This window comes from Mesorhizobium temperatum, from assembly GCF_002284575.1.
GTDB classification, from domain to species: Bacteria; Pseudomonadota; Alphaproteobacteria; order Rhizobiales; family Rhizobiaceae; genus Mesorhizobium; species Mesorhizobium temperatum.
On the sequence record NZ_NPKJ01000066.1, the window covers coordinates 1 to 115343 of the forward strand.

At 63.0% G+C, this 115343-nt stretch carries 94 protein-coding genes and 3 pseudogenes (1 of these 97 running past the window's edge); 58 read left to right on the plus strand and 39 right to left on the minus strand.

Annotation, left to right across the window (positions count from 1 at the left end):
* Positions 1–164 precede the first annotated feature (164 nt).
* The gene (locus tag CIT26_RS24770; protein WP_095494999.1) at positions 165–755 is read right to left on the minus strand and encodes a TetR/AcrR family transcriptional regulator; all 591 of its coding nucleotides are present in this window, start codon (positions 753–755) and stop codon (positions 165–167) included.
* Between the two features lie 259 nt (positions 756–1014).
* On the opposite strand from CIT26_RS24770, the gene CIT26_RS24775 reads away from it, so the two are divergent.
* From CIT26_RS24775 to CIT26_RS24805, 6 genes are all read left to right on the plus strand, one after another.
* Positions 1015–1272 (plus strand): hypothetical protein, encoded by a 258-nt coding sequence (locus CIT26_RS24775; protein ID WP_095495000.1) that lies wholly within the window; start codon positions 1015–1017, stop codon positions 1270–1272.
* A complete protein-coding gene (locus tag CIT26_RS24780) occupies positions 1266–4442 on the plus strand; it encodes an efflux RND transporter permease subunit (protein WP_095495001.1) in 3177 nt (1058 codons plus the stop codon). The genes CIT26_RS24775 and CIT26_RS24780 overlap by 7 nt, the downstream gene beginning before the upstream one ends.
* Positions 4443–4458: 16 nt before the next feature.
* Positions 4459–5613, plus strand: a complete 1155-nt coding sequence (locus CIT26_RS24785) for an efflux RND transporter periplasmic adaptor subunit (protein WP_095495002.1) — start codon at positions 4459–4461, stop codon at positions 5611–5613.
* A 489-nt stretch (positions 5614–6102) separates the two neighbouring features.
* On the plus strand, positions 6103–7209 hold the full coding sequence (locus CIT26_RS24795) for a mandelate racemase/muconate lactonizing enzyme family protein (RefSeq protein ID WP_095495003.1): 1107 nt from the start codon (positions 6103–6105) through the stop codon (positions 7207–7209).
* Positions 7210–7563: 354 nt separating this feature from the next.
* Positions 7564–8886, plus strand: a complete 1323-nt coding sequence (locus tag CIT26_RS24800) for an NAD(P)H-dependent oxidoreductase (RefSeq protein WP_095495004.1) — start codon at positions 7564–7566, stop codon at positions 8884–8886.
* A 20-nt stretch (positions 8887–8906) separates the two neighbouring features.
* A complete protein-coding gene (locus tag CIT26_RS24805) occupies positions 8907–10403 on the plus strand; it encodes a xylulokinase (protein ID WP_095495005.1) in 1497 nt (498 codons plus the stop codon).
* 142 nt (positions 10404–10545) lie between these two features.
* Here CIT26_RS24805 and CIT26_RS24810 read toward each other — a convergent pair whose 3' ends face one another.
* On the minus strand, positions 10546–11508 hold the full coding sequence (locus CIT26_RS24810; protein WP_095495006.1) for a sugar-binding transcriptional regulator: 963 nt from the start codon (positions 11506–11508) through the stop codon (positions 10546–10548).
* 433 nt (positions 11509–11941) lie between these two features.
* Between CIT26_RS24810 and CIT26_RS24815 the strand changes: the two genes are divergently transcribed.
* The 10 genes and pseudogenes from CIT26_RS24815 to CIT26_RS24860 form a co-directional block, all read left to right on the plus strand.
* Positions 11942–12952 carry an ABC transporter permease gene (locus CIT26_RS24815; RefSeq protein ID WP_095495007.1) on the plus strand — a complete coding sequence of 337 codons (1011 nt, stop codon included), beginning with the start codon at positions 11942–11944 and terminating at the stop codon, positions 12950–12952.
* A gap of 132 nt (positions 12953–13084) precedes the next feature.
* Positions 13085–14023 carry a sugar ABC transporter substrate-binding protein gene (locus CIT26_RS24820; RefSeq protein ID WP_095495008.1) on the plus strand — a complete coding sequence of 313 codons (939 nt, stop codon included), beginning with the start codon at positions 13085–13087 and terminating at the stop codon, positions 14021–14023.
* 33 nt (positions 14024–14056) lie between these two features.
* A complete protein-coding gene (locus CIT26_RS24825; protein WP_095495009.1) occupies positions 14057–15565 on the plus strand; it encodes a sugar ABC transporter ATP-binding protein in 1509 nt (502 codons plus the stop codon).
* A 139-nt stretch (positions 15566–15704) separates the two neighbouring features.
* Positions 15705–16469, plus strand: coding sequence for an SDR family oxidoreductase (locus CIT26_RS24830; protein ID WP_095495010.1), 765 nt, complete (start codon positions 15705–15707; stop codon positions 16467–16469).
* A gap of 8 nt (positions 16470–16477) precedes the next feature.
* Positions 16478–17263, plus strand: coding sequence for an SDR family oxidoreductase (locus tag CIT26_RS24835; protein ID WP_095495011.1), 786 nt, complete (start codon positions 16478–16480; stop codon positions 17261–17263).
* 440 nt (positions 17264–17703) lie between these two features.
* Entirely contained in the window at positions 17704–18678 is a 975-nt protein-coding gene (locus CIT26_RS24840) for an ABC transporter substrate-binding protein (protein ID WP_095495012.1), read from the plus strand.
* Between the two features lie 75 nt (positions 18679–18753).
* Positions 18754–19839: a quaternary amine ABC transporter ATP-binding protein gene (locus tag CIT26_RS24845; RefSeq protein ID WP_095495013.1), complete on the plus strand. Its 1086-nt coding sequence runs from the start codon at positions 18754–18756 to the stop codon at positions 19837–19839.
* Complete coding sequence (locus CIT26_RS24850) at positions 19836–21818, plus strand: ABC transporter permease (protein WP_095495014.1); 1983 nt, start codon at positions 19836–19838, stop codon at positions 21816–21818. The genes CIT26_RS24845 and CIT26_RS24850 overlap by 4 nt, the downstream gene beginning before the upstream one ends.
* A 64-nt stretch (positions 21819–21882) precedes the next feature.
* Positions 21883–22908: a serine hydrolase domain-containing protein gene (locus CIT26_RS24855; protein ID WP_095495015.1), complete on the plus strand. Its 1026-nt coding sequence runs from the start codon at positions 21883–21885 to the stop codon at positions 22906–22908.
* A gap of 26 nt (positions 22909–22934) precedes the next feature.
* Positions 22935–23150: pseudogene (locus CIT26_RS24860) on the plus strand (ABC transporter permease); the annotation flags it as partial.
* Between the two features lie 550 nt (positions 23151–23700).
* Here the strand turns inward: CIT26_RS24860 and CIT26_RS24865 are convergent.
* The 4 genes from CIT26_RS24865 to CIT26_RS24870 are packed head-to-tail and all read right to left on the minus strand — an operon-like array spanning position 23701 to position 24585.
* Entirely contained in the window at positions 23701–24030 is a 330-nt protein-coding gene (locus tag CIT26_RS24865; RefSeq protein WP_095495017.1) for a hypothetical protein, read from the minus strand.
* The gene (locus CIT26_RS36795; protein ID WP_167391529.1) at positions 24027–24176 is read right to left on the minus strand and encodes a hypothetical protein; all 150 of its coding nucleotides are present in this window, start codon (positions 24174–24176) and stop codon (positions 24027–24029) included. The genes CIT26_RS24865 and CIT26_RS36795 overlap by 4 nt, the downstream gene beginning before the upstream one ends.
* On the minus strand, positions 24173–24355 hold the full coding sequence (locus CIT26_RS36085) for a hypothetical protein (RefSeq protein ID WP_143747909.1): 183 nt from the start codon (positions 24353–24355) through the stop codon (positions 24173–24175). The genes CIT26_RS36795 and CIT26_RS36085 overlap by 4 nt, the downstream gene beginning before the upstream one ends.
* Positions 24337–24585 carry a hypothetical protein gene (locus tag CIT26_RS24870; RefSeq protein ID WP_095495018.1) on the minus strand — a complete coding sequence of 83 codons (249 nt, stop codon included), beginning with the start codon at positions 24583–24585 and terminating at the stop codon, positions 24337–24339. Before CIT26_RS24870 ends, CIT26_RS36085 begins: the two co-directional genes overlap by 19 nt.
* Positions 24586–24852: 267 nt before the next feature.
* Between CIT26_RS24870 and CIT26_RS24875 the strand changes: the two genes are divergently transcribed.
* A complete protein-coding gene (locus CIT26_RS24875) occupies positions 24853–25245 on the plus strand; it encodes a VOC family protein (protein ID WP_095495019.1) in 393 nt (130 codons plus the stop codon).
* 146 nt (positions 25246–25391) lie between these two features.
* Here CIT26_RS24875 and CIT26_RS24880 read toward each other — a convergent pair whose 3' ends face one another.
* Positions 25392–25730, minus strand: coding sequence for a 4a-hydroxytetrahydrobiopterin dehydratase (locus tag CIT26_RS24880; RefSeq protein ID WP_095495020.1), 339 nt, complete (start codon positions 25728–25730; stop codon positions 25392–25394).
* 783 nt (positions 25731–26513) lie between these two features.
* On the opposite strand from CIT26_RS24880, the gene CIT26_RS24885 reads away from it, so the two are divergent.
* Positions 26514–26945 (plus strand): group I truncated hemoglobin, encoded by a 432-nt coding sequence (locus tag CIT26_RS24885; RefSeq protein ID WP_095495021.1) that lies wholly within the window; start codon positions 26514–26516, stop codon positions 26943–26945.
* A gap of 570 nt (positions 26946–27515) precedes the next feature.
* Here the strand turns inward: CIT26_RS24885 and CIT26_RS24890 are convergent.
* A pseudogene (locus CIT26_RS24890) lies at positions 27516–27894 on the minus strand (DoxX family protein); the annotation flags it as partial.
* Positions 27895–28435: 541 nt separating this feature from the next.
* Entirely contained in the window at positions 28436–29794 is a 1359-nt protein-coding gene (locus CIT26_RS24895; protein ID WP_095495022.1) for an NAD(P)-binding domain-containing protein, read from the minus strand.
* Positions 29795–30048: 254 nt separating this feature from the next.
* Here CIT26_RS24895 and CIT26_RS24900 point away from each other — a divergent pair, with 254 nt between their 5' ends.
* Entirely contained in the window at positions 30049–30756 is a 708-nt protein-coding gene (locus tag CIT26_RS24900; protein WP_095495023.1) for a helix-turn-helix domain-containing protein, read from the plus strand.
* A gap of 199 nt (positions 30757–30955) precedes the next feature.
* Here the strand turns inward: CIT26_RS24900 and CIT26_RS24905 are convergent, their stop codons facing one another.
* Genes CIT26_RS24905 through CIT26_RS24920 form a run of 4 tightly spaced genes read right to left on the minus strand, consistent with a single transcriptional unit; the run spans position 30956 to position 34712 of the window.
* Complete coding sequence (locus CIT26_RS24905; protein WP_095495024.1) at positions 30956–31996, minus strand: heme-dependent oxidative N-demethylase family protein; 1041 nt, start codon at positions 31994–31996, stop codon at positions 30956–30958.
* Positions 31997–32005: 9 nt separating this feature from the next.
* Complete coding sequence (locus CIT26_RS24910) at positions 32006–32971, minus strand: PDR/VanB family oxidoreductase (protein WP_095495025.1); 966 nt, start codon at positions 32969–32971, stop codon at positions 32006–32008.
* Entirely contained in the window at positions 32968–33564 is a 597-nt protein-coding gene (locus tag CIT26_RS24915; RefSeq protein ID WP_095495026.1) for a dimethylamine monooxygenase subunit DmmA family protein, read from the minus strand. Before CIT26_RS24915 ends, CIT26_RS24910 begins: the two co-directional genes overlap by 4 nt.
* 14 nt (positions 33565–33578) lie before the next feature.
* Complete coding sequence (locus CIT26_RS24920; RefSeq protein WP_095495027.1) at positions 33579–34712, minus strand: aminomethyl transferase family protein; 1134 nt, start codon at positions 34710–34712, stop codon at positions 33579–33581.
* Positions 34713–34878: 166 nt separating this feature from the next.
* Between CIT26_RS24920 and CIT26_RS24925 the strand changes: the two genes are divergently transcribed.
* The 12 genes from CIT26_RS24925 (at position 34879) to CIT26_RS24980 (ending at position 50769) form a co-directional block, all read left to right on the plus strand.
* Positions 34879–36276, plus strand: a complete 1398-nt coding sequence (locus tag CIT26_RS24925; protein ID WP_095495028.1) for an ammonium transporter — start codon at positions 34879–34881, stop codon at positions 36274–36276.
* Positions 36277–36328: 52 nt separating this feature from the next.
* Positions 36329–36517: a hypothetical protein gene (locus CIT26_RS24930; protein ID WP_245319544.1), complete on the plus strand. Its 189-nt coding sequence runs from the start codon at positions 36329–36331 to the stop codon at positions 36515–36517.
* 131 nt (positions 36518–36648) lie between these two features.
* The gene (locus CIT26_RS24935; RefSeq protein ID WP_095495030.1) at positions 36649–37545 is read left to right on the plus strand and encodes a class II glutamine amidotransferase; all 897 of its coding nucleotides are present in this window, start codon (positions 36649–36651) and stop codon (positions 37543–37545) included.
* 4 nt (positions 37546–37549) lie between these two features.
* The gene (locus CIT26_RS24940) at positions 37550–38281 is read left to right on the plus strand and encodes a GltB/FmdC/FwdC-like GXGXG domain-containing protein (protein ID WP_095495031.1); all 732 of its coding nucleotides are present in this window, start codon (positions 37550–37552) and stop codon (positions 38279–38281) included.
* Between the two features lie 6 nt (positions 38282–38287).
* Positions 38288–39616 carry an FMN-binding glutamate synthase family protein gene (locus CIT26_RS24945; RefSeq protein ID WP_095495032.1) on the plus strand — a complete coding sequence of 443 codons (1329 nt, stop codon included), beginning with the start codon at positions 38288–38290 and terminating at the stop codon, positions 39614–39616.
* 37 nt (positions 39617–39653) lie between these two features.
* Positions 39654–40961: a type III glutamate--ammonia ligase gene (glnT, locus tag CIT26_RS24950; protein WP_095495033.1), complete on the plus strand. Its 1308-nt coding sequence runs from the start codon at positions 39654–39656 to the stop codon at positions 40959–40961.
* A 36-nt stretch (positions 40962–40997) separates the two neighbouring features.
* A complete protein-coding gene (locus tag CIT26_RS24955; protein ID WP_095495034.1) occupies positions 40998–42251 on the plus strand; it encodes a sarcosine oxidase subunit beta family protein in 1254 nt (417 codons plus the stop codon).
* 16 nt (positions 42252–42267) lie between these two features.
* A complete protein-coding gene (locus CIT26_RS24960) occupies positions 42268–42543 on the plus strand; it encodes a sarcosine oxidase subunit delta (RefSeq protein ID WP_095495035.1) in 276 nt (91 codons plus the stop codon).
* Positions 42543–45515 carry a sarcosine oxidase subunit alpha gene (locus tag CIT26_RS24965; protein ID WP_095495036.1) on the plus strand — a complete coding sequence of 991 codons (2973 nt, stop codon included), beginning with the start codon at positions 42543–42545 and terminating at the stop codon, positions 45513–45515. The genes CIT26_RS24960 and CIT26_RS24965 overlap by 1 nt, the downstream gene beginning before the upstream one ends.
* Complete coding sequence (locus CIT26_RS24970; protein WP_095495243.1) at positions 45508–46137, plus strand: sarcosine oxidase subunit gamma; 630 nt, start codon at positions 45508–45510, stop codon at positions 46135–46137. Before CIT26_RS24965 ends, CIT26_RS24970 begins: the two co-directional genes overlap by 8 nt.
* Before the next feature lie 267 nt (positions 46138–46404).
* The gene (locus CIT26_RS24975; RefSeq protein WP_095495037.1) at positions 46405–48774 is read left to right on the plus strand and encodes a trimethylamine N-oxide demethylase; all 2370 of its coding nucleotides are present in this window, start codon (positions 46405–46407) and stop codon (positions 48772–48774) included.
* 285 nt (positions 48775–49059) lie between these two features.
* Positions 49060–50769 (plus strand): trimethylamine N-oxide permease, encoded by a 1710-nt coding sequence (locus tag CIT26_RS24980; RefSeq protein ID WP_095495038.1) that lies wholly within the window; start codon positions 49060–49062, stop codon positions 50767–50769.
* 265 nt (positions 50770–51034) lie between these two features.
* Here the strand turns inward: CIT26_RS24980 and CIT26_RS24985 are convergent, their stop codons facing one another.
* The 4 genes from CIT26_RS24985 to CIT26_RS25000 all read right to left on the minus strand — a co-directional run bounded on the left by CIT26_RS24985 (position 51035) and on the right by CIT26_RS25000 (position 57814).
* Positions 51035–52528: an aldehyde dehydrogenase family protein gene (locus CIT26_RS24985; protein ID WP_095495039.1), complete on the minus strand. Its 1494-nt coding sequence runs from the start codon at positions 52526–52528 to the stop codon at positions 51035–51037.
* A 68-nt stretch (positions 52529–52596) separates the two neighbouring features.
* Positions 52597–55743 carry an efflux RND transporter permease subunit gene (locus tag CIT26_RS24990; RefSeq protein WP_095495040.1) on the minus strand — a complete coding sequence of 1049 codons (3147 nt, stop codon included), beginning with the start codon at positions 55741–55743 and terminating at the stop codon, positions 52597–52599.
* Positions 55744–55994: 251 nt separating this feature from the next.
* Entirely contained in the window at positions 55995–57134 is a 1140-nt protein-coding gene (locus CIT26_RS24995; protein WP_425350380.1) for an efflux RND transporter periplasmic adaptor subunit, read from the minus strand.
* Positions 57135–57196: 62 nt separating this feature from the next.
* Positions 57197–57814: a TetR/AcrR family transcriptional regulator gene (locus CIT26_RS25000; RefSeq protein ID WP_095495042.1), complete on the minus strand. Its 618-nt coding sequence runs from the start codon at positions 57812–57814 to the stop codon at positions 57197–57199.
* 295 nt (positions 57815–58109) lie between these two features.
* Between CIT26_RS25000 and CIT26_RS25005 the strand changes: the two genes are divergently transcribed.
* Both CIT26_RS25005 and CIT26_RS25010 read left to right on the plus strand, forming a co-directional pair.
* The gene (locus tag CIT26_RS25005; RefSeq protein WP_095495043.1) at positions 58110–58463 is read left to right on the plus strand and encodes a VOC family protein; all 354 of its coding nucleotides are present in this window, start codon (positions 58110–58112) and stop codon (positions 58461–58463) included.
* Between the two features lie 3 nt (positions 58464–58466).
* Positions 58467–59447 carry a PhzF family phenazine biosynthesis protein gene (locus CIT26_RS25010; protein WP_206072813.1) on the plus strand — a complete coding sequence of 327 codons (981 nt, stop codon included), beginning with the start codon at positions 58467–58469 and terminating at the stop codon, positions 59445–59447.
* 131 nt (positions 59448–59578) lie between these two features.
* Here the strand turns inward: CIT26_RS25010 and CIT26_RS25015 are convergent, their stop codons facing one another.
* The 3 genes from CIT26_RS25015 to CIT26_RS25025 form a co-directional block, all read right to left on the minus strand.
* Positions 59579–60097 carry a DUF417 family protein gene (locus CIT26_RS25015; RefSeq protein ID WP_095495045.1) on the minus strand — a complete coding sequence of 173 codons (519 nt, stop codon included), beginning with the start codon at positions 60095–60097 and terminating at the stop codon, positions 59579–59581.
* A gap of 68 nt (positions 60098–60165) precedes the next feature.
* On the minus strand, positions 60166–60576 hold the full coding sequence (locus CIT26_RS25020; RefSeq protein WP_095495046.1) for a YybH family protein: 411 nt from the start codon (positions 60574–60576) through the stop codon (positions 60166–60168).
* 154 nt (positions 60577–60730) lie between these two features.
* Complete coding sequence (locus CIT26_RS25025; RefSeq protein ID WP_095495047.1) at positions 60731–62371, minus strand: acyl-CoA synthetase; 1641 nt, start codon at positions 62369–62371, stop codon at positions 60731–60733.
* Positions 62372–62559: 188 nt separating this feature from the next.
* Here CIT26_RS25025 and CIT26_RS25030 point away from each other — a divergent pair, with 188 nt between their 5' ends.
* Both CIT26_RS25030 and CIT26_RS25035 read left to right on the plus strand, forming a co-directional pair.
* Positions 62560–63525: a sugar-binding transcriptional regulator gene (locus CIT26_RS25030; protein ID WP_095495048.1), complete on the plus strand. Its 966-nt coding sequence runs from the start codon at positions 62560–62562 to the stop codon at positions 63523–63525.
* A gap of 87 nt (positions 63526–63612) precedes the next feature.
* Positions 63613–65667, plus strand: coding sequence for a bifunctional aldolase/short-chain dehydrogenase (locus CIT26_RS25035; RefSeq protein ID WP_095495049.1), 2055 nt, complete (start codon positions 63613–63615; stop codon positions 65665–65667).
* 70 nt (positions 65668–65737) lie between these two features.
* On the opposite strand, the gene CIT26_RS25040 is transcribed toward CIT26_RS25035, so the two are convergent.
* The 3 genes from CIT26_RS25040 to CIT26_RS25050 all read right to left on the minus strand — a co-directional run bounded on the left by CIT26_RS25040 (position 65738) and on the right by CIT26_RS25050 (position 69438).
* Positions 65738–66793: a substrate-binding domain-containing protein gene (locus CIT26_RS25040; RefSeq protein WP_095495050.1), complete on the minus strand. Its 1056-nt coding sequence runs from the start codon at positions 66791–66793 to the stop codon at positions 65738–65740.
* A gap of 61 nt (positions 66794–66854) precedes the next feature.
* Positions 66855–67874: an ABC transporter permease gene (locus tag CIT26_RS25045; RefSeq protein WP_245319545.1), complete on the minus strand. Its 1020-nt coding sequence runs from the start codon at positions 67872–67874 to the stop codon at positions 66855–66857.
* Positions 67875–67911: 37 nt separating this feature from the next.
* Positions 67912–69438, minus strand: a complete 1527-nt coding sequence (locus CIT26_RS25050; RefSeq protein ID WP_095495052.1) for a sugar ABC transporter ATP-binding protein — start codon at positions 69436–69438, stop codon at positions 67912–67914.
* A gap of 136 nt (positions 69439–69574) precedes the next feature.
* Here CIT26_RS25050 and mtnK point away from each other — a divergent pair, with 136 nt between their 5' ends.
* The 3 genes from mtnK to CIT26_RS25065 all read left to right on the plus strand — a co-directional run bounded on the left by mtnK (position 69575) and on the right by CIT26_RS25065 (position 73100).
* Positions 69575–70846: an S-methyl-5-thioribose kinase gene (gene mtnK, locus CIT26_RS25055; protein ID WP_095495053.1), complete on the plus strand. Its 1272-nt coding sequence runs from the start codon at positions 69575–69577 to the stop codon at positions 70844–70846.
* On the plus strand, positions 70843–71934 hold the full coding sequence (gene mtnA, locus CIT26_RS25060) for an S-methyl-5-thioribose-1-phosphate isomerase (protein ID WP_095495054.1): 1092 nt from the start codon (positions 70843–70845) through the stop codon (positions 71932–71934). Before mtnK ends, mtnA begins: the two co-directional genes overlap by 4 nt.
* Before the next feature lie 338 nt (positions 71935–72272).
* Positions 72273–73100, plus strand: a complete 828-nt coding sequence (locus CIT26_RS25065; RefSeq protein ID WP_095495244.1) for a phosphogluconate dehydrogenase C-terminal domain-containing protein — start codon at positions 72273–72275, stop codon at positions 73098–73100.
* 179 nt (positions 73101–73279) lie between these two features.
* On the opposite strand, the gene CIT26_RS25070 is transcribed toward CIT26_RS25065, so the two are convergent.
* Positions 73280–74044 carry a hypothetical protein gene (locus CIT26_RS25070; protein WP_095495055.1) on the minus strand — a complete coding sequence of 255 codons (765 nt, stop codon included), beginning with the start codon at positions 74042–74044 and terminating at the stop codon, positions 73280–73282.
* Between the two features lie 61 nt (positions 74045–74105).
* Positions 74106–75779, minus strand: a complete 1674-nt coding sequence (locus CIT26_RS25075) for a polysaccharide biosynthesis/export family protein (RefSeq protein WP_167391531.1) — start codon at positions 75777–75779, stop codon at positions 74106–74108.
* A gap of 693 nt (positions 75780–76472) precedes the next feature.
* Here CIT26_RS25075 and CIT26_RS25080 point away from each other — a divergent pair.
* From CIT26_RS25080 to apnL, 6 genes and pseudogenes are all read left to right on the plus strand, one after another.
* On the plus strand, positions 76473–77414 hold the full coding sequence (locus tag CIT26_RS25080; protein ID WP_095483864.1) for a D-ribose ABC transporter substrate-binding protein: 942 nt from the start codon (positions 76473–76475) through the stop codon (positions 77412–77414).
* A 93-nt stretch (positions 77415–77507) separates the two neighbouring features.
* On the plus strand, positions 77508–78176 hold the full coding sequence (locus CIT26_RS25085; protein ID WP_095495057.1) for a DUF2291 family protein: 669 nt from the start codon (positions 77508–77510) through the stop codon (positions 78174–78176).
* Complete coding sequence (locus CIT26_RS25090) at positions 78173–79729, plus strand: sugar ABC transporter ATP-binding protein (RefSeq protein ID WP_095495058.1); 1557 nt, start codon at positions 78173–78175, stop codon at positions 79727–79729. The genes CIT26_RS25085 and CIT26_RS25090 overlap by 4 nt, the downstream gene beginning before the upstream one ends.
* Positions 79722–80786, plus strand: coding sequence for an ABC transporter permease (locus CIT26_RS25095; protein ID WP_095495059.1), 1065 nt, complete (start codon positions 79722–79724; stop codon positions 80784–80786). The genes CIT26_RS25090 and CIT26_RS25095 overlap by 8 nt, the downstream gene beginning before the upstream one ends.
* 2 nt (positions 80787–80788) lie before the next feature.
* Positions 80789–81823: a Gfo/Idh/MocA family protein gene (locus tag CIT26_RS25100; protein WP_095495245.1), complete on the plus strand. Its 1035-nt coding sequence runs from the start codon at positions 80789–80791 to the stop codon at positions 81821–81823.
* Positions 81820–83659, plus strand: a pseudogene (gene apnL, locus CIT26_RS25105) (D-apionate lactonase). The gene CIT26_RS25100 and the pseudogene apnL overlap by 4 nt, the downstream one beginning before the upstream one ends.
* Positions 83660–83661: 2 nt before the next feature.
* Here the strand turns inward: apnL and CIT26_RS25110 are convergent.
* Positions 83662–84375, minus strand: a complete 714-nt coding sequence (locus tag CIT26_RS25110; RefSeq protein WP_095495060.1) for a transcriptional regulator NanR — start codon at positions 84373–84375, stop codon at positions 83662–83664.
* Between the two features lie 141 nt (positions 84376–84516).
* Here CIT26_RS25110 and oiaX point away from each other — a divergent pair, with 141 nt between their 5' ends.
* From oiaX to dhaL, 9 genes are all read left to right on the plus strand, one after another.
* Complete coding sequence (oiaX, locus tag CIT26_RS25115; RefSeq protein ID WP_095495061.1) at positions 84517–85767, plus strand: 3-oxo-isoapionate-4-phosphate decarboxylase OiaX; 1251 nt, start codon at positions 84517–84519, stop codon at positions 85765–85767.
* A gap of 13 nt (positions 85768–85780) precedes the next feature.
* Complete coding sequence (locus CIT26_RS25120) at positions 85781–87115, plus strand: four-carbon acid sugar kinase family protein (RefSeq protein WP_095495062.1); 1335 nt, start codon at positions 85781–85783, stop codon at positions 87113–87115.
* 162 nt (positions 87116–87277) lie between these two features.
* Positions 87278–88162 (plus strand): helix-turn-helix domain-containing protein, encoded by an 885-nt coding sequence (locus CIT26_RS25125; protein ID WP_095495246.1) that lies wholly within the window; start codon positions 87278–87280, stop codon positions 88160–88162.
* Positions 88163–88252: 90 nt separating this feature from the next.
* Positions 88253–88912, plus strand: a complete 660-nt coding sequence (locus CIT26_RS25130) for a 2Fe-2S iron-sulfur cluster-binding protein (RefSeq protein ID WP_095495063.1) — start codon at positions 88253–88255, stop codon at positions 88910–88912.
* A gap of 3 nt (positions 88913–88915) precedes the next feature.
* Positions 88916–89902 (plus strand): FAD binding domain-containing protein, encoded by a 987-nt coding sequence (locus CIT26_RS25135; protein ID WP_095495064.1) that lies wholly within the window; start codon positions 88916–88918, stop codon positions 89900–89902.
* Between the two features lie 9 nt (positions 89903–89911).
* Positions 89912–92200: a xanthine dehydrogenase family protein molybdopterin-binding subunit gene (locus tag CIT26_RS25140; RefSeq protein WP_095495065.1), complete on the plus strand. Its 2289-nt coding sequence runs from the start codon at positions 89912–89914 to the stop codon at positions 92198–92200.
* A 130-nt stretch (positions 92201–92330) separates the two neighbouring features.
* Positions 92331–92522: a 6,7-dimethyl-8-ribityllumazine synthase gene (locus tag CIT26_RS25145; RefSeq protein WP_095495066.1), complete on the plus strand. Its 192-nt coding sequence runs from the start codon at positions 92331–92333 to the stop codon at positions 92520–92522.
* A 50-nt stretch (positions 92523–92572) separates the two neighbouring features.
* A complete protein-coding gene (locus tag CIT26_RS25150) occupies positions 92573–93586 on the plus strand; it encodes a dihydroxyacetone kinase subunit DhaK (RefSeq protein WP_206072814.1) in 1014 nt (337 codons plus the stop codon).
* Positions 93587–93597: 11 nt separating this feature from the next.
* Positions 93598–94236, plus strand: coding sequence for a dihydroxyacetone kinase subunit DhaL (gene dhaL, locus CIT26_RS25155; RefSeq protein ID WP_095495067.1), 639 nt, complete (start codon positions 93598–93600; stop codon positions 94234–94236).
* Positions 94237–94336: 100 nt separating this feature from the next.
* Here dhaL and derI read toward each other — a convergent pair whose 3' ends face one another.
* The 3 genes from derI to CIT26_RS25170 all read right to left on the minus strand — a co-directional run bounded on the left by derI (position 94337) and on the right by CIT26_RS25170 (position 96545).
* Positions 94337–94780, minus strand: a complete 444-nt coding sequence (derI, locus tag CIT26_RS25160; protein ID WP_029355267.1) for a D-erythrulose-4-phosphate isomerase — start codon at positions 94778–94780, stop codon at positions 94337–94339.
* Between the two features lie 128 nt (positions 94781–94908).
* Complete coding sequence (locus CIT26_RS25165; protein ID WP_095495068.1) at positions 94909–95667, minus strand: triose-phosphate isomerase; 759 nt, start codon at positions 95665–95667, stop codon at positions 94909–94911.
* A gap of 110 nt (positions 95668–95777) precedes the next feature.
* A complete protein-coding gene (locus CIT26_RS25170; RefSeq protein WP_095495069.1) occupies positions 95778–96545 on the minus strand; it encodes a DeoR/GlpR family DNA-binding transcription regulator in 768 nt (255 codons plus the stop codon).
* A gap of 292 nt (positions 96546–96837) precedes the next feature.
* Between CIT26_RS25170 and fba the strand changes: the two genes are divergently transcribed.
* Positions 96838–97902 (plus strand): class II fructose-bisphosphate aldolase, encoded by a 1065-nt coding sequence (gene fba, locus CIT26_RS25175; protein ID WP_095483847.1) that lies wholly within the window; start codon positions 96838–96840, stop codon positions 97900–97902.
* 43 nt (positions 97903–97945) lie between these two features.
* Here fba and CIT26_RS25180 read toward each other — a convergent pair whose 3' ends face one another.
* The 10 genes from CIT26_RS25180 to CIT26_RS25225 all read right to left on the minus strand — a co-directional run bounded on the left by CIT26_RS25180 (position 97946) and on the right by CIT26_RS25225 (position 109763).
* On the minus strand, positions 97946–98887 hold the full coding sequence (locus tag CIT26_RS25180; RefSeq protein WP_095495070.1) for a sugar phosphate isomerase/epimerase family protein: 942 nt from the start codon (positions 98885–98887) through the stop codon (positions 97946–97948).
* Positions 98887–100404, minus strand: a complete 1518-nt coding sequence (locus CIT26_RS25185) for a glycerol-3-phosphate dehydrogenase (RefSeq protein ID WP_095495071.1) — start codon at positions 100402–100404, stop codon at positions 98887–98889. The genes CIT26_RS25180 and CIT26_RS25185 overlap by 1 nt, the downstream gene beginning before the upstream one ends.
* Before the next feature lie 49 nt (positions 100405–100453).
* Positions 100454–101494: a 2-hydroxyacid dehydrogenase gene (locus CIT26_RS25190; protein WP_095495072.1), complete on the minus strand. Its 1041-nt coding sequence runs from the start codon at positions 101492–101494 to the stop codon at positions 100454–100456.
* Positions 101495–101504: 10 nt separating this feature from the next.
* On the minus strand, positions 101505–103058 hold the full coding sequence (locus CIT26_RS25195) for an FGGY-family carbohydrate kinase (RefSeq protein WP_095495073.1): 1554 nt from the start codon (positions 103056–103058) through the stop codon (positions 101505–101507).
* The gene (locus CIT26_RS25200; RefSeq protein WP_095495074.1) at positions 103058–104182 is read right to left on the minus strand and encodes an ABC transporter ATP-binding protein; all 1125 of its coding nucleotides are present in this window, start codon (positions 104180–104182) and stop codon (positions 103058–103060) included. Before CIT26_RS25200 ends, CIT26_RS25195 begins: the two co-directional genes overlap by 1 nt.
* Positions 104179–105297 (minus strand): ABC transporter ATP-binding protein, encoded by a 1119-nt coding sequence (locus tag CIT26_RS25205; RefSeq protein ID WP_095495075.1) that lies wholly within the window; start codon positions 105295–105297, stop codon positions 104179–104181. The genes CIT26_RS25200 and CIT26_RS25205 overlap by 4 nt, the downstream gene beginning before the upstream one ends.
* Before the next feature lie 5 nt (positions 105298–105302).
* Positions 105303–106160 carry a carbohydrate ABC transporter permease gene (locus tag CIT26_RS25210; protein ID WP_095495076.1) on the minus strand — a complete coding sequence of 286 codons (858 nt, stop codon included), beginning with the start codon at positions 106158–106160 and terminating at the stop codon, positions 105303–105305.
* A 9-nt stretch (positions 106161–106169) separates the two neighbouring features.
* Positions 106170–107093 carry a carbohydrate ABC transporter permease gene (locus CIT26_RS25215; RefSeq protein WP_095495077.1) on the minus strand — a complete coding sequence of 308 codons (924 nt, stop codon included), beginning with the start codon at positions 107091–107093 and terminating at the stop codon, positions 106170–106172.
* A gap of 205 nt (positions 107094–107298) precedes the next feature.
* On the minus strand, positions 107299–108744 hold the full coding sequence (locus tag CIT26_RS25220) for an ABC transporter substrate-binding protein (protein WP_095495078.1): 1446 nt from the start codon (positions 108742–108744) through the stop codon (positions 107299–107301).
* 44 nt (positions 108745–108788) lie between these two features.
* The gene (locus CIT26_RS25225; protein WP_095495079.1) at positions 108789–109763 is read right to left on the minus strand and encodes a sugar-binding transcriptional regulator; all 975 of its coding nucleotides are present in this window, start codon (positions 109761–109763) and stop codon (positions 108789–108791) included.
* Between the two features lie 504 nt (positions 109764–110267).
* Between CIT26_RS25225 and CIT26_RS25230 the strand changes: the two genes are divergently transcribed.
* The 4 genes in view from CIT26_RS25230 to CIT26_RS25245 are tightly spaced (at most 18 nt apart) and all read left to right on the plus strand, a layout consistent with a single transcriptional unit that may run on beyond the window.
* A complete protein-coding gene (locus tag CIT26_RS25230; protein WP_095495080.1) occupies positions 110268–111668 on the plus strand; it encodes an SWIM zinc finger family protein in 1401 nt (466 codons plus the stop codon).
* The gene (locus tag CIT26_RS25235) at positions 111665–113107 is read left to right on the plus strand and encodes a DUF5691 domain-containing protein (protein ID WP_095495081.1); all 1443 of its coding nucleotides are present in this window, start codon (positions 111665–111667) and stop codon (positions 113105–113107) included. Before CIT26_RS25230 ends, CIT26_RS25235 begins: the two co-directional genes overlap by 4 nt.
* Positions 113108–113125: 18 nt before the next feature.
* Positions 113126–114205: an ATP-binding protein gene (locus CIT26_RS25240; protein WP_027152558.1), complete on the plus strand. Its 1080-nt coding sequence runs from the start codon at positions 113126–113128 to the stop codon at positions 114203–114205.
* A gap of 6 nt (positions 114206–114211) precedes the next feature.
* A protein-coding gene (locus CIT26_RS25245) for a DUF5682 family protein (RefSeq protein ID WP_095495082.1) crosses the window boundary here: on the plus strand, positions 114212–115343 show its 5' portion. It continues 1127 nt past the right edge of the window; the window shows 1132 of its 2259 coding nt (coding positions 1–1132); it begins with the start codon at positions 114212–114214; its stop codon lies beyond the right edge, outside the window.

Genomic DNA, 115343 nt, shown 5'->3' on the forward strand with positions numbered 1-115343 from the left:
TTTGTGGCTTCTCCTCGCCGCCTCTCAAAGTCAGCCGAAAGAACTCAAAGCCTGATCCCTCCCATTGTTCACGGCCGACTAACCGGCCAACGGAAAATGCCCTAATGGCATAGGCGACAGCGAATACGGCTGCGCCATGACGCCGCCACGCATCAACGGCGAATTTATCTGGCCGCAGCGCCCCGGAAAGACGTGATCAGGCCTTCCGCCATGCGGACGAATTGCGCACTGGGGCCCTCGGCTCCGACGCTTTGAAGACTGACACGGGCGCCTTCAAGCAGCAGCGACAGTGTATCGGCGAGAAGTTCTGCCTGGCCGATGCCGGCATCCCGGCACAGGCCGACCAGACGGTCACGCTGGGCTTGCTTGAGTTCCTTGATCACCCGACGGGCCGGATGGTCGGTCTCGCTCAACTCGATGGCGGCGTTCGCCATGTCGCAACCGCGGCCGTCCATCATCAGGCAATCGGCTGCCATCCGAACCCAGGCGTGCAGTTGCGCAAGCTTGTCGCCCGGATGCTCGGCCTCGAACTTTTGCCACATCGCGTTGGCGCTGCATGCGGTCGCCCGCAGGCACTCGATGACCAGATCGTCCTTGGACTCGAAATGACGGTAGAGCGTCATCTTGTTGGTACCGGCGGCCTCAGTGATCGCGTCGACGCCGACGCCCTTGATGCCATGCTTGTGGAACATATCCCGTGCCGTCTCCAGGATGCGATCCCGGGGGCGGATGCGTTCCGCAGTGCCGTCTTCCATCAAAACCTCCTTGGTTTCCGGGATTTCCGAAAAATCCCTCGGTACACCTCTTGACTAGGGTGTTACCGGTCTGTAACTTCTAGATGTTACTTACTGGTAACACCCCCATTGCCTCGTGTCAATCTCGCAGGCGCCTGTGAACAGCCTCCGCCGAATCGGCCCAGGCATGAAACTGCGCCCCAGGCGACTTTGGCCGCGAACAGGAAGACCACCCGATCTGCGGCGTACGCCGCAGATCGCCAAGCCAGGAGCCGCTACGATGTCGCAGCGCAAAGATTTGACGATCGAAGAAGTTGTGAAGGATCCGATGATCCGGATGCTGATGAAGGCCGACCGTGTCGACCCGCGCTCTTTCGAGACGATGCTGCGTACCCTTGCGGATGCGCAAGGCCGCGGCCGCAAGGCGCCGCCTCGTTTCCTGGAAGACCCGGGGCAAAGCCGCAGCCGGCGGCTGTCCAGAGTGGCCAAGGCTTTTGGCCAGGCGAGAGCATCGGGCGAGGCGTACGTGTCATGGTAAACTTCTTCATCCACCGACCGATCTTCGCATCGTCGATCGCCATCATCATGGTGCTCGCCGGGGCGATCTGCTATTTCCTGCTGCCTGTCTCGCAGTTTCCCGACATCACGCCGCCTCAGGTCGTGGTCAGCGCCAACTACCCGGGCGCCAGTGCGCAAGTTGTGGCCGACACCGTCACGACGCCGCTCGAACAGCAGATCAACGGCGTTCAAGGCATGACCTACATGTCGTCGTCGAGTTCCAATGACGGCTCCTCGACGATCACCATCACTTTCGAGGTCGGCTACTCCCTGAGCACCGCCGCCGTCGACGTCCAGAACCGCGTCTCGCAGGCGGCGTCCTCGCTGCCGGCCATCGTCAACCAGGGCGGCGTGACGATCAAGAAGCAGAATCCGAATTTCGTCCTTATCGTCAACCTCACCTCGCCCGACGGCTCCGTCGATCCGGTCGCGCTCAGCAACCTCGCCTACCTGCAAGTGGTCGACCCGCTGAAGCGCCTGCCGGGCGTCGGCGACGTGCAGATCTTCGGCGAGCGGCGCTATTCGATGCGCGTATGGCTCGATCCCGACAAGCTCGCCAATCTCGGCATTACCGCCGTCGATGTCCAAAACGCCATCGCCGAGCAGAATGTCCAGGTCGCGGCCGGCAAGATCGGGCAGTCGCCGGCGCCGGCGGGCACCGCTTTCGAAATGCAGGTCAACGCGGTCGGCCGACTGAGCGATCCCAAGGAATTCGGCGACATCGTCGTGCGCGCCGATGCCGCGAACGGTTCGCTGGTGCGGTTGCGCGATGTTGCGCGCATCGAACTCGGCGCCCTGCAATATTCGTCGTCGGCCTTCTTCGGCGAGGACCCGACCGTGGTGCTCGCGGTCTACCAGATGCCAGGCTCGAACGCGCTCGATCTGCAGCAGCGCGTCAAGGACAAGATGCAGGAACTGTCGGCCCGTTTCCCGAAGGGCGTCAGCTACGCCATGCATTACGATACGACACGTTTCGTTTCGGCGTCGATGCACGACGTGCTGGTCACGCTCGGCGAAGCGCTGGTCCTGGTCGTCGCAGTGGTGTTCATCTTCCTGCAGAGCTGGCGCACCACGATCATCCCGACGATTGCGATCCCCGTGTCGCTGGTGGCCACGCTCGTCGTCATGTACATGTTCGGCTTCTCGCTGAACATGCTCAGCCTGCTCGGCATGGTGCTGGCGATCGGCCTCGTCGTCGATGACGCGATCGTCGTCGTCGAGAATGTCGAGCGCCAGTTGGAGGCCGGCCTCAAACCGCTGGCTGCCACGCGCGCGGCGATGGCCGAGGTCACCGGCCCGATCATCGCCACGACCGCCGTGCTGATGGCCGTGTTTGTGCCGGTCGCCTTCATACCCGGCGTTTCCGGCCGGCTCTACAACCAGTTTGCGCTGACGGTGGCGATCTCCTTCGGCATCTCCGCCTTCGTCTCGCTGACGCTCACCCCGGCGCTTAGCGCCGCCTTCCTGCGCCACCGCCCGGCAACGCAGTTCGTGCTGTTCCGCTGGTTCAACACTGGCTTCGAACGACTGTCGCATGCCTATGCCCATGGTGTGCGCTTCCTCATCCGCCTGCGCTGGATCATGCTCGGGGTGTTCGCGGCCGGGCTTGTCGCCACCTATTTCGTCTGGCAGCGATTGCCCTCGACCTTCCTTCCGGTCGAGGACCAGGGCTATTTCTTCGTGGTCATCCAGTTGCCGGATGGGGCGTCGCTGGAACGCACCGACGCGGTGGCGCGGAAGGCACGCGACATCCTGCAGAACACGCCCGGTGTCGACATCGTCGGCTCGATCAGCGGCTTGAACTTCCTCACCAGTGCGGCCCAGTCGAACTCGGCGGTGGAATTCGCCATCCTGAAACCATGGGACGAACGCGGCCCTGACCAGAGCGCCTCGAAGCTCGTTGCCGACGTGCGCTCGAAGCTCATGGAACTTCCAGAAGCGTTCGCGCTGAGCTTCGACCCGCCTTCGATCCCGGGCATCGGCACGACCGGCGGCTTTGAATTCCAGGTGGAGGACCTGACCGGTCGCGGCAGTGCTGCGCTCAACGACGCGACGCAAGCGGTGCTCGCCGAAGCGCGTAAACAGCCCGAACTCAACCCGCAGCAATTGTTCTCGTCGTTCTCGACCTCGACGCCGCAGTTCAACTACGACCTCGACCGCAACAAGGCGAAGCTGCTCGGCCTCAGCCTGCCTGACGTGTTCAACACGCTGCAGATCTATCTCGGCTCGCTCTATGTGAACGACTTCAACCTGTTCGGCCGCACCTTCCGGGTAACGATCCAGGCCGACAAGGATGCGCGTGCGGGTGCCGCCGACATTTCGCGGCTCTATGTGCGCAATGCCTCCGGCGGCATGGTGCCGTTGAGCACGCTCGGCAAGCTGGTGCCTATCGTTGGCCCGGAAACCGTCCCGCATTACAACAACAATGCCTCGGCCCTGATCAATGGCGGTGCCGCACCCGGCTACTCCTCGGGTCAGGCGGTCGCCGCGATGGAACGTGCCGCTGCCACGGCACTGCCGAAGGATTTCGGCTACGAATGGACGGGCATCACCTATCAGGAGCTCAAGGCCGGATCGATCGCCTCGATTGTCTTCGGTCTCGCCATGGTCTTCGTCTTCCTGATCCTCGCCGCCCAATATGAGAGCTGGGCCATGCCCTTCATGGTTCTGCTCGCGGTGCCGCTTGCCCTGTTCGGTGCCTTTGTCGCCCTGTTGATGCGCGGCATGCAGATCGACGTCTATTCGCAGATCGGCTTCGTCATGCTGATCGGGCTGGCGGCGAAGAACGCCATTCTGATCGTGGAGTTTGCCCGGCGCCGGCGCGAGGAAGGTCTCAGCATTGTCGACGCCGCAATGGAAGCGGCGCGCCTGCGGCTGCGGCCCATCCTGATGACCGCCTTCGCGTTCATCCTCGGTGTGCTGCCGCTGATGTTCTCCACAGGTGCTGGTGCAGCGAGCCGCCAGTCGATCGGCACCACCGTCTTTGGCGGCATGGTCGCGGCGACGATCCTGTCGCTGGTGTTCGTGCCGGTCTTCTATGCGGTGATTGAGCAACTGCGCGAGCGCGGCAGCAAGAGCGAACCCGTTGCCGAACCGACTGAACCAACTGCCGAACCCGCTTTCGAGCGATTGGCCGAAGCGGCCGAATAGGATTGGAGAATTGATCATGCGTAAATGGAAAATTGCGTTGGGAGCGGCCGTTGCCGTGGGGGCGATCTCGGTGGCGAGCGTTCACTTGCTCGACATGGGCAATTTCGGCCTCAACGCCGGTACGGCAGGGGCGGCAACGCCCGAACCCGCGGCGTTTGTCATGCCGGTGCCGGTGGTGAGCGTCGTCAAGAAGACGATCCCGATCTATCTCGACTATGCCGCCCGCACAGAGCCGATCCGCAGCATCACGCTGCAGGCGCGCGTACCGGGTTATTTGCAGGAGCAGGTCGCGCCCGACGGCAGCGATGTTAAGAAGGGCGACCTTCTCTACAAGATCGCTCCGGAGGATTTCCAGGCTGCCCTCGACCAGGCGAAGGCTCAGGTCCAGCGCGACGAAGCAACGCTCGACTATGCGCGTTCCAACCTTGGTCGCGGCACCGAGCTCGCCAAGAGCGGATACATCGCCAAGGATGCGTTCGACCAGCGCACCAGCAGCTTGCGCGAGGCCCAGGCCTCGCTCGCCGTGAACCAGGCGGCTGTGCGGACCGCCGAGCTCAATCTGAGCTATTCCGAAATCAAGGCGCCGTTCGCCGGGCGCGTCGGCCGCAATCAGGCCTCGGTCGGAACGCTGGTCAGCGTCGCCGGCACTGTGCTCAACACGCTGGTGCAACTCGACCCGATCTATGTCACCTTCAATCCGAGTGAAACGGATCTGGCACAGATCGAGGAAGCCCGCGCGGCGGGGCCCATCGATGTCGACGTCCTGCTTCCCGGCGATGCCGAACCGCGCCACAAAGGTCAGCTCACCTTCATCGACAACACGGTCGATCGCTCGACCGGCACCATCACCGCACGGGCGACGATCGGCAACGCCAAGTTCGCGCTGCTGCCGGGCCAATATGTTCGCGTGAGGCTGCACATCAAGCAGCAGCCCGATGCACTGATGGTGCCGCAGACGGCGTTGGGATCGAGCCAGCTCGGCAAGTACCTCTACGTCGTCGGCAAGAACAACACTGTCGACCAGCGCATCGTTTCGCTCGGGCCGACCAATGGCGATCTGGTGGCCATCTCGAGCGGCGTATCGGAAGGCGACCAGGTGATAACAGGCAATCTGCAGAAGATCGGCCCGGGAATGCCTGTCTCGCCGCTGCCACAGAAACCGGCCACCTGATACCCCCCCTTCAGGCCCGGTCCAGCGGCGCCCCCGGCTATGCCGAGGGCGCCGTTTTGCTGAGCAGTTCGACAAGGCCGCCTAAGGCGCCGGGTTTCTCAATTGCCGAAGCCGGCGCAGCCCCTCATCGCCCTGCCGGGCACTTCTCCCCGCGGAGAACGGGGAGAAGGGGGCTTGCCGCAACGCTGGCGATCCCCCTCTCCCCGTTTTCACGGGGGAGAGGGTAAGGGTGAGGGGCAGCGCCAACGACAGGAAAAGTAAGCGGCGAATTCAAATCCGTCTTGGGTCTCCGGCTCTGCCCATCGCGAGCATATCGATCTCGATTTCGAAGAATTGCTTGCCTATGCGTGCAGCCTCGAACAGGGTGCTTCCAGAGGCGCCAAGGCCGATCGCGCTGGCCCGACGCGCAACCGACCAGACGGCAGCTGAGCCGACAGAAGCCGCCAATTGGCGGTTTCGTCGCGACATCACAGACAACGGACAGAGAACGTGCAGATCAAAACCATCAAGGCCTACCATGTCGTGCAGCCCTTCGTGGACGGGCCCTACCGTATGTCGAAAGGGCGTGTCGCCGACGCGTTCGACGCGGTGATCGTCGCCATCACCTCCGACAGCGGGCTGACCGGCTGGGGCGAGATGGCGCCGCTCGGCAATTTCTACTCGCAGGCATTTGCGGCCGGCGTTCGCGCCGGCGTCATCGAAATTGCACCGCATCTGCTCGGCCACGATCCTCGCGCGTTGGCCAGTATCGGCAGGCTGATGGACACGGTGTTCAAGGGCCACCCCTACATCAAGTCGGCGCTGGACATGGCATGCTCGGATCTCGCGGCACGCGCCGCCGACGTGCCGTTGGTCACGCTGCTCGGCGGGCGCGAGAGCGAGACGGCGGAGCTCTACAAGGTCGTCACCCATGGCACGGTCGACGCCATGGCGGCACTGGCCAAGCGCATCGTCAAGGACGGGTTCCACCGGCTGCAGGTCAAGGTCGGCGGCAACGTCCATGACGATATCGAGCGCGTCACCGCAGTCGCCGCTTCGGTGCCGAAGGGCACGGTGATCTTCTGCGACGCCAATGCCGGCTGGACGCCCTATCAGGCGCGCCAGTTCACTGATGCGACGCGCGCCATCGACTACACGTTCGAGCAGCCCTGCACCACGATCGACGAATGCATGTCGGTGCGCCGCTCGCTCGACAAGCCGATGGTGCTCGACGAATCCGTCGCCTCGCTGGACGACATGCTCGACATCCACCGCAAGGGCGCGGCCGACGGGCTGACGCTGAAAATCTCGCGGCTCGGCGGCGTGACCAAGACGCGGCAGATCCGCGACCTTGCCGTCGATCTTGGTTTCATGATCACCGTCGAGGACACCGGCGGCGCCGAGATCGACACATCAGCCATGGCGCATCTGTCGCTGTCGACGCCGGAGGAGCGCCGGCTGCACGCCATTGCCTTCCACGAATGGGTGACGGTGCGCACCGCATCGAACAAGCCGCCGGTTTCGGGAAGCCGAATGGGCATTCCGGACGGGCCGGGCCTCGGCATCGACGTTGTTCCCGACCTGCTTGGCGCGCCCTTCTTCGAGGTCGGCAGCTGATATACTGGCGTGGGCCGAGCATGCCGGCTGGCGCTATCTGTTGCGCGGCTTCGTCGTTAGCGATTGGCGCAGCGGCAGCTGAGCGGCCATGAAACAGTTTTTCGCCGCACTCGCTCGCTTGCGAGAAGCGAGGTGACGGTCGTCGCCGCCTGCATCCCTAGAGATCACCGCCTTCTTCTCTGCTCCCTAGCTGACTGCGCTGCCAGGCCGCATGCCAAGGGCGCACAAATTGAAATCACAGAATGTTGGGGGACGGCTGCCGAATTGCAGGTTGAAATATTTTTCATTTGGAAATAGGAATGTTCAAAATGATGACTTCGACGCTGCGGCGCGTCAGGAACTGGAGGAAGCGAAATGGCCCATCCGCAATTTGCAGCGGAACTTTTGCAGCGCGCTGAACAGCAGGGACCGATCACCATCGGGCTTGCCGGCGCCGGGCAGATGGGCACCGACATCGTCGTCCAGGTCGCGCTGATGCCGGGCATGCGGATCGGCGCCATCTCCGAGGTCAGGCCGCAGGCGGCGATCGATGCGGCGCTGCTCGCCGGCCACGACCGCTCGGACATCGTGCAAGCCGGCAATGCAGCGGCGATCGACCGCGCCATCGAGGCCGGCAAGATCGCGGTGACCGAAGATTTGCACGCGCTGGCGGCGGCAGGCCGCATCGACGTCATCATCGACGCGACAGGCAATCCCAACATCGGCACGCTGTTTGCACTCGAAGTGATGAAGAACGGCAAGCACATCGTCATGCTCAACGTCGAGGCCGACATCACCATCGGCCGCTTCCTCAAGGAAGAGGCGCGCAAGGCCGGCGTCGTCTATACGGGTGCGGCCGGCGACGAACCGGCCTGCACGCTGGAGATCATCGGCTTTGCCAGGAGCCTCGGCTTCAACATCATCGCCGCCGGCAAGGGCAAGAACAATCCGCTGAAGATCGACGCCATGCCGGCCGACTACGAGAAGGAGGCGGCCGAGCGCAACATGAATGCGCGCATGCTGGTCGAATTCGTCGACGGTTCGAAGACGGCGATCGAGATGGTGGCGATTGCCAATGCCACCGGCCTGGTGCCCGACGTGCCGGGCATGCACGGCCCGACCGCGACGCTGGAGGAGCTCGCCAGCGTGCTTTGCCCGCGAGAGGATGGCGGCGTGCTGCATCGCAAGGGCGTGGTCGATTATTCGATCGGCAAGGGCGTGGCGCCCGGCGTGTTCTGCATCATCGAGACCCGGCATCCGCGCGTGCTGGAGCGTATGGTCGACCTCAAGGTCGGCAAGGGCCCCTATTTCACGATCTTCCGCCCCTATCACCTGACCAGCCTGGAAGTGCCGCTGTCGGCGGCGCGCGCCGTCGTCTACAAGCGCGCCGACATGGAGCCGCTCGACCATCCGGTCGCCGAGGCGGTGGCGGTTGCCAAGAGCGATCTTGGTCTTGGCCAGTCACTCGGCATGATCGGCGAGAACGACTATCGCGGTTTCGCCATGACCTGGGAAGACGCACGCGCCCGCGGCGCCCTGCCGCTCGGCCTCGCCGAGCGCGCCAAGGTGGTCAAGCCGATCAAGACCGGCGACTTTCTCACCTATGAAAATTGTGTACCCGACGATTCGATGGTGATAACCCAGATCCGCCGTCGTCTCGACCAGTCGGACGGACGGTTCGTTACGAACGCCGCCTAAATCCGCTGGATTTCCGCCTGATGGACGATGTCGTAATCGGGATCGACGCCTCGACCACGGCCGTGAAAGCGATTGCCTTCACGCGCGACGGCAAGGAGCTGTTCCAGGCGCGCGAAGCCTATCCGCTTTCAAATCCCAAGCCCGGCCATTTCGAGCAGGATGCCGAACATTGGTGGACCGCGCTGCTCGGCGCCTTGAAGCAGGTCACTGAGGCGGTTGGCGCTGCGCGGGTGGCGGCGATCTCCATCGCCCACCAGCGCGAGACCTTTACGCTGATCGATCATGCCGGCAAGCCGCTTATTCCGGCGATCCTGTGGCTGGACGAGCGCGCCCGCCCGCAGGTTATCAGGCTTTCGGCCGAACTCGGCCGCGAGGCGATCCGCGACTGGAGCGGCAAGCCGCCGGACCCGACGCCCGCGCTCTATGCGATCGCCTGGCTTGCCGAACACCAGCCGCAAGCGATCGACGCCGCCGCCGCACTCGTCGACGTGCATGGCTTCTTCGTCCACCGGCTGACCGGACGTCTGGTCACCAGCACGGCAAGTGCGGATCCGCTCGGGCTGCTCGACGTCAGGAAAGGCACTTGGCACCCTGAGCTCGTCGCGGCCGCAGGGCTGCGGCCGGACCAGTTGCCGGAACTGGTCGCGCCCGGCGCGATCTGCGGTAGGCTTAGTGAAAGCGTGGCCAGGCTGACCGGCCTGAAGGCCGGCACGCCTGTTGTCGCCGGCGCCGGCGACGGCCAGGCGATGGGACTCGGCATGGGCGTCCGTGGCGAAGGCAAAAGCTATCTTTCGCTCGGTTCGGGCGTCGTCAGCGGCTGTTATTCCCATGGGATGGCGACGTCGGACGCGTTTCGAACGCTGGTCTCGCCCACCGGCTCGGGGTTCATGCTGGAGACCGTGCTGCGCTCCGGCATGCAGCTGGTCGACTGGATCGTTCGCACCACCGGCTCGCCGTCGGCCGCAACGCTGGAGAAGGCGGCGGTGGATGTCGCCGCCGGCAGCGAGGGCCTGCTCGTCATGCCGTATTGGGCGGGCGTCATGAGCCCCTATTGGGACGGCGCGGCGCGCGGCGCCATTGTCGGCCTGTCGTTGGACCATGAGCCGAAGCACCTTTTTCGAGCGGTTCTGGAAGGCATCGCCTTCGAGCAGGCGATCGCCAGCGAGGCAATGGAAACTCAAGCCGGCGGCAAACCGGCGGCGATGATAGCTGCCGGCGGCGGCACCAACTGCGCCCTGCTGATGCGGATCATGGCAAGCGTGCTCGAGCGGCCGCTCTCCGTCTCGCCGGTCAACGAAGCCGCAGCCCTCGGCGCCGGCATGCTGGCGGCTTCGGCCGTCGGATGGTTTGCCTCGCCCGAAACGGCGGCTGAGGCGATGGCCGTGCCGCCGACCAGGCATGTCGACCCCGTCGGCGAGCTGGTCTCCGGTTACCGCGCGCGCAGGGCGATCTACCGCGACCTCTATCAGGCGACGCGCGACATCCATGCCCGCCTTGAGGCGCTCAACAAGGCTTAGAGACCGTTTGGAAACTCTACTCTGGCGGCCATCTGATGGCGTTTTCTGCGCTTCCGGTGCTCACGGACCCAAATGTCCGCTGCGCTCCGGTTCTCGAAACCACCACCATATGACTCGCCAGAGCGAATTTCGAAACAGTCTCTTAGCGGTTGAGCAGGCCCTTGGCGGCATCCTCGTCGGTGATCAGAACCGATACTTTGGTGTTGGCGAGCGCCGCCCGCATGATGGCGATTTTTTCCTGCCCTCCCGAAACCAGGATGATGGCGGGGATGTCCGACAGGTCCGGCAGCGGATAGGCGCAGACCCGGCGGTTGACCTCATGATCGACGAGCCGGCCCTCGGCGTCGATGAAATGGCATAAAATATCGCCAACTGCGCCAGCCGTCTGCAGCTCCTCGAGTTCGCTGGGCTTGATGAAGCCGTAATTGGCGATCGGACTGTCATTGGAAAACGATCCGACGCTGAGCACGGCGATGTTTGCCCGGCGCGCGCGGAAGACGACGTCCTGAACGCTGCGCTGGCTCATGAAGGCTTCGCGCTGCTCCGGCCTGTCGGCATAGACCGGTACCGGCAGCAGGAAGCACTCCGCACCGATCTTTTCGGCGAATTCCCAGGCGCTCTCGGTCGGGTTGAGCGGCTGGGCATGGGTGAGGCCGCCCAGCATGGAGACAACCGTGGTCCTGGCGATCGGCCGCCGCGGCAATTCATTGATGGCGAATTTCAGCGTCCGCCCCCAGCCAAGGGCGATGACATCGCCGGCATTCACATTGTCGGCCAGATAGGCGCCCGCGGCATGGCCGATCATCAGCGGCGCATTGCTTCGGTCAGCGGCTGACGGCACCACAATGGCCTGGCTGAGCCCGAAACGCTGCTTCAAGGCCTCTTCCAGCACCAAGCATTCGACGACGCTGTCGCGGATGCGGAACTGGACGACGCCCTCCTCACGCGCGGCGGAGAGAATGCGATGCACCTTGATGCGGCCGATGCCGAGGATCTCCGAAATCCTCTCCTGCGTCAGCCCCTCGACATAATAGTGCCATGCGGCACGGGCCTTCAGCTCGGCATCCGGGAAGCGCGAGGCCTTGTCATTCTCTATCATCGCCATCTTTTTGCCCTCCCGCGGTCGTCCGAATCCTTAAATGCCATTCAAATGGCGTATCCGACCAAGCGCCACGAAATCGATCTGCGTGCCCAGGATTCAAGATTTAAGACATCGACAGGATATCGTCTACAACGCGAGATGAAAGCCAAAATGGTCAACATTTACTTTGTCTTGGCCGTCTCGGCCTGCTCAAGCAGCCAAAACGAAGTCGCAGGATGAGAGCGGACCTGAAACGCGGCATTTCATACCCTTTCGTAAGGCAAACCGGCTGGCGGCGCAAACCGGCGTGGAATGATGCGGCGGGCCTTGACAATTTTCCGACGAACAGTTTAGCTGAACAAAATTGCATATCAAAGATAAATTGTTCACAGGGAGGTGCCTGGTGAGCAAGAGTGAGCCGACGACGCATCGCCGGATCGCTGATGGAGGAGACAAGATGGCTCTGAGCAACGGTGCAAGCGAGTTGAAGGCCGGCCCAAGTACGCAGGCCGCGGCGGGCGCGAAGCTTTCGGCCCTGTTCGCCGGAACCTTGGGACCGCTGATCGGGCTGGTACTGCTGTGCCTTGCGCTGTCGCTGACCACCGACACGTTCCTGACCGTCCGCAACATCCTCAACGTGCTCGACCAGGTCACCGTGCTCGGCATCATGGCGATTGGCATGACGTTGGTCATCCTGATCGGCGGCATCGATCTTTCCGTCGGCTCCGTGCTGGCGCTCGCCGCCATGGTGATGGGGTTCGTCGCCCATCCTGACCATCTCAATCTCGGCATGCCCGCCGGCATCGTCACGGCGCTTGTCGTTGCTGGACTTTGCGGGCTGGTTTCAGGCCTGCTCGTGACCGTCACCAAACTGCCGCCCTTCATCGCAACGCTGGCCATGATGTCGGTGGCGCGCGGTCTCGCCAACATGATCACCGACGGCTCGCAGATCATCGGCTTTCCCGACTGGTTCACCAGCCTGTCGATTATCCGCCATTTCGGCTTCCTGTCGGTCACCGTCGGCTTGATGATCGTGCTGGCCATCATCTTCGCAATCTTCCTGAACTATCGCGCGACCGGCCGCAGCCTCTATGCGATCGGCGGCAGCGCCGAGGTCGCGCGGCTGTCCGGCATACCGGTCAAGTCGCTGACCAACTGGGTCTACGCGATCTGCGGCGTGCTGGCCGGGCTCGCCGGCATCGTGCTTGCGGCACGGCTCGATTCCGTCCAGCCGAGCTCCGGCTTCGGCTACGAGCTGGACACGATCGCGGCGGTGGTGATCGGCGGCGCCAGCCTGTCGGGCGGCGTCGGCTCGATCGGCGGCACCGCCATCGGCGTGCTCATCATCGGTGTGCTGCGCAACGGGCTGAACCTGCTCGGCGTGTCGCCCTTCATCCAGCAGGTGGTGATCGGCGTCGTGATCGCGCTGGCGGTGGCCACGGATACATGGCGGCGCAGAGCGCAATGAAGAGCGGGGCGCAATGAGATTCACCCGGATGTCCGGGCGAAAACGGATCGGTGATCCGAAACTGGGAGTTGTTCGGCCAAGGGGCGCCGTGATGCGCCGGCAGGACAGATTGAACATCAACGGAGGAAACACATGCTGACCAAACGTTCATTGCTGCTTGCTGCCGCGGCCGTCATTCCGCTGCTCGGACTGTCCGAGATGGCGTCGGCCAAGGAGGCCAAGAAGCTTGGCCTTGCTGTCGCCAACCTGCAGGCCGACTTCTTCAACCAGATCAAGCAGTCCGTCGAAGCCTACGGCAAGGAAAAGGGCATCGAAATCGTCACCGTCGACGCCAAAGGCGATTCGGCGACCCAGGTCAGCCAGGTGCAGGACCTGATCACACAGAACATCGATGCGCTGATCTACATCCCGGCCGGCGCCACCGCCGCCACCGTGCCGACCAAGACGGCCAAGGCTGCCGGCATCCCGGTCATCAATGTCGACCGCAATGCCGAGGGCGCGCCCGGCGACACCTTCATCGCCACCAACAGCGTCGCATCGGCCAAGGCGGTTTGCGACTACATCGCCAAGCAGGCCGGCGGCAAAGGCGAACTGATCATCATCCATGGCCAGAAAGGCACGACGCCCGAGGTCGACCGGTCGAAAGGCTGCGGCGAAGCGCTGAGCGCCTATCCCGACATCAAGGTGGTCGGCGAGCTGTGGAGCGAAGGCTGGCATCAGGACGAAGGTTTCAAGCTGACGCAGGACCTGCTGCAGTCCCATCCCGACGTATCGATCGTCATCGGCCAGGCCGACGCGCTGGCGCTCGGTGCTGCGCAGGCGGTCAAGGTCGCCAATCCCGGCCACAAGGTCTGGGTTGCCGGCTTCGACGGCGACGTGGCGGCGCTCAGGGCTCTGAAGGGCGGCGTTTTCGACGTAACCGCGACGCAGCAGACACAAGGCATGGGCCGGCTTTCCGTCGATGCGGCGATCAAGCTGGTGGCCGGCGAAACCGTTCCCGCAGAACAGCTGCAGGACGCGACGCTGACCACCAAGGACAATGTCGATCAGTTCATCGCCAAGCATCCCTGATCCCAAAGAGTCCGGCATTTGACGAGCGGAACGATGTCCCTGGATCCCAGCCACACGCAGACCCCGCATCTGGGGCTCTTCGTCAGCGGCCTCTGCAAGAGCTACGGACCGGTCCAGGTCCTGGCCGATGCGAGCTTCGAGGTGCGGCCGGGCGAGGTCGTGGCGCTGCTTGGCGAAAATGGCGCAGGCAAGTCCACCGTTTCGAACATCATCGCCGGGTCGACCAAATCCGATGCCGGCACCATCACATGGCGGGGGAAGCCCTATTCCCCCGCCTCTCCCGCCGCCGCCATCGACGCCGGCGTCGGAATGATCCACCAGGAACTGAAGCTGCTGCCGGATCTGTCGGTCGCCGAGAACGTCTATGTCGGTCGCCTGCCGATGCGCGGCGGCCGCATCGATCGCGCGGCAATGAATGCACGGGCATCGGCGCAGTTGAAGCGGCTCGGCCTCGATGTCTCGCCGGAACGCAAGGTGCGCACGCTGCGCATCGCCGCCCAGCAGCAGGTCGAGATCGCCAAGGCGTTGACGCTCAATGCCGAGCTTCTGATCTTCGACGAACCGACAGCAGCACTTGGCAGCGAGGAAACGGAACTGTTGTTCCAGCAGATCCGCAAGCTCAAGGCGGAAGGCATGTCCTTCATCTATATCAGCCACCGGCTGGACGAGATCGCTGAGATCGCCGACCGTGTGGTGGTGATGCGCGACGGGCGCATCGTCGCCCGCCACGAGCGCGCCGACATTCCGGTGCGCACCGTGGTCGAGCAGATGGTCGGCCGCAGCGTCGAGCGGATGTTCCCGCCGCTCTCGGAACCGGGCAGCGAGACGTTGCTCGAGGTCGAGAACCTGTCCTCGCCGGAACGCAGTTTTCAGAATGTCAGCTTCTCGGTGCGGACCGGCGAAATCCTTGGCATCGCCGGGCTGATCGGCGCCGGCCGCACGGAACTTGTGCGGGCGATCGCCGGCGCAGATCCGATTTCGTCCGGCTCGGTGCGCGTCGCCGGCAAACCGGTGCACCTCAATGGCCCGGCGGCGGCGATCAAGGCCGGCGTCGTGCTGGTGCCGGAAGACCGCAAGGCGCAAGGCGTGGTGCTCGACCAGACCATCGGCGAGAATCTGGCGATCGGCAATTTCGATCATGTCGCGCCGAATGGCTGGGTATTTCCGAAGGCGGTACAGAAATTCGCCGAGGCCGGCATAAGCCGGCTCGGCGTCAAGGGCCGACCTAACCAGGCGATCAGCAAGCTTTCCGGCGGCAATCAACAGAAGGTGATTATCGCCAAATGGATTTCACGGCCGCCCAAGGTGTTCATCCTGGACGAGCCGACACGCGGCATCGATGTCGGCGCCCGCGCCGCAATCTACGATGTCATCGCCGACCTCGCCCGCTCCGGAATGGCGGTGGTGGTGGTGAGCTCCGACCTCGAGGAAGTGCTCGGTCTGTCACATCGCGTGCTGGTGCTGAGCCGTGGCCGCCAGCGCGGCATTCTCGACCGCAGCGAAGCGAGCAACGTCGCCGTCATGGAGCTCGCCACAAGCTAGGACGTGACCAGCGATTGGGGAATCGGAATAAAGCGCAGCAGGTGATACCCTCCCAAGCACCGGACCGCGCGGGGCGCCAGCTAGGACTGGCGCCCCTTCCTTCCTAGGCAGCACCGGCGGCTCAACAGGAAACATTTCGATGAAACTATTCGATCTTCATGGGGACGTTGCCCTCGTTACCGGCGCCGGCAGCGGCATCGGCCAAGCAATCGCCATCGGCCTGGCCGAGGCCGGCGCCGACATCGCCTGTTTCGGCCATGCCTCGAAAGGCGGGCTGGACGAAACCGCGCACAGGATCTCGGCTCTTGGCCGCAAGGCACTGGTGCTGACCGGCACGGTGACTTCAGAGGCCGATTTGGCAGTGGCGATCGAGCGCGCTGAAACCGAACTCGGCGCGCTGACCATCGCCGTCAACAATGCCGGCGTTGCCGCGGCCGAGCCGGCCGAGACGCTTTCGCTGGAGAAATGGCAGAAGCTCTACGACGTCAATGTCAACGGCGTGTTCCTGTCCTGCCAGGCCGAAGCGCGCGCAATGCTGACGCGGCGCAAGGGCTCGATCATCAACATCGCCTCGATGTCGGGCTCGATCGTCAATCGCGGCCTGACCCAGGCGCATTACAATTCGTCGAAGGCCGCCGTCATCCATATGTCGAAGAGTCTCGCCATGGAATGGGCCGATCGCGGCCTGCGCGTCAACGTCGTCAGTCCCGGCTACACGCTGACGCCGATGAACAAGCGGCCGGAGGTCGCCGACCAGGTCAGGATCTTCGAGCGCGACACGCCGATGGGGCGCATGGCGGCGCCGGAGGAGATGGTCGGCCCGACCGTGTTCCTGGCCAGCCGCGCTTCGAGTTTCGTCACCGGCATCGACCTGATCGTCGATGGCGGCTTCGTCTGCTGGTAGGAGAGAAAATGCAGAAGCGATTTGAGGGTAAGACGGCTGTCATCACCGGCGCCAGCGGCGGCATCGGCGCGGCGATGGCCAGGCGCTTCGCGGCGGAAGGTGCTGCGGTCGTCGTCAGCGCCATCGACCCGCGCGTCGACGCGGTCGCCGCCGGACTGAGGGCGGAAGGCGCCAAGGTCGCATCGCTGCGCATGGACGTGACGAAGAAGGACGAGGTCGCCGCCCTCTACGATCTGGCCGAACAGCAGTTCGGCCGCGTCGACATCTCCGTACAGAATGCCGGCGTCATCACCATAGCCAGGATCGAGGCGATGACCGAGGCCGAATGGGACAAGGTAATGGCGGTCAACACCAAGGGCGTGTTCCTGTGTTGCCAGGAGGCGATCGCGCGCATCCGCAAGCATGGCGACGGCGGCCGGCTGATCAACACCGCATCCGGCCAGGCGCGGCAGGGTTTCATCTACACGCCGCATTATGCGGCGTCGAAATTCGGCGTTGTCGGCATCACCCAGAGCCTCGCCAAGGAAGTGGCAAAGGAGAAGATCACCGTCAACGCGATCTGCCCCGGCATCATCGACACCGACATGTGGGCCTACAACGACGCGGCATGGGGCAAGCTGATGGGCGACTACAAGCCGGGCGAGTTGATGGCCGAATGGGTGAAGAACATCCCGATGGGCCGTGCCGGCAGCGGCGAGGACGTTTCCGGCCTGGTCAGCTTCCTGGCCAGCAACGACGCGGCCTATATCACCGGCCAGACTATCAATGTCGATGGCGGCCTGATCATGTCGTGAGCAACGGAGCAGGTTCACGCGTCAATCTGCTGATATAATCGGCAGGCGGCGAAACTGCGGCCGAATTGCGCGATCCGCGCCGCGTTAGTCGTTGCGCGACATGAACGTTGGTATATATAATTTCATCCCATGAAAATGGCTTCGGCGACTGCCGAGAGCCGACATCATGGGACCTTGATGGCTCGCAAGCTTGAGGGCGCCGCAAGACCGGCGATCAATCCGCAGAACACTGCTTCGGCAGCACGGCAGCCATGACGCGGTCCCGTCCCGCACGACATCTTCATCGAATTGGGCATCATTGCGTCTGCGGCGACTTTAGCGCCGACAGCAATTTGGTGCCAATGGCCTTGCGCAACGACCAGCTTTTCCAACACAATCAAAAGAAGACGCAAGAAGGGAACGAACGATAACTTCCACCAGAGCTTGACAGGAGAACAAGCATGTCACTTCGGAGTATGATTTCCAGATTATCAATGGGAGCCTTAACACTTGCCGCGGCAAGTGTGCTGACGCCTTCGGTCCATGCTGCGGGGCCAGAATCCAACGACCCGATCAAGATCGCGCTGTTCGACTGGACCAGCGTCAACCTGAACGCAAAGATCCTCGGCGGCATTCTGGAAAAGCTTGGATACACGGTCGAGTACCCGACCGCCGACTATCTCTCCAGCCTGACCACCGGACTTACCAATGGCGATCTCACAGTCGCGCTGGAATTCTGGGACACGACTGCCGGCGAAGCCATGAAGGCCTCCGACGCGACCGGGCAGACCGAACGCCTCGGTGCGCTCGGGCCCAAGGCCAAGGAAGAATGGTGGTATCCCGAATACATGAAGGAGAAATGCCCGGGCCTGCCAAACTGGGAGGCGCTGAAGGACCCGAAATGCGCCGAAGCCTTCTCGACGGCGGAAACGGCGCCGAACGGCCGCTACCTCGGTGGTCCGGTGACATGGGAAGGTTTTGACGACGAGCGTGCCGCAGCGCTGAAGCTGCCCTTCACCGTCATCCATGCCGGCACCGATGCGGCGATGTTCGCCGAACTGGATTCGGCCTATCAGCGCAAGGCGCCGATCATGCTGTGGGTCTATTCGCCACATTGGGCGCCGGCCAAATATAAGGGCGAATGGGTCGAATTCCCCGATTACACGCCGGAGTGCTACAACGACCCGAAATGGGGTGTGAACCCTGAAGCGAAATACGACTGCGGCAAGCCGCATGGCGAGATCTGGAAATATTCCTGGGCCGGCATGAAGGACAAATGGCCGGTCGCCTACAAGGTCGCGAAGAACTACACGGTCGACACCGACGAGCTCAACAAGATGAGCGGCGAGATCGATCTCGAAGGCAAGACGCCGGAAGACGTCGCCGCCGCCTGGATCGCCGCCCACGAAGCCGACTGGAAAGCCTGGGCCGAGTGATCGTTCCAACTGGAAACTGCGAGATCCGGTCATTCACGGCCGGGTCTCTATTCCATATTCCAGAAGGACGATTGCATGGCCGATACGACTGAACAGGTGCCGCAAGCGGCGGGCACGCCAAAGGATGCCCGCCCGATAAAGCTCGCCTGCCGCAACGTCTGGAAGCTGTTCGGCGCGAACGCGGCCAATTTCATCCGCCAGCGCGACGGCAAGGCCAGCATGGCGGACGTCGCGGCGGCCGGGCTGGTCGGGGCGGTGCGCGCCGTCGACCTCGAAATCCGCCAGGGCGAGATCTTCATCATCATGGGCCTGTCCGGCTCCGGCAAATCGACGCTGGTGCGCTGCATGTCACGGCTGGTCGAGCCGACGCATGGCAAGGTCGAGTTCGAGGGCAAGGATCTCCTCAAGATCTCCGATGCCGCGCTGATCGAGTTGCGGCGCCACCGCATGGGCATGGTGTTCCAGAATTTCGCCCTGCTGCCGCATCTGAACGTGCTGGAGAACATCGCCTTTCCCTTGGGCATCCAGGGACAGGACCGGCCGACGCGCGAGAAGCGCGCGCGGGAAGTGATCGAGCTCGTCGGCCTGCGCGGCCGCGAGCATTTCTATCCGCGCGAGCTTTCCGGCGGCCAGCAGCAGCGTGTCGGCATCGCCCGCAGCCTCGCCACCAAGCCAGAGATCTGGTTTCTCGACGAGCCGTTCTCAGCGCTCGATCCGCTGATCCGCCGCGAGATGCAGGACGAGCTGATGCGGCTGCAGACCATGCTGCACAAGACCATCGTCTTCATCACCCATGATTTCGACGAAGCCATCCGGCTGGCCGACCGTATCGCCATCATGAAGGACGGCGAGGTCATCCAGATCGGTACGCCTGAAGAGTTGGTGGTCAACCCGGCGACCGACTATGTCGCCGAATTCACCCGTGACGTCGACCGCGCCAAGGTGATCTCGGCGCGAAGCCTGATGCGCGCCTGCGACGGCACCGAGCATGGCGGCGTGGTCGCGCCGGATGCCAAGATATCAACTTTTTCGGCAAGCATCGTCTCGGCCGGCAAGCCGTTCGCCGTCGTCAACGGCAGCGGCAAGCCGATCGGCGAAGTCACGCCGCAAGCGGTGATCGATCTTCTGGCAGGCATCGAACGTCCCGGGGCAAGCGCATGACGGTGACGGCAAGCACCAGCGAGGCGCGATCGCGGCCGGTTCAGATCTGGCTGGTGGTCTGGGCCTGCGCCCTTGCCGCGGTGCTTTCCGTATTCCTGCTGCAGGACAGGCTGCCCTGGGCGGTCAACTATCCGGCCGGCGCAATCGTTCCGGTCGCCGACTGGGTCAGCGCGCTGATGAACCTGATAAAGTCGAACTTCTCCTGGCTGACGCGGTCGATCACCGCGGCGCTCGGCGTGCCGCTCGATTTCGCGCTCAATCTGCTTGCCAAGAATTTCAAGATCGGCCGTGGCGCGGATATGATCATCTTGCCGCGCCTATCCTGGGTCGGTGTGTGCATCGCTGCATTCCTGGCCGGCCGCGCCGCCGGTGGCTGGAAGCTCGGCGCGCTGGTCGGCGGCTGTTTTCTCTACATCGCGCTGTTCGGCCAATGGACCAGCGCAATGCTGACGCTCGGGCTGATTTCCATCGCCGTGCCGTTCTGCATCGTCACCGGATTGTTCGTCGGCATCTGGGCGTGGCGCAAGCCTTGGGCGGAGAGGCTGTTGATCTCCCCTGCCCTCGACCTGATGCAGACCATCCCGACCTTCGCCTATCTGATCCCGATGCTTCTGCTGTTCGGCAACAGCCCGGTTTCGGCGATGATCGCGACGGCCATATTCGCGACGCCGCCGATGGTGCGCGCGACGATGCTGGGACTGTCGCGGGTGCCGTCCGAAATCGACGATTTCAGCGAGATGGCCGGCTGCACTGCGCGCCAGAAACTGTGGCGCGTGCTTTTGCCGTCGGCGCGTCCAGCGCTGATGGTCGGCGTCAATCAGGTCATCATGCTGGCGCTCAATATGGTGATCATCGCTTCGATGATCGGCGCCGGCGGCCTCGGCTACGACGTGCTTTTGGCGCTCAGGGCGCTGAAGGTCGGCGAAGCGATGGAAGCCGGCCTTGCCATCGTCGCGCTGGCAATCGCGCTCGACCGGCTGAGCCAGGCGATCGCGCGCAATCACGCGCAAGGTCATGTCTATCAGGAGGTCAGCCCTAGCTTCTGGCGGCGCTACCCCAACCTGACGCTGGCCATCGCCATCCTTGCAGCCACGACGCTGCTTGGCCTGCTCGTGCCGGCGTTCGCCGCAGTGCCGAAGGCGATCACCTTCACCACCGCACCGATGTGGAAGACAGCAGTGAGCTGGATCACGATCAACTTCTTCGACACGATCGAAGCGTTCCGCGTGGCGCTGATCCTCAATGTGCTGAACCCGGTGCGCGCCTTCTGCGAGGGCTTCCCGTGGCTGGGCGCGGTGTTCCTGCTTGGCCTTGCAGGCTACCAGCTCGGCGGCCTGCGCCTCGCCGCCCTGGTCGCGGCGCTGACCGTCTTCTGCGCGGTGACCGGCCTCTGGGAAAAGACCATGGCGACGGTCTATCTCTGCGGCATCTCGGCCTTCATCGCTTGCCTGGTCGGTATCCCGATCGGGCTGATGGCATCGCGCAGCGACCGTGTCGAGAAGATCGTCACCCCGATCATCGACACGCTGCAGGTGCTGCCGTCGTTCTGCTTCATCATCCCGGTGGTGATGCTGTTCCGCGTCGGCGACGTGACGGCGATGATCGCGACCGTCGCCTTCGCCGTGGTGCCGGCCATCCGCTACACCAATCACGGCCTCAGGCAGGTGCCGCCGGCACTGATCGAGGCGGCAAAGGTGTCGGGCTGCACCAAGCGCCAGACATTCCTGCGCGTGCAGCTGCCGCTGGCGCTGCCCGAGATCATGCTTGGCGTCAACCAGACGATCCTGATGGCGCTGGCGATGATCATCATCTGCGCCATGGTCGGCACCCGCGATCTCGGCCAGGAGGTGTTCATCGCGCTGTCCAAGGCCGATTCCGGCCGCGGCATCGTCGCCGGACTGGCCATCGCCTTCATCGGCATCGTCGCCGACCGGCTGTTCAACGCCTGGACGGCGAAGGCACGGGCAAGACTGGGATAGCCGGGAAATAGAGGATCTCGCGTCCCACCTTCGTCTTGCCCAAAATGCATCCCAAGCTGGCTTCATGCTGAAGCGTCCCACCGTGATTCTAGCCTTTCTCCTCATGCTTTCCGTCGCTGCTCACGGTGCGGACGGCCTGGAGGAGCGGCTTGAAAAGCTCTTTGATGAGGCCGAGCGCCTGACGCCGCTGCGCACGGTTGCCATCGCGCATGAGGGCGCGGTGGTGGCGGAGCGTAGCTATCGCGGCCACTCTCCGGCACGTCCTGCCAACATAAAATCCGCCTCCAAGTCGATCATCTCCGCGCTCGTCGGCATCGCCATCGACAAGGGTGTGCTCCAGGGCCCTGACCAGAAGATCGCTCCGCTTCTTCAGGGCGAACTGCCCGCCGACGTGGATCCGCGGCTCCAGCAGGTTACGATCGGTCATCTGCTTTCCATGCAGGCGGGGCTCGGTCGGACCTCCGGCCCAAACTACGGGCGTTGGGTGGCAAGCGACAACTGGGTGCGGGCAGCGCTCGCCATGCCCTTCGACGACGAACCGGGCGGTACCATGCTCTATTCCACCGGCTCGACCCATCTCCTATCGGCGATCCTGACGCGGCGGACTGGCCGCTCAACGCTGGAACTGGCGCGCGAATGGCTGGGGCCGCAGGAGGGCTTTTCCATCGCCGCCTGGGACCGCGACCCACAGGGCATCTATCTCGGCGGCAACCAGATGGCCATGAGCGCGCGCTCGCTGCTCGCCTTTGGCGAGCTCTACCGCAGCGGCGGGATGAGCCGCGGCGGACGGCAGCTCGTGCCGGCCGATTGGATCAAGCTCTCCTGGCAGCCACGCACCGCCTCCCGTTTCACCGGTGACGGTTATGGCTATGGTTGGTTCATGCGTCAGATCGCGGGCGAAGCGGTCTTCTACGGGTGGGGGTATGGCGGGCAGATGGTCTATGTTGTGCCCGGGCGCGCGTTGACCGTGGTCATGACATCCGATGAAAACGGCCCCGCCGGCCGCAGCGGCCATCGCGACGATCTCCATGCCCTGCTCGAGCGGATCATTGAGGCGACGAAAGACGTGCGCGAGGCTCGCAGCAACTAGTATCTCTGCACAGAGGATTTGAAGGGCTTGGCGTCTACCAGACGATCCTGATGGCGCTGGCGATGATCATCATCTGCGCCATGGTCGGCACGCGCGATCTCGGCCAGGAGGTGTTCATCGCGCTGTCCAAGGCCGATTCCGGCCGCGGCATCGTCGCCGGACTGGCCATCGCCTTCATCGGCATCGTCGCCGACCGGCTGTTCAACGCCTGGACGGCGAAGGCACGGGCAAGGCTGGGGTAGCCGGAAGTAGAAGGTCGCGCCCTAGAGCTGTCGCCAATGGCCGAGATGGATGAAACCTTGCCGTTTGAATTGGTCGGCGCGAACGAGCAGACAGCGTCATTTTTCCGACCGCGGCCGAATGACCCCCAAAGTCGGAATCCGGGCCCAAAATCCGACATTCGCCGCGCTAGCCCTAAACGTCTGCTTCGCGCCATGAGCCGCCGTTCCCGGCGGATCTCCGGACCGGACGTTCACGCTCCGGCAGGTGTCGGACCCCTTGCCGACATCGGCAGCGCCCCGGCTTGCGGCGGAATCGGGCGTCAAACGAGAGGACGACTACAACGTCTGTACCGTATCGCGGTGAAGATCGCGATCTTCAGCGACAAGCATTGTCGGAACTCCCCGCAGTCAGCCGGCCTTCACGCCGCGCCCTCCGGATCGTCCTCGCCGCGCCATCGGATATGCTTCGACTTCGCTAGCTTCAACAAATCATCGGCTTCCGAGTTCAGGTGCTGGGCGGCTTCGCGCAGCGCGAATCCTGGCGTCGGGGAAATAGGTTTGCGCCTTGGCCTCATTGCTGCGCTTCCTCCATGGCCTTCCTGTTACCAATCAGCCGCTCGGCGGTGGCAAAAGCGCGCTGCCATTGTTCCAGCTCGCCCGGCGGCAAGGGCTCGTCCCACGGCAATAGCTCCTCAAACGCCGAGCACCAGGTGATGTTGAACGCACACGGGAGGAGATCAGCGAATCGCAGCTCCCGGCCGAAGTGTCTCCGGATCGCTTCATGTGCACACGCCTTGCACAGCGTTTCGTTCTTCCGCGCTATATGTCGCCAGATAACATCCTTCAGCATCGGCGCCACTTCGTCCGGTTCACGCCCGCAACGATCGCAACGAATGTTCATCGCGCCTCCTCGATGGCTTCGGCCGCGCGCACCAACCGACGTTCGAAGGTCCGACCAAGGCCGAAGAAGGCGGGATTGCGGGCACACAGGCACATCACGTTGTTGATCAGCATAACCCAAGCCATCGCATCCTTGTGCGTGTTCACGATGCTTCCTCGATCTCCAGAGCCAACCCGAATTGCCGCGCCTGATCCTTGGCGGCTTGGGCGAAACGGCCCTTGTCGTCACGCGGCTGCGCGGGCCGATGCACAAGATGCGCGGCGGAGGTCTGCGCGGGATGGGCGGGGTGCTCCCTTTTCAGGCGAATCAAGTCACTGAAACCCACGATTTACCTCCGTAGCGGCGGTTTTCATAAGCTACCTGCCGTTCGCGTTCCGCCAGCTCGGTCTCGTTTTCCGGGACGCTGAAGCCGGGGTAGAACCAGTCGGTGCCATGGCCGTGTCGCTGCCCATAGCCGCGGTCTTCCAGTTTTTGCGTAAACGCCTTTTCGAGCCGAGGTTTCGTCGTTGCGCTCGCCCAGCTTTTCCACGATGCGTAGGCGCATTTGGTCGGCACTTCGCCGCCTTTGCGCGCAGCATTCGGCCAGCCATTGGCCGATGGCGTCTTCGGCCTTGAGATAGGCGGTGGTGGCGTCGCGCACGCATTGCGGCGGCATAGGGCCGTGCTGGTACCAGGTGCGGCAGCCGGTATCCACGCCAGGATTTGCGGCCATTCGGCTTTCAGCTCTCAATCCGCGAGGCCCGGAACAACGGGCAGGCCCGGGTGTTAACCGGGCGAAGCCTCCTTCGAAAATGAAGCTCACCTCGTTGCAGAGGGCCTAATATGGCGATCCATTTCAATCATACGATTCTGCCGGCTCGCGACAGCAAGGCCTCGGCAGATTTCCTGGCCGAGATGCTGGGGCTGCCGGCGCCGCGGCGCTGGGGGCCGTTCCACATGGTCACGACCGACAACGACGCCAATCTCGACTATATGGATACCGAGGAGAAGGTCGTGCGCCAGCATTACGCCTTTCTGGTCGACGACGCCGAATTCGAACAGATATTCAACCGCATCCGCGAACGGAACTTGCCTTACTGGGCTGACCCGGGCCAACGAAAGCCGGGGGAGACCAACGACCACGACGGTGGGCGCGGTCTCTACTTTGAAGACCCGAACGGGCATCTGCTCGAAATCATCACGCGTCCGTACGGCAGCGGCGGCTGGAATCCGTGAGCGTCGCGCCAAGGGAGCCGGCCCGATGGCAATCACCGCCGTCGAACCCTCCCAATCTGAGGAATCGGTGTGTCACTCCTGGCGCGACTGAGCCGTTGGCGAACCGGGCAATAGACCCGTTCCGGCCGTTCGGAGCCGAGCGCCCTTTACAAACCGGCTAGCTGATTGATCTTCGCTGCCATGATGAAATCGTTCTCGTGCAGGCCCCTGATCTTATGGGTCTGCAGCGAGATTTCCGCGTAGCCCCAGCCGAAGCAGATGTCCGGATGGTGCCCCTCCTCTTCCGCCAACCGGCCGACCTCGTCGACGAAGGTGAGTGCTTCCCGGAAGTCCGCGAACTTAAATTTGCGGCGTATCAGGTGTCCCGCCTCCAGAAGATCCCAGCCGGGCGTCTGGGAAAGATATCCGCCGGCTTCCTTCTCGGTCAGCGGCGGTATGCCGCCGCGGCAGGGCGTACAGGTTTTCTGGGCAATGCTCTCCGCCATGACGATCTCCCTTATTGCACATCGCGGTTCCAGGTGCAGCGACCACTGTTTACCGCACCCGATATTTGCTCGCATAGTGCTTGCGGAGAAACTTGCGAATCTGCTCCGGCAAGGCGCTTGTTGTCGGTCTCCCTCGGCCGATCGCTGTGCTTTTGTGGACTCAGTCGATCGGTGCCCCGGCTCTGTTTCGGGTGATTGTGCATCTCAAATCACCTGCGGCAACGGGGCCGCCTTCCGTTCAAGAGACGATCTCGACCGGGGGCCGCCGATCGTGAGCCCGAACCGAGGACGCTCTCTGGCCACCAGCGCCGGCGACTTGTCTGTATCGCCTTGTCACGCCAGCCAGCGGATCTTGATACCCATCGGTCGCTTCATCGACGGCGTTGCGAAAATCCATTCCCACATGACCTTTATGGCGCAGGTATTGTGAACGGCAAGCTCAAACCCGAACAGAACCGGTTTGCGCCGCCGATCCTAGCCGCCGGATTGGGTCAGTAAACGGCGAACTCGCGCCAGGAGCGGTCTTTCATGGTCCAGCCAATGAGTGTCCGCATCACCCTCGCAGGTGGCGCGGCGGCTTGCCGGTCCAGCGGCACACCGCGCGGTAAATCACTGGAAATCGAAGGGAGGCTTTGCGTTTCGCCGCCTATACGGCCTGATCGCGAAATTGGCATAGCTGGAGCAAGCTTTTACGTGTAGAATTTCTAGGGCGTTGAGGGGACTAGACGCTGCAATCTTCCCCAGCGCCTCTCGCGCGCTGCCTGGCAAAGGGAGGAAGTCGCCATGAGATCAATCGCCAAGGAGTTTTTGCTTGCAGCGGCGGTAGTGATTGGTGTCATTCTCACGGCGGGCGCGCAGCAGAAGAGCCTTTATGAGCGCCTAGGCGGACAGCCGGCGATTACCGCAGTCGTGGACAGGTTCGTCGCTAATCTCGCCGCTGACAAGCGCATCAACACCTTTTTCGCCAACACCGATATTCCGGCCCTCAAGAGCAAGCTGGTCGATCAAATCTGTCAGGCCTCGGGCGGACCCTGCACTTACACCGGCAAGGACATGAAAGCCGCTCACCAAGGCTTGCGGATTACGGAGGCGGACTTTAACGCCCTGGTTGAAGACCTCACCGCGGCGCTCGATCACTTCAAGGTGCCAAAGCAGGAAAAAGACGAGTTGCTCGGTCTTTTGGCTCCGATGAAAAGCGACATTGTCGAGGGGTAGGACTTATCCGCTACACGCTGCCGGATGGGTCACGTCTTCCCGTACGACGCCTTCGATGGAAGGGTCCGCAAGGGTCGACTCCGGTGGTTTACGCGAAAGTCTGCTTTGGCAGCGCATCGCGAACGTCGGGAAACTGGTGTGCTCGCGTCATACATTTTTCTGCTGGCAATGTTCCACCCGATTGGGACGTAGAACGCTCCATCACGGTATAATCCGAGCCGATGCGTCGGCCGGCTCGGTCGCGCCGCTTCCGGACATTTGCGCAGACCACGACGAAGGTCTCGATCCGCCCAACGCGGCCATTCTTGAGACCGTCTGGCGCCCGAAAGCGACGATCAGCGGAGCCGAAACTTCTTATCATTTCCACCTAGGGCAACAGCATATGCTCTTCGACACCCTTGCAGGACGTGCTCCGCTGGAAGCCGCCCAGGAGGTTCCCTCGCGATCCTATTCAGGGCGTCGCGAGGCCGGTTCCGCGACGGGCCGCATCGACGCTCCACGCGCCGCCTCCCGCGAAAAAGAAGTACAGGAAAATGAAGCAGTAGAGGATCGCCGCGTCGCCCTGGNGGCCGCATCGACGCTCCACGCGCCGCCTCCCGCGAAAAAGAAGTACAGGAAAATGAAGCAGTAGAGGATCGCCGCGTCGCCCTGGTTGACAACCGGAAAGAAGTTTTGCGGCGCGTGCGCCCATGAAATAGGCGACCGCCATGTTGCCGGACAGAATGAACGCGACGGGCCGGGTGAAGAGTCCGAGGGCAAGCAGCACGCCTCCGATCACCTCGATCAATCCCTGAATCACAAAAGGCCCCGACAGTTGCATCGGTTCGGCAGCGGGCGGAAAATTGAAGAACTTTTGAGTTCCGTGCTCCAGAAACAGCAGCGCCGACATGATCCTCACGACGCTTAACCACTCCGGAGCCCAGGCCGAAATCTTGTCGAAATTCATCAGTTGGCCTCCATCATGACCCGGTGATTCCGGCCGGCAGGCTGAATTATCAGCGGGTCTGCTCTTCGCACCGATTTTGCGAAGAGGGTATGATGCACAGCGCGAGGCGTAAACCAATACTCCCAGTTCACAGTCGCGTGACATCCGGTCGTACTAGTGATGGAGTGCCGAGCCGCGGGAGCCTAGACCTTGCCGATTGCGCTCGCTCCGCCAGTGACTAGCGCCGACGAGGCGCGTGGGACTAGCAGGTCGCGCCACTCCACAAGCAAAGCCGCCAAAGCGAATACCCTTCGTCAGGACCGCGCTCGAGTGGCCCTGCAATGTCCGCTTTCCGTCACAGCACCGGTTCCTGCGAACGTCGGCTATCGGGTAGAGAAACGGGTTGATGGAGGGCGGCTCAGGGTCAGGAACGCTGGTTGGGGTGAACGTCGGCCATCGGGCAGCGAAATGGGCTGATAAAGGTCGCGTTTGGGTCAACTTGCGTCGTCCCCGCTCTCGGCGTCAAATGCCCGAGAAGGTCTGAACTCGGTCCTCAGAACATGGTCTACTCCGCCGCGACGCCTTTCACCTCGAGATAAGATTCCATTGAATCATCCATCGCCTGCAGCCACGGCGTATGGTGCAACGGCGCCATCGTGCCGGTCATCAGCGAGCGGTAGGCGTGGTCGCGGAAGCTCATGATGTCTTGCGCCTTGTGGTGCTCCCATTCCATGAAGGTCTGATTTGTCGCCTCGACGTCGAATCCCGGATAATCGGTCTGCTCCATCAACTCCTTGGTGTAGTCGCCCTGGAACCAGATCATCTGCTCGGCGTCTTCCAGCGTTTCCTCGCGCGCCCGCCATCTCCTGCCATGTTCCGCCATCACTTCTGCCGAGGGCAGTTCGATGCGGCCCATGATGACGTCGCGCGCGAACCAGGCCTGCGCGTCGAACATGTTGAAGGTGTAGAACTGGTCCTGCATGCCGATATAGAACAGCTGCGGGTTCTTCTCCCAGACGACGCCCTCATAGAGCCCGTCCGGCCACATGCGGTTGGCGGTCTTGAGCTTCAGATCCTCGGTGAGGAACGGGAATGAATGGAGGTAGCCGGTGCACAGGATGATGGCGTCGACATCCCTGGTGCTGCCGTCCTTGAAATGCGCGGTCTTGCCGACGACCTTCTGCAGCAAAGGCACTTCCTTCCAGTTGTCAGGCCATTTGAAGCCCATTGGCTTCGAGCGGTAGCTGGAGGTGATCGATTTGGCGCCGTATTTGTAGCATTGCGAGCCGATATCCTCGGCCGAATAGGAGCGGCCGATGATCAGGATGTCCTTGTCCTTGAATTCCATGGCGTCGCGGAAATCATGGCTGTGCAGGATGCGGCCATTGAAGCTCGAAAAGCCCTCGAAATAGGGAACGTTCGGTACGGAAAAATGCCCCGAGGCAACAACGACGTTGTCGAACTCTTCGGAATAGGTGACGTCGTTGGTGCGGTCATGCGCGGTGACGGTGAACTTTTTCGTCGCGTCGGAAAAGGTCACCATGCGCACCGGGCTGTTGAAGCGCACCCATTTGCGCACGTCGGATTTTTCGACGCGGCCCTTGATATAGTCCCACAGCACCGCGCGCGGCGGGTAGGAGCCGATCGGACGGCCAAAGTGCTCCTCAAACGTGTAGTCGGCGAATTCGAGGCATTCCTTCGGTCCGTTCGACCAGAGGTAGCGGTACATCGAGCCATGCACCGGGTCGCCATGCTCGTCGAGGCCGGTGCGCCAGGTGTAATTCCACAGGCCGCCCCAGTCGGACTGCTTTTCGAAGCAGACGATTTCCGGAATGTCCGCACCCTTGTCGGCCGCCGACTTGAAGGCTCGAAGCTGGGCCATGCCGGAAGGTCCGGCTCCGATGACGGCAACACGACTTTTCATTACGGGCCTCCCGGTCTCATTTCTCTAACGAAACAAATTTCACTGACAGGACAGTAATTGCCCGTTCGATGCTGTCAACAGGCCTTCTGCTGAAACCACGTTTCAGCAGATCGGATTTTCAGCAAAACCGCTGATGGCGGAAACCCGGAGAGCACGCCGTTCGACATTAAGTGGCTTGCTGTCGCAGTTGCGCTCTGTATCCGCACTGAATATGTTCACCGTGAGTGAAATAAATCTGCAGAACGGGTGGCGACATGGCGAAGAAAGCTTCCAATTTCAGGAATGGGGCAGCCGCCAAGGCCAAGCCGTCGCCGAAGGGTGTGGCAACGATCCGGACGCCACTGACCCAGGACCCGCACGCTGTTCGCGACACCCGCGAAAAAGTCCTGGAGGTGGCGATCGGCCGCGAGGTGCGGGCGTTTCGCAAAAAACTCGGCATCACCGTCGCCGATCTTGCGGCTGCCACCGACATTTCGCTTGGCATGCTGTCGAAGATCGAAAACGGCATCACCTCGCCATCGCTGACCACTTTGCAGGCGTTGTCGCGGGCGCTCGGCGTTCCGGTCACCGCCTTCTTTCGCCGCTTCGAGGAAGAGCGCAGCGCCGTCTTCGTCAAGGCTGGCGAAGGCCTCGACGTCGAGCGGCGCGGCACGCGTGCCGGCCACCAGTACAATCTGCTCGGCCATATCGGATCCAACACCAGCGGCGTCGTCGTCGAACCCTATCTGATCACGCTGACCGAAGATTCCGATGTGTTTCCGACATTCCAGCACGAAGGCATGGAGTTCCTCTACATGCTTGAAGGCGAGGTTACCTACCGCCACGGCAACAACCTCTATCCGATGAAGCCCGGCGACAGCCTGTTCTTCGACGCCGATGCGCCGCACGGACCGGAAGTGCTAACCGTTCTGCCGATGCGCTATCTCTCGATCATCTGCTATCCGCAGAGTAGCGCGGGTTGAGCGGGTTTTCTAATGAACGCCTGTTCATTCCAGCTTGGGTTCCTCGCCCCCACGAAGTGGGGGAGAGGTGGCTCGGCGAAGCCGAGACGGAGAGGGGGGACTGCGCCCTACGAAGGCCCCCTCTCCGACCGCTTCGCGGCCACCTCTCCCCCGCTTCGCGAGGGCGAGGAACCCAGGTCTTGAGAAGCAGGCAGGAAACTCAATCAGGCCCAAATCCTGGGCTTGTCGGGCTGCCGTCATCGAGCTTCGAAAGCCACTCGACCAGCGTCGCGCGGTAGCGCGTGAGGCCTTTATAGTTGGCGAGCTCGTCGGGCAGGTCGCGGATGACGCGATGCAGGCGCCTTGCCCATTTCGGCTGCGTCACCAGCTCGTCCATCTTGATCAGATAGCAGCGGATCGGGAAGACGATGCCGTTTGAGCGCGGCAGCCGCCAGAAGCTTTGCAGCTCGACGCGCAGATGGACTTTTTCGCCGACGTTTTCAGGCGTTACCGTCGCGCGGTCCGGACCCCATTTGTGATAATTTTCCGGACTGGTGTCGAGGCGCGGATTGATGGTCATCGTCCAGTTCAGCCGCCGCGCGGGTTTGCCTTGCTGGATGTTGGTGAGAAACTTCAGCGCCCGTACGAATATGCCCTTCTCATGCGCCAGCGGCACCGGCGCGTGCCACTCGAAGAAATTCATGCCGATGTCGAAATCGAGCGACCAGTCGGCCTGGGTGGTGACCATGCCGGCATCCATCCACAGATTGCCGTCGCGCTGGTCGAGGATGCAGAAATCGCCTTGTGATTGCCGCGTGATGTATTCCATCGGCCCATAGGGCAGCGTCGACACGTCGCCGAAGGTGAAGGTGTCGTCGATGCCGAGCGGCCGGTTGATCCAGCGCCAGCGGTCGCCGTCGCGCGTCAGCGTGAAATGCTCGGGATAACCTAAAGCCTGCTGCTCCATCAGAAGTTCGAGCAGGTCCCAGCCGGCCAGCGTCATATGCGACAGCGACTGACAGCGCAGCGGATCTTCCGCCAGCACCAGTGCGCGGTCCTGCATCTCGGCAACATAGTGCTCGTCGACGTCGATCAGGTTTTCGAGCACGCTGCCCTTCGGCCCCAGAACATGCGGCTCTATGTTGACCGCATACATGTAGCTGTCTTCGTGGAACGGGAACGGAAACCGCCTGATGTGCTCCGGGCTGTTCCTGAAGGTGAAGTCGTCGCGGAACGTTTCCTTGCGAAAGGTGATGCCCAAGCTCGCCTCCTATCTTTCCAGCACCAGCGACCTGCCTTCGAAGCGCGAAACGCAGGGCATGATCTTCTTGCAGGATCGGTGCTCTTCCTCGCTCAGCCAGTGGTCGTTGTGGATGAATTTGCCGTCATGCGCGATGACGTTGGTTTCGCACTGGCCGCAGACGCCGCCGCGGCAGAGATAGGGCGGATCGACGCCGGCCGCCTCGATCGCCTCAAGCAGGCTCTGCTGCTCGCCGACGCGGATCGTGTTGCCGCTGACGGCCAGCGTCACGTCGAACGGCGCGCCGGGCTGCGGGGCTGCGAAATGCTCGAAATGCACGGTTTCCGCCGGCCAGCCCAGCGCAGCGGCACGATCGCACACCCAGCCGATCATGCCGGACGGGCCGCAGACATAGAGATGCGTGCCGAGCGGCTGCGACGACAGCAGCCGGTCGAGCTCGATGCGCTCGTCGCGATCGTCGTGATAGAGCCTGACCCGGCGATCATAGCGCTCTCTCAGCACATCGGCATAGGTGCCGAGCGAAGCGGTGCGGCAGGTGTAATGCAGCTCGAAATTGCCGCCATCCGCCGCCAGCTGCGCGGTCTGCGCCATGAACGGTGTGATGCCGATGCCTCCCGCCAGCATCAGGTGCTTCCTGGCGCGCAGGTCGAGCGAGAACAAATTGACCGGGTAGCTGATCACCATCTCCATGCCGGGCCTGACATGCCTGTGCATGAACAGCGAGCCGCCGCGGCCGACATCGTCGCGGCGCACAGAGATCATGTACTCGCGCGTGTCGAGCGGCGAGCCCATCAGCGAATAGGGGTTGAGCCTGGTCCGCTCGCCGTCGCGCATCTCCACCACAACATGAGCGCCGCCGGAAAATGTCGGCAAAAGCTGCCCGTCGCGCCTGCGGAAATGGAAGCGCGTCACCAATTCGTTGACCGGAACGACGTCGCTCACCACGACGTCAAGCTTGGTGGTGCCGGTGCTCATCGAAAGATCTCCTCCGTCGGAGGAATTTCGCTGCGGTCTTCCGCATTGATGCAGACGCCCTGGAATGCCGCGAGACGCCTGGAATAATGATCGCGTACCAGGAGAAGCAGGCCACAATGCGAACAGGTCGCCGGCTGCGTCGTCACGCTTTCGGTGATGCCCTTGCAGTGAACGCACTGCACACGACGCGCCAGCGAGCCGCGATGCTCGGTTTGGATCGCGGTGTGATCGATGCCGGCTTCGAGTGCAGCCTGCATGGCTTGGCCGATCAGCCCCTCGGTGCCGGCGAGATAGAGGCGCAGGCCCATATGCGCGTTGGCCAGGGTCTGCTTTAGCCGCGGCAAGGCGCTGGCGAAGGAAGGCCCCTGGTAGAACTGCGCCGGGTTCAGCGCCTCGAGCGCCGCGACATGTTTGCCGTCATTGCCGGGGATGAAGATGATGTGGGCATCGGCAAAGAAGCCCGCGGGCACCTTGGCGGCCAGGTCTGATATCGCCAGCGCTCCCTCTGCATCCGCTACGAAAAGATGGTGCTTGCCGGGCTGCGCAGACAGGGTTCCGTAGACCGGCCGGCTGATGATGCTTTTCGCTGCCATCCTCTCAGTATGCCTCAGCCCTTTGCCGTGCGCTTGGTCTTCTTCGGGTCATCGAACGGAAGCGGCTCAGCGGTCGCGCTGATGGCGCCGCTCTGGTTGCGTATCTCGAGCCTGGTACCCTGGACGGCACAGTCGATGTCGAGCCGGGCGATGCCCATCGATTTCTTGACCAGCGGCGAATACATGGCGCAGGTCACCACACCGACCTTTTTGCCGTCGCGATAGACCGGTGCGCCCTCGTCGGCCGGTTCCTTGCCTTCAAGCAGCACGCCGAAGATCTTGAAGCGTTCCTTGCCCTTGAGGCGGTAGTGCTCCTCGGCGCCGCGAAAGCCTGTTTTGCCGGGGCTGACGGTAAAATCGAGGCCGAGTTCCCACAGCGTATCGCCGGGGCCTTCGTTCTCGAACGGATATTTCTGGGAATTGTCGTAGGGGTAGAACAAGAGGTAGCTCTCGACGCGCAGCATATCGAGCGTGGTGAACCGGCACGGGATGATGCCGGCGCTCTTGCCCTCGTCGAGGATGGTGTCCCAGATCGTGCCGGCATCCTGGCCGCGGCAGAAGATCTCGTAGCCGCGTTCGCCGGTGTAGCCGGTGCGCGAGATCATCACCGGAAAACCGAACAGCCGCGTCTGCATGTGATGGAAATAGGCGAGGTCGCGAATGCCCGGCACATGCTTTGCCAGATAATCGACGGCTATTGGCCCCTGCAGCGAAAGGTCATGCAGATTGTCGTCGAAACGCAGCGAGACATCGCGGCCCATGGCGGCCCGCTGCAGCTCCTCATGGCCGGTGCCCGAACCATGCACGACCATCCAGGCATTCGGGCCAGTGCGGTAGAGGATGCAGTCGTCGGTGAACTTGCCGGCCTCGTTGAGCATGCAGGCATAGGCCGACTTGCCGGGATAGATCTTTTCCACGTCGCGCGTCGTCGCCAGGTCGATCAGATGCGAGGCGTGCGGCCCGGTGATGTGGACCTTCTTCAGGCCCGACACGTCCATCAGCCCGGCCTTGGTGCGGATGGCGATATATTCCTCGTCGGCGTCCTTGTCGTAGGTCCAGGCGGTGCCCATCCCGCTCCAGTCTTCGAGCTTCGAACCGAGCGCACGATGGCGATCCGCCAAGGTCGAAAATCTCCAGGATGCGGTCATGGACTTGCTTCTCCTCAACACGATTGCCGACGATCCGCGCTGCAGGCACTGAGTGCCATGCGACGGTCCGCGCCATATTGACTCAAAACTCCAAAAGCGCGCAATACTAAGATGCAAAAAGTTTTACTGAGAGGCAAGGAACGCAACTGAACGGAGGGGACATGTAATGGAAGGGAATCTCAACGCTCTAACGACCATTTTCACGGAATTCTATTACTGGGTGACCATCGTCATGATGTTCCTGATCCATGTCGGGTTCTGCATGTACGAGGTCGGCGTGTCGCGTCGGCGCAATCATCTGAAAACGCTTATGAAGAACGCGATGGCGATCCCGCTCGTCACGATCACGTTCTATTTTTTCGGCTGGTGGATCTATTTCGGCTTCCCCAACGGGCCGGGCATCGCCGGCGGACTTGTCACCGCACCTTTCGCCGAATCGTGGAATCCGCTGATGGGCACCCATCTCTCCGGCGTCAATCCGGGCGAGACGGGGGTCACGCCTACCGACGCCGCGCTGTGGCATCGCCTCAACGGCGTGTTCTGGGGCGCCTTCCTGCTGTTTTCCATCACGACGGCGTCGATCATCTCGGGGTCGATCATTGAGCGCGCGCGCTCGGGTGCGTTCTGGATCGTCGCGGTGCTGGTCGGCTCGGTCCTATGGATCCTCGACGCGTCCTGGGGCTGGCATCCGCAAGGCTGGATGGTGAAGCTCTGGGGCTATCATGATGCCTATGCATCGGGGGTCGTGCACGCGATCGCAGGCGGAGCGGCGCTCGCCTTCCTAATCGTGCTCGGACCGCGTATCGGCAAATTCAAGCCCGACGGCACGCCGCGCGACATCCCGCCCCACAATGTTTGGCTGGTCACGATCGGCCTGTTCCTGATCTTTACCGGCTTCTGGGGCTTCTATGCCGCGTGCAACATTCCGCTGATCAGCCCGGCCACGATTGCCGGCCAGATCACCGGTGAGACCTGGACGGCGACCAACATTTATCTCGCGCCGACGACGCTCTCGGCGATCACCTTCAACTTCCTGATGTCGCTGTCGGGCGGCATGTTGGCCGGCTACATCGTCTCGAAAGGCGACCCCTTCTGGACGTTCTCGATGGGGCTTTGCGGCATTATCTCAGCCTCGGCCGGCAACGACCTCTATCACCCGATCCAGGCACTGCTGATCGGCGCGATCGTCCCGACCATCTGCTATAAGCTGCACTATTTCGTCGAGCGCCGCTTCAAGATCGACGATGCGGTGGGCGCCGTTGCCGTGCACGGTTATGGCGGCTTCCTCGGCGTCGTGGTGGCCGGCTTCATGCTGTGGGGACAGCCGTCCTCGCCCTATGAAGGCTTCGCGCACGTCAACCCGCTCGGCAATTTCGCTGGCGCGGTACTGATGTTCGTGCTCGGTTTCGTCCCCACCTTCGTAGTCAGCAAGATCCTCAACAGCATGAACCTCCTGCGCGTGCCGGCGAAGGTCGAACTCGAGGGCGTCGACTTTGCCCTCAACCATGCGTTCGACGCGTCGGTCCGCGAAGTGGGAACCGCCGAAAAGGCCATGATCAAATAGTCAACGGGCAAGGAGAACCGCAATGTCTACCAATGGAATGGAAAGCTGGGCCGTGGACCTCAAGGACATCGGCGCGATCTACCCGTTTCAGGGTTCTGAAGTCGTGATGGTCATCATCGGTCTCGTCTTCTGGATCGGGTGGCATGTCCTCCAGACGCGCCACGAGAACGCTGAAATCGAAGCCGATATGGCTGCGGATCGCAGCGGAGAGGAAACCAGAAAGGCGATCGATCGCCATTAAGTCGCCGCCGGTCGCCTGGCGCGTCATTTGCGCCAGGCGACTTGTCCAAGATGAAAAAAACTTTCATACGAGTTGAATTCGCTTGATGAAGCTGGTAGCACCTAAATCATACCTCAGCTCGGGAGCCTGACATGTGCGGAATCGTCGGACTGTTTTTGAAGGACAAGTCGCTCGAGCCCCAGCTTGGCTCGATGCTTTCGGAGATGCTGATCTCGCTCAGCGATCGCGGTCCCGACAGCGCCGGCATCGCCATCTATGGAACGCCATCCGGCAGCGAGGCCAAGATCACCATCCAATCGGCAAAGCCGGAGCACGATTTCCGCAACCTGGATGCCGAACTCGCCAGGGCGATCGGAACGCCGGTGAACATCGCGGTGAAATCGACGCATGCGGTCGTCAGGACGACGCCCGACAAGATCGATGAAGTGCGCGAGGCGATCCAGGCGCTGCGCCCCGATATCCGCATCATGGGCGCCGGCGACGTCGTCGAAATTTACAAGGAAGTCGGCTTGCCCGAAGCGGTCGTCGACCGTTTCGACGTGCGCAGCATGACCGGCACGCACGGCATCGGCCATACCCGCATGGCGACGGAATCGGCAGTTACGACGATGGGCGCGCATCCGTTCTCGACCGGCGCCGACCAGTGCCTGGTGCACAATGGCTCGCTGTCCAATCACAACAATGTCCGCCGCGAGCTGATCCGCGAAGGCATGAAATTCGAAACCGAGAATGACACGGAAGTCGCGGCCGCCTATCTCTCCTCGCAGATGGCGCATGGCAAGAATCTCGGCGAGGCGCTGGAAGGCACGCTGAGCGACCTCGACGGCTTCTTCACCTTCGTCGTCGGCACCAAGAACGGCTTCGGCGTGGTGCGCGATCCGATCGCCTGCAAGCCTGCCGTCATGGCCGAGACCGACCAGTATGTCGCCTTCGGCTCGGAATATCGCGCGCTCACCAAACTGCCCGGCATAGATAATGCGAGGGTCTGGGAACCCGAGCCCGCAACCGTCTATTTCTGGGAGCATTGAGTTCATGCCGGCAATCAACGTCTCCACGGCACTCGACCAGAGCCATGCGTCACGAGTCTTCGACCTGGCCGAGATGCCGCTGCGCGAGCTCAACCAGGCGCTTCATAATTTGACCCTCGGTTCGAACGAGACCGCCTGGGAAGTGCTCAATCCGAAAGGCAGCCATTCGGTCGCCGTCGGCGTCGACCAGCCGGTCACCATCGATGTCCGCGGCAGTGTCGGCTATTATTGCGGCGGCATGAACGACGGCAGCGCCGTCACCGTGCATGGCTCGGCCGGACCCGGCGTCGGCGAAAACATGATGTCGGGTTCGATAACGGTCAAAGGCGACGCCAGCCAATATGCCGGCGCCACCGGCAGGGGCGGGCTGCTGGTCATTGAGGGTAACGCATCGTCGCGCTGCGGCATTTCGATGAAGGGCATCGACATCGTCGTCCATGGCAATATCGGCCACATGTCGGCCTTCATGGCGCAGTCCGGCAATCTGGTGGTGCTGGGCGATGCCGGCGATGCGCTCGGCGATTCCATCTACGAGGCGCGGCTGTTCGTGCGCGGCAAGGTCGGCAGCCTCGGCGCCGACTGCATCGCCAAGGAGATGCGGCCAGAGCATCTGGAATTGCTGCAAGGCCTGCTCGACCGCGCCGGGGTGACCGGCGTCAAAGCGGCGGAGTTCAAGCGTTACGGCTCGGCGCGCACGCTCTACAACTTCAACATCGACAACGCCGACGCGTATTGAGGCTCAATGACTTATCGCAACCCGCCGACGACGCCGCGCAAATCCGCGACCTTCGACGACTACACACTCTCCGAGATCCGCCGCGCCGCGGCGACCGGCATCTATGATATTCGCGGCGCCGGCGCCAAGCGCAAGCTGCCGCATTTCGACGACCTGCTGGTGCTCGGCGCTTCGATCTCGCGCTATCCGCTGGAAGGCTATCGCGAGCGCTGCGACACCAGTGTCGTGCTGGGTTCGCGCCATGCGAAAAAGCCGATCGAGCTGAAAATCCCGATCACCATCGCCGGCATGAGTTTTGGCTCGCTATCCGGTCCGGCCAAGGAAGCGCTCGGCCGCGGCGCGACGCTGTCGGGCACCTCGACGACCACCGGCGACGGCGGCATGACCGAGGAAGAGCGCGGCCATTCCAAGACGCTGGTCTACCAATATCTGCCGTCGCGCTACGGCATGAACCCGCGCGACTTGCGCCGGGCGGATGCGATCGAGATCGTCATCGGCCAGGGCGCCAAGCCCGGCGGCGGCGGCATGCTGCTTGGCCAGAAGATCTCCGACCGGGTCGCCGAAATGCGCACGCTGCCGAAGGGCATCGACCAGCGCTCGGCCTCGCGCCACCCCGACTGGACCGGGCCCGACGATCTCGAGATCAAGATCCTGGAACTGCGCGAAATCACCGACTGGGAAAAGCCGATCTACGTCAAGGTCGGCGGCGCGCGACCCTATTACGATACAGCGCTTGCGGTGAAATCAGGCGCAGATGTCGTCGTAATCGACGGCATGCAGGGCGGCACCGCCGCAACCCAGGAAGTGTTCATCGAGAACGTCGGCCAGCCGACGCTTGCCTGCATCAGGCCGGCGGTGCAGGCGCTGCAGGATCTCGGCATGCACCGCAAGGTGCAGCTGATCGTCTCCGGCGGCATCCGCAACGGCGCCGATGTCGCCAAGGCTCTGGCGCTCGGCGTCGACGCGGTGTCGATCGGCACCGCCGCACTTGTCGCGCTCGGCGACAACGATCCGCGCTGGGAAGCGGAATACAACGAGCTCGGCACCACCGCCGGCGCCTATGACGATTGGCACGAGGGACGCGACCCGGCCGGCATCACCACGCAGGACCCCGAACTAATGAAACGGGTCGATCCGATAGCGGCCGGCCGACGGCTGGCGAATTATCTCAAGGTGATGACGCTGGAGGCGCAGACGATTGCCCGCGCCTGCGGCAAGAACAGCCTGCATAATCTCGAGCCCGAGGATCTCGTCGCGCTGACGATCGAAGCCGCCGCCATGGCCGGCGTGCCGCTGGCCGGGACCAACTGGATACCGGGGAAGAACGGCTTCTGATACCAAGCTACCAAATACCAATAAGCGAGGAACTATAATGGGGAACGATCTCGCCGCCTTCGCCAAAGGGAACGGCGTCAAATATTTCATGATTTCCTACACCGACCTGTTCGGTGGGCAGCGCGCCAAGCTGGTACCGGCGCAAGCCATCGCCGACATGCAGAAGGACGGTGCCGGCTTTGCCGGCTTTGCCACCTGGCTCGACCTGACGCCGGCGCATCCAGACATGCTGGCGGTGCCGGATCCGGATTCGGTCATCCAGTTGCCGTGGAAGCCGGAAGTCGCCTGGATTGCCGCCAATTGCATGATGGACGAAAAATCGGTCGAGCAGGCGCCGCGCAACACGCTGAGGCGGCTGATTGACGAGGCGGCGGGCGACGGTATGCATGTCAAGACCGGCGTCGAGGCCGAGTTCTTCCTGATCTCGCCGGACGGCAAGACGATTTCCGACGAATACGACACGGCATCAAAGCCCTGCTACGACCAGCAGGCGGTGATGCGGCGCTACGATGTCATCACCGAGATCTGCGACCACATGCTGGCGCTCGGCTGGGGCCCCTACCAGAACGACCATGAGGACGCCAACGGCCAGTTCGAGATGAACTGGGCCTTCGACGATGCGCTGGCGACCGCCGACAAGCATTCCTTCTTCAAGTTCATGGTCAAATCCGTTGCAGAAAGGCACGGCCTGCGCGCCACCTTCATGCCAAAACCATTCGCCGGCCTGACCGGCAATGGCTGCCACGCCCACATCTCGGTGTGGGACAAGGACGGCAAGACCAATGTCTTTGCCGACAACGCCATGGAGCTTGGCCTGTCGGCGAAGGGCAAGAATTTTCTCGGCGGCATCATGAAGCATGCCTCAGCACTTGCCGCGATCACCAACCCGACGGTCAATTCCTACAAGCGTATCAATGCGCCGCGCACTATTTCGGGCGCCACCTGGGCGCCGAACTCGGTGACATGGACCGGCAACAACCGCACCCACATGGTGCGCGTGCCCGGCCCCGGACGCTTCGAGCTGCGCCTGCCCGACGGCGCGGCAAACCCTTATCTGCTGCAGGCCGTCATCATCGCCGCCGGCCTCGACGGCATCCGCTCGAAGGCCGATCCCGGCAGGCGCTACGACATCGACATGTACCAGTTCGGTCATACGGTGGAGGGCGCGCCGAAGCTGCCGCTCAACTTGCTCGATGCATTGCGCGAGTTCGACAACGACAAATCGCTCAAGGCGGCGCTGGGTGAGGAATTCTCGTCGGCTTATCTAAAGCTGAAGCACCAGGAATGGAATTCCTATGCTTCCCACTTCACCCAGTGGGAGCGTGACCACACGCTCGACATCTGATCCGGAATTGTTGCACGCCCGGCGCGAAACAGGTTCATGAAATACTCGATCTTCTCCCTCGCCCGCGCCGCATTTTCCGGCCACAAGAATTGGCAGCGCACCTGGCGCGACGCCAGCCCGAAGGATCACTACGACGTGGTGATCATCGGCGGCGGCGGTCACGGCCTAGCGACGGCATGGTTCCTCGCCAGCGAGTACGGCATCAGGAATGTCGCCGTGCTCGAAAAGGGCTGGATCGGCTCCGGCAATGCCGGCCGCAACACCACCATCATCCGCTCCAATTACGGGCTGCCCGGCAATACCGGCTTCTACGAGCTGTCGATGAAACTGTGGGAGCGCATGGAGCAGGATCTCAACTACAACACTATGGTCAGCCAGCGCGGCGTCATCAATCTCTACCATTCCGATGCGCAGCGCGACGCCTATGCGCGGCGCGGCAACACGATGCGCATCAACGGCATCGATGCCGAACTCTTGGACCTGGCGGCGGTCAAGAAGATGATGCCGTTCCTGAACTTCGACAATGCACGCTTTCCCGTGCAAGGCGGCCTGCTGCAGCGGCGTGGCGGCACGGCGCGCCACGACGCGGTGGTCTGGGGCTACGCCCATGCGGCGAGCGCGCTCGGCGTCGACATCATCCAGAATTGCGAGGTGACAGGTTTTTCGCGCGACGCCAACGGCAAAGTGACCGGCGTCGAGACTTCGCGCGGCACAATCGGCGCCGGCAAGGTCGGCATGGCCGTTGCCGGCAGTTCGTCGCGGGTCGCGGCGATGGCGGGACTGCGGCTGCCGATCGAGAGCCACGTGCTGCAGGCCTTCGTTTCCGAGGCGATCAAGCCGCTGATCCCCAATGTCATGACCTTCGGCGCCGGCCATTTCTACGTCAGCCAGTCCGACAAGGGCGGACTGGTCTTCGGCGGCGACATAGACGGCTACAATTCCTATGCCCAGCGCGGCAACATGCCTGTGATGGAAGACGTCTGCGAGGGCGGCATGGCGCTTATGCCGATGATCGGTCGCGTGCGCCTCTTGCGCCAGTGGGGCGGCATCATGGACATGTCGATGGACGGCTCGCCGATCATCGACAAGACGCCGGTGGACGGGCTCTATCTCAATGCCGGCTGGTGTTATGGCGGCTTCAAGGCAACGCCGGGCTCGGGCCTTGTGTTTGCCCATCTTCTGGCCCGCAACGAACCGCACAAGGAGGCCGCGCGGTTCCGCCTCGACCGATTCCGGCGCGGCGCGATGATCGATGAAAAGGGCGTCGGCGCCCAACCGAACCTGCACTGAGGACGGTCCAGAAAACATGCGTATTGTCTGTCCCTTCTGCGGCGAACGCGAACTCGGCGAGTTCACCTATCTGGGCGACGCCAAGCCGGTGCGTCCGTCAGCCGGCGGTTCGGAACACGACGTCTTCGACTACCTCTATCTGCGCGACAATGTCGCCGGTGCGATGAGCGAACATTGGTACCATGGCGGCGGCTGCCGAGCCTGGCTGAAGATCACCCGCAACACGCTGACACACGAGATTTCCTCGGTCGAGCCGGCCGCGGGCGTCGGCGCTGCAAAGGTTGGCGGCTGATGGTCAGTCACGCGCAGACACATCGTCTCGCATCGGGCGGTCTCATCGACCGCTCGGCGCCGCTGAACTTTCGCTTCGACGGCAAAACCTTTGCCGGCTTCCAGGGCGACACGCTTGCCTCGGCGCTGATCGCCAATGGCGTCAAGCTGGTCGGCCGCTCGTTTAAATACCACCGGCCGCGTGGCATCCTGACATCAGGCTCGGAAGAACCCAACGCGCTGGTCGAGCTGCGCACGGGCGCGCGCCGCGAGCCCAACACCAAGGCGACCACGGCAGAACTTTATGACGGTCTGGAAGCGGCCAGCCAAAACCGCTGGCCGTCGCTGCGCCACGATCTGATGGCGGTAAACCAGCTGTTCTCACCGATCTTCGTGGCCGGCTTCTACTACAAGACCTTCATGTGGCCGGCGAAATTCTGGGAAGCAATCTACGAGCCGGCGATCCGCCGCGCCGCAGGCCTCGGACGCGCCGCAGGCGTTGCCGATCCCGACCATTACGACAAGGCCTGGGCGCATTGCGACGTATTGATCGCCGGCTCCGGCCCGGCAGGGCTGGCCGCAGCGCTCGCCTCAGGGCGCAGCGGCGCCCGCGTCATCCTGTGCGAGGAAGATTTTGCGCTTGGTGGCCGCCTGCTGGCCGACGGCGGCACGATCGACGGCATGCCGGCGGCCGAATGGATTTCCCGCACGCTGGCCGAGCTCGCCTCGCTGCCCAACGTCCGCATTATGAACCGCACGACGCTGTTCGGTGTCTATGATGGCGGCACCTATGGCGCGATCGAGCGGGTCAACGACCACCTGCCCTCCCCGCCGGAGCATCAGGTGCGCCAGCGACTGTGGCGGATCGTAGCCAAACGCTCGATTGTTGCCGCCGGCGCCATCGAACGGCCGATCGTCTTTGCCGGAAACGACACGCCCGGCGTGATGATGGCTTCGGCGATGCGGACCTATGTCGAACGATATGCGGTGACCCCTGCGAAGAGGATCGCGCTGTTCATCAACAATGAGGATGGCTGGCGCACGGTCGAGACGGCGCTCGGCGCCGGATTGCAGATCGCCGCCGTCGTCGATGCACGCCCGGATGTGTCCGCCGCGCATCGCGCGCTTGCCGCCAAAGCCGGCTTTCCCGTGCTGAACGGTTTCGTCAGCGGGGTGGACGGCGGCAAGGACGGCGTTCGGAAAATCTCCGTGGCACTCGTCGGCGGTGCACGCGCCGAGGTCGAAGCCGACGGGCTTGGCGTCTCCGGCGGCTGGAACCCGGCGGTCGGGCTGACCTCCTACCATCGCGGCCGGCCGAAATGGCAGGACGATATATCGGCCTTCGTGCCGGACAGCGCCCCTCCGGGCATGGTGGCCGCCGGTGCCGCCAACGGCGCTTTTGGGCTCGGCGCCTGCCTGCGCCAAGGATTTGCCGCCGGTGTGGCAGCAGCACAAACTGCCGGACACGGCGTTCCGCCAGTCGCCGACGATGAGGCCTTTTCGCTAACCCCGCTCTGGCATGTCGCCGGCAAAGGGAAAGCCTTTGTCGACTACCAGCATGACGTCACCGCGTCGGACATCGAGCTGGCGCAGCGCGAAGGCTTCGAATCGGTCGAACATCTAAAGCGCTACACGACGCTCGGCATGGCCACCGACCAGGGCAAGACCTCGAACGTCGCCGGCCTCGCCATCATGGCGGCGGTATCAGGCAAATCCATCCCCGAGACCGGCACGACGATCTATCGCCCGCCCTATGTGCCGGTCGCCATCGGCGCCTTCGCCGGCCATCATCGCGATGAGAACTTCCATGCGACAAGGCTGACGCCGTCGCATCACTGGGCAGCCGAACAGGGCGCGGTGTTCGTCGACACCGGCCTGTGGAAGCGCGCGCAATGGTATCCGCGCGCCGGCGAGAAGGACTGGCTGGAATCGGTCACCCGCGAGGTCAAGGCGGTGCGCGGCGGCGTCGGCTTCTGCGACGTCTCGACGCTTGGCAAGATCGACGTGCACGGCCCGGATGCCGGCGCCTTCCTCGACCGCGTCTACATCAACACCTTCTCCAGTCTCGCTGTGGGAAAAGCTCGCTACGGGCTGATGCTGCGCGAAGACGGCATGGTCTATGACGACGGCACCACGTCGCGGCTGGCCGAGGATCATTATTTCCTGACCACCACAACCGCCAAGGCCGGGCCGGTGATGCAGCATCTCGAATTCTGCCGGCAGGTGCTGTTTCCGGAACTCGACGTGCAATTGACGTCGGTCTCCGACCAGTGGGCGCAATTCTCGATCGCCGGGCCGAAGACTCGGGACCTGCTCGGCGAAATCGTCGAGCCGGTCGCGGATTTGTCGAATGAGGGCTTTCCGTTCATGGGCGCGCGGGAAGTGCCACTCCGCGGCGGCATCATGGCGCGGCTGTTCCGAATCTCGTTCTCCGGCGAGATGGCGTTCGAGATCTCCGTTCCGGCCCGCTATGGCGACGCGCTGGTGCGCAATTTGATGCTAGCCGGCAAACAATTCGGCGTGACGCCCTACGGCACTGAGGCGCTCGGCGTCATGCGCATCGAAAAGGGCCATGTCGCCGGGCCCGAGCTGAACGGCGCGACGACAGCGGCCGATCTCGGGCTCGGCAAGATGATGTCGACCAAGAAGGATTTTATCGGCCGCGTCATGGCCGGGCGCGAGGCGCTGGTCGCACCGGATCGGCAGGTCGTGGTCGGCATCAAACCGACCGACAAGACGCGCCGCCTGCGCTCCGGCGCGCATATCATTCCGAAGGCCGAGATACCGGGTCCCGACCACGATCAGGGCTATGTCACCTCGGTCTGTTTCTCGCCGACGCTTGACCAGTGGATCGGGCTCGCGCTTGTCGAGCGCGGGCGCGAGCGCATCGGCGAGATCGTCCATGCGCATGACCCGCTGCGCGGCGAAAACTATGATGTCGAGCTGTGCAATCCCGTCTTCTACGATCCGGATGGAGGGCGTCAGCGTGGCTGAATTTTCGTGGCTTCCCCGCAGTCCGCTGGAGCATGTCCTTGTCGTGGGCGCCTATGGCGCACGCGACGTCGCGCCGGGCATTTCGCTCACCGAGATTCGCAATTTCGACCTGATCCAGATCATGGCGCGGCGCGGCAAAGGGGCGGAACTGGCAAACGCCGCTAAGGCCCGTTTCGGCATGGCGGCTCCGGAGGTGCCGAAGGCCGTCAGCGCTTCGGACGTGACGCTCATCTGGTCGGGACCGGATCAGTTCCTCGTCCTGTCCAAGGGCGGCAAGCACGCAATGGACATTTTGAGCCAAGCGTTTTCGCAATTCGCCTCGCTGTCCGATCAGTCGCATGCGCGCGCCCTGATCAGCGTCTCGGGAATGAAGGCGTGCGCCATGCTGGCCAAGCTGTCGTCGCTCGACCTGCACCCGGCGTCGTTCCCGATCGGCGCCGCTGCCGCAACATCGATCGACCACACCAGCGTCAATCTCTGGCGCGGCAGCGATCTGCCGGATGGGCAGGCGGTGTTCAATCTTCTGGTGTTTGCAACCTTCGCCGAAAGCCTGTGGCGCACGATGCTCGACGCCGCAGCAGAGTATGGCGTCGATATCGGGTATTCCGAGGAGCTGGGGTAGCGTTGTTCGCTTCCCTTCTCGCCTTGTGGGAGAAGGTGGATTGGCGCGTAGCGCCAAGACGGTTGAGGGGTGTTGGACGGAGTGCGGCCGATGCCAAGCTGGAGCACCCCTCATCCGACCGAGCTTCGCTCGGCCACCTTCTCCCACAAGGGAGAAGGAAGCGCCGCTCGCCACCTTCACCTTGCTAAATCCGGCCTTCCTGCCTATTCTTGCTGCTAAAATAATTTCACGTACAGGCAAACTTGTTTCTCAAGGCATAGGGTTGAGATGAGCCAGTCGCCCTACCCCGCCGTCGCAGCCGGGCCGCCCCGGCCGAGCCTGATCCTGCGGCCCGGCCAGATCGCGTTGCCGGCCGGGATGGAGCGCTATTGCGTCCAAGGCAACGGCGCGGTGCTCATCGACATCGAGGCCGGCGACACGATCAGCGTGCGCAATGTCGAAGGCGGCCAGGCCTGCGAGCTGCTGGCATGGGACAAGAGCGGCGCTACCGACCCCAGCATTTTAGGCGAGAAATCGAACAGCAACGCCGCCGGCATCAAGGCGCTGCTGGCCGATGGCGACGACAGCCTGGCCGCGCTGCGCCGAGGGCTCGAGCGACGCCAGGTGCAGCTCGACCAGCCAAAGGCGGTGCGCGTCTTCGGCGGCGCCACCCCTGCCGGCACCGAACAGAGTTTTGCCGTCGCCCGCGACGGGTCGATGCTCATCGCCGCCCCGGGTGGGCCGATGTTGGTCGACGGCCACGACACGGCGACACCGCTCAGCGTCATCGTCCGCCGCGCCACGATCCGGCCGGCGGCGAAGTCCAGGCTTGGCGATCCACTGGCCGACCCGGTGCTCGACCTGCGTGTCCATTCGGCGACCGCGGAAGCCTACTTCGTCAAGGCAGGCGACTATCTGCAGATCATCGATGTCGACGGGCGCCAATGCACCGACTTCCAGTGCTTTTCGGCGCGCAAGCTCGACAAGGGCAGCGACCATCCGCTCGACGTGACGACGACGCGCACGCTGATGGGCTCGAGCTATCCGATGCCCGGCCTGCATTCGAAATACTACGATCAGGACATGGAGCCGCTGGTCGAGGTCGTGCAGGACACGTGCGGCCGGCATGATGCGTTCGCGCTCGCTTGTGCGGCCAAATATTACGACGACATCGGCTATCCCGGTCATCCCAACTGCTCGGAGAATTTCAACCGCGCGCTCGCCGATAAGGGTGTAACTCCTCGCGCCGGCTGGATGGCGATCAACTTCTTCTTCAACACGGCGATCGACGCGCATGGCGTCATGGTGTCCGACGAGCCGTGGTCGCGGCCGGGCGACTACGTGCTGCTGCGCGCCTTGACCGACATCGTCTGCGTTTCGTCCGCCTGTCCCGACGACACGACGCCGGCCAATGGCTGGAACCTGACCGACATCCATGTGCGGACCTATTCCGGCCAGCACAAATTCTCGCGAGCGATCGCCAGACGCATGACGCCCGATTCGGAACCGAAAATGACCCGCGAGACATCATTTCATTCGAGCTTTGCCAAGCACACCCGCAACTTCGTCGAGTACAGGGGCTATTGGCTGGCCAATTCCTTCGCTAGGCAAGGCCCCATCGACGAATACTGGGCCTGTCGGCAGGATGCCGTGATCATGGACCTGTCGCCACTGCGCAAGTTCGAGGTCACCGGCCCGGATTCCGAAGCGCTGCTGCAATACACGCTGACCCGCGACGTGAAAACGCTCGGCGTCGGCCAAGTGGTCTATTCCGCCATGTGCTACGAGCATGGCGGCATGATTGATGACGGCACGCTGCTGAGGCTCGGCAAGGACAATTTCCGCTGGGTCGGAGGTGACGATCTTTCCGGCGAATGGCTGCGCGAAACGGCGACGAAACTTGGCCTCAACGTGCTGGTGCGCTCGTCGACCGACCAGATGCACAATGTCGCCGTGCAGGGACCGAAGAGCCGCGACATTCTCAAGGAGATCATCTGGACCTCACTGCTGCAGCCGTCGATCGAGGAGCTCGAATGGTTCCGTTTCGCCGTCGCCCGCATCGGCGGCGGCAATGGCATTCCGGTCGTCGTCTCGCGCACCGGCTACACCGGCGAACTCGGATACGAGATCTGGTGCCATCCGCGCGACGCCGAAAAGGTGTTCGACGCCATTTGGGAAGCCGGCCAACCACACGGCTTGAAGCCGATGGGGCTGCAGGCGCTTGACATGGTTCGCATCGAGGCCGGGCTGATCTTTGCCGGCTATGAATTCTCCGACCAGACCGATCCGTTCGAGGCCGGCATCGGCTTCACCGTGCCGCTGAAGACCAAGACCGACGATTTCATCGGCCGCGAGGCGCTGATCCGGCGCAAGGAAAACCCGCAGAAGAAACTGGTCGGCCTCGACATTGACGCCAATGTCGCGGTTGGCCATGGCGATTGCGTCCATGTCGGCCGCGCCCAGATCGGCGAGGTCACTTCGAGCATGCGCTCGCCGGTGCTGAACAAGAATATCGCGCTGGCCAGGCTTGACGTCACCCATGCTGCCATCGGCACCGAGGTCGAGATCGGCAAGCTCGACGGCCACAGCAAGCGGCTGCCGGCGCGGGTCGTCGCCTTTGCCCACTACGACCCGCAAAAGACCAGACCGCGCTCCTGACGCCTATTTCAAGGATCGCGAATGGCGCAAGCCATGCCCGCGCAAGTCGATTTCTCGCCTGAAATCGGCTGGCGGTGAGTGCCGCCTGCGCGTGTTCCACATCTCCGATGTGCACAGCTTCACAAAATGCTTGACGTGAAAGCGCGACGCGTCAATCTTCACTGCCAAGAAAAAAATACTACTGAGTGGAAAACGCCTGAGGTCGTTCAACGCGTGCGTCGGTGACGCATCGCGAGGTATCGGCTGTCGCCGATGGGGAACATCAAAAATGGGGAATTCACGCATATGAGCACGATAGTCTCTGCCTTGGTGCCGGCTGCCGAAGGGAAGCTGCACCGGAACATCGATTGGCGCGGCGCCTTCTGGGTGGCAAGCGGCGTTCCCGCCCTTGTCCTGTTTTCGATCGGCGGCATTGCCGGCACAACCGGGAAGCTGGCCTTCCTGATCTGGACCATGTCCATGATCATGGGCTTCCTGCAATCGTTCACCTATGCGGAGATCGCCGGCCTGTTTCCGAACAAGTCCGGCGGCGCCTCGATCTATGGCGCCACCGCCTGGCTGCGTTATTCCAAGTTCATCGCGCCGCTTTCAGTGTGGTGCAACTGGTTCGCCTGGTCGCCGGTACTGTCGCTCGGCTGCTCGATCGCCGCCGCCTATATCCTCAACGCGCTAGCGCCGGTGCCACTATTTACCGACACCTCGCCGGAAGTCGCCGCCTATATCGCGGCTAATGCCGGAACGAGTGCCGCCGACGCCATCGCGGCGGTGACCGCGGCCGCTACACCGGCGATCCGCAACTGGACGCTCTACGGGCACACGCTGGGCCCGGTCTCCTTCACCTTCAATGCCACCTTTTTCATCGGCGCAGTGCTGATGCTGATCATCTTCTCCATCCAGCATCGCGGCATCCTGGGGACGGCCAACGTGCAGAAATATATCGGCCTGTTCGTGATCATTCCGATGCTGATCGTCGGTGTGGTGCCGATCATCACCGGCCAGATCGACTGGGCGAACTTTTCGCCGCTGGTGCCGCTGGCGGCCGCCTATGCACCAGAGCCCGGTGCCTGGAGCATCGCCGGCTGGACGCTTGTTCTCGGCGGCATGTTCATTGCCGCGTGGTCGACCTACGGCTTCGAGACCGCCGTCTGCTACACGTCCGAGTTCAAGACTCCCGGCACCGACACGTTCAAGGCGATCTTCTATTCCGGCCTGCTCTGCATGCTGCTGTTCATCCTGGTGCCGTTCACCTTCCAGGGCGTGCTCGGCTTGAACGGCATGCTGGCCACCCCGATCGTCGATGGCTCCGGTGTTGCCGATGCCTTGGCCGGCATGGTCGGCGGCGGACAACTCATCCATAGCCTGCTGGTGATGCTGATGATCCTGGCACTGGTGCTGTGCATCATGACGGCGATGGCGGGGTCCTCGCGCACGCTCTATCAGGGCTCCATCGATGGCTGGCTGCCGCGCTATCTCAGCCATGTCAACGAGCATGGCGCGCCGACGCGGGCGATGTGGACCGACCTGATCTTCAACCTGGCCGTGCTGGCCATCGCCTCGGCCGACGCGACAAGCTTCTTCTTCATCCTCGCCGTATCGAACTGCGGCTACATCATCTTCAACTTCCTCAACCTCAATGCCGGCTGGATCCATCGCATCGACAACGGCCATATCGCGCGGCCATGGCGCGCGCCGAGCTGGCTGCTCGGCCTCGGCGCCATCTTTGCCTATGTCAACATGATCTTCATGGGCGCCGGCGCCAAGGTCTGGAACCCGATGGCATTGTGGGCGGGACTGATCACGGCTGCCCTCATCATCCCGGTGTTCTGCTTCCGACACTACATCCAGGACAAGGGCAAATTCCCTGACCACATGCTGGCGGATCTCGGCATGAATTCGTCCGATCTCGCCGTCAGAAAGGCGGGCATCCTGCCCTACCTGACGTTGATCGCCGGCGTCGTGGTGATGCTCCTCGCCAACTGGCTGTTCGTTATTTGACGACCGCCTCAAGGATCGAGCGCGCGATAATTCACTCCGCTTGGGTTCCTCGCCCCCACGAAAAGTGGGGGAGAGGTGGCTCGGCGAAGCCGAGACGGAGAGGGGGAGCCGCGCTCTACGAAAGCCCCCTCTCCGGCCGCTTCGCGGCCACCTCTCCCCCGCTTCGCCGGGGCGAGGAACCCAAGTCTTGGATATGGTTCCGATTGGCACCGATGACCCGCCACCGAGGCGGGTTTTTCGTTTCAGGGCCTATTCGGCGGATCGCTCAATCGATCTTGATGAACACGCCTTTGGTGTTGAGATACTCGTCGAGGTGCTCGGCACCGCCCTCGCGGCCGTAGCCGCTCATCTTGTAGCCGCCGAAAGGCACGGCCGGATCTATGGCGTGATAGGTGTTCACCCAGACCGAGCCGGCGCGGATTTTCCTTGAAAGCTGGTGGGCGGTGGCGAGATTTTGGGTGAAGACCCCGGCAGCAAGACCATAGGGCGTGTTGTTGGCCCGCTCGATCGCCTCGTCGAGCGTATCGAACGGCAGTGCCGAAATGACCGGCCCAAAGATTTCCTCGCGCGCGATCCTCATCTCGTCAGAGACACCGGCAAAAACCGTCGGCGCGACGAAATTGCCGGCGGCCAGTTCCCCCTCCATTAGGCGTGTGCCGCCGGTGACGAGCGTCGCGCCCTCCGCCGTGCCGGCCTCGAGATACGCGGCGACCCGTTGCAGCTGCTTTTCGGAGACGAGCGGGCCGATTTCGGTCGCCGGGTCAATGCCGTCGCCGATCCTGAGACCTCTGGCATAGGCCGCCAGGCGCGCGACGAACTCGTCATGGATGGAGCGTTCGACGAACAGGCGCGAGCCGGCGATGCAGATCTGGCCGGAATTGGCGAACACCGACATCGCCGCCACCGGCACCGCTCTGTCGAGATCGGCGTCGGCGCAGACGATGACCGGCGACTTGCCGCCGAGTTCCAGCGAGACGCGTTTGAGGTTGCCGGCCGAGGCGCGGACGATCGACTGGCCGGTCGCCGTCGAGCCGGTGAAGACGATCTTGTCGACGCCCTTATGCTCGGCAAGTGCCGCACCTGCCTCGCCGCCGGTGCCGGTCACGATGTTGACGACGCCTGGCGGAACGCCGGCCTCGTTCATGAGGTCGGCGATCAGAAGCGGCGTCAGCGGCGCCTCTTCCGAAGGTTTCAGCACCACCGTGCAGCCGGTCGCAAGCGCCGGCCCGATCTTCCAGATCGAAGCGGCCGTCGGTGCGTTCCACGGGATGATGGCGCCGACGACGCCGACCGGCTCCTTGCGCGTGAAGGAGACGATTTCGCCCGGCAGCGAGTTCTCGATCGTCTCGCCATGCAGGGAGGTCGCCATGCCGGCGTAATAGCGCAGCATACCGATGACGCGGGTGCGGTTGGCCAGGGTGCGCACGATCGGCATACCCATATCGGTCGTGTCCGAGCGGCTGATCTCCTCCCAATGCTTTTCGAAGAGGTCGGCGATCCTGAGCAGCAGCACCTGCCGCTCATAGGGCTTGAACCGGCTCCACGGCCCGTCGAAGGCCTTGCGCGCCGCGGCCACCGCCAGCTCGACATCCTGGCGGTCGCCGCGCGGCACCGTGGCAATGACCGCGCCGGTGGCTGGATTGCGGGTTTCCATGGTGCGGCCCGAGCGGGCGTCGACCCAGGCGCCATCGACGAACATCTGGCGGTGGCGTCCGTCGATCGGCTGGCGCAGCGTCGCCGGTGTCTGAGCTACGGTCATGACGTCCTCCTCCAGCGCTCCTGCCGGTGGGCGGATTTAACCCCTGGACGTCACATCTGCCAACAGCTCTATTCGGCGGCCAGAGCCAGTCGCGGCCTGTCGTCGTTTTCTGCCAGCTTCGGCTCGGCCGCCTGCTCCGAGTCCCCGGCCTTCTTGCGCTCCCTGCCGAAGAACAAGGCATAGCCTGCCGGAAGGACGAGGATGGTGAGCACGGTGGCGACGAGGATGCCGCCCATCATGGCATAGGCGAGCGGACCCCAGAAGACGCCGCGCGAAATCGGGATCAGTGCCAGGACCGCCGTCAACGCCGTCAGCATGATCGGCCGGAAACGGCGGACCGCCGAGCCGATGATGGCCTCCGAGCGTTCCATGCCGGCCGCGATATCCTGGTCGATCTGGTCGACCAGGATGATCGAGTTGCGCATGATGATGCCGAGCAGCGCGATCACGCCGAGGATGGCGACGAAGCCGAAAGGTGCGCCACTGATCAAAAGTGCCGCCGCCGCGCCGATGATGCCGAGGGGTCCGGTCGCCAGCACCAGCATCGCCTTGCCGAAGTGCTGCAGCTGGATCATCAGCAGCACGACGATGACGGCCAGCATTATCGGAGCTTTCGCAGCAATGGAGGCCTGGCTTTCGGCCGAATCCTCGGCGCCGCCCTGGATCTCGATGTTGTAGCCGGGTGCCAGACCGTCGCGCAGGCCTTGCATCTCGCTGTACATCTTCATCACGACATCGTTCGACTGCACGCCATCCGGCAGCGTGGCACGCACGCTGATGGTCGGCAGGCGGTCGCGCCGCCATTCGACGCCTTGCTCCAGCACCGGGACGACCTTGGCGACCTGCGACAGCGGCACGAAGCCACCGAAATCCGTCGGGACAGAGACGGAGTCGACCGCCGACAGCAGGTGACGGCTCGCCTCCGGTTCCCGGGCGACGATCGAAACGGTCTCCTCGCCGTCGCGGAAATCATCGAGCGGCGCCCCCGACATGCTTGCCTGCAGCATCTGGCGGATGCGCTGCGAGGTGACGCCGAGCGCCCGGGCGCGATCCTGGTCGATCACCAGCTTCATCTCCGGCACTGGCTCCAGCCAGTCGTCGTGAACGGCGCCGAGCAGCGGATTTGCCTGGAACTTCGCCTTCACCTCGTCGGCGATGCGGCGCACCTCCTGGCGATCCGGGCCCATGACGCGCATCTGCACCGGCCAGCCCGTGGGTGGCCCGAGGAACAGGCGGTCGACCTTGGCGCGGACCGACGGGAAATCCTCGGCCAAAATGGTGCGCAGCTTGACGATCAGCCGTTCGCGGGCCGGTTCGTCATTGGCCATCACCAGAAGCTGGGCGAAGTTCGGATTGCGAAGCTGCTGGTCGAGCGGCAGGAAGAAGCGCGGCGCGCCCTCACCGATATAGGTGGCGATGAAGCGCTTGTCCTTGTCGTCCATCATCCTGGTTTCGAGCGCCTTGGCCTGCGTCTCGACTTCCTTGATGCTGGTGCCTTCTGGCAGCCAGAGGTCGACAAGGATTTCCGGACGCGATGACTGCGGGAAGAAATTCTGCGGGATGAACTGGAACGCCCACAGGCTGGTTACGAAAGTCACCAGCGTCATGACCAGCACGATGATGCGGTGGCGCACGGACCAGCCGACGGTGGCGCGAAGCCGGCGGTAAAAGGGCGTATCGAAAACATCGTGATGGTTGCCGGCGTGTTTTCGCTGCTTGAGGATCATGTGACCAAGCCACGGCGTGAAGTAGACCGCCACGAACCAGGACACGACAAGCGCGATGCCGACGACGTAGAACAGCGTGCGTACGTATTCACCGGCCGTCGAGGCCGCGAAGCCGACCGGAATGAAGCCGGCGGTAGTGATCAGCGTGCCGGACAGCATCGGGAAGGCCGTCGAGGTATAGGCGAAGCTCGCCGCCTCGACCTTGACCAGTCCTTCCTCGAGCTTGCGCTCCATCATTTCGACGACGATCATCGCGTCGTCGACGAGCAGGCCGAGCGCGATGATCAGCGCGCCGAGCGAAATGCGCTGCAGATCGATGCCGATCTCGTACATGATGGCGAAGGTGGCGGCCAGAACGAGCGGAATGGTGATCGCGATCACCAGGCCCGAACGCCAGCCGATCGTTAGGAACGAGACGACAAGCACGATCAGCAGCGCCTCGCCAAGCGCTTCCATGAACTCGGTCACCGCTTCCCTGACGACTTCCGGCTGGTCGGCGATCTGATCGACCGAAACGCCGTAAGGCAACGCCTCTTCGAAGCGGTGATAGGTCGCCTCAACGTCCTTACCGACATCGGTGACGTTGAAGCCCTTGGCCATGACGACACCGACCTGGACACTGTCGTGGCCGTTGAAGCGGTATTTGCGCTGATAGGGGTCTTCGAGGCCTGTGGTCACGGTGGCGATGTCGCCGAGGCGCGTCACCTGGTTGCCGGCGCGCAGGCGAAGTTCGCGGATGTCGGCCGCCTCCGTCACGTTGCCTTCGACCGAGATGCGCACCGAACGCTGGCCGGTATCGACCGAGCCTGCCGGATCGACATTGTTTTGGCCCTTGATCGCGTTCTGCAGATCGGTGAGCGTCAGGCCGCGCTCGGCAAGCACCTTGGACGAAACGTCGATGTAGAGTTTTTCCGGCTGGTCGCCGATGATCACGGCCTTTTCGACGCCGGGCGTCGTCAGCAGCATGTCACGCGCCTGGATGGCTAATTTCTTCAGCTCGGGATAGCTGTAGCCGTCGCCGCTGATCGAATGCAAGGTGATGAAAGTGTCGCCGAATTCATCGTTGAAGTAGGGCCCGAGCAGCCCCTGAGGCAGCTCATTGGCGATGTCGCCGACCTTCTTGCGTACCTGGTAAAAGGCATCCGCGACCTGCGTGGGATTGGTGTCGCCTTCCACCTGCAAGGTGATGATGGCGCTGCCGGCGCGCGTGTAGGAACGGACGAAATCGAGATGCGGCGTTTCCTGCAGCTTGCGCTCGATCTTGTTGACGACCTGGTCCTCCATCTCCTGGATCGAGGCCCCCGGCCAGACAGCCTGGACGACCATGACGCGGAAGGTGAAGTCCGGGTCTTCCTTCTGGCCCATGCGCATCAGGCCGAGCGCACCGGCAACGATGATCAAGCCGAACAGGAACCGCGCAATGCTCGGGTGCCCGATTGCCCAGCGCGAAAGATTGAAGGGCCGCTTTTCATTGGTGTCGGTGGTCATAGCGCCAGTCCATTTGTCTGATCGTCTCGCACGCACACGGCATGCCCACGGAGCTTCTAATGCTGGCTTCCGGGCGGCGAGGCTTTCCGAGCGGAGAGACACTCATCGCGGTGGGACGCGAGGATCGATGTGGGGGGTTACACCGACCTGACGTCTCGACAATCGGGCACCTGCCGCCCGGAAACCGTGAACCCGCTTGACCGCGCGGCTTGCGCCGATGCGAGGAGAAGCCGGTTTAATTTGCTTGGCCGTCAGCGCACGCGCTTGACGGCATCGCCATCATCGTCCGCCGATGCGGACTGTTGCACCGCATCGCCGGTCAGCTTGACTTTTAGATTTTCGGCCATGAATTGCGTGCCCGCCGCAACAACGACATCGCCGGGGCTCAATCCTTCGGCAACGTGCACGCCGTCGGCGGTGAACTCGGCGACCTTGATCGGACGCGCATGGACGGTCTCGCCGTTGCGGTCCACGGTCCAGACGATCTGCTGGCCATCTTTTTGCGCCAGGGCGCTCAACGGGATCGATACGCTTTGCGGGCTGCTGTTCGCCGCCGAAGCCTCGATGTTCGCGGTCATGCCGAGAAGCACGCGCGGATCGTTGGGCAGGCTGACGCGAACGGCAAAGGTACGCGACTGCTGATCGGCGCTGCCGGCGACTTCACGGACCTTGCCGTCGAGCGTCAGCGCATCGTCGGACCAGAAGCTTGCCTTGACATTCTTGCCCGGCTTGAACTGGGCGATATCCATTTCCGGAACGGCGATCAGCACTTCCTTTTCGCCATCGACGGCAACCGTCACAACCGGCGTGCCGGAGCCGACCACCTGACCGATATCGGCGGCGACTGATGTGACGATGCCGTTCCTGTCCGCCTTGAGGTCGGTGTAGAGGACCTGGTTTTTCGCCTGGTCTAGCGCTGAGCGGGCGGAATTTCGGGTGGCGACCGCCTGATCATAGCTGAGCGTTGCCTGTTCGAGCTGCGATTTCGATGCAAAGTTCTTGGCAAACAACTGTTCGGCACGACGGCGGGCAAGGCCTGTCGTCTCGACCTGCCGTTCGGCCGCCTCGAGGCTGGCCTCGGCGCTGTTGACCGAAAGGTCGTAGTCGGCGGGATCGATGCGGGCCAGAACGTCGCCCGGCTTGACGCGCTGGCCGATGTCGACCAAGCGCTCGGTGATCTTGCCGTTGATGCGGAAGCCAAGGTTCATCTCGGTGCGGGCGCGCACCGATCCGGAGTAAGAAAGCTCTCGGGTATCGTTCGCCTTGGCGATCTCGACGACCTTGACCGGCCGGACGATGTCCTTGACTTCCACTTTTTCTTGCGAGCAGCCGGCGAGCCCAAGCGCCGCGACGACGACCAGAGCCGGACCAATGGCCGGCAGCCTGTTCATGATGGATTTGGACAAAGGCACTTGCGTACTCCCGAAATGTGTCGACGACCGGCGGACGCCGGTCATTTCTTCAAGGCCCTGATCGCAAACTCGATAAGCTCATCCGGCATCGCGCGGTTTTCTTTGGCGAGACACTGGGCGACCATCTGCGGGTGACAGAGGGTAATGATGGCGGCGCCGAAGCATCGCGAGGCGACTTTCGGGTCCTGGTCGGCAAACTCGCCGGTTGCGATTCCCTCGCGGATCACCTCTTCCACCAAGCCGCGGATCCTGTCGATGTGCTTCTCGATGACATGCCAATCGCGTTCGATGGCAACGATCACCATTTCGTGCACCTTCTCCTGGTCGAGCATGGTGTCGCGGGTCCAGTGATAATGCGTTTGCACGTAGCGGCGAAGCCTTTCGCTGGCCGTTCCGGGACTATGGCAGGCGTCGTAGGTCAGTTGGTAGCAGGTAGCGAGCATACGGCCGCAAACGGCCTGGTGGATCTCAACCTTGGAGGCGAAGAACCGGTAGATGTTGGCCGTCGACATGCCGAGTTCACGCGCTATGTCGGCGACATTGGTCTTGCCGTAGCCGTAGTGGCGGAACAGCCGCTCCGCGCAATCGAGGATGCGCGCGACATTCTCCTGTCGGACCACGTCGACCGCCTTGTCGAGGGTATCTAGGGTATTATTCATCCTGTTTCATTAGCTCAATTACGAGTGACGAATTTTGAATTTCGTCACTCGTAATTCGAAATCATCCGCCTGTCAACTGCGACATTATCCGTCTTAGGCGACTGGTGACATCTGTTGACACAACTTGGGCGTGAACAGCGTTAATGAAGCCTGCTGCGGGCCGTGCACGGGCCACCCGCCAGGCTCAGGTGATCGGGCGCCTTATTTTATTCAAGACGTGCTCCATTTTATTCAAGACGTGCTCCGCGGCGCGCAGCAATGCGTTATCATCCAAGCCGCGGAAAGGAGAGTTGGGATGACCGTGCTGCGCATCGTCTCGAATATCGCAACAGACAGCATTCCGGATGTTCGGAAGTTCTATACCGACCTGTTCGGGCTCGATGCCGTCATGGATCACGGGTGGCTCGTCACGCTGGCGTCCAGTGAAACAACCATCCCCCAGGTCAGCATCGCCAGCGAAGGCGGCTCAGGCGCCCCGGTGCCAGATCTGTCGATCGAGGTCGACAATGTCGACGAGGTGTATCTTCGCGCAAGCGAGATCGGTTGCAGAGTGGTCTATGATTTGACCGACGAACCGTGGGGCGTAAGACGTTTCTTCATTGCCGACCCGACCGGCAAACTGCTCAACGTGCTCTCGCACCTTCGGTAGAGATTGTTCTGCAATGCAGGACATTGGCAACCGTGCAAACATTCAGCCGAACGACTGAAACGGGCCCGCGGGTCAGCGGAGGAAACCATGAGCAGAACAATTCCATTTCATTTCGTCGATGTCTTCGCGGTAGAGCCGCTGACGGGCAATTCACTTGCGGTGGTCGACGGCGGTGGCGAGTTGGCGCTCGAGCTCATGCAGAACATTGCACGTGAGTTCAACCAGTCCGAGACAACCTTTGTGCTACCGGCGACCCGGGAGGACGCCGACTGGAAGTTGCGCTCTTTCACGCCGAAAGGCGTAGAGGTTTTCGGTGCAGGCGGCCACAACACGCTAGGGGCTTGGTGGTGGCTCGCTGCAGCGGGGCGGCTCGATCTGGGCAATGGCCCAACATGGTTTCACCAACAGATCGGCGACTTGGTATATCCATTGGCTATCTGGCAAAGCCAAGGGAAACTCGAAAAGATCATTATGCAGCAAGAAGCCCCAGTGGCCGGCCGGCAGCTCTCAAATCTTGGCGCTCTTGCCACGGCACTCGGCCTTAATGCTGAAGAAATAGCGGCTGAGGTCGTGCCTTGCCAGGTGGTCTCGACCGGTGCTGCCCATCTCCTGGTGCCGATCCGCGATCGCGAAGCCGTCGACCGGATTTCGCCGGATGCCAAACAGCTTTTCGACCTGCTCAACCAGATCGGCGGGGAAGGCTGCTACGTCTTCTCACTCGATCCACGGCAGCCCGAAACCAGGGCGTATGCACGCTTTTTCAACCCGACTGCTGGCATTTCCGAGGATCCGGCAACCGGTACGGCGGCTGGTCCGCTCGCCGCACATCTCGTTGCACACGGTCTTGCACAGCCCGGCGAAATCAAGATCGAGCAAGGCACGGCGCTCGGACGTACCAGCATCATCGAGGTAGATGTAGATGCCGACTCAGTGAGCGTCTCTGGACGCGGCATCGTGGTGGCGAGCGGGGCGTTTTCGATCTAGTCGAAGGTGTAGTCCGCGTGGCCGCGCAGGCAGCCTGTGCCTGTCCCACAATATCGCAGCAGGTGGAGCCCGCCATTTGGCGCGGCTGTGCGGATGGCGTGGTCTGCCACTCGCCTTCGGCCTGGATTCGCTTAGGTAGCCGATTTGTTTAATCTGTTCAGGTTTTCGCCCAGTATGACAAGCGCGATGCCGAGCAGCGCAATGTCCTTGATCAGGAACTGACCGGCGGGACCGAGCGCGGGAAAGCCCAACGCAGGCTCCCAGATCGGCAGGGCAACCATGATCGAACAGGTGACCAGGAAAATCAGGGCGGCCACTGCCCCGCCGGCGACACCGGCGCGCGTCGACCAGGGAGAGGCAATCAGGAGAAGCGCGGTCGCGATCTCGACGACGCCAAGCACATAAGAGGCACCGGCTTCACCAAATACGGGATACATCCAGGCGAGCCAAGGCGTGCCGCCGATCAGCGGCCTCAACGCCTCGATCTCAACAGCCGTGAACTTCATCCCGCCGATCATGAGAAGCGGCAGTATGACCCCGGTCAGGGCGAGGATCCGCCCGGCTTTCCTGACCGCTGCGGCTTTTCGCGCCCATGGCCGAGGAAGGGTCTCGTCTTGACCTTCAGGCTCTGATGTTCTGAGAACCGGCATGAGTTTCCTCCTCCAACCGCCAATTGCACCACCCGCGCTGTCACGATCGCTCGACCCCGATGCGCTGCTCAGTCCGGCTTGTAAGGATACGAGTGATGCTCGTGAGCGATGATCCAAAGGTCATCTTCCTTCCGTAGCCCGACGGTGAGCCGGAGGCGGGTTGCCGGGTCCTTTTCAAGCTCTTCCCTGGTGCCGCACCGCAGCAATGCGGTCGCAAAAGCAACCCGGTCGCCCGCCGTGACATCCAGCCGCTCGATCGCGAAAACGCCGCCCCGCTTGAAGTGCTCGAAGAACGGACCCCAGCTATCCCGGTAGGCCTCAATTCCCCTGAGTTCGTTCGGGGGTGGGACATCGAACATCACAAGGTCCGTCGCGTGATCCGCAATGATTGTCTCCAGGTCTTGCTGCTGCACGGCGTTCGCCCAACGCTCGATGAGCGCCCGGATCTGTGCCTCGGCGTCGCGCTCCGTGTTCTCCATTGGAATGCTCCTCCTGCTAGATCTTCTTCCGAGTTGGTTCTGTATCGAGGACGATCGGGAGGCACTCAATCCGACACTGAGTGACCTTTTTTGCTCCGATCAAGTTGGGCTTAGCTGGGCCAATAATGATCTGACACGGATAATGGGTCCTGATCTACCTCTCCTTGGCCATCTCCCTCAGCTTGAACTTCTGGATCTTGCCGGTCGAGGTCTTCGGGATTTCGGCGAAGATCACCGCTTTCGGTACCTTGAAGCGGGCGAGCAGCGCGCGGCAGTGATCGATGATCTCGGCCTCGGTCGCCGTCCTGCCCGGCTTCAGCTCGACATAGGCGACCGGCACCTCGCCCCATTTGTCGTCGGGCCTGGCGACGACGCCGCAGGAGGCGACGGCAGGATGCTTGTAGAGCGCCTCCTCGACCTCGATCGAGGAGATGTTCTCGCCGCCGGAAATGATGATGTCCTTGGAGCGGTCCTTGAGCTGGATATAGCCGTCGGGATGCCTGACGCCGAGGTCGCCCGAGTGGAACCAGCCGCCGGCGAAGGCCCCGTCGCTCGCCTTGCGGTTCTTCAGATAGCCCTTCATGACGATGTTGCCGCGGAACATGACCTCGCCGATCGTCTCGCCGTCGGCCGGCGTCTCCGCCATCGTCTCGGGGTCCATCACCGTCAGATCCTCGAGCGCGGCATAGCGCACGCCTTGCCTGGCCTTCCTCGCCACCCTGAGACCCTTGTCGAGCCCGTCCCACTCGCCATGCCATTCGTTGACGACGGCCGGGCCATAGGTCTCGGTAAGGCCATAGAGGTGAGTGACCGCAAAGCCTGCATCGGCCATGCCCGACAGCACTGCTTCCGGCGGCGGTGCCGCGGCCGTGCTGAAGGTGACCGTCTGCGGAAATTGCCGCTTGTCCTCGTCCCTGGCATTGATCAGCACCGACATCACGATCGGCGCGCCGCACAGATGGGTGACGCCATGATCGGCAATGGCGTCGTAGATCGGCTTCGGCCGCACCCAGCGCAGGCAGACATGGGTGCCGACCTGCACGGCCAGCGTCCACGGAAAGCACCAGCCATTGCAGTGGAACATCGGCAGCGTCCACAGATAGATAGCGTGCTTGCCCATGCCGGCATGGATGGTGTTGGCGTAGGCCATCAGTGCCGCACCGCGATGATGATAGACGACGCCCTTCGGATTGCCTGTCGTGCCGGAGGTGTAGTTGAGCGAGATCGCATCCCATTCGTCGTCCGGCATCGACCAGGCGAAATCCTCGTCGCCACCCGCGACGAAGTTCTCGTAGTCGAGCGTGCCGATCCGCTCGCCCTTGGGATAAGGGGCGTCGGCGGCGTATTCGGGATCGTCATAGTCGATGACCAGCGGTTTTACCTTAGCCAGCGCCAGCGCCTCGCTGACGACATTTGCAAATTCGCGATCGACGACAAGCACCTTGGTTTCGGCATGGTCGAGTTGGAAGGCGATGACCGCGGCATCGAGGCGGGTGTTGAGCGAATGCAGCACCGCCTTGGTCATCGGCACGCCGAAATGCGCTTCCAGCATCGGCGGCGTGTTGGACAACATCACGGTGACGGTGTCGCCGTTGCCGATGCGGCGCCTCTGCAGCGCCGAGGCAAGCTTCAGCGACCGCCGCCAGAAATCACGATAGGTCGTGCGCTGGCGGCCATGGATGATCGCGACATGGTCGGGAAAGGTCTTTGCCGCGCGCTCCAGATAGCTGAGCGGCGTCAGCGGCTGGTGGTTGGCTGGATTCCTGTCGAGATCCTGTTCGTAGGGATTGCCCATCCCGTCCTCCCAATGTCTGATCGAGAACTTCTACCCCACAGGCTTCCGGCCCGTCACCATCCACCATGCCACGATAGAACGCATTTGGCACAATGGTGATCTAGATTTAGCGAGCGAAGGGGCATCGTTTTCCCTTGCTCGGTTTGACTTTTGTCGAGAGCCGTGAATAATGTCAGCGAGGAGATGGCATGGCGATCCGACCGGCAGAACAGCTTATTCACAAGGCCGCCTGGCTCTACTATGCGCACGGCCTGCGCCAGGACCAGGTGGCCAGCCAGCTGAAGATTTCCCGAGCCTCGGTCGCCATGTATCTGCGCAAGGCGCGCGAGACCGGCATCGTCAACATCTCGACCTCGACCCAGCTTTTCACCGACGATGTCATGGCGCGCAAGCTTGAAGACGCGTTGAAGCTCGACGCCGTCTGGATCGCGCCGGAAAACGGCCATGTCGCCGATCCGTCGACCGATATCGCGGTGCTGGCGGCCAGCGTCTTTCTCGAATTGATCAAGAAGGGAGACCGCATCGGCGTCGCCTGGGGGCGGACCATTTATATGATCGCCGACGTCATGTCCTACGCCGATCTGCAGGATGTCACGGTGGTGCAGCTCTGCGGCAATCTCGGAGCACCCTATTCCTACCGGCCCGACCAATGCACCATGGAAATTGCACGCCGGCTCAACGCCGAGGGGCTCAATTTCTATGCACCGCTGGTGCTGACGACGGAGGAACTGGCGCGCGGCCTGCGCGCCGAGCCGGTGATCCGCGAGCAATTGTCGGGCATCAGTGAATGCAACCTGGCGCTGTATTCGGTCGGTACCGTCGACGCCGACAGCCATGTCGTCAAATGCGGCGCGCTGACGGCCAGCGAAATGGAGGTGCTGCGCCGTGCCGGCGCTGCCGGCGTCATCGCCGGGCAGATCATCGACGCGCAAGGCAAGGCGCTCGACTGCAGCTACAACCGGCGGGTCATTTCGGCGGAGCTGTCATCGCTGCGCAAGATCGAAAAGCGCCTCGTGGTGGTGCAGGAGGACAGCAAGTTCGAACCGCTGGTGGCGGCGATCGCGGGTGGGCTGTGCACACATCTGGTGGTCGGCGCCCGGATGGCGCGACGGCTGCTCGACCATGCCGGGCCGGCAGCGGAAAAGGTCGCCTAGATACGCAAAACTCTGCCGCGGGCGCATTGCCATCAAGGCGTCGCGGCATTCCTGTTTCACAACGAGAGCAAATCGGACGAAGCGAACATGAAGAACCTGTGGAATGACGGCGACGCGGAGAAAATCGTTGCCGACTATGCAAAGAAGGGTGTTGCCCGCGACCTGGCGCTGCGCGTCTATACGACCAGGCTTCTGGGCGGCGAACCGCGGCTTGTCCTGCATGGCGGCGGCAACACATCGTGCAAAACAAAGGCCACTGATCTCGTCGGCGACAAATGGGACGTGCTCTGCGTCAAGGGCAGCGGCTGGGACATGGGCGTCATCGAGCCGCAGGGCCTGCCGGCGGTCAAGCTCGGTGCGCTGCTCAAGGCGCGATCGCTCAAAAAACTCTCCGACGAGGACATGGTCGCGCTGCAGCGGGCGAACCTCATCGATCCGTCTTCGCCCAACCCTTCGGTCGAGACACTGCTGCACGCCTTCCTGCCGCATAAATTTGTCGACCACACGCACTCGACCGCCATCCTGGCCGTCGTCGACCAAGACGACAGCGAGGCGCTGAGCAAGAAGGTCTTCGGCAGCAAGATGGGATTTGTGCCCTACATCATGCCGGGCTTCGACCTGGCGAAGGCGGCGGCCGATGTCTTCGACGCCGATCCAACGGTCGAGGGCCTGATCCTCGACAAGCATGGCATTTTCACCTTCGGCGACGATGCCAAACAGGCCTATGACCGGATGATCCATTATGTGAACCTCGCCGAGGATTTCATCACCAGCCACGGCAAGCCGCGCACCGAAAAAGCCGCCTTGCCAGCTAGGCTGGCGAAGCCTGCGGATATCGCGCCGATGCTGCGCGGCGCCGTGGCGGTGGCACGCGGCGAAGGCCGCTTCAACCGCATGATCAGCGATTTCCGCACCTCGGACGCGATCGTCGATTTCATCAATTCGGCAAAGATTGCCGACTATGCCGGACGCGGCGTGTCGACACCCGACCTGTCGATCCGCATCAAGACCGGACCGATGGCGCTGCCGGCACCCGACGCTGACAAGATCGGCGACTACAAATCCGTCATCCGCCAACATGTCGAGGAATTCGCCAAGGACTATCGCGCCTACTTCGAAACCAACGACGCGCTCGACGATGTGAAGCGCACGATGCTCGATCAGATGCCGCGGCTGACGCTGGTGCCGGGACTCGGCATGTTCGGCCATGGCCGCACGCTGAAGGACGCGAAGATCGCCTCCGACGTCGGTGAAATGTGGATCGAGGCGGTACGCGGAGCCGAAGCAATCGGCGATTTCCATCCACTGTCCAAAGCCGACCTGTTCCCGCTCGAATATTGGTCGCTGGAACAGGCCAAGCTCGCCGCCAACAAGCCGAAGCCCCTGACCGGCCAGGTTGTGCTGGTCACCGGCGGCGCCGGCGCAATCGGTGCCGCCACCGCAAAGCTGTTCGCCGATAATGGCGCCCATGCCGTCGTTGTCGATCTCGACGCGTCAAGGGCGACGGAAGCGGCGAAGAAGGCAGGCAACAGTTCGATCGGCATCGGCGCCGACATCACCGATCCGGCGCAGATGCGCGCTGCGTTCGACCAGGCGGTCGCCGTTTACGGCGGCCTCGACATCCTCGTCTCGAATGCCGGTGCGGCCTGGGAGGGCAGGATCGGTGAGCTCGACGACGCCACTTTGCGCAAGAGCTTCGAGCTCAATTTCTTCGCCCACCAGTCGGCGGCGCAGAACGCGGTGCGCATCATGCTCGAACAGGGCACCGGCGGCGTGCTCCTTTTCAACACCTCCAAGCAGGCAATCAATCCGGGTCCGAAGTTCGGCGCCTACGGCATACCGAAGGCGGCGACGCTGTTCCTGTCCAGGCAGTATGCCCTCGAGTACGGCGCCCATAGCATCCGCTCGAATGCCGTCAACGCCGACCGCATCCGTTCCGGGCTTTTGACCGACGCCATGATAGCGAGCCGCTCGGGCGCGCGCGGCGTGTCGGAGAAGGAATACATGGCGGGCAACCTGCTCGGCCAGGAAGTGACGGCCGAAGACGTCGCCCAGGCCTTCCTGCATCAGGCGCTGGCCGAGCGGACCACCGCCGATGTGACGACGGTAGATGGCGGCAACATCGCGGCGGCGCTGAGGTAGGCTCAATAACGGTCCAGACGCAAAAAGAGCGGCCCGAAAGCCGCTCTTTTCTTTTGCCTGCCGTAAAAAGCTATTTGGCGTTGGGGTTCGGCATCCAGGCCGGCATCGCGACATCGGCATGAGCGAACTGCGGCAGCTTGACCGAGAGGTCTTCCATGTTCTTGATGTCCTTGTCGATCAGGTCCTTCTGGGTGATCAGCGTCGGCGGCACGATGACATTGTGGCCGGGGTCTTCGCCGGCCAAAAGCTGAGCCAGGGCGCGCACCGAAACCTGGCCGACGACAGCCGGATTGGTGGCGGCGGTTGCCGCCCAGGCGCTGTCGGGCTCGCGCATTGCGGCGATGTCGGAGGTCGAGATGTCGGCCGAATAGATCTTGATGTCTTGGGACAGACCGGCCTCGTCGACGGCGATCTTCACGCCCTTGGCGAATTCATCATAGGGCGCGAACATCACCTTGATGTCGGGGTTGGCCGACAGCACCGAGCGGGCCTGGTTGGCGACGGAATTGGCGATCGGATTGTCGAGCGTGCCGAACATCGCCGCCTCGTTGATGCCCGCATATTTCTTCTTGAAGTCGACCCAGGTCTCGTTGCGGCGGTCGAGCGGCGCGATGCCGGCGACATAGACGTAGCCGGCCTTCCAGCTCTCGCCATTGTCCTTGACCGCCTGTTCGAGCGCGAGGCGCGCGAGGTCGCGGTCGGACTGCTCGATCTGCGGTATTTCTGGGTTTTCGACATTGACGTCGAAGGCGACGACCTTGATGCCGGCGTCGACCGCGCGCTGGGCGGCTTCCTTCATCGATTCCGTCAAGCCGTGCTGGATGATGATGCCCTGGACGCCAAGCGCAATGGCCTGGTCGACCATGTCTGCCTGAAGGGCGGCGTCCTGACGGCTGTCGAGGACGCGCAGATCGACGCCAAGCGCCTTGGCCTGCGCTTCGACACCGGAAAGATAGGCCTGGAAGAAGTCACCGGTCGAGAGATAGCGGACCAGCGCGATCTTGACGGCACCGGGTTTGTCGAACGGCGCCGGCTTGTCCTGCGCCATCGCCGGGACCTGCATCAGCAGCGCGGCGCCGGCAAGCCCGAGTGCTGCCTTCCCCAAAAGTCTTCTTGTGATCTTCATGTTGTTTCCTCCACTTGTTGAACTCAAATTTCAGCCGGTCGAAATCCTGTCTGTCGAAATCCTACCTCTTGCCCCTGCCGGACAGGGCGAAGGTGAAGACAAGGGCAACCACGAGAACCAAGCCCTTGATGAAATCCTGCGTGTAGTAGGGCGCGTTCATCATCGTCAGGCCCTGCAGCAGCACGCCGACAAACACCGCACCGACGGCCGTGCCGAAGGCGTTCGGCTTGGCGGCGCCGAGGACCGCGTAGCCGATGAGCGCCGCTGCGACAGCATCGAGCAGGAGATTATTACCCGAGGCGATGTCGCCGCGTCCAAGCCGGGCAGCGAGCAAAATGCCACCGATCGAGGCAAAAACCCCTGAAATAACGTAGGCCCAGATTTTGTATGCCTTGACAGGCGCGCCGGCGAGTTCGGCAGCCCGTTCGTTGCTGCCGACCGCATACATCATGCGTCCGAAACGGGTGTATTCAAGAAAGAACCAGATCATCACTGCAAGCACGAGCAGCACGACCACCGAAACCGGGATGAGGTTGGGGATGAAGAAATCGAAGCGGTGGCGGCCGAGCGCCAGGAAGGCGGCGCCGAACGTGCCGTTGGCGACCGAGCCGTCGGGCATCGTCATACCGGTGGCGATCGAGCGGCCCTCGGTCGGGATTCGCTGCAAGCCGACGAGCAGGAACATCATGCCGAGCGTCGCCAGAAGGTCCGGAACACGCATATAGACGATCAGCCAGCCATTGATGAGGCCGACGATGACACCGATCGCGAGACAGGCGACAACCGCGACGACAGCGTTCTGCTCCAGCACCACCATGACATAGGCGGCTGCCATCATGGCGCTGGTGGCGACGGAGCCGATCGACAGGTCGAAGCCGCCGACGACCAGGGTGGCGGTGACGCCGAGCGCCAGCACGCCGGTGATGGCGACGGACTGAAAGATGAAGACGGCGCTCTGCGGCGAGACGAAGCCATCGGCGGCGACGGCGAAATAGGCAATCAACCCGAACAGCAGAACGATGAAGCCATAGCGGATGGCATGGTCGCGCGCCGCTGCCATCCTTACCCAACCCGAACTCATGCCCTCTCCATTCCACGTCCCATTATCTGCCCGCCCTTTACGCTGCGCTGTGCAACGGCCCGCCCGCCACTTCGGCCAGCAGGCGCTCGAGGTCGATGTCGGCATTGCGATGTTCGCCAACGATTGTCTGCTCCGACATCACCAGGATGCGGTCGGCGGTCTCCAGCGCTTCGTCGAGTTCGGTGACGAACAGCAGCGTCGCACGGCCGTTCGCGCTCGCCCGCAGCTTGGCCGCGATATCGCGCCTGGCCGAAATGTCGACGCCCTGAAACGGCTCGTCCAGGATGAACAGTTTTGCCGCCTGCGACATCCAGCGCGCGACCATCACCTTCTGCTGGTTGCCGCCGGAAAGCGCCGACATTTCGTCCTTCTCCGAGCGGCAGACGATGCCCAGCTCCTGGATCTGGTGGCGGGCGGTGGCGCGCTCGATGCGGCGATTGAGAACGCCGAGACGCGACATCCGCCTGTGGAACGGCAGGCTGATATTTTCCTGGATGTTGAAGTCGCCAACGATCCCGTTTTCGCCCCGGTCCTTGGCGACGAGAAATACGCCGGCAGCGATCGCCTCGCCCGTCGAACCCGGCGCATAGGGTTTGCCGTTCAGCACCATGGTCCCGGACAGCGGCTTGCGCACGCCAAACAGCGTCTCGGCGAGCGCGGTCTTGCCGACGCCGACGAGGCCGGTGATGGCAACGACCTCGCCGTCGCCGAGCGTCAAAGAGATCGCACTGGAACCTTCGGCAATGCGCAACCCGTCAATCGTCAGGACAGGCTTGGCGGAATTCCTGGCGACGATCCGATCGAGGTGGATCTTGCGGCCGAGCATGGCGTTGACCGCGCCTTCATAATCGAGCGGCTTGCGGTCGAAGACACCTGAGATGACGCCGTCGCGCATCGAGACGATCCGGTCGGCAAGCCGCCTGATGTCCGACATGCGGTGCGAGATGTAGAGGATTGCGACGCCGTGCTCGCGAAGCCTGTCGAGCAACGCGAAAAGCCGGTCAGCTTCGGCGCTGGACAGAGAGGACGTCGGCTCATCGAGGATCAGCACTTTCGGCTGATGCGCCATGGCGCGGGCTATCGCCACCAGCTGGCGGTCGGCCAGCGAGAGATCGCTGATCCGGGCTTTCAGGTCGATGGCCAGCCCCATTCGGTCGGCAACCACCTTTGCCTCGCGACGCACCCGGCCTGGATTGAACAGGGTCGGCGCGCCGCTGCCACTCAACCTGTCGAGCGTCAAATTGGTGGCGACGTCGAGGTCGGCGACGACACCATCATTGATGTTTTGATGAACGGTGACGACACCGGCGCGTATCGCCTCCGCCGGCGTATTCGGCGCGAAATCCTCCGGCGCAAAGTCGTGGCCGGCAAGGCTCATCGTGCCGCCGCCGCGCTCGTAGACACCGCTGATGATCTTGACGAGGGTGGATTTGCCGGCGCCGTTGGCGCCCATCAGCACGGTCACTTCACCCGCATGCAAATCGAGCGAGACGCCGCCAAGCACCTCGATATGGCCAAAGGACTTCCTCAGGCCGTGCACGCGGAACACGGCATTATTGCCCATTCGTTCCTCCCTGACTATGACGCTAGGGGCTGTTCCGGCAATTGTCAACACGATTGACAATTGCCAGAGAGCTTCCTAGCTTGGACCAACCGCCTTGGCTCCACTATGATGGGAGCACATCAGCGGGAGGGTAAGGATGACTGGGAAATTGCCGTTCGAAGCACTGTCGGTCGACACCCTGGCAGCACGCCTCGGCGCCAACGATGCCCTGTGTTCGCATATCGGCAAAGATACAAGCCGCTGGAAGGTCCGCGAGGTCGGCGACGGCAATCTGAACCTGGTCTTCATCGTCGAGGGCGCCATGGGTGCGGCCGTCGTCAAGCAGGCCCTACCCTATGTCCGCCTGGTCGGCGACAGCTGGCCGCTGCCGTTGAAGCGCTCCTTCTTCGAGTATCACGCGCTGACGCGGCAGGAGGCGAGAGCGCCCGGTTCGGTGCCTGCGATCCATCACTTCGATGAAGGCCAGGCGCTGATCATCATGGAATATCTGTCGCCGCACATCATCCTGCGGCGCGCGCTGATCGAGGGCCGGCAGCTGCCGAACATCGCGAGAGACATCGGCCTGTTCATGGCCCGCACCCTGTTTCGCGGCTCCGACCTGCATATGGCGACCAAGGATCGTAAAGCCGATCTGGCGCTGTTCGCCGACAATGTCGAACTCTGCGACATCACCGAGAACCTGGTGTTCTCGGACCCGTATTTCGACGCCAAGATGAACCGGCATACGAGCCCGCAGCTCGACAGCATCGTCGCAGAGTTGCGCGCGGACCGCGATCTCAAGGTCGAGGCGCAGCGGCTGAAGCACATTTTTGCGGCCAATGCGGAGACGCTGCTGCATGGCGACCTGCATTCCGGCTCGATCATGGTCACCGAGACAGAAACGCGGATGATTGATCCCGAATTCGGCTTCTACGGCCCGATCGCCTTCGATGTCGGCATGCTGCTCGCCAATTTCTGGATGGCGTTCTTCTCGCAGCGTGGCCACGAGCAGAATGGAAAGCGCGACACCATGCGCGCCTATCTGCTCGATGTGACGGTCGATACATGGTCGGTGTTCCGCACCGAGTTCTCGCATCTGTGGCGAACCGAGCGCACGGGCATGCTCTACCAGAAGAGCCTGTTCGAGGATCAGGGCGACAGGCTTGGCGCCGAACAAGCGCTCGACCACATGCTGCATCAGGTCTGGACCGACATGCTGGGCTTTGCCGGCGTCGAGGTGCACAGGCGCATTCTGGGCCTCGCGCACAACGCCGATTTCGAGACCATTGCCGACGAGGATCTGCGCGCCACATGTGAGGCAAAGGCGCTGAAATTCGGCCGTCACATCGCCGTCAACCGACGCCAGATCCACAGCATCGACGAGGTCAACAAATTGGCCGCGCTGATCGAACAGGAGAACAGAATTTGAACGTCGGCGACCGCCACTATCGCACCATCTGGCTGAGCGACGACGGGCGTTCGGTGGAGATCATCGACCAGCGCTGGCTGCCGCATGATTTCCGCGTGGTAAAAGTCGGCACCGTTGCCGGCATCGCCGCGGCGATCCGCGACATGTGGGTGCGCGGCGCGCCGCTGATCGGCGTCACATCAGCCTATGGCGTCGCCATGCAAATGGCCAACGATCCTTCCGATGCAGCACTCGACGGCGTCTGGGAGGTCTTGCACGAAACGCGCCCGACAGCGATCAATCTGCGCTGGGCGCTCGATGAGATGCGCAATTTCCTGCGGCCGCTTCCGCCTGGACAACGCGCCGAGGCTGCTTACCGGCGCGCCGGCGAAATCGCCGACGAGGATGTCGGCCTCAACCGCGCCATCGGCGTCAACGGCCTTGAAATCATCAAGGACATCGCGGCGCGCAAGGCGCCCGGCGAGCCGGTCAACATCCTGACCCACTGCAACGCCGGCTGGCTGGCCACCGTCGACTACGGCACCGCCACGGCGCCGATCTATCTGGCTACGGAAGCCGGCATTCCCGTTCACGTCTATGTCGACGAAACGCGCCCGCGCAACCAGGGCGCTCAGCTGACCGCATGGGAGATGGCCGGCCACGGCGTGCCGCATACGCTGATCGTCGACAATGCCGGCGGCCATCTGATGCAGCGCGGTCAGATCGACATGGTCATCGTCGGCACCGACCGCACCACCGCCGACGGTGATGTCTGCAACAAGATCGGCACCTATCTGAAGGCGCTGGCCGCGGCCGACAATGACGTGCCGTTCTATGTCGCGCTGCCCTCGCCGACCATCGACTGGACGGTGGGCGACGGGCTGGCCGAAATCCCGATCGAACAGCGCTCCAGCGACGAGGTCTCGCTGGTCTGGGGCAAGACCGCAAATGGCGAGATTGCGCAGGTCCGCATCTCGCCGGAGACGACGCCCGCGGCGAACCCGGCCTTCGACGTGACGCCGGCGCGGCTGGTCACCGGATTGATCACCGAACGCGGCGTCGCCAAGGCGTCGCGCGAAGGTTTGAAGGCGATGTTTCCCGGACGCTGATGATCCTGTCCCGCGGATACTGCTGAACGGTTGGCAGCGGACCACCGCCTAAACGTCAAGACTGCCGGTTTCGCCGGACCCTAAAAGACCCGCCCTCGCGGGCAATGCAAAAGATCTGCGTCTACAAGACTCGGGCATTCCGAGATGTCGATCCACCTCATGATCCGACAAGGCCGCCACCCGCTGGCGCAGCCAACGGCGTGGGACTGCGCCACTGGAATTGGCTCTCTTGAACTCGTTCTTCCCAAATCGGATTGCCAATCCATGGTAGGGTGATTATACCAGCTACTAAGATGACGATCGGCAGGGCCATCGTTCGAGATCAGGAGTATGGCAAGATGACAACGATTGCGCTGTTTGGTGCCGGCGGCAAAATGGGTTACCGCCTTTCGACCAATTTTCGCGGCTCTCCCTACACGATACGCCATGTCGAAGTCAGCGACGCCGGCTGCGAGCGGCTGAAGACGGGGCTGGGTATTGACGCGGTCAGCGCCGATGAAGCCCTGAACGGCGCCGAGGTAGCGATCCTGGCGGTTCCCGACACCCATATCGGCAAGGTCGCGGCCAGCATCGAGGGCAAGCTTGCTTCCGGCACCATGGTCGTCGTGCTCGACGCCGCGGCACCTTTCGCAGGCCATTTGCCGAAACGGCCGGACCTGACCTATTTCGTCACCCATCCCTGCCATCCGCCGATCTTCAACGACGAAACCGATATGGCGGCCAAGAAGGACTATTTCGGCGGCGTCAAGGCCAAGCAGCATATGGTCAGCGCACTGATGCAGGGGCCGGAGGAAGATTTCGCCAAAGGCGAAGCAATCGCCAAGATCATCTGGGCTCCGGTCATGCGGTCGCATCGCGTCACGGTCGACCAGATGGCGCTGCTCGAGCCGGGCCTTTCTGAGACTGTCTGCGCCTCCCTGCTCGTTGTCATGAAGGAAGCAGTCGACGAGGTCGTCGCCCGCGGGGTCGACCAGCAAGCGGCGCTCGACTTCCTGCTTGGCCACATGAACGTGCTCGGCGCCGTCATCTTCGGTGAAACCAAGGGTGTGTTCTCCGACGCCTGCAACAAGGCCATCGAGTTCGGCAAGCCGGTGCTGATGCGCGACGACTGGAAGCGGGTCTTCGAGCCGGAAGAGATCGCGGCCAGCATCCAGCGCATCACCTGAGGCGGAAGTAACTGAAAATCATGGAAGCATTTTGAGCCGTCCGCCCCCGGGCGGCTTTTCATTGATTGATTTGCATCCTCAACAATGCGGTTGTGGCCCGGCATCGAGGGGCAATCCCATGCAACGCTGGCCAATCCCGACTGTATTTCTCGTGCTACGCTTTGCGTGACAGGGGCGTCCTATGTCACCGCGGTGACCCTACCCGCCGCATCGAGGCGACAGCCGACTCGCGCCTGCCGAACCTCGATGCCGCCTTGCCTTGCGTAGTGTATGCGCACCTCGATCCGCGCCGTGAGCGCGCCCCGACGTTGCTGTAACGGACCTGCGCTGACCGCGTGAACACGCACGGCACCGAGGGGCGTCGCAGCCGAGGCGATCGCCGTGCGGCAGGCACGCACCACAGCTTGTGGGATACCGGGTTTGGCTTTCAGTGGCGCCAGAAATCCCAACGGATAGCCATTGGTGATCGGCGCCAACGCGTCGCGACCCGTTTTGGAGGGCCTGAGCGCGCGTGGCAGGAAGGCGGATTGTCTCGCGGCATTGGCCTTGGCAATGGCTGGCGTGATGCCGGCGCTGCCGCTCGCGACTTGCCCAGAGCCTAGGGCCGGGTTGCCAGGCTTACCTCCTGGAGCGGTGGCCGATCCGGACGAACGGTCGCCCACCCCGACACCTGTGGATAGGCCCCCGCTTGCACCGCCGAGGTTGCCGCTGACGCCAAGTCCGGCGCCGAGCGATCCTTTGCCCACGCCGAGCGACCCGCCAAGGCTTGCTCCCCCTACTCCGTCGACGCTCGCGCCGCCCGCCACGGAGGCGCCTCTCGGGCCGACGCCCAAGCCAGCACCGACCCCGACACCGCCAAGTCGACCGCCAAGCCCCGCGTCAAGTGCCGAGGCAGGGCCAATTGCGATCGCGATTGTCAATCCGGCTGCGACGTATTTATTCATTATCATACTCCTACTGCGATGTATTTCGGCCCACGGAAATGCCGTTCGCGATCAGCCCTCGCTAGCGAGAGCCGAGCTTCGGCGGTCGCGTCGGGAGCAACGCGTCGGGAAGCGCGATGGTCGCCACCAGAACAGGCCGCGATGGCCTTTTTGCCTTCACTTTGTGGTTTTCCCGCAACCCGGGTTGACGGGCTGGTCGCGAGCGCACAGACACATCTCCACGCGAAGTTGCGCCGGCACGTGCTTTCGGAGCGCGGGTCACGCGCTCGGTGCGACGCTCATCCCGGGCCTTTTCAATGTCAATCGCCTTTCGCGCGGCGCTGAGGTCGCGGGCTAGACCGATGGCCTTGTTGCGTTCTTGCTCCAACGCCGCGCTCAGCTCCATCGAGACGCGGCTCGCTTCCTGCTTTGCCGCGTCGCGTTCTCGGCGAGCGCTGTCGAGGTCACGTGCGGCTGAATCTGCCCGTTCGCGCTCCAGTTCGAGTGCATCGCCAGCTCGCTTTAAAGCCGCCTCTGCCACCTGTCGTTCCTTGATGGCGTTGGTCTGCGCGGCCGCAGCTAGATCTGCGCTTGTCTTAAGAGCGTCGATAGTTTGGCGCGCCACGGTGAGTTCGCGTTCGAAGCGCTCGGCCTTGTGCCGCTCCTCATCAAGCGCTCGCTGCGCCTCTGCCACAGAGGCCTCCATAGAGTGACGCGCTTCAAGCCTGGCGGCCTTCTCGTGATCGGCGAGAATGGCTTTGGCCTTTAAGCCTTTGACTTCACGTTGCGCCACTTCCAGATCAAGCGCGAGCTCTTCGGCTCTTCGCCGCTGCTGATTTAGGGCTTGTCCTTGTTCAGCCATCGTGTCGGCTACCGCACGCGCCTGCGCGCTGGCGTCGCGGGCGCCGCGCTGCATCACGGCCAGTTCCGCTCGCGCCGCCGCCAATTCGCGGCCCTCATGGTCACCGCGAGCCGGCTGCACGCTCTTCCTGAGCGCGTCGACTTCCCTCAGCGCCGCAAAGAGCTGCTGTTCCAGTGCGCCGCGGTCAGTCCGCACCGCATCGAGTTCCCGCACCAAGGCGGCAGCCCGTTGACGCGCTGTCGCAAGGTTCTGATTGTGTCGGACGGCATCGTTGCGAGCAGTCTGGCGAGCCGCAAGTGCTTCCTCGCGAGCTGCCGCAATTTCCATGCGAGCGGCGGACAGCTCATTCAGCAATGCCCCTTCCAGAGCTTGCTGTTGCTCCGCTGCAGGCTGCCAAGGTGTGTGGGAACCGCGCACGCTCGGTTGCGCCTCGGCCTTGCCCTTCTCGACACTGGCGCGTTCCGAAGCCACGGCCGAAGAGCTGTCGTCGGCTGCGTCTGCCGGCGGTTCGGGCGCTTTTCGTTTGCCCGGGTGTTCCACCGAACCTGTGATGTCCGAGGGCAGATTTCGTATCAGTTTGACGGTTGTATCCGCCCGTTCTTGACGGCCGCTCCTGGCTTGCAAGCGATCGGAAATCAGCTCTGCCAGCTCCCCCTCACGCAGACCTGCGGCGGCAATGTTCCCGATCACTGGAAGGTCAAGCGTGCCAGCCGAGTCGATGGTGAAAGTATGGTTGAGCTGCAACGCCTCCAAAACGCCATCGCGCAAGGCAGTCCATCGCCAAACGTGCAGTTCGATCGTGTCTCGCGGGGCAAGTCTGTCGTCGGCCTTTGGCCGACCGTGTGCCGCGGATTCCAGCAGCAGGATGATACAGAACGAAATCAGGCACAACATGGCGCTGCAGCTCCTGCCGCACATGCCACGAAATGAAGCCAAATGCCGTTGGTCAGCAAAGCTTAGCGCGGGGCTGCAGGATGGCGGCCTGGAACTCTGCACAAAATTCATAGCTGAACCTCACCGGCAACGCGATCCTTGCCGCGAACGGATTCATAAGAAACCCGCGCGCAGGCTGGGGCCGCGGAGAAATTCCACAACCAAAGCGCGATACTAGCAAAGCCTGCGCGTGCCGCTGAGCACCGAATAAGGCTTAGGAGTGTCTCCTCTTTACTTACTTATTACGCTCTCACCCCGCGTATCGTACCCCTTACGGTGAAGGTTATCCGGCTTGGCCAGTTGCCGGCGCATCGTAGGGAACAAAGTATCGCTCTTGGTGGATGACTCTCCGATGGCCGGTGGCTGATGCAGGAGCCGCTCGCTGCTCATCAGATACATATCATCTGAATTTGTGGTTGACTCATTATACCAGTTGGCTTAGCTGTTGGAATGGCTTTGGCGAGCCGAGGCCGGGCTGAAAATTGGGTAGATGGCAGGTGGAGGGGCAGCCTGGGGGCGGAATCGAACAGGATGATCCGCCCAGGTCAGCCGGCAAATGACCGATCCGCGACACGGACGCGATCCGCCTGGCGAACTGGGATGCATTTTAGCCTGGGCCGCGGAGGCACAGGCTTTTTCAAACGGGAGGAAATCATGAAACTCACTCGCAGAATGACACTTGCGGCTTTCGCCGGCATGCTGGCGCTTGGCACCGCCGCACCCGCCTACGCGGCGGATCTCATTGCCATCATTACGCCTTCGCACGACAATCCATTCTTCAAGGCCGAAGCCGTCGGCGCGGAAGCCAAGGCTAAGGAACTCGGCTACGAAGCACTGGTGCTTGTCCATGACGACGACGCCAACAAGCAGTCCGAGCTGATCGACACCGCGATCGGCCGCGGCGCAAAGGCGATCATCCTCGACAATGCCGGCGCCGACGCCACCGTCGCCGCCGTGCAGAAAGCCAAGGATGCGGGTGTTCCCTCGTTCCTGATCGATCGCGAGATCAACGCTACCGGCGTCGCCGTCGCGCAGATCGTCTCCAACAACTACCAGGGCGCCCAGCTCGGCGCGCAGGAGTTCGTCAAGCTGATGGGCGAGAAGGGCAATTTCGTCGAACTGGTCGGCAAGGAATCCGACACCAATGCCGGCATCCGCTCCAAGGGTTACCACGATGTCATCGACGACTATCCGGACCTGAAGATGGTGGCGCAGCAGTCGGCCAACTGGAGCCAGACCGAAGCCTATTCCAAGATGGAATCGATCCTACAGGCCAACCCGGACATCAAGGGCGTGATCTCCGGCAACGATACGATGGCGATGGGCGCCTATGCCGCCCTTGCCGCCGCCGGACGCAAGGACGTCATCGTCGTCGGTTTCGACGGGTCGAATGACGTGCGCGACTCGATCGCCTCAGGCGGCATCAAGGCCACAGTCCTGCAGCCGGCCTATGCGCAGGCGCAGATGGCAGTTGAGCAGGCCAACGACTTCATCAAGAACAAGAAGTCTCCGGCCGAGGAAAAGCAGCTGATGGACTGCGTCCTGATCAATGGCGACAATGCCGCCAAGCTGGAAACCTTCGCGCTGACCAACTGAGCCGGCGTGACATCAATAGCAAGGGACGAGCTTCCGGCTCGTCCCTTGCTTCCGTTTCCTGGGGCCCCTGACCGCCATGCCGAACAAGCCGACATGTTGAACAAGCTGACTTGGCCGACCGTTGCCTGGCCGATCCTCGCCGCGCCGATGTTTGCCGTTACCGTCGGCATCAGCCTGACCGCCTGCAAGATCCTGCCGACCGGAGAAAACGACGGCAAAGCGCCGGCCTTCAATGCGGACAAGATGGTCGGGGATATCTGGGCTGCCAAGGTGGTGCCCTATCTCCAGCAGAAGGCCGGACCGTTTCCCGAGGTTCATGCCCTGGCGAAAGCCGATCCAGCGGCTGCCGGCGCCAAGTACGGCAATCCGAAGAAGCAGGCGAACTCGCCATGGACCTTTGCGGTTCGCCTCGAAGGCAAGGTGGTCACGACGAATACACAGTCACGCGCGGCGACCATGGACGTCGATGCCGACGGCGACGGCAAGGCGGATGCGCGGGTGCAGATCGGACCGGCGATGCGTGGCACCGCGCTGCGCGACAGTCTCGACTTCATCCAGTTCAACGATTTCACCAACCAGATCGACTTCGCCCAGTTCGGCAAGGCGTTCAACATCTATGCCGACAGGACAGTGCTTTCCAAGCTGCCGCGCGAAGCGCTGGAGGGCCGGAGCGTTAGGGTTGTCGGCGCCTATGCCATGGGCAGCGGCCAGGACCTGCCGCTGGTGACGCCGGCGGAGGCAGAGATCGGGCCGAAGCCATGAATGCCGCCATCGATCACGATGTGATCCTGAAACTGGTAGACGTCTCGAAGGTTTACTCGGGCACCGTCGCGGTCAAGCGCGCGAATTTCGAGGTGCGCAAGGGCGCGGTCAACGTGCTGGTTGGCGAGAACGGTGCCGGCAAATCGACGCTGATGAAGATCATCGCCGGCGTCGAACAGCCGACGCTCGGCCGTATTCTCCTGGAGGGCGAGGAGGTTTCCTTCTCATCGTCGGGGGAGGCGGTGAGCCGCGGCATCGGCATGGTGTTTCAGGAGCTGAACCTGTTCGGCAATCTGACCGTCGCCGAAAACATTTTCGCCACGCGCGAAATCACCAACCGGTTCCGCAAGATCGACAGCCGAGAACAGGAGCGCCGTGCGGCGGAATTCCTCGAGCGGCTGGAAGCCGGCATCCGGCCCGACATGCTGGTCGAGGACCTGCGCATCGGCCAGCAGCAACTGGTCGAGATCGCCAAGGCGGTTTCGCTCGATGCGCGCATCCTGATCATGGACGAACCGACCTCGGCGTTGAGTGCAGCGGAAGTCGAGATCCTGTTCAAGGTGATTGCCGACCTCAAGGCGAGCGGCGTGGCGATCGTCTACATCTCGCACCGGCTCGAGGAGCTGATCCGTATCGGCGACTACATCACCGTGCTGCGCGATGGGCGGATCACCGGCCAGGAGAAGATGAAAAACGTCGACACGCAATGGATCGTGCGGCAGATGATCGGCTCGGACGCCAAGGATTTTGCCAAGGCCGACGGCCATGTTCCGGGCGAAGAGATATTCCGCGCCGAGGACATCTGCCTGCCGCGTGTGACCGGCGGGCTTGCGGTCGATCACGTCTCGCTGTCGCTGCGCACCGGCGAGATCCTCGGCATATACGGCCTGATGGGCGCCGGGCGCAGCGAGCTGTTCGACTGCATCATGGGACGCCATGGCCATGCCACCGGAACGATCTTCATCGCCGGCAAGAAGGTCAGAGAACGCGACACGACGCGACGCATCCGGCGCGGGCTGGCGCTGATCCCCGAGGACCGCCAGCGCGAAGGTCTGGTGTCGATCCTCTCCGTCGCCAGCAATCTGACGCTGGCCAGCCTGTCGCGGTTTGTCCGTCTGTTCCATATCAGCGGTGCCAAGGAAAACCAGGCCGTGGCGCAGATGGTGCGGGAACTGGCGATCAAGGTCGCAGACCCGGCACAGGAGGTCTCGTCGCTGTCGGGCGGCAACCAGCAGAAGGTGGTCATCGGCAAGGCGCTGCTCACCGGACCGAAGGTGCTGCTGATGGACGAACCAAGCCGCGGCATCGATGTCGGCGCCAAGGCCGACGTCTTCCGCACCATGCGCAAACTGTCCCGGGACGGACTGGGCATACTGTTCGCCACCTCCGATCTCGACGAGGTGATGGCGCTGTCCGATCGGATCGCGGTGATGAGCAATGGAAAACTGACCGGCATGTTCGATCGCGCCGAGGCGACGGAGGCGGCACTCGTCGCCGCATCGGCGCTTGGCCACGGACCGGTCCCGCACACGGAGAGCCACGCCCATGACTGACATCCCGGCCAAGGCTTCTGTTGCCTCCGCCTCGAACGGCTCCGTGCTGCTGACGCTGATGAAGGCGAGGACGTTCATCGCGCTGATCGCCGTCCTGATCTTCTTCTCGATCGCGGCACCCAATTTCCTGTCGGCCGCCAATCTGATCCTGATGTCGAAGCACGTGGCGCTGAACGCCTTCCTGGCCATGGGCATGACCTTCGTCATCATCACCGGAGGCATCGACCTGTCGGTTGGTTCGATCGTCGGCCTGTGCGGCATGGTCGCCGGCTATCTCGTGCTCAACGGCATCGACCTGCAGGTCGGCTACACGATCTATTTCAACGTCTTCGAGATCGCACTGATCACACTTGCGGTCGGCATACTGATCGGCGCCGTCAATGGATTGTTGATCACCAGGCTGAATGTCGCGCCGTTCATCGCCACGCTCGGCGTGCTTTACGTCGCGCGCGGCCTGGCGCTCCTCTCGTCCGATGGCCGCACCTTCCCGAACCTCGTCGGCAAGCCCGATCTGGGCACGACAGGATTCGGCTTTCTCGGCGCCGGCCGGCTGCTCGGCCTGCCGGTCTCGATATGGATTCTTGTCGTCGTAGCACTTGGGGCGGCTTATCTGGCCAAATACACCCCGCTCGGCCGCCACATCTTCGCCGTCGGCGGCAACGAACGGGCGGCGCGGATTTCGGGCGTCAGGGTCAATATGGTGAAGATGTTCGTCTACATGTTCTCCGGTTTCTGCGCGGCAATCGTCGGCCTGATCATCTCGTCCGAGCTGATGGCCTCGCATCCGGCGACCGGCGAAAGCTTCGAGCTCAACGCCATCGCCGCGGCGGTGCTCGGCGGCACCTCGATGTCGGGTGGCCGCGGCACGATCGGCGGCACCATCGTCGGCGCCTTCGTCATCGGCATTCTCTCGGACGGGCTGGTGATGATGGGCGTAAGCTCGTTCTGGCAGATGGTGATCAAGGGCCTAGTCATCATCGTCGCCGTCGTCGTCGACCAGGCGCAGCGCCGGCTGCAGAGCCGCGTGACGCTGATGCAGATGGCAAAGGCAGGCTGATGGTGGCGGAACTGCGTGGAGCGCTGATCGGCTGCGGCTTCTTTGCCGTCAACCAGATGCACGCCTGGCGCGACATCGCCGATGTCTCGATCGTCGCCGTCTGCGACCGTGACCCGGAACGGCTCACGGTTGTCGGCGACCAGTTTGGTATCGCGCGACGCTACACCGACGCGGCAGCACTTTTCGCCGGCGAAAGCCTGGATTTCGTCGATATCGCCACCACCGCGCCGAGCCATCGTTCGCTCGTCGAGATGGCAGCACGGCACGGCGTTCCGGCGATCTGCCAAAAACCATTCGCGCCGTCGCTTGCCGACGCCAAGGCCATGGTGAAGGCATGCACTGACGCCGGCGTGCCGTTGATGGTGCATGAAAATTTTCGCTGGCAGTCGCCGATCCAGGCGGTGCGTGCCGTGCTCGACAGCGGCGACATCGGCACGCCCTTCTTCGGCCGGATCTCGTTCCGCTCGGCCTATGACGTGTTTTCCGGCCAGCCCTATCTGGCGACGGGAAAGCGCTTCATCATCGAGGACCTCGGCATCCATAGTCTCGACATTGCCCGCTTCCTGCTGGGCGACGTTTCGACGATCACGACACGAACCGCTCGCATTAATCCTGAGATTGCCGGCGAGGACGTCGCTACCATGCTGATGGACCACAAGAGCGGCGCAACGTCCGTGGTCGATTGCAGCTATGCGACGAAACTCGCCACTGAGCCGTTTCCGCAGACACTGGTCGAGATCGACGGCAGCGATGGCACGATCCGGCTTGAGCAGAATTACCGGCTCACCGTCACCGGCAGGAACGGAACAGCGGTCAGCGACGTCTCGCCGCCGCTGCTGCCCTGGGCATCGCGCCCATGGCACAACATCCAGGAAAGCGTCGTCGCCATTCAAAAGCACTGGGTCGATTGCCTGGCGAACGGAACCGAGCCGGCAACCTCCGGCGCGGACAATCTCAGGACTTTGGCGCTGGTCGAAGCCGCCTATGCCGGTGCTGCGAGCCGGGAGCCGGTGCAGCTCGACGCCTTGCTGAGATGACCGCCGACGCCTTCCTCCTCTACGGCACGCATGCGGTCGAGGCCGAGCCGGTCAGGCTGCGCGCCGGCACGCTCACCGCCGACTTCGTCAACGGCAATCTGCGCACCATCCGCCATGGCGGCATCGAAGTACTGCGCGCCATCGCCTATATCGTCCGGGATCGCGACTGGGGCACCTATGAGCCGGCGCTGACGGACCTGGCTATCGACCAGGGCGCCGATACTTTCTCCGTCAGCTATTCGGCAAGTTGTGTCGGACCGGAGGGAAGCCGGCTCGACTTTCGCGCGATGATTGAGGGTTCCGCCGACGGCCAGCTCGTTTTCGACGTGAGCGCCGTCCCCGAAAGCGATTTCGAGACCAATCGCTGCGGCTTCTGCATCCTGCATCCGATCGCCGGCCTGGCCGGCAGCCCGGTCACGGTCGAGCACACCGACGGCAGCGTAGTGGAAACAAAGCTTCCGCTGCTGATCGACCCCTGGCAGCCTTTCAAGGATCTGCAGGCGATCGCCCATGAGGTTCGGCCCGGCGTCACCGCCGAATGCCGGATGGAAGGCGACGCGTTCGAGATGGAGGACCAGCGCAACTGGTCGGATGCGTCCTACAAGACCAATGTCCGGCCGCTCGCGCTGCCATGGCCCTATGTGCTGCCTGCCGGCGGGACTGTGCGCCAGACGATCAGTCTGCGTGTGACCGGCGCCGTGAAGGCGCCGGCTGCCGCAGCAACCGCCGAACCAATCCGCGTTGAACTCGGCGAAGCCGGACCGCTGCTGCCGGATATCGCCGTCATCATCTACCCGGATGAGGTCGAGACGGCGCTGGCGAACCTGCCGGCACTGTCCGCGCTTGGCCCGCAACAGCTGATGTTCCACTACGATCCGACGCGTGGCCACCGCCTCGACGCCTTGCAGTCCTATGCCCGGCTCGCCGCCGCCTACCCGGCCGTGACGACGCTTGAATGCGTCGTTTCCTGCGTTGGCGATCTCGATGCCGAGCTTTCAGGTGTCGCTGACATGGTGCGACAGGTCGGGCTGAGGCTCTCGGCCATCGCCGTTTCGCCTTCGGTCGACCGACAGTCGACGCCGCCGGGCAGCGCGTGGCCCGAATGTCCGCCGCTCGAAGACGTTTATGCCGCGGCGCGGCGCGCCTTTCCTGATATCCGCCTCGGCGGCGGCATGTTCAGCTATTTCACCGAACTCAACCGCAAGCGTGTTCCCCGCCGACCTGCTCGATTTCGTCACCCACTGCACCTGTCCGATCGTGCACGCCGCCGACGATCTCAGCGTCATGCAATCGCTGGAGGCGCTGCCTTTCATCACCGCCTCGGCGCGGGCGATCTTCGGGCCAAAACCCTACCGGATCGGCCCGTCGACCATCGCCATGCGGCAGAACCCCTATGGCGGTGCGACCAAGGCCAATCCGCACCGTCAGCGCATCGCCATGGCCGACCGGGATCCTCGCCATGCCGGCCTGTTCGCGGCTGCATGGACGATCGGCTACGCCGCGCGAGTCGCGCCGGCCGGGCTGGAGATGCTCACGCTGTCCAACTTCACTGGACCGTTCGGCGTGCTGGCGACATCCGGGGAACCCGTCGGCGAAGGTGAACTCCGGCCGATCTTCCAGGCCGTACGAGGGCTTTGCGAACTGGCCGACTTCAGGCACGTGACGGCGGCGACGAGCGATGAGACGCGGGTGCTCACGCTGGCCGCCCGTTCTCCCACGGGCAAGACCGTCATGTGGCTAGCGAACCTGACAGCGAGCGACGTGTCAGTTGATATTTCCGGCTTCGAACGACGCCACCTTGTGATGACGCCTCACGCGATCACCCGGATCGGGTGAAATCAGTTGCCGGAATTCATCACGTAGAGCGCGCGCGAGCGTTCGAGGTGCTTGATCATCGCCTTCTCGGCGCCGTCCGCATCCTTCAGCTCGATGCGCCCGATGATCTCTTCATGCTCGGTGAGCGTGAACTTTTCCTTGCCGGTCCAGATCAGCATTTCGGTGTGATATTCCTTCAGCCAGCCAAGCATTGCTTCGCTGACCGCAACATAGATCGGGTTGCCGGATATCGCCGCGATCTGCGTATGAAACTTCATGTCGGCGGATATGAAGGCCTCGGAATCGCCGCGAAAGCTCCGCTGTTCGGCAACGGTTGCCCGCAACCGCTGCACGTCCTCGGCGGTGGCTTTTTCTGCGGCTTCCCTGACCATGCCGCGCTCGAAGAAAATGCGCGCGTTCTTGAGATGCTCCAGCGTGTCCTTCGATGACGACAAGATGATCTTGGCCGCGCCGTCGACCTGTTTGATGATCGACTTGGCGGTCAGCTGCAGCACTTTCGCCCGCTCGCCATGCGAGATCGCGACGAGACCCATATTGCTCAACGCCTGCATCGCTTCGCGGATCGCCGGCCTGCCGACCTCAAAGCGCTCCATCAGCTCGCGCTCCGACGGCATATCGTCCCCCGGCTGCAATTCGCCGCTGGTGATCAAGCGCTTCAGTCTCAAAAATACTTCGTCGGAAAGCTTGCGCCGGACGATCGGCTCCGAACGGTTCATCGTCGCGAATCACTCCCTTGACCAGTGTCTGTTTAGCATTGCCATCACGAATCCCAGAATGCCTGCCCGAGAGGATATCGCTTGCAATACTCATGTACTCATTATACCAGATTTCGAAGATCAGGGAACTTTTTTCGAGCTATGATCACACTCACCTATCGCATCGAGACATCGTCGAGCATCGAGGCGCTGGCGGCCAAGATCGCAAGCGACCAGTCGACCGGAACCTTCGTCGCACTGGCCGGCGAGACCGAAGAGCTCAAGGCGCGGGTGGCGGCGCGCGTCCTGGCGATTAGGCATCTGCCGGAAGCCGATCGCCCGTCCCTTCCCGAAGCCGGCGACGGGCCGTTCAATCGCGCGGACGTCGACATCACGTTTCCGCTCGATGCCATCGGCACCGATCTTTCGGCGCTGATGACCATCGCCATCGGCGGCGCCTTTTCGATCAAAGGCCTGTCCGGCATTCGCGTCGTCGACATGAACCTGCCGGAGGAATACCGGAGAGCGCATCCAGGTCCGCAGTTCGGCGTCGCAGGCAGCCGCCGGCTGACCGGCGTGGAGGACCGCCCGATCATTGGGACGATCGTCAAGCCGGCACTGGGGCTGCGGCCGCACGAGACGGCCGAAATGGTCGGTGAGTTGATCGCCGCCGGCGTCGATTTCATCAAGGACGACGAGAAGCTGATGAGCCCGGCCTATTCGCCGCTGTCGGAACGGGTGAAAGCGATCATGCCGCTCGTCCTCGACCATGAGCAGAAGACCGGCAAAAAGGTGATGTATGCCTTTGGCATCTCGCATGCCGATCCGGACGAGATGATGCGCAACCATGATCTGGTGGCGAAGGCCGGCGGCAATTGCGCCGTGGTCAACATCAATTCCGTCGGCTTCGGCGGCATGGCCTTCCTCAGAAAGCGCTCCAGCCTGGTGCTGCATGCCCACCGCAACGGCTGGGACATTCTCACCCGTCACCCCGGCCTCGGCATGGATTTCAAGGTCTGGCAGCAGTTCTGGCGGCTGCTCGGTGTCGATCAGTTCCAGATCAACGGCATCGCCTCGAAATACTGGGAGCCGGACTGGTCCTTCATCAGTTCCTTCGAGGCGGTGACCACGCCGATCTTTTCGCCTGATGATTGCGCGCTGCCGGTCGTCGGCTCCGGTCAGTGGGGTGGACAAGCCCCCGAAACCTACCGGCGAACCGGCCGAACGGTCGATCTTCTCTATCTCTGCGGCGGCGGCATCGTCAGCCACCCTGACGGACCGGGTGCCGGCGTGCGCGCAGTGCAGCAAGCCTGGCAGGCGGCCGTCGATGGCATACCATTGGCGGACTTCGCCCTGAGCCACCCCGAACTGGCGCGGTCGATCGAAAAATTCGGCGATGGCAAAGCGTCCTGAGCAAAGCGACGCAATGCGAAACCTGCTCCTGACCTATTATGGCGATGATCTCACCGGCTCGACCGACGTCATGGAGGCGCTCGAGCTCGGCGGCGTGCCGACCGTGCTGTTCATGCGTCAGCCGGACGAGGCTCTGCTTTCGCAGTTCAGGCATTGCCGTGCCATCGGCCTGGCCGGCACCAGCCGAAGCGAGACGCCGCAATGGATGGACACGCATCTGCGCGGCGCCTTCGCCTGGCTGAAGACCCTGAACGCCGAGATCTGCCACTACAAGGTCTGCTCGACCTTCGATTCCAGCCCGGCGATCGGCAGCATCGGCCGGGCCATCGATATCGGCCGCTCCGTGTTCAGCCAGGACAGCGTGCCGCTGGTGGTCGGCGCGCCGCAGCTCAAGCGCTATACCGCCTTCGGCCATCTGTTTGCGGCTTACCGCGAAAGATATTACCGCATTGATCGCCATCCCGTGATGAGCCGCCACCCGACCACGCCGATGGATGAATCCGACCTGCTGATCCATCTGTCGCGCCAGACGGACCTCAGCTCGGGGCTGATCGACCTAGCGACGCTGCAGTCGGCGTCCCGCTCGGAAGCGTTTGATCGCCTGATCGAGAATGGCAGCGACATCGTGCTGTTGGACGTCGACAGCCTGGAAAGTCAGGCGCTTGCCGGCAAGGAGATATGGCGCGGCCGCAGGCCGGGCGGCACTTTCGTCGTCGGCTCTTCGGGCATCGAATATGCGCTGCTGGCCGAATGGGCGTCCAACGGGACCGTCCGTGCCGAGCCCAGCTTTTCGCCGCCGGGCGCGGCCGACCGGATCGCGGTGGTCTCGGGCAGTTGCTCGCCGACAACGGAACGACAGATCCGCCATGCTTTGACGGATGGTTTCGACGGGATCGAGGTGGATCCTATCGAACTGGTCTCGGAGGGTTCAGACAAGGCAATTATGCGCGCGGTTTCCGCCGGCCGCGCCAGTCTGGAGGCCGGGCGCAGCGTCGTCCTCTACACCGCCCTCGGTCCCGCAGCCGACCGGGGCGCCGAAATCGACCGGCAGGAAGGCGCCCGCCACAAGCTTGGCCGCTGCCTCGGCGAACTTCTTCGCAAGCTGACGATCGAGCAGCAATTGCGGCGTGTGGTCATTGCCGGCGGCGACACGTCTAGCCATGCGCTCGGCCAGATGGGCGTCGATGCGCTGACGGTGCGGATGCCGCTGCCCGCCTCGCCGGGCTCTCCGCTTTGCGTCGCCCACTCGCGCATCAAATCAATCGAAGGATTGGAGGTTGCCCTCAAGGGCGGCCAGGTCGGAACCGATCGCTATTTCTGCGCCATCCGCGATGGGCTCGGCGGCTGAGAGGCGCGCTGGATTTGCCTTATCTCACGACTTCTTGAACACGGCGCGGTTACCAACGCACGATGACTGTCCCACATAAACCGCCGTATGCGTAGCGGCGGGGCGGCGCACAACAAGCCGGGGCTGACGACGGCTCCGCGAGTGAACCAGCGGGATGCCTCGATGTCATTCAGACCGTTGCTTGGTGACGGACGGGTTCGGAGCCAGGAGGAGAAATCGGAGCCCCTGCAAACCGCGTCGTGGGGCAGCTCCTCGATCGTATTCGACAATCGGCGATGGGCGTGCCGGGAGGCGGAGCTCCGCTGGACAGCCCCTCATCACCTGATCGTGCTGACCGAAGAAGGCGGAACGTCCCATACATCTATCCGGCACGAGGCAAAATCCCTGTACGACGGGATGGACCGGCCCGGAGCCCTCACCTTCGTCCCCGCAGGCGCGGAGCGGCAGGGCTTTTATCGCGATGTAAACCTCTCCTACTCAGCCTTGTGGATCGATCCCGATATCAGGCTTCCTGGGTGCGAACGCCTGAGAGATCTGCCGATCCTGGTGAACAAGAAAGACGTGGTCGTCGCCACGCTGCTGAGTTCGCTTCGCGACGAGATGGCACTCGGCCACAGGCCGGACACTGCCTATGTCGAGCATCTGGTCGCCCTCGTCAGCCTCCGCGTGGCCAACCTGAACCGAGAGCAACACCCGTCTATACGTCACGGCTGTCTCAGCCGTCGGGCGCTTGGTCGAGTTCGGGATCATATCAATGCACATATGAATTCCGACATTTCGCTAAGGGAGTTGGCGGCTGTCGCGGACATGGCCGTCGACAGTTTTGCACGCCGATTCAAGGCGACGACCGGCCTGCCACCCTATGCCTATGTGATCGAGGAGCGGGTGCGACGAGCGGAGATGCTGCTGCGCGAAACGGGTTTGTCGATCGGCAGCATTGCCTTTCGCCTCGGCTTTTCAAGCCAGAGCCACTTCACCACGACCTTCCGGCGTCTCAGGGGCATGACGCCTCGGGCCTATCGGGTGAATTCTTCTCCGGAATCCTGACATTGCCGCCGGTTTCTTGAAAGAAAGCCGCCGGGCGCACCCCCACCTCCAGTGTCGATGAGTGACAGAACTGCGACTGGGAGATCATGCATGGCCAAAACAGACAGCAGGAGCGGGCCGACTCGTCGAACGGTGCTGGAAGGCGGAGTGGCGACCGGCGTGCTCCTGGCTACCGGTATACCGGTTCACGGCGAGCCGGCCGACACCGTCACGGCGGCCGATTCGCCCACGCCGGTACCGACGATGCCAATGTCCTTGCGGATCAACGCGAAGGATTTTGCCGTCGAGCTCGACCCGCGGACGACGCTGCTCGACGCGCTGCGCAATCATCTCGGCCTCACCGGCTCGAAGAAAGGCTGCGACCACGGCCAGTGCGGCGCATGTACGGTGCTCGTCGATGGGCGCCGGATCAATTCCTGCCTGACGCTTGCCGCAATGCATGAAGGCGACGAGATCACCACGGTCGAGGGCCTTGCCGAGGGTGACCGGCTGCATCCGGTGCAGGCCGCCTTCGTCGCCCGCGATGGTTTCCAGTGCGGCTATTGCACGCCGGGCCAGATCTGCTCCGCCGTCGGTATGCTGGGCGAGGCCAGGGCCGGCTGGCCGAGCCATGCGAGCGCCGACGTGGCGGCGGCTTCCATCGCCCTCACCGATGCCGAGATCCGCGAGCGGATGAGCGGCAACATCTGCCGTTGTGCCGCCTATCCGAACATTGTCGCTGCAATTCGCGACGCGGCAGAGGGGGCGTGAGCAATGCAGTCCTTCACTTATGAACGTGCGGCAAGTGCCGAGCAGGCAGCCGCCGCGGTTGCGGCGCGGCCGGACGCCAAGTTCATCAGCGGCGGCACCAACCTGCTCGACCTGATGAAGCTCGATATCGAGCGCCCAGCGCATCTCGTCGACATCAGCCGGCTGCCGCTCGATCGGATCGAGGAGACGGCGGAAGGCGGGCTTCGGGTCGGCGCCCAGGTCCGCAACAGCGATCTCGCCGCCGATCCGCGGGTGAGGTCGCGCTATCCGATGCTGACGCAAGCGCTGCTGGCGGGAGCGTCCGGCCAGATACGCAACAAGGCCTCGACCAGCGGCAATCTCCTGCAGCGCACGCGCTGCCCCTACTTCTACGACCGCAACATGCCTTGCAACAAGCGCGAGCCGGGTTCGGGCTGCGCGGCGCTTCAGGGCTTCAACCGTATGCACGCCGTACTCGGCGCGAGCAAAGCCTGCATCGCGGTCCATCCATCCGACATGGCGGTCGCCATGGCCGGGCTCGACGCCAGGATCGAGACCATATCGCCGGGCGGCGAGACCCGCACGATCCCGATCGGCGATTTCCATCAATTGCCCGAGGCGATGCCCCATGTCGAAACCGTGCTCGGCCACGGCGAGATGATCGCAGCGGTCACCCTGCCGCCGCCGCCGGCCGGCCGGCAGGTTTACCGCAAGGTGCGCGACCGTGCCTCCTACGCCTTCGCGCTGGTGTCGGTGGCAGCAATCGTCGAGAAAAGCGGCGATCGTATCCGAAGCGCTCGGATCGCCATGGGCGGCGTGGCAGCGAAGCCCTGGCGCGCAACGGAGGCGGAGCGCACGCTCGCAGGAGCCGCAGCGTCCGACGGCGCCTTTACCGATGCGGCCGAAGCCGCGCTCGCCGGAGCCGTCGGGCATGGCGGCAATGATTTCAAGATCCCGCTGGCGAAACGGACGATGCGGCACACGCTCGCTGCTGCCGTCGAAAGTGCGTGAGGTGACACGATGACAGAGACGAAGACCAGCGAGAACCGTCCTTCCGAAACACACACCGGCGTCATCGGGCGCCCAATCGATCGTATCGACGGTCCGCTCAAAGTGACAGGGGGCGCCACCTACGCCTACGAGAATGCGCTGGAGGGTGCAGCCTATGGCTATATTCTCGGCGCCGCCGTCGCCAAGGGGCGCATTGCCGAGATCGACACGGCCGAAGCCGAACGGGCGCCGGCAGTGCTGCTGGTCATGACGCACCGGAATGCGCCGGCCCAGCCGGATTTCGGCCCGGCGGTCACGCCGACGGTGCCGGAGGTCTTCACGCGCGCCCGGCCCGCGCTCAACAGCGAGCGAGTGCGCTATTACGACGAACCCGTCGCGCTGGTCGTTGCGGAGACGTTCGAGGCGGCACGCGCTGCCGCCGGCTTCATCAAAGTGCGCTACGACGAGGAGCCGGGCCTCTACGATTTGCCGGGACATATGGCCGACGCCTACGCACCAAAGCGGACCAATGCCGGCTTCGAGACCGACAGCATGATCGGCGACTTCGAGAGCGCCTTTGCGGCGGCTCCGGTCAAGATCGATGCTACTTACCGGACGCCCTTCGAACATCACAATCCGATGGAGCCTCATGCGACGCTCGCCGCCTGGTCAGGCAACGAGCTGACGATCCATACATCGGCGCAGACTTTAGCGAACTTCCGGGCGGGGATCGCCAGCACGCTTCGCATCCCGCCCGAGCGTGTGCGCATCGTGAGCCCCTTCATCGGCGGAGGCTTCGGCTCAAAACTGATTGCCCATTCCGATACAATCCTGGCCGCGCTTGCAGCGCAGGTCCTGCAGCGTCCGGTGAAGATCGCGCTGACGCGACAACAGATGTTCGCCAATGCCGGTCACCGCGCCGAGATGATCCAACAGGTACGTTTCGGCGCGGACGCCGACGGGCGGCTCACCGGGATCGCGCACGATGTCTGGTCGGCAGCGTCCAGCTTCGAGGAGTACTGCGAGCAAACGGCAGTTTTTGCCCGCTCGCTCTATGTGGCGCCGAACCGTGTCACCCGCCATCGCCTGGTTCCGCTGGATATCAACCGCGGCGAATGGATGCGCTCGCCCGGCGAAGCGCCCGGCATGCTGGCTTTCGAATGCGCCATGGATGAGCTCGCCGACCGGCTCGGCCTGGACCCAATCGAACTCAGGATCCGCAACGAACCGGCACAGGATCCCGAGCGCGGCGTGCCGTTCTCCACCCGCAATCTCGTCGCCTGCATGAAGGAAGGCGCCCGCCGTTTCGGTTGGGAGCGGAGAAACCCGACACCCGGCCGCACCCGGGAGGGCCGGAAGCTCATCGGCTACGGCATGGCGGCGGCGATCCGTCCGAACTACATCGGCGCGGCGACGGCGCAGGTTGCGGTCGACCGGGACGCTCGGGTGACGGCGCGGCTCGACATGACGGATATCGGGACCGGCTCATATACGATCCTGACCCAAATCGCTGCGGACAGCCTCGGCCTGCCGATCTCGTCCATCAAAGTGGAACTTGGCGACAGCCGCTTCCCGAGGACCGCCGGCTCCGGCGGGTCTTGGGGCGCCGCGAGCGCGGGTTCGGCGCTGCACAATGCCTGCAATGCCCTCAAGCAACGAATCCTGAAGGCGGCGCAGTCGAGCGAGGCCTCACCGTTGCACGGCGCGAGCGCCACCGAGGCAAGCTTTGCTAATAGCGAGGTCAGGATCGGCCAGAGGTCGGCAGGCCTGGCTGACCTCATCCGGCGGATCGCTCCCGACGGGTTCGAGGCCGAAGGCTCCGTAGCCGCGGGCGCTACAACCGAGTCATACAAGGCTTACTCGCAGCATTCCTATGGAGCACATTTCGCCGAGGTCGCAGTCGATTGCGATACCGGTGAGATCCGCATGCGCCGGATGCTGGCTGTGATGGGCGCCGGCCGTATACTCAACGCCAAGACCGCGCGCTCGCAAATCATCGGCGGCATGACCTGGGGGATCGGTGCGGCGCTCATGGAGCAGACGGTGCTCGACCGGCGCTACGGCCACTTCGTCAATCACGACCTTGCCGAGTATCACGTTCCGATCAACGGCGACGTCCCCGAGATGGAGGTCGTCTTCCTCGAGGAACATGACGACAAGGCCAATCCACTTGGCGCGAAGGGTCTCGGCGAGCTCGGCGTCTGCGGTGCGGGGGCTGCTGTCGCCAACGCCGTTTACAACGCGACCGGCGTGCGAGTGCGTGAATTTCCCATCACCTTGGACAAGGTTCTGCCTGCCTTGCCCGTGATCGCCATTTGACGCGGCACGTTGCCACGCTCCTCGCTTGCCCTCACAGGTGATCAGGTCGGAACGGATCGCCATTCTGCGCCATCGACGACGACGTCGGTGGTTGACAGCGCTATCCGGCCCTTCCATACAAACGCCGTCAATGTTCTCAGGGCGGGGTGAAAAGTCCCTGCTTGCGGCGGTGCTCACCCCGCACAACTACCATGACGGCGCGGACCATCACCGCTTCTTCTTCGAGCACTTCAAGCTCAAGGGCAAAGAGGCAGCCAATGCCTGCATGCAGATCCTGGCCGCGCGGGGGCGTATCGCCGCTGAAATGTCCGTCACCGGGTAGAAATCCCGGTAACACGCTGTACTATCTGCGAAAATACCGAAATCGGGAGGATGCAGGTGCAGACCAAGAAGATCATCAACGACGGCAACCGCACTGTCGACGAGATGCTGGAAGGCATCCTGGCCGCGCATCCCCGCCATCTCAAAAGCGCGGAGGGCAGCCCACGCTCGATTATCGCCCGCGATGGACCTCGCCAAGGCAAGGTCGGCCTCGTGATCGGCGGCGGCTCCGGCCACGAGCCGACCTTCCTTGGTTTCGTCGGCAAGGGCCTGGCCGACGCGGCGGCAATAGGCAATGTCTTCGCCTCGCCGCCGCCCGACCCGATCCTCGAATGCGCCAAGGCGGCCAGCGGCGGCGCCGGCGTGCTGTTCATGTATGGCAACTATGCCGGCGACGTGATGAATTTCGACATGGCCGCCGAAATGGCGGCGATGGACGACGTCGAGGTGCGCACCGTACTGACCACCGACGACGTGGCATCGGCGCCGCGAGACCAGAGACACAGAAGGCGTGGTGTCGCCGGCAATTTCTTCATCTTCAAGGCCGCTGGTGCCGCCTGCGACCAGATGCTGTCATTCGATGAATGCGAGCGCATCGCCAGGAAGGCCAACGGTCACACCTTCACCATGGGTGTGGCACTGTCGCCCTGTTCGCTGCCGCAGACCCGGCGGCCGAATTTCGAGATCGGACCGGACGAGATGGAGATCGGCATGGGCATTCATGGCGAGCCGGGCATCGCGCGCGGAAAACTGAAAACAGCCGACGAGATCACCGACGAGATGCTGGACAAGATCCTCGACGAAATGGCGCCGACACGTGGCGACAAGGTCTCCGTGCTCGTCAATTCGCTCGGCTCGACGCCGCTGATGGAGCTCTACATCATGAACCGACGCGTCAAACAGAGGCTCGATGACATCGGCGTGTCAGTTCACGCGACCTGGGTCGGCAATTATTGCACCTCGCTCGAAATGGCCGGCGCCTCGGTGACGCTGATGCATCTCGACGCCGAATTGCAAACGATGCTCGACCATCCTTGCGACTGCGCCATGTTCCGCGCCGGCTGAAAGTAGCATCCATGACATCCATCGATACGGCCGGCTTGAAAAGAATGTTCGATGCGATCGCGGTGGCGATCGAAGCCGACAAGGACAGGCTCTGTCAGCTCGACGGCGTCATCGGCGACGCCGATCATGGCATCGCCATGGCGCTTGGGTTCGGCGCGGTGCGCGATGCGCTCGCTTCGCTGGACCTCGCGGCGACCGAGCCGACGGCCTTGCTCAACACTGCTGCGAAATCGTTCCTCAACGCCGTCGGCGCTTCGTCAGGTCCGCTCTATGCGACGGCCTTCATGCGTGGTGCGGCTGCCGCCAAGGGCAAGGCGACCTTGGCGGGCGCCGACATCGTCGCCCTGTTCCAGGCGATGGCGCAAGGCATCCAGGATCGCGGCAAGGCCGAGATTGGCGAAAAGACGATGATCGACGCCTGGCTGCCGGCTGCACAAGCCGCCACCGCCGCGCAGGCCTCAGGCAAAACTGTGTCCGAAAGCCTCGCAGCCGCCCTTGAAGCAGCCGAACGGGGCGCCGAGGCGACCAAGGACATGATTGCCGCGAAGGGTCGCTCATCGCGGCTCGGCGAACGATCGCTGGGGCACATGGACCCCGGCGCCGCGTCGGCCGTCACCGTCATTGGCGCGATGCGGAAGAGCCTGGCTTAAAGCGCATCGCATCAACAGGGATTCATGCGACGCGCTTTAAGTTCTTGTTTTTATGCATGTCGTTATCCCAAAACCGCTGCGCACTTTTGGGCGACATGCATTAGCCCAGCTTCGCCGCGTCGAGCCTGTCGATCGCCTGGACATTGCCGGCCGACGGTCCCTTTTCATCGAACTCCGATGCGAGCCAGGCGTCGACGATCGACTTGGCCAGTTCCGGGCCGATGACACGGGCGCCCATTGTGATGATCTGGGCATTGTTGGATTTGGCCGCGCGCTCCGCCGAATAGGTGTCATGAGTGAGTGCTGCGCGAATGCCGGGCACCTTGTTGGCCGAGATGGAAACGCCGATGCCGGTGCCGCAAAACAGGATGCCGCGATCGTTCTCGCCGTCGAGGATGGTCTGGGCGAGCTTCTGCGACAGGTCGGCATAGTAGCCTGCCTGGCTGAGGTCGCTGACGGTGAGGCCGGGTTTGGTGGCCAGGTGAGCAGCGATGACGTCGAGCAGCGGCTTGCCGGCGCTGTCGGCTCCAATGGCTATTTTCATGGTCGTGTCCTTTCCTTGTTCGATTGATTTAGAGCCTGTTCCATCCCGATGAAATCGGGATGGGGCTCTATCTTTTGTTCGAGCATGATCTTTTCCGAAAACCGGATTCCACTTTTCGGGATCATGCTCTAGATCGCCGCCGAGGCGCGTTGGAGGATGTCGATATAGCCTTCCGCCTGCCAGGCGGAGCGGCCGATGAACAGCCCGTCGATATGAGGCTGGCCGATCAGCTCGGCGGCATTTTGCGGATTGACGCTGCCGCCATAAACCACCGGCGGTATGGACGGCAGAAGATCGCCGGCGATCTTCTTGATCAGCGCCTGCTGCCTGTCGGCATAGTCCGCACTTGCCGGAATGCCCTTGTCGCCGATCGCCCAAACCGGCTCGTAAGCAAACAGGATCGTCGCCGCCTTTGCCTGGCCTTCGAGGTGTTGCAGCGCGCCATGCACCTGCAAGGCCAGCACCGCATCGGCCTGGCCGCTGTTGCGTTGCGCCAATGTCTCGCCGACGCAGATGAGCGGCACCAGCCCGCTCCGCACCGCCGCCGCGGTCTTCAGGCCGACAGCACTGTCGGTCTCGCCGAAATGCTCGCGCCGTTCGCTATGGCCGAGCTCGACGAGGTCGAGCCCGCAATCCGTCAGCATCACAGGCGAGATCTCCCCGGTCCAGGCTCCGGCGTCGGCCCAATGCATATTCTGCGCACCGACCTTGACCCGTGTCGTCGCCAATGCCTTCTTGACCTCGCGGACCGCCGTGAAGGGCGGAATGACGAAGGGCTGGATACGGTCGTCGAAACCGGGGACGAACCCCGCCAGCGCCTTGGCGAATTCAGTCGCCTCTGCAAGCGTCTTGTTCATTTTCCAGCTTGTGCCGACCCAGTAAACCATGCGTCCTCCTTCTAGAGCCTGCCCCATCCCGCGTAGCGGGATGGGGCTCTATCTTCTTCTTTGACCATGATCTTTTCCGAAAACCGGTTCCCACTTTTCGGGATCATGGTCTAGTCCTTCTCGACTAGTGTTAGCGAAACACCGGCGCCATCCAACGCCTCGCGCATCTGCGGTCCCAGTTCACAACCGGTGAAGACGGCGTCGAACGCCTTGAGATCGGTCAGGAAATGCAGGGCCGTGCGGCCGAACTTGCCGTGATCGACCAGCAGATATTTACGCGCGGCCGCGGCCATCATCAGCCGCTTCGTATGGACCACTTCCTGGTCCTGGTGGAAGGCGGAAGCGCCGTGGATGGCAGACGACGACAGGAAGGCGACATCGGCGCGCAACGATCTCAGCGTGTCCTCGGCAAGCAGGCCGAAGAAGCCGTGAAACTTCTTGCTGTACTGGCCGCCGAGCGCGATCAGGGTGATGCCGCCAACGCCGGCCAGATCCTGGATGACGGCCAGATTGTTGGAGATCACCGTCAGCGGGCGGAGATCCGCAAGGTGGCGCGCAATGCCGCCGGCCGTCGAGCCGTCGTCGATGATCACCGTCTGGCCCGGTTCGATCATCGCCACGGCAGCAGCGGCCAAACGCTGCTTCTCCTCACCGGCCTGCTTCTGACGGTAGCGGAAATCGCTCTCGAAGAGGCCGCTCGGCTGGATCGAAGCACCGCCGCGCACCTTGCGCAGGAAGCCGCTTTCCTCAAGCTCGTCGAGATCGCGATGCACGGTCATCTTCGACACGCCGAAGCGCGAGGCAAGCTCATCGACACTGGCCGTGCCAGTATCCATCAGAAAATCCATGATGCCTTGCCGCCGGCCGTCGCTCTTCATTGTCCAGCCTGTTTCCCGAATTCCAGTCCGCTGCGAATCCGCGGTGGCGGAAACGGCGAGCCAAAGCCATTATAACAGAGGAAATCGCATAGATGCCGAATTTTTTGTGATAGTGTTGCATTTTTTTGGGATATTGCTCGCTCCTGATTGCTGTCCTGTAACAAGAATTGCTCCCGGCGGCATGGCCAAAGGTTGCGGTTCTCCGGAAATCCGGCCAGAAGCATCAGTGGGCTGAACGACGAACGAACGGCTCGCAACCATAGGCTTGAAATCAAATACGGGAGACTATTGGGTGGCTCGCATCACATTGAGACAATTGCTCGACCATGCCGCCGAACACGGCTATGGCGTGCCTGCGTTCAACATGAACAATATGGAACAGGGCCTCGCCATCATGGAGGCCGCCGAGGAGACCAAATCGCCGGTCATTCTGCAGGCGAGCCGCGGCGCCCGCGCCTATGCCAACGACGTCGTGCTGGCCAAGCTGATCGACGCGCTGGTCGAAATCCACCCCGATATCCCGGTCTGCATGCATCTCGACCACGGCAACAACGAAGCCACCTGCGTGACCGCGATCCAGTATGGCTTCACCTCGGTGATGATGGACGGGTCGCTGAAGGAAGACGGCAAGACGCCGGCCGACTACGATTATAATTCCGGCATCACACGGCGCGTCGTCGATATGGCGCATTGGGGCGGCGTGTCGGTGGAAGGCGAGATCGGCGTCCTCGGCTCACTGGAGATGGGCGGCGGCGAACAGGAAGACGGCCACGGCGTCGAAGGCGCCGTCAGCCACGACCAGTTGCTGACCGATCCTGAACAGGCGGTGCAGTTCGTCAAGGACACACATGTCGATGCGCTGGCCGTCGCTATGGGCACCAGCCACGGCGCCTACAAGTTTTCGCGCAAGCCGGACGGCGCGGTGCTGGCGATGAATGTGATCGAGGAGATCCATCGCCGCCTGCCGAACATGCACCTCGTCATGCACGGCTCGTCCTCGGTGCCGGAAGAACTGCAGGAGATCATCAACAAATATGGCGGCCAGATGAAGCCGACATGGGGCGTGCCGGTCGAGGAGATCCAGCGCGGCATCAAGCACGGCGTGCGCAAGATCAACATCGACACCGACAACCGCATGGCGCTGACCGGCGCGATCCGCAAGGTGCTGACCGAGAACCCGAGCGAATTCGATCCGCGCAAATATCTGACGCCGGCAATGGCCGCTATGAGGAAGCTCTGCAAGGAGCGGTTCGAGCAGTTCGGCACCGCCGGCAACGCTCCCAAGATCAAGCCGCTGCCGGTCTCGGAAATGGCCAAGCGCTACAAGTCGGGCAGTCTCGACCCGAAATTCGGCTGACGTATTCTGGTTCTAAGCAGGAGCCGAATTGGCTCCTGCTTATCTATCCTGTTCGCGGCAAAATTGCCGCCCTGCCGGTCTCGATAAACGGCGCCCAATAGTCGACCGACTCGCGGATCATGGCGACGACCTGGTGGTCGACCGGCTCGCGTTCGCGAAACGACAGTTCGAGGCAGATCTCGTTGTCGACGCCGCCGCCGCGGCGAACCGTCTCCAGAAGCTTTTCCGGCGTGATGCGGCCGTCCTTGTTGTAGGCGGCGATGAACGGCCAATGGCCGCCCTTGTTCATCGACGACTGTTTGATGTGGATGATCGGCGATACCCTGGGAAAGGCTTCGGCCCAGGCATAAGGATCGATGTCGGCCGGGTTGCTCGAGGTCACGTCGCCGTGGTCAATATCGACCATCATCTTCAACGGAATGGCCATGCCGGCTGCTTCGATCTGGTTGTGCAGTGCCCAGCAACTCTCGATCGTATGGCCGAATTCGCGGCCGACCGACATCGGCTCCCAAAACAGATAGGTTAATCCGGCCGCCTTGGCGTGCTCGGCGACCTCGCGCCAGCATTCCAGTGCGATCTCGAAAAGCCGCGCGCGACGCTCCGGATCGTCAAAATCCCTGTGTGTGAAGATCGCGAACTGCGTGCCCATGCCGCTGGCGCCGAGCTCGGCCGAAATGTCGGCAAAGGTCTTGAACCAATCGACGTAGTAGCGGCGCACATCGACATCGGGATGGCCGAAATGATTGAGCCTGCCGTAGGGGCCGGTCATCCCAGACGTTACGCGCACACCGGTGCGATTGAGCGCAGTGCGGAACTGGCGGATGAATTTCGAGATCGTCGCCGCCGGCCAGCCGGGATTGACGAATTCATGCGTCAGCTGCACGTCCCGGATGCCGATGTCGTAGGCGATTGCATCGATCAGATCGTCCGGTTCGGCGAAACGATTGACCAGCGGATTGGTGTTGAGGGAAAGCGTAAACGCCATCAGCTTGCTTTCACCAGCCGACCCGCGCACCAGTCCTCGAAGGCGGCTCTTTCTGCGGCGGACAGATGCAGCCCATGCTTGGTGCGCCGTTCGAGGATATCGGCAGCGGTCAGCGCCCATTCATGCTCGAACAGATAACTCGCCTCGCGTTCGAAAAAATCCTTGCCGAAGCACCGCCCCAGATCGGTGAGCGACCTGGACGCACCGACCAGAATGCGCGTCCTGGTGCCGTAGAGCCGGCCATAGTGCTTGACCAGCGATGCCGGCATCCAGGGATATTCGCGGCCGAGATCGCCGAGAAACTGCTCAAAGTCGGCGTTGGCGATATCGCCACCCGGCAGATGTCCTTTCGACGTCCATTGCTTGCCCATTTTCGGAAAGAACGGGGCGATCCGGTCCAGCGCATGCTCGGCCAGCTTGCGGAAGGTGGTGATCTTGCCGCCGAAGACGGAGAGCAGCGGCGCCTGCTCGACTGAGGCGTCGAGTTCGAAAATATAGTCGCGCGTCACCGCGCTTGGGTTGTCGGCGTTGTCGTCATAGAGCGGCCTGACGCCCGAGAACGAGTAGATGACATCGCTGCGCGCAAGCCCGCGTTTGAAGTAGCGGTTGACCACCTTGATCAGGTAGTCGACCTCGCTGGCATCCGCCGCTACGTCTTCCGGCCGCCCATCATAGGGAATATCGGTGGTGCCGATCAGGGCCAGATCGTTCTGGTAGGGATTGATGAAGATCACCCGCTTGTCGCTGTTCTGGACGAGATAGGCCTGCCGCCCTTCCCAGAATTTCGGCACGACGATGTGGCTGCCCTTGACCAGGCGGACATTCCGCTTGGAGTTCTGGCCGGCCACGCGGTTGATGATGTCGTTAACCCAGGGACCGGCGGCGTTGATCAGCGCACGCGCCCGAACCGTGGTCCTGACGCCGGTCCGGCTGTCGCGCATCTCGACCGACCACAGGTCGTTTTCACGGCGGGCGGCGGTGCAGGCGGTCCGGGTGAAGATCTTGGCTCCCCGTTCCGCAGCGTCGAGCGCATTGATGATGACGAGACGGGCGTCGTCGACCCAGCAATCGGAATATTCGAAACCGCGCTTGAACGCATCCTTGATCGGCGCGCCTTCGGGCGCGGTGCGCAGGTTGAGCGTGCGGGTGGCCGGCAGCCGCTTGCGGCCGCCGAGATGATCGTAGAGGAACAGGCCGAGCCGGACCAGCCAGGCCGGCCGGTCGTCAGGGCTGTGCGGCAGCACGAAGCGCATCGGCCAGATGATGTGCGGCGCCGATTCAAGCAGCACTTCGCGCTCGATCAGCGCCTCGCGCACCAGCCGAAACTCGTAATATTCGAGATAGCGTAGGCCGCCATGAACGAGCTTTCCCGACCGCGAACTGGTGCCTTCGGCCAGATCGTCTTTTTCGCACAGGATGACGGAAAGGCCGCGGCCGGCTGCGTCGCGTGCGATGCCGGCGCCGTTGACGCCGCCGCCGATGACGAACAGATCGACGATGTCAGTGGCGCCGCTCATCTCGCCGGGTCCTCAGTGCCTGGATTGTGTTTCATGGCTGCCGCGACCTTCAGCATGGGTTGACCGGTGGGAGCCCGGCGATAAAGCGGCGCACCTCTTCGGCCGCCTGCTCGGCCGCATAGGTCACCGTGCGCACCGACGCGCCGGCGATATGCGGCGTCAGCGTGACATTCGGAAGCTGCAGCAGCGGCCAGTCGGCAGGCACCGGCTCGACCGCAAACGTCTCCAGCATGGCGCTGCCGATATGGCCTGAGACCAGCGCATCGTAAAGCGCGTCGTAATCGACCAGCGGCCCGCGCGCGGTGTTGACGAAGATCACCCCCGGCTTCATCCGAGCGATGGTGTCCTTGTTGATCAGGCCGCGGGTTTCCTCAGTCACCCGGGGATGAAGCGTGACCACATCGGAGCGGGACAGGAGATCGTCGAGCGCGACCAGTTCGACGCCGTCATTGCGGTCTTCGGCGCTCAGTTGCACATAGGGATCGGTGACCAGGATGCGGCAGCCGAACGCGCGCAGCAGGCGGACAACCTTGGTGCCGATATTGCCGTAGCCGATGACGCCGACGGTCATTTCGTTGAGCTCGCGGCCGGTACGGTCGGCCCGGTAGAGATCGCCGCGCCATTCCCCTTTGCGCAAGGCCTCGTGCCCGACCCGGATCAGCCGCGTCTCGGCAAGGATCGCACCGATGGTGAACTCGGCCACAGCACTTGCATTGCGGCCGGGCACATTGACGACGGTGATGCCGTGGGCCCTGGCGGCAGCCATGTCAATGTTGATCGGGCCGCCGCGCGAGACCGCAACCAGCTTCAGCGTAGGCAGACGCTGCATCATGGTCTCGGAGAGCGGCGCAAGCTGGGTGACGAAGATCTCGGCGTCGCCAATGAAATCGACCACCTCGTCCGGATCGCCAAAATACTCCTTCACCTTGTCGAGGCCGAGCGCCGCATTGCCGAATTCCATCGGCTCGTCGGGCCAGGCCGCCTCAAGGGTGCGAATGTCGAGATTGTCGCCGCAGGCCTTCTCGATTTTCTCGCGAAACACTTCGGGAAGCATGAAGCGGTCGCCAATAACTGCAATCTTCCTACGCATGCTCGACTTCTCAGTTTGCCCTGGATGCGGCCATCGACCGCCAGACCGGCCGCAGCGCCTCATGCGCCAAAGTGTAGGACGGAACCGCCCGCTCATAGATCGCGGCAAGTTTTGGGTCGCTCGGCTCCGCCGCACCCAGCAGCGGCGTGACCCACTCGCCGACGCATTCGTCCATCGACTTGTATTGGCCGACGCAAACCGCGGCGATCATCGCGGCGCCCGCCGCACCAGCTTCCTCGCGCTGGCTGGTGCGAATGTCGGCGCCGACGACAGCGCCCAGGATCTTGCGCAGAGCCGGGCTTCTGGCGGCACCGCCGGTCAGCCGGATTTCGCTCGGCAGCGGCCCCATGGCGGCGTAGCAATCGCGCGACGCGAATGCCAGTCCCTCGAAAACGGCGCGGACCATGTCGGCATAGCCGTGCCGCGACGAAATGCCGACGAAACCGGCTCTGGCATTGGCATCGACGAACGGTCCGCGCTCGCCGGCTTCCGACACATAGGGCTGATAGAGCAGCGATGCCGGCTCGGATACGGATATCCACTGATCGACCAGCGCGATCATCTCGCCATTGGTGCGCGTAATGCCTTGCGATGCAAGGATGCCTGAGGCCAGACCCAGAACCCAATCGATGTTGAGCGTCGCCGCCATGTTCGACTGCATTTGCGCAAAGACGCCGGGCGCCGGCATCGTCATCGTGTAGCCGGTCGCCGCCTCGTTGAGCAGCACCTCGTCCGGCGTCTGCGCAAGCCGCATATGCATGCCGGTGGAGCCGATGATGGAGCAGCCGGGCTTGCGCTCGCGGTCGAGCAGGCCGGCGCCGAGCGCGGTGCAGGCCACGTCGACATAGGCCAGCACCACCGGCGTACCGGAAAGCAGCCCGGTCGCTTCGGTAGCCGCCGCCGACAGGCCGGCGCTATGCCTGGTGCCGTCGACGATCGGCGGCAGCAGATGCCTGAGATCGGCTACGCCGAGCACCTCAAGCACATCATCGCAATAGCCACGGGTGCGGAAGTCGCCGAAGGTGAAGGTTCCCTCGGACGGATCGGTTGCGCGTTCGCCGGTCAGGTTGAAATAGAGCCAGTCCTTGCAATGGAATGCTGTCGCGGCATCGGCAAGCATGTCAGGCGCGTTGCGCTTCATGAAGGCAAGTTGCGGTCCCTGCTGGCAGGCGGCCAACCCGCTGCCGGTCTTTTCGAAGCGAAGCCGGTCATCGGGCCGCGCACGGATCTCCTCGACTATCGCGGCAGCGCGCGCATCGAGCCACAGCCAGCCCTTGGCGACTGGCTCACCGTCCTTGTCGATCAGCCAGGTGCCATCGCCCTGTCCGGTCACGGCGATGGCGATGGTGCGGATGGCGAGATCCGGTACCTTGTCGGCAAGCTGGCGCAATGTGGTCGCGGTATCGGCCCAGGTACGCGCCAGATCCTGCTCGGCGCCGCCGCCCGGCAAGGTCTCATACCGGTTCGGCACCGCCGCGGCCGCGAGCTGCCGGCCCGCCGTGTCGAAGGCGACGGACTTGATGACGGACGTGCCGGCGTCGATGCCGATCAGCACATCCCGCATCAGGCAAGCTCCATGCCGTGCGAAATGGCCATTCCGCTGGCCCGATCGAAGACGTGCAGGTTTTTCGGATCAATGCTGATATTGATCGGCGCGCCAAGCTCCAGCCGGGTCCGGTCGTGCTCGACCAGGACCAGCGAACCGCCGGCGAAATCGGCGGCTATATGCGTCTGGTCGCCGAGCCATTGGTTGGCCGAAACCGTGGCCGGCACGCCGTCCTTCGAGCGGCGAACAGCATAGGGCCTGATGCCGATGACGACCCGCTGCCGTTTGAGCAATTCGTCGCGAACCGAGCCGCTGAACGCGTCCTTGTCATAATCGAGCGAAAGTCCGTCGGGCAGTCGCAGATTGATCTTGTCGGCAGCCGTGCCGACATAGGCTTCGAAGACATTCATCGGCGGCTCGCCGACAAAGGTGCCGGTGAACAGGTTGGCCGGCCGCTGCTTGAGCATGTCGGGCGTGTCGAACTGCTGCAACACGCCGCCTTCCATCACCGCGATCCGGTCGGCAAGCGCGTTGGCCTCGGTCTGGTCGTGGGTGACCAGGATCGCGGTCAGGCCGCGTTCCTTGATGAAGTGCTTGATACGGCCGCGCAGCACGGCGCGAAGCTGCGGTTCGAGCTGGCCCATCGGTTCATCCAGCAGATGAAGATCGGCCTTGCGGATCAGCGCCCGGCCGAGGCTGGCGCGCTGCTGCTGGCCGCCGGAGATGGAGCTCGGATAGCGCTCAAGAATGTCCTCGATCTCGAGCAGCTTGGCGATGTTGGCAACCTTCGCGTCAACCTCGCTCCTCGGCAGCTTGGCCGCCTTCAGCGCGAACGCCATGTTCTCGCGCACGGTCAGCGGCGGATAAAGCGAATAACCCTCGAACGCCATCGCCACATTGCGCTTGACTGGCGGCAGCGTGTGCACCTTGCGGCCGGCAACCGAGATGGTGCCGCGCGAGACCTCTTCGAAGCCGGCGATCATGCGCAATGTCGAGGTCTTGCCGCAGCCGGACGAGCCGAGTAGTGCGACGATCTCGCCCTTGTCGATTTCCATCGTCAGATTCTGGACGGCATGCACGCCCCTATCGATCGGACCGTAGAACTTGTCGACGCCTGAAATGGCGAGTGCGCCCTGGCTCATGCCGCTTCTCCGCTGCGCAAATTGACGACATTCCTGGCGCCGATGCGGTCACCGCTCGCATGATCGAACAGCAGGGCGCTTTTGCCGTCGACAGCGATATGGGCCCTGCCCTCGGTTTGACCCGGTGTTCCGGCCGGCCGGGAGACCAAGATTTCGCGGCCGCGCACAGTGCGCACCAGCGTGACGATCTTTTCGTTGAGCGGCGTCTCGGCCTCGACCGTCACCGGTATGGCAGCGGGCGTTCCTTCGTCGACGAAGCTCAGCGCTTCTGGTCGCAAGCCGATCACGCAATCGCGGCCGACCGTCGCGTCATAGGCGCCCGTCAGATGGACCTGGACATTCGACAGGCCGACATAGATGCCCTTGGCGTCGCGCGACGGCTTGACGTCGAGCAGGTTGATGGTCGGATCACCGAACAGCCGCGCGATCTCGATGTTGGCCGGCTCACGATAGATCTGCTCGGGTGTGCCGAGCTGCTTGATGACACCTTGCGACATCACCGCGATGCGATCGCCGAGCGCCATGGCCTCCTTGTAGTCCTGGGTGACGTAGACGACGGTCGCGCCACGGTCGGCCAGCAGCCTCGGCAGTTCGAGCCGCATCTCGAAGCGCAGTTTGGCATCGACATTGCGCAGGGGATCGTCGAGCAGGAGCACCGGCGGCGAGCCGACCAGAGCGCGGGCGAGCGCGGTGCGCTGCTTCTGGCCGTTGGACAGCGCCCGTGGTTTATGGCTGAGTACGTGACCAATCTTCAGCAGCTTGGCGACGCCCTCAACGCCCGCCTTCATCGCGCTCTGCGACGAGCGCTTGGCCTGAAGCGGCGTGGCAATGTTGTCGAAGGCGGTCATGTGTGGAAACAGCGCGAAATTCTGGAACGCCATGCCGACGCCGCGGAACTCGGCATCGAGGTCGGTCATGTCCTCGCCGCCGATGAAGATCTTTCCCTCGTCGGGGTCGATAACGCCGGCGACGAGCCGCAGCAGCACCGTCTTGCCGGCGCCGGACGGTCCGAACAGGACAAGAGTTTCGCCGTCGGCGACGGTCAGCGACAGATTGTCGAGAACAGTCTGGCTCTTGTAGCGCTTGACGACATTTCGCAGTTCGAGGCTGGCCATCGGAGCTATCCTTTCACGGCGCCGAGCGACAGGCCTTCGACGAGATAGCGCTGCGCATAGAGAGCAAGTGCCAGCGTCGGCGTGATCGACAGCACGATCGCCGCCGAGATCTGGCCATACTGAATGCCGGAGGAGGTGATGAAGGCCAGCGCGCCAACCGTCACCGGCTGCTTGTCGGCCGAGGCGAGCACGAGCGCGAAGACGAAGTTGTTCCAGGCGAAGATGAAGGCGAGCAGGCCGGCAGCCGCAATGCCCGGGCCGGCGAGCGGCAGCGCGATCTTGCGGAAGGTGGCGAACCAGGAATGACCGGCGATGCGATAGGCATATTCGATGTCGGCCGGGATATCCTCGAAATAGCCGCGCACGATCCACAGGATCAGCGGCAGGCAGATCAGCTGATAGACCCAGATCAGCCCGATATAGGTGTTGGCCAGTCCAAGCTTCTGGAAATAGAGGGTGAGCGGCAGGAGCACCAGCAGCGCCGGCGCGAACCGGAACGACAGCAGCGTGAAGGCGATGTCCTCCGAGCCGCGAAACTTATGCCGCGCAAAGGCGTAAGCCGCGGGAACGCCAAGCAGCAGCGCGACGGCGACTGAGGTGACCGACAGGAACACCGAATTCCACAGGTTGCGCATGAAGGCGATGTCGAGCGTGCCGGCTGCCGTCGTCAGCTTCCCGGTGATGAGCGCGGTGTAGTTGGCCAGCGTCGGCTTGAAGACAAGCTGCGGCGGAATCCGCAGGATAGTCTCGTTGGTCTGGAACGACATCATGAAGATCCAGACAATCGGGAACATGAAGAAGATCACGACCAGCGTCAGTGCTATGCCGCGCAGGACGCGTTCGAGAAGGGAGGTGTGTTCCATCTCAGCCTCCTATGCCTGGCCGCGGGCGCGTTCGCGCAGCCGCAGCCAATTCTTGATGAAGATGTTCGAGAGGAAATAGGTGATCGCCCAAAGGATGATCATCAGCGCCGCCGAGCGGCCGACATTGGTCGACTGGAAGAAGTTGAGATAGGCCTCGACCTGGAAGACGGTCAGCGTATCGCCCGGACCGCCCTGGGTCATGGCATAGATGATGTCGAACTGCTGGATGGAATCCAGCAGGCGGAACAGCGTCGCCGTCAGGATGTAGGGCGTCAGCATCGGCAAGGTGATGCGGAAGAACACGAAACTCCTCGGCACGCCGTCAAGTGCTGCCGCCTCGAAGGGCTGCGTCGGCAGGCTGCGCAGCCCGGCAAGCAGCAGGATCATGATGAAGGGCGTGTAGACCCAGATATCGACAAGGACCACGGTGAAAAGTGCGGTCGACGGAGACGAGGCCCAGCGGAAATCCTGCAGTCCGATCAGGCTGGCGAGATAGCTCAGCACGCCAAAGCCGGGATTGGTCATCAGCTTCCACATCAGCGCGGCAAGCGCCGGCGCCGTCATCAGCGGCATCAACAGCATGATCGAGATGAAGTTGTTCAGCGTCGAGCGCTTCTGCAGGAGCATGGCGATGCCGAGACCGAGAAGCAGTTCGAGCAGGACGGTGATGCCCGCATAGAGCAGCGAAACCTCAAGTGTGTTCCAGAACCTCGGGTCGGTGAAAAAGGAGATGTAATTGTCGCCCCAGTTGAACTGCCGCGCCCAGGGCTGGCTCAGCCGGTAGCGCTGGAACGAATAGACCACCGATGTGAAGAACGGGATCAGGATGCCGATGCAGACGAGCAAGGCCGGCAGGCTGAGCACATAGGGCAGCACCCTCTTGCTGATCCTGAAGCCGGAAGGCCTGTTTCTTTGCATTGTCGCCGCAGTCATCGTGCTGTTCCGTCATCTCTGTTGCTTCGCCCTGCCGGCCGCCCAGGGAGCTAGGCGGCCGGTTGGGCGAGTGGCGGCACCGCCAGTGGTTGAGCATCGGATTTTCCCAAAACCGATTTCCACTTTTGGGTCTGATGCTCCAGGCGCCGCTTCGCAGTGGAATGGCCGGCTGGCCCGCAAAAGCGGGCCAGCCGTTCGCCAGGACTCAGCCGAGCCCGGCTTCCTTGAGCTGGCCGTCAACGCTGGTGGCCAGCATGTCGAGGCCTTCGTCGATCGGCACTTCCTTGGCCACCATCTTCTGCAGCGTCGCCGCCCATTCGGTGGTGAGATCGAAGAACAGCGGCTGCGGGGTGAACTTGATGCTGGCGCCCGGCGCCGAGACGTCGAACATCTCGACATAGCCCGGATAGCTCTTGTTCAGCTTCTCGCGGAACATCTCGTCGTTCCAGACCGACTGACGGACCGGATTGACGAAGTCCATCTTGGTCGCACCGAACAGTGCATGCTCGGGCCCGGACGCCCATTGCATGAAGTACCAGGTGGCGTCCTTGTCCTTCGAGAAATTGGACATCGACAGCGACCAGATCCAGATATTGGGCGTCGGCGCCTTGGCGGCGGGATTGGCTTTGAAGGCGGAGAAGGCGAGCTTGCCGGCCATCTTGTTGTCGCCGCCATTCATGAAGTAGCCGAGAATGTCGGCGTCGTAGATCATCGCCGAGGCGCCTGCACCGAGATCGGTGCCGACCTGATACCAGGTATAGGTCGACCAGTCCTTGGGGCCGCTCTCCTGGATCATCTGAACCCACTGCTTGTGGAAGGCCTTGGACTCGGCGGTGTTCATCGCGGCCGACAATTTGCCGTCAGCCGATACGTTCAGGTCCTTCTGGTCAAAGTTGGCGTAAGCCGACAGGAAGCCGGGATGGATCGTCGCCCAGGAGCGCGAACCGCGCACGCCGATGCCGTAGACACCGCCGCCAACATCCTTGGTAAGCTTCGCCGCCGTAGCGACCATCTCGTCCATATTGCCGGGAACGCTGACGCCGACCTTGTCGAACATACCCTTGTTGTAGGTGATGTTGTTCTGTTCGAAGCCCCATGGAATGCACCACTGCTTGGCGTCGTCGGAACCGAGCGCTCCGCCCGGCTGGCCGTTCCAGGCGCAGGACTTCCAGACGCCGGGCAGGAAATCGTCCCAGGCATAGTTCACGTTGGTCTTGGTCGGATCCTTGATCCACTCGTTAAGGTCGGTGATCCAGCCGGCCGGGCCATAGGTCCAGGTCATGTAGGCGCCGGTCATGAAGGCATCGTATTCAGGCGAGCTGGCCGACAGCGCAGCGGTGACCTTGTCGAAATAGACATCCTCCGGGAAGACGTCATAGACGACTTCCATGCCGGTCAACTTTTTGAAGTTTTCAAGGTTGGCGATCATCGCATCCGCGTAAGGATGCTTGTTGAGCAAGAGCTTGATGGTCTTGCCCTTGTGCGCCTGCCAGTCGAAGTCCGCCGCCAGCGCACGGGTCTGCCCCAGATTGAGCAGCGTGCCGGCCGTGCCAGCGGCAAGGCCCATCGCGCCAAGACCCTTGATCAGCCCACGACGATCAACTTGTCCGCGCAGGAACGCATCGATCAGGTCTTTTTCTTTCTCATGCATTTGTCTTCTCCTCCACAGGGTAGTTTCAATCGAATGGCTGCCGGCTACCCGACCGGCGTCTGCTCCACGAGTGATCGTGCCGTCCGCTCATCGGTGACCAAGCCCTTGAGATAGCGGCCCTCCAACACCGATTTGATGGCACGAACCTTCACCTTGCCGCCGGCAACGGCGACAATCCTGCGATTGCTGATATCTTCTCGCGCCAGCGCCAGCGCCCGGTTGGAAAGGGTCGTCTCGACCGCCTTTCCAGCATCGTCGAAGAAATGGCCGAGCAGTTCGCCGACGCCGCCCTTGCGACGGATCTCCTCCATTTCGCCCTTCTCGATCATGCCGGTGGCGACCAGCGACGCCTCGCGCTCGGCGGTGCCGATACCGGCGATGAGCAGGTCGGCGGCTTTGCCGAGATCGAAGACCTCGCTGATGCCCTTCTGCCCAAGCAGCACAGTTCGATCCTCGACCGTGTTGGCGAACATCGGCACCGGCATCACATAGGCTTCCGCGCCGGTCCGTTCGGCCAGACGGTGAATGACGTCGTGCGGATTGGCCGAGAACTTGCGCGTCAGGCCGCCAAGCAGGGAAACGAAGCGGATCTTTTCGGCCGATATGCGCGGCAGATACTCCACGCAGGCGGCCAGCGTGCGGCCATGACCGACGCCGATCAGCGTATCCTCGCCGCGTTCGATCTCACGCTTGAGGAACTGCGCGCCGGCGATGCCGAGCGCCTTGAGCGGCAGGTCTTCCCCGTCAAAGTCGGGAACGACCTCGCAATAGTCGAGGCCGTAGCGGCTGGACAAATCGTCTTCAAGCGCGACGCATTCCGACACTTCGCCGTCGATATAGACTTTGACCAACCCTTCCTGATTGGCCTTGGTGATGAGACGATGCGCCTTGAGGCTGGTCAGGCCGAGCCGCTTGGCGACCTCCGACTGGGTCAGGCCGCCAGCATAATGAAGCCAGGCGGCACGCGTCGCCATACTGGTTTCATCGTCGCGCAGCAGGCCGTTTCCAAAACCAACCATTTCCGCCCTAAGATATTTTTATCAGTTGATGCAAAATTTTTCACAAGCCGCCGCCGGAGTCAAGCGCCGCGTGGTTCAATTTGCACCAAGGAGGCAAAAACTAGCCTGCTGGAGAGCCATCCTGCAGGTCGGCCCCCGGTTGAAATGCCACGCCTGTCGACCTGCCGGAGCCGCGATCAGCCTGCCGGCCCTGCTCGTCATCGACGCTCAGGTTGGCTAGGTGGCTCAGCCGGCTGACCAGATTTATGGTTTGCAACTGCCTGGGACCCATGCCTGCTCCGCCGTCCGACACCGCGCGTTGCTGGAACTGGCGAAGGCCGTTTGCAGAAAATGCCCTGCCTGCCGAACGGCGGTAGACCTCGCTTGCAGATCAGGCGGATTCGGGCACATTAGAACAGGGGCAGAGACGTATCGATCTTCGCTTCACCAGAGCTACAATAATTCTTCACAAACGGCTGTCTATCCTGGCGACAGGCGTTTGGTTCGAGTCACGAGGGGCGCGGCTTGGAATTCGATTTGAAGACCATTGAGGCGCTTGCTCCCGATCAAGCGTCGCTGAGCGCCGCCTCCAAACTGACCAAGCGATCGAACTGGCCGCGGCTCGAGCGGAATGAGCAGCAGGCGCTCATCTGGGGTGAATGCCAGGGCTCCGGCTCCAATCCTTATCGGGTGGTGGTCGACACGGGCGATCACGGCTACAAATGCACCTGCCCGTCGCGAAAATTCCCCTGCAAGCACACGCTGGCCCTGATGTGGATTGCCGCCACCGCGCCAGCCAGTTTTGCCGCGGCCGAATCCTCGCCGGAATGGGTGAATGACTGGCTTGGCAGGCGCAGGAAGACGACGCCACCGCCAGCGCAACCGATAGCCGGTGCGGCGGCCAAGAGCATCGATGACGCCGCACGGACGGACGAGAGCGCCGCGGTCGAAGACGTTGCGGCGGTGGAGCGTCGCGAGGCAGCGCAGCGCAAGCGGGCGGAAGACACTCGACAAGCAGTGTCGGCGGCGCTCGATGAGCTCGACCAATGGATCGCCGACCAGTTGCGGCTTGGTCTTTCCGGGTTTGTCGACGGCAGCAGCGACCGTTGCCGCCGGATTGCCGCGCGGCTGGTCGACATGAAGGCAACCGCGCTTGCCGGCCGCATCGACGAGATCCCTTCGCGGCTGATGGCGCTGCGCAGCGAAGAAAGACCGGATGCGGCGATCCGTGAGCTTGGCAAGCTTGTGCTGCTAGCCAAGGCATGGCGGGCGGCGCCGGATGATCCCGAATTGAAGCGACTCGTATCGACATCGGAAACCCGCGAACAGGTTCTGGCCAGTCCCGATGCAAGACAGGTCGAAAGCTTCTGGGAAGTTCTGGGCGAGAAGATCGAGAGCCGCCGCGACGGTCTCGTCAGCCATTCGACCTGGCTGCTCGATCTGAAGAGCACTACCCCGCAATTTGCCGTGCTGCTCGATTATTTTCCGGCTTCTGCCGGACGCCGGTCCAACGCTTTTGCTCCGGGTGATCGTTTCGATGCCCGGCTGGTCTTCTACCCAGCCCGCAAACCGCTGCGCGCACTGGTGGCGGAACGCATGGGTGACGTGATGTCCGGCGCATGGCCTGATTTCAGCTTGGGCGCTACAAAGGACCCACTCGCCGGGCATGCTTCCTATCAGGATGCAGCGCCTTGGATTACCGATTGTCCTCTCTTGCTGCCGCCTGGTGCGATCCTGGTCGATGACCGCGGCACAGGCTGGTGGCAGGCCGCGGGCGATCCGCAAGGGATAGCCTTGCCGATCGCCGGCGCTGTCAATCAAACATTGCTCGGCCTCGACCTTGCGGCCACGGCAGCGCTCTGGGATGGCGCCAGGCTTGACCTCCTGGCGGCGCAAAGCGGATTCGGGAGGCTCGACCTGTCGTGAATGAGAGCGAGCAAACAGGCCTGGCGACAATGCGCGATTGCTGGATCACCGGCGGAGCCACCTTCGATCTGGCTCCAACCGCCTGGAAGACAATCGCCGGCGGTGCAAGTCCCGACGAGCAGGAGCGCCGGCTTCTGGCAATCGCAGCACAGGCGCTCGACGTCGCCCTGCGGCCGGCGGCGCCGAAGACACTCAGGCGCCGACCGCCGCTGCCCAGGCTTGCGCTCCCTATGCTGCCGGAGCGGTTGCGGCCGCTGTTGAGAGCCGCTCTGAAACACGCCGCCGACGCGAGACGCAAGACGCGCGTGGTGACGCTTGTCGCCAGCCGCGGCTTTGTCCTCCATCCGATGGACTGGATGCCCATCGCGTCGGATCAGAACAGTCCGGACGTCTACGCTCCCTGGATCGACTGGCAAGCAAGCGTGGACGGGGAGAGACATGCCCCGCAAGAGAAACTGACGGCGGAAAATTGGGATGAGTTCTATCCCGCCGCGCGACGCATCGCGCTGGCAGACATGCGCCGCAGTGAACCGGCTTCGGCCCGAATGCTGGTCGAGGCCAAGGCATCGGGCGAGCCCGCCGAGGTCAGGCTTGCGCTCGTCGAGCTCATGCGCTTCGGCCTGAATCCTGAGGACGCGCCGTTCCTTAAAAGCCTCTCCGCCGACAGGTCCGGCAAGGTGCGCGAACTGGCTGGCCGGCTGCTGGCAAGGTTGGGAGAGCACGGCCGTTCAAACGATGGCGGACCGGGTGATCCCGCAGCTGAACTCGCCGCTTTCATCAGCGAAGGCAAATCCGGCTTCATCCGCCGCCGCAGCATCTACACGCCGGCGAAGTTGAAATCGCCGGCGCAGGAAAAGCGTCGCGCCGAATTGTTCGAGACCTGCAATCTGGTCGACCTGGCCGCGCGGTTCAGTGCTACCGAACCTGAGTTCATAGGAGCTTGGCAGTTCGGCGCCGACAACAATGCCGACATCCTGATCGCACGAATGGTCGCCGCTTCGGGGAGCGACGTCGCGGTGACGCATATGGCGGACGCACTTGTCGCCGATGGCGGCAAGCCAGCGCTGTTCGTACTGCTCACGCCGCGCCTGGACAGTCGCAGAAAACGAGCCCTCGTCCGGCTGATCCTCAAGGAGGCGAATTACCTCAACGCGATCAATCTGGCGGAAGGCATTGATGCTGGCTGGCTGGAATGGGACGATCTTTCGAATGGGTCGGCTCTTGCGGCGCTGCGTTCCGCCGTTGCGGGAAACGACGACGCCATGCGCCGGGGCGCCGACGATATACTGGAAACGATCGGCTTCCTTGCCACGGCGACCACAGCAGCAAAATTGATCGACGAGGTCGTCGCAGCCGGCATGCCGCCCGCAGCCCCATCACTCGGTGTCCTGCGTCTCAACGCGGCGCTGGCCGAATATCAGTCTAGAACCGACACATGATCAATCCGGAGAATTCATATGAACGCTGCCATCCGTCTCCCGGTCGAGCAGGCCTATGCCTCTGAATTGCAGGCGCTGGCGCGCAGTGACGACAGGCAAAAGCCGGCCGGCTGGAGCCTCTCTCCACAAGCTGTGCTGACTTATCTGCTGGGCGGGAAGGCCGGTGACGGCACGCCGGTAACGCCAAAATATGTCGGTCGCCGCCGACTGATGGAGACCGCGGTGGCAACGCTCGCCACCGACCGCGCACTGTTGCTGCTCGGCGTTCCCGGAACGGCCAAGTCCTGGGTGTCGGAACATCTGGCCGCCGCCATCATGGGCGACTCGACGCTGATCGTGCAGTGCACGGCCGGCACCGACGAGAACCAGATCCGCTATGGCTGGAACTATGCACAACTTCTGGCAAAGGGCCCGAGCCAGGAAGCATTGGTGCCGACGCCGCTCTACCGCGCCATGCAGACCGGCAAGCTCTGCCGGCTCGAGGAACTGACGCGCATGGGCTCGGATGTGCAAGACACGCTGATCACTGTACTTTCCGAAAAGATGATGCCGATCCCGGAATTGAACACATCGATCTATGCCCAGCGCGGCTTCAACATCATCGCCACGGCAAACAACCGGGACAAAGGAGTGAATGAACTCTCCTCGGCACTCAAGCGTCGCTTCAATGTCGTGGTGCTGCCATTGCCGGAAGACATGGCTGAAGAGGTGGCGATCGTCTCCAAGCGGGTCGATGAGATGGCCGGCGGGCTCGACCTGCCGGTGCCGAAAAATGTCGGCGAGGAGATAGCCCGGGTATTGACCATCTTCCGTGAATTGCGATCCGGTGCGACCGCCGACGGCAAGGTGACGCTGAAGACGCCCTCGGGCTCGCTGTCGACCGCCGAGGCGATCGCGACGATGGTTGGCGGGCTGAGCCAGGCGGCGTGGTTCGACAGCGGCAAGCTCGGCGCCGAAGGTCTCGCCGCCAGCCTTGTCGGCGCGATCGTGAAAGATCCGGTACAGGACAAGGCAGTGCTTGAGGAATATCTGGAAACAGTGCTCAAGAAGCGGCCTGACTATGCCGGCTACTATGCGGCCTTGAACGCAGCGATCTGACGCGTCATGGGACACAGCGACGTCGCCTATTTCGGCATACGCCATCACGGGCCGGGTTCCGCCGACAGCCTTGTGCAGGCATTGCAGGATTTGCAGCCGGAAGCCGTGCTGATCGAGGGGCCGATCGATGCCTCCGCGCTACTGCCGTTGCTGGCCCGCCCGGAGATGCAGCCGCCGGTAGCACTGCTTTGCTATCCGGAGGAGGATCCGGCTTCGACAAGCTTCTGGCCATTCGCCGAGTTCTCGCCGGAATATCAGGCGGTCCTTTGGGCCGTGGACAACAAGGCGGCGTTGCGCTTCATCGACCTGCCGTCGTCGGCGCGCTTGACGGCAGCGGCGGCCGATGGCGCGGAAAAAGTCGATGCTGGCGAAGCGAAAGAAGCAAGCGAGCATGACGACGTGGCTCCGCATCGGCGTGATCCGATAGGCACGCTGGCCCGCGCCGCCGGCTATGAGGATGGCGAAAGCTGGTGGTCGGACATCATCGAGCAGAATCCGGAACCAGGCCCCATATTCGCGGCCATCTCCGACGCGATGACGACGCTAAGGGATGGTGAAGGCTCGATCGCGCAGTTCGAGGCCCAGCGCGAAGCGCATATGCGGCTCGAAATCGCTGCGGCGCGCAAGGAATTCGACGGAACTATCGCCGTCGTCTGCGGGGCGTGGCATGTGCCGGCACTGCAGGCGACACACACGCAGAAAAACGATCAAGCCCTGCTCAAGGGGATTGCAAGGCGCAAGAGCACGATGACATGGGCGCCGTGGACGGGCCCGCGTTTGGCGCTGGGCTACGGCTATGGCGCGGGCGTCGTCGCACCCGGCTGGTGCAAGCATCTCTGGCGCACGCGCGGCCGGCGCGATGCAGCAACCTTGTGGCTTGCAATGATTGCAGCGGTGCTGCGCGTGAAGGGTCACCTGGTCTCGACCGCTTCGCTGATCGAAGCGGAGCGGCTCGCCCGCACGCTCGCCGCGATTCGCGAGCGGCCGAAACCCGGGTTTGAGGAATTGCGCGACGCCGCAATTGCGGCTCTGTTCAATGGCGAAGCGTTGCTGTGGGCCCTGGTCGAGGCCGAGCTGCTTCTAGGTGCGGACGTCGGCGAAATTCCACCCGACACGCCGTTGGCGCCGTTGATCGAAG

Excerpts from the sequence above, each read along its gene's own strand:
- CIT26_RS24840 (WP_095495012.1), top strand. The coding sequence starts at position 17,704 with ATGTCACTTCGGAGTATGATTTCCAGATTATCAATGGGAGCCTTAACA.
- CIT26_RS25205 (WP_095495075.1), bottom strand. The coding sequence starts at position 105,297 with ATGGCCAGCCTCGAACTGCGAAATGTCGTCAAGCGCTACAAGAGCCAG.
- CIT26_RS25095 (WP_095495059.1), top strand. The coding sequence starts at position 79,722 with ATGACTGACATCCCGGCCAAGGCTTCTGTTGCCTCCGCCTCGAACGGC.
- CIT26_RS25150 (WP_206072814.1), top strand. The coding sequence starts at position 92,573 with ATGCAGGTGCAGACCAAGAAGATCATCAACGACGGCAACCGCACTGTC.
- CIT26_RS25070 (WP_095495055.1), bottom strand. The coding sequence starts at position 74,044 with ATGAATAAATACGTCGCAGCCGGATTGACAATCGCGATCGCAATTGGC.
- CIT26_RS24850 (WP_095495014.1), top strand. The coding sequence starts at position 19,836 with ATGACGGTGACGGCAAGCACCAGCGAGGCGCGATCGCGGCCGGTTCAG.
- CIT26_RS25110 (WP_095495060.1), bottom strand. The coding sequence starts at position 84,375 with ATGAACCGTTCGGAGCCGATCGTCCGGCGCAAGCTTTCCGACGAAGTA.
- CIT26_RS24825 (WP_095495009.1), top strand. The coding sequence starts at position 14,057 with ATGTCCCTGGATCCCAGCCACACGCAGACCCCGCATCTGGGGCTCTTC.
- CIT26_RS25220 (WP_095495078.1), bottom strand. The coding sequence starts at position 108,744 with ATGCATGAGAAAGAAAAAGACCTGATCGATGCGTTCCTGCGCGGACAA.
- CIT26_RS25120 (WP_095495062.1), top strand. The coding sequence starts at position 85,781 with ATGCGAAACCTGCTCCTGACCTATTATGGCGATGATCTCACCGGCTCG.
- dhaL (WP_095495067.1), top strand. The coding sequence starts at position 93,598 with ATGACATCCATCGATACGGCCGGCTTGAAAAGAATGTTCGATGCGATC.
- CIT26_RS25215 (WP_095495077.1), bottom strand. The coding sequence starts at position 107,093 with ATGACTGCGGCGACAATGCAAAGAAACAGGCCTTCCGGCTTCAGGATC.
- CIT26_RS25125 (WP_095495246.1), top strand. The coding sequence starts at position 87,278 with ATGTCATTCAGACCGTTGCTTGGTGACGGACGGGTTCGGAGCCAGGAG.
- CIT26_RS25025 (WP_095495047.1), bottom strand. The coding sequence starts at position 62,371 with ATGGGCAATCCCTACGAACAGGATCTCGACAGGAATCCAGCCAACCAC.
- CIT26_RS25240 (WP_027152558.1), top strand. The coding sequence starts at position 113,126 with ATGAACGCTGCCATCCGTCTCCCGGTCGAGCAGGCCTATGCCTCTGAA.
- CIT26_RS24925 (WP_095495028.1), top strand. The coding sequence starts at position 34,879 with ATGGAAGGGAATCTCAACGCTCTAACGACCATTTTCACGGAATTCTAT.
- derI (WP_029355267.1), bottom strand. The coding sequence starts at position 94,780 with ATGAAAATAGCCATTGGAGCCGACAGCGCCGGCAAGCCGCTGCTCGAC.
- CIT26_RS24965 (WP_095495036.1), top strand. The coding sequence starts at position 42,543 with ATGGTCAGTCACGCGCAGACACATCGTCTCGCATCGGGCGGTCTCATC.
- mtnK (WP_095495053.1), top strand. The coding sequence starts at position 69,575 with ATGACTGGGAAATTGCCGTTCGAAGCACTGTCGGTCGACACCCTGGCA.
- glnT (WP_095495033.1), top strand. The coding sequence starts at position 39,654 with ATGGGGAACGATCTCGCCGCCTTCGCCAAAGGGAACGGCGTCAAATAT.
- CIT26_RS25130 (WP_095495063.1), top strand. The coding sequence starts at position 88,253 with ATGGCCAAAACAGACAGCAGGAGCGGGCCGACTCGTCGAACGGTGCTG.
- CIT26_RS24915 (WP_095495026.1), bottom strand. The coding sequence starts at position 33,564 with ATGGCAGCGAAAAGCATCATCAGCCGGCCGGTCTACGGAACCCTGTCT.
- CIT26_RS24770 (WP_095494999.1), bottom strand. The coding sequence starts at position 755 with ATGGAAGACGGCACTGCGGAACGCATCCGCCCCCGGGATCGCATCCTG.
- CIT26_RS25080 (WP_095483864.1), top strand. The coding sequence starts at position 76,473 with ATGAAACTCACTCGCAGAATGACACTTGCGGCTTTCGCCGGCATGCTG.
- CIT26_RS25180 (WP_095495070.1), bottom strand. The coding sequence starts at position 98,887 with ATGGCGTTTACGCTTTCCCTCAACACCAATCCGCTGGTCAATCGTTTC.
- CIT26_RS24800 (WP_095495004.1), top strand. The coding sequence starts at position 7,564 with ATGGCCCATCCGCAATTTGCAGCGGAACTTTTGCAGCGCGCTGAACAG.
- CIT26_RS24835 (WP_095495011.1), top strand. The coding sequence starts at position 16,478 with ATGCAGAAGCGATTTGAGGGTAAGACGGCTGTCATCACCGGCGCCAGC.
- CIT26_RS24920 (WP_095495027.1), bottom strand. The coding sequence starts at position 34,712 with ATGACCGCATCCTGGAGATTTTCGACCTTGGCGGATCGCCATCGTGCG.
- CIT26_RS24810 (WP_095495006.1), bottom strand. The coding sequence starts at position 11,508 with ATGGCGATGATAGAGAATGACAAGGCCTCGCGCTTCCCGGATGCCGAG.
- CIT26_RS24995 (WP_425350380.1), bottom strand. The coding sequence starts at position 57,134 with ATGAACAGGCTGCCGGCCATTGGTCCGGCTCTGGTCGTCGTCGCGGCG.
- CIT26_RS24885 (WP_095495021.1), top strand. The coding sequence starts at position 26,514 with ATGAGATCAATCGCCAAGGAGTTTTTGCTTGCAGCGGCGGTAGTGATT.
- CIT26_RS25045 (WP_245319545.1), bottom strand. The coding sequence starts at position 67,874 with ATGAGTTCGGGTTGGGTAAGGATGGCAGCGGCGCGCGACCATGCCATC.
- CIT26_RS24845 (WP_095495013.1), top strand. The coding sequence starts at position 18,754 with ATGGCCGATACGACTGAACAGGTGCCGCAAGCGGCGGGCACGCCAAAG.
- CIT26_RS24820 (WP_095495008.1), top strand. The coding sequence starts at position 13,085 with ATGCTGACCAAACGTTCATTGCTGCTTGCTGCCGCGGCCGTCATTCCG.
- CIT26_RS25165 (WP_095495068.1), bottom strand. The coding sequence starts at position 95,667 with ATGGTTTACTGGGTCGGCACAAGCTGGAAAATGAACAAGACGCTTGCA.
- CIT26_RS25085 (WP_095495057.1), top strand. The coding sequence starts at position 77,508 with ATGTTGAACAAGCTGACTTGGCCGACCGTTGCCTGGCCGATCCTCGCC.
- CIT26_RS24960 (WP_095495035.1), top strand. The coding sequence starts at position 42,268 with ATGCGTATTGTCTGTCCCTTCTGCGGCGAACGCGAACTCGGCGAGTTC.
- CIT26_RS25200 (WP_095495074.1), bottom strand. The coding sequence starts at position 104,182 with ATGAGCCAGGGCGCACTCGCCATTTCAGGCGTCGACAAGTTCTACGGT.
- CIT26_RS25040 (WP_095495050.1), bottom strand. The coding sequence starts at position 66,793 with ATGAAGATCACAAGAAGACTTTTGGGGAAGGCAGCACTCGGGCTTGCC.
- CIT26_RS25210 (WP_095495076.1), bottom strand. The coding sequence starts at position 106,160 with ATGGAACACACCTCCCTTCTCGAACGCGTCCTGCGCGGCATAGCACTG.
- CIT26_RS24830 (WP_095495010.1), top strand. The coding sequence starts at position 15,705 with ATGAAACTATTCGATCTTCATGGGGACGTTGCCCTCGTTACCGGCGCC.
- CIT26_RS24980 (WP_095495038.1), top strand. The coding sequence starts at position 49,060 with ATGAGCACGATAGTCTCTGCCTTGGTGCCGGCTGCCGAAGGGAAGCTG.
- CIT26_RS24875 (WP_095495019.1), top strand. The coding sequence starts at position 24,853 with ATGGCGATCCATTTCAATCATACGATTCTGCCGGCTCGCGACAGCAAG.
- CIT26_RS25035 (WP_095495049.1), top strand. The coding sequence starts at position 63,613 with ATGAAGAACCTGTGGAATGACGGCGACGCGGAGAAAATCGTTGCCGAC.
- CIT26_RS24775 (WP_095495000.1), top strand. The coding sequence starts at position 1,015 with ATGTCGCAGCGCAAAGATTTGACGATCGAAGAAGTTGTGAAGGATCCG.
- CIT26_RS24935 (WP_095495030.1), top strand. The coding sequence starts at position 36,649 with ATGTGCGGAATCGTCGGACTGTTTTTGAAGGACAAGTCGCTCGAGCCC.
- CIT26_RS24955 (WP_095495034.1), top strand. The coding sequence starts at position 40,998 with ATGAAATACTCGATCTTCTCCCTCGCCCGCGCCGCATTTTCCGGCCAC.
- CIT26_RS24985 (WP_095495039.1), bottom strand. The coding sequence starts at position 52,528 with ATGACCGTAGCTCAGACACCGGCGACGCTGCGCCAGCCGATCGACGGA.
- CIT26_RS25145 (WP_095495066.1), top strand. The coding sequence starts at position 92,331 with ATGTTCTCAGGGCGGGGTGAAAAGTCCCTGCTTGCGGCGGTGCTCACC.
- CIT26_RS24855 (WP_095495015.1), top strand. The coding sequence starts at position 21,883 with ATGCTGAAGCGTCCCACCGTGATTCTAGCCTTTCTCCTCATGCTTTCC.
- CIT26_RS24945 (WP_095495032.1), top strand. The coding sequence starts at position 38,288 with ATGACTTATCGCAACCCGCCGACGACGCCGCGCAAATCCGCGACCTTC.
- CIT26_RS25020 (WP_095495046.1), bottom strand. The coding sequence starts at position 60,576 with ATGGAGAACACGGAGCGCGACGCCGAGGCACAGATCCGGGCGCTCATC.
- CIT26_RS24785 (WP_095495002.1), top strand. The coding sequence starts at position 4,459 with ATGCGTAAATGGAAAATTGCGTTGGGAGCGGCCGTTGCCGTGGGGGCG.
- CIT26_RS24880 (WP_095495020.1), bottom strand. The coding sequence starts at position 25,730 with ATGGCGGAGAGCATTGCCCAGAAAACCTGTACGCCCTGCCGCGGCGGC.
- CIT26_RS24865 (WP_095495017.1), bottom strand. The coding sequence starts at position 24,030 with ATGAACATTCGTTGCGATCGTTGCGGGCGTGAACCGGACGAAGTGGCG.
- CIT26_RS24910 (WP_095495025.1), bottom strand. The coding sequence starts at position 32,971 with ATGAGCACCGGCACCACCAAGCTTGACGTCGTGGTGAGCGACGTCGTT.
- CIT26_RS25190 (WP_095495072.1), bottom strand. The coding sequence starts at position 101,494 with ATGCGTAGGAAGATTGCAGTTATTGGCGACCGCTTCATGCTTCCCGAA.
- CIT26_RS25225 (WP_095495079.1), bottom strand. The coding sequence starts at position 109,763 with ATGGTTGGTTTTGGAAACGGCCTGCTGCGCGACGATGAAACCAGTATG.
- oiaX (WP_095495061.1), top strand. The coding sequence starts at position 84,517 with ATGATCACACTCACCTATCGCATCGAGACATCGTCGAGCATCGAGGCG.
- CIT26_RS24990 (WP_095495040.1), bottom strand. The coding sequence starts at position 55,743 with ATGACCACCGACACCAATGAAAAGCGGCCCTTCAATCTTTCGCGCTGG.
- CIT26_RS24895 (WP_095495022.1), bottom strand. The coding sequence starts at position 29,794 with ATGAAAAGTCGTGTTGCCGTCATCGGAGCCGGACCTTCCGGCATGGCC.
- CIT26_RS24805 (WP_095495005.1), top strand. The coding sequence starts at position 8,907 with ATGGACGATGTCGTAATCGGGATCGACGCCTCGACCACGGCCGTGAAA.
- CIT26_RS25135 (WP_095495064.1), top strand. The coding sequence starts at position 88,916 with ATGCAGTCCTTCACTTATGAACGTGCGGCAAGTGCCGAGCAGGCAGCC.
- CIT26_RS25015 (WP_095495045.1), bottom strand. The coding sequence starts at position 60,097 with ATGCCGGTTCTCAGAACATCAGAGCCTGAAGGTCAAGACGAGACCCTT.
- CIT26_RS24780 (WP_095495001.1), top strand. The coding sequence starts at position 1,266 with ATGGTAAACTTCTTCATCCACCGACCGATCTTCGCATCGTCGATCGCC.
- CIT26_RS24900 (WP_095495023.1), top strand. The coding sequence starts at position 30,049 with ATGGCGAAGAAAGCTTCCAATTTCAGGAATGGGGCAGCCGCCAAGGCC.
- CIT26_RS25075 (WP_167391531.1), bottom strand. The coding sequence starts at position 75,779 with ATGTTGTGCCTGATTTCGTTCTGTATCATCCTGCTGCTGGAATCCGCG.
- CIT26_RS25005 (WP_095495043.1), top strand. The coding sequence starts at position 58,110 with ATGACCGTGCTGCGCATCGTCTCGAATATCGCAACAGACAGCATTCCG.
- CIT26_RS25170 (WP_095495069.1), bottom strand. The coding sequence starts at position 96,545 with ATGAAGAGCGACGGCCGGCGGCAAGGCATCATGGATTTTCTGATGGAT.
- CIT26_RS24975 (WP_095495037.1), top strand. The coding sequence starts at position 46,405 with ATGAGCCAGTCGCCCTACCCCGCCGTCGCAGCCGGGCCGCCCCGGCCG.
- CIT26_RS25140 (WP_095495065.1), top strand. The coding sequence starts at position 89,912 with ATGACAGAGACGAAGACCAGCGAGAACCGTCCTTCCGAAACACACACC.
- CIT26_RS24940 (WP_095495031.1), top strand. The coding sequence starts at position 37,550 with ATGCCGGCAATCAACGTCTCCACGGCACTCGACCAGAGCCATGCGTCA.
- CIT26_RS25090 (WP_095495058.1), top strand. The coding sequence starts at position 78,173 with ATGAATGCCGCCATCGATCACGATGTGATCCTGAAACTGGTAGACGTC.
- CIT26_RS25195 (WP_095495073.1), bottom strand. The coding sequence starts at position 103,058 with ATGCGGGATGTGCTGATCGGCATCGACGCCGGCACGTCCGTCATCAAG.
- CIT26_RS24815 (WP_095495007.1), top strand. The coding sequence starts at position 11,942 with ATGGCTCTGAGCAACGGTGCAAGCGAGTTGAAGGCCGGCCCAAGTACG.
- CIT26_RS25050 (WP_095495052.1), bottom strand. The coding sequence starts at position 69,438 with ATGGGCAATAATGCCGTGTTCCGCGTGCACGGCCTGAGGAAGTCCTTT.
- CIT26_RS25065 (WP_095495244.1), top strand. The coding sequence starts at position 72,273 with ATGACAACGATTGCGCTGTTTGGTGCCGGCGGCAAAATGGGTTACCGC.
- CIT26_RS25000 (WP_095495042.1), bottom strand. The coding sequence starts at position 57,814 with ATGAATAATACCCTAGATACCCTCGACAAGGCGGTCGACGTGGTCCGA.
- CIT26_RS25030 (WP_095495048.1), top strand. The coding sequence starts at position 62,560 with ATGGCGATCCGACCGGCAGAACAGCTTATTCACAAGGCCGCCTGGCTC.
- CIT26_RS25185 (WP_095495071.1), bottom strand. The coding sequence starts at position 100,404 with ATGAGCGGCGCCACTGACATCGTCGATCTGTTCGTCATCGGCGGCGGC.